Origin of the sequence: Chitinophaga sp. 180180018-3 (assembly GCF_037893185.1) — a bacterium.
GTDB lineage: Bacteria > Bacteroidota > Bacteroidia > Chitinophagales > Chitinophagaceae > Chitinophaga.
In genome coordinates, this window is record NZ_CP140772.1 from 5,477,852 (window position 1) to 5,593,194 (window position 115,343).

At 45.8% G+C, this 115,343-nt stretch carries 100 protein-coding genes and 1 tRNA gene (2 of these 101 running past the window's edge); 41 read left to right on the plus strand and 60 right to left on the minus strand.

Annotation, left to right across the window (positions count from 1 at the left end; genetic code table 11):
• The 5 genes from UNH61_RS21215 to UNH61_RS21235 form a co-directional block, all read right to left on the minus strand.
• Positions 1-2,914 carry the 5' portion of a TonB-dependent receptor gene (locus UNH61_RS21215; protein ID WP_326994006.1) on the minus strand. Its footprint begins 317 nt before the window's first position, so the window shows 2,914 of its 3,231 coding nt (coding positions 1-2,914); the start codon lies at positions 2,912-2,914; its stop codon lies off the left edge, out of view.
• 41 nt (positions 2,915-2,955) lie between these two features.
• Entirely contained in the window at positions 2,956-3,996 is a 1,041-nt protein-coding gene (locus UNH61_RS21220) for a FecR domain-containing protein (RefSeq protein WP_326994007.1), read from the minus strand.
• Between the two features lie 72 nt (positions 3,997-4,068).
• Positions 4,069-4,587 carry a sigma-70 family RNA polymerase sigma factor gene (locus UNH61_RS21225; RefSeq protein ID WP_326994008.1) on the minus strand — a complete coding sequence of 173 codons (519 nt, stop codon included), beginning with the start codon at positions 4,585-4,587 and terminating at the stop codon, positions 4,069-4,071.
• A 196-nt stretch (positions 4,588-4,783) separates the two neighbouring features.
• Positions 4,784-6,307 (minus strand): FAD-dependent monooxygenase, encoded by a 1,524-nt coding sequence (locus tag UNH61_RS21230; RefSeq protein WP_326994009.1) that lies wholly within the window; start codon positions 6,305-6,307, stop codon positions 4,784-4,786.
• 80 nt (positions 6,308-6,387) lie between these two features.
• Positions 6,388-7,161: a helix-turn-helix domain-containing protein gene (locus UNH61_RS21235; RefSeq protein WP_326994010.1), complete on the minus strand. Its 774-nt coding sequence runs from the start codon at positions 7,159-7,161 to the stop codon at positions 6,388-6,390.
• 142 nt (positions 7,162-7,303) lie between these two features.
• Between UNH61_RS21235 and UNH61_RS21240 the strand changes: the two genes are divergently transcribed.
• On the plus strand, positions 7,304-7,804 hold the full coding sequence (locus UNH61_RS21240; protein ID WP_326994011.1) for a DinB family protein: 501 nt from the start codon (positions 7,304-7,306) through the stop codon (positions 7,802-7,804).
• 132 nt (positions 7,805-7,936) lie between these two features.
• On the opposite strand, the gene UNH61_RS21245 is transcribed toward UNH61_RS21240, so the two are convergent.
• From UNH61_RS21245 to UNH61_RS21255, 3 genes are all read right to left on the minus strand, one after another.
• On the minus strand, positions 7,937-8,908 hold the full coding sequence (locus UNH61_RS21245; protein WP_326994012.1) for a ParA family protein: 972 nt from the start codon (positions 8,906-8,908) through the stop codon (positions 7,937-7,939).
• Positions 8,908-10,104 carry an RNA-binding domain-containing protein gene (locus UNH61_RS21250; RefSeq protein ID WP_326994013.1) on the minus strand — a complete coding sequence of 399 codons (1,197 nt, stop codon included), beginning with the start codon at positions 10,102-10,104 and terminating at the stop codon, positions 8,908-8,910. The genes UNH61_RS21245 and UNH61_RS21250 overlap by 1 nt, the downstream gene beginning before the upstream one ends.
• 485 nt (positions 10,105-10,589) lie before the next feature.
• A tRNA-Arg gene (locus UNH61_RS21255) sits at positions 10,590-10,663 on the minus strand.
• 137 nt (positions 10,664-10,800) lie between these two features.
• Here UNH61_RS21255 and ung point away from each other — a divergent pair.
• Entirely contained in the window at positions 10,801-11,472 is a 672-nt protein-coding gene (gene ung / locus UNH61_RS21260) for a uracil-DNA glycosylase (protein WP_326994014.1), read from the plus strand.
• Positions 11,473-11,483: 11 nt separating this feature from the next.
• Positions 11,484-12,227 carry a lysophospholipid acyltransferase family protein gene (locus UNH61_RS21265; RefSeq protein ID WP_326994015.1) on the plus strand — a complete coding sequence of 248 codons (744 nt, stop codon included), beginning with the start codon at positions 11,484-11,486 and terminating at the stop codon, positions 12,225-12,227.
• A 78-nt stretch (positions 12,228-12,305) separates the two neighbouring features.
• Here the strand turns inward: UNH61_RS21265 and UNH61_RS21270 are convergent, their stop codons facing one another.
• Positions 12,306-14,957, minus strand: a complete 2,652-nt coding sequence (locus UNH61_RS21270) for a putative LPS assembly protein LptD (RefSeq protein WP_326994016.1) — start codon at positions 14,955-14,957, stop codon at positions 12,306-12,308.
• 330 nt (positions 14,958-15,287) lie between these two features.
• Between UNH61_RS21270 and UNH61_RS21275 the strand changes: the two genes are divergently transcribed.
• From UNH61_RS21275 to UNH61_RS21310, 8 genes are all read left to right on the plus strand, one after another.
• A complete protein-coding gene (locus UNH61_RS21275) occupies positions 15,288-16,484 on the plus strand; it encodes an N-acetylmuramoyl-L-alanine amidase (RefSeq protein ID WP_326994017.1) in 1,197 nt (398 codons plus the stop codon).
• A 129-nt stretch (positions 16,485-16,613) separates the two neighbouring features.
• On the plus strand, positions 16,614-17,612 hold the full coding sequence (locus tag UNH61_RS21280; RefSeq protein ID WP_326994018.1) for an MlaD family protein: 999 nt from the start codon (positions 16,614-16,616) through the stop codon (positions 17,610-17,612).
• Between the two features lie 9 nt (positions 17,613-17,621).
• A complete protein-coding gene (locus UNH61_RS21285) occupies positions 17,622-19,511 on the plus strand; it encodes an OstA-like protein (protein WP_326994019.1) in 1,890 nt (629 codons plus the stop codon).
• 86 nt (positions 19,512-19,597) lie between these two features.
• Positions 19,598-20,809 (plus strand): Na+/H+ antiporter NhaA, encoded by a 1,212-nt coding sequence (gene nhaA, locus UNH61_RS21290; RefSeq protein ID WP_326994020.1) that lies wholly within the window; start codon positions 19,598-19,600, stop codon positions 20,807-20,809.
• Positions 20,810-20,891: 82 nt separating this feature from the next.
• Complete coding sequence (locus UNH61_RS21295; RefSeq protein ID WP_326994021.1) at positions 20,892-21,419, plus strand: hypothetical protein; 528 nt, start codon at positions 20,892-20,894, stop codon at positions 21,417-21,419.
• 100 nt (positions 21,420-21,519) lie between these two features.
• A complete protein-coding gene (locus tag UNH61_RS21300; protein ID WP_326994022.1) occupies positions 21,520-23,076 on the plus strand; it encodes an NAD(P)H-hydrate dehydratase in 1,557 nt (518 codons plus the stop codon).
• 180 nt (positions 23,077-23,256) lie between these two features.
• Positions 23,257-25,461 carry a sodium-translocating pyrophosphatase gene (locus UNH61_RS21305; protein ID WP_326994023.1) on the plus strand — a complete coding sequence of 735 codons (2,205 nt, stop codon included), beginning with the start codon at positions 23,257-23,259 and terminating at the stop codon, positions 25,459-25,461.
• A gap of 262 nt (positions 25,462-25,723) precedes the next feature.
• Entirely contained in the window at positions 25,724-26,353 is a 630-nt protein-coding gene (locus UNH61_RS21310) for an NAD(P)-dependent oxidoreductase (RefSeq protein ID WP_326994024.1), read from the plus strand.
• A 94-nt stretch (positions 26,354-26,447) separates the two neighbouring features.
• Here UNH61_RS21310 and UNH61_RS21315 read toward each other — a convergent pair whose 3' ends face one another.
• Entirely contained in the window at positions 26,448-27,452 is a 1,005-nt protein-coding gene (locus tag UNH61_RS21315) for an AraC family transcriptional regulator (protein ID WP_326994025.1), read from the minus strand.
• A gap of 89 nt (positions 27,453-27,541) precedes the next feature.
• On the opposite strand from UNH61_RS21315, the gene UNH61_RS21320 reads away from it, so the two are divergent.
• The 4 genes from UNH61_RS21320 to UNH61_RS21335 all read left to right on the plus strand — a co-directional run bounded on the left by UNH61_RS21320 (position 27,542) and on the right by UNH61_RS21335 (position 32,297).
• Positions 27,542-27,754: a hypothetical protein gene (locus UNH61_RS21320; protein ID WP_326994026.1), complete on the plus strand. Its 213-nt coding sequence runs from the start codon at positions 27,542-27,544 to the stop codon at positions 27,752-27,754.
• Positions 27,755-28,055: 301 nt separating this feature from the next.
• Positions 28,056-30,437 (plus strand): TonB-dependent receptor, encoded by a 2,382-nt coding sequence (locus UNH61_RS21325; RefSeq protein WP_326994027.1) that lies wholly within the window; start codon positions 28,056-28,058, stop codon positions 30,435-30,437.
• Between the two features lie 21 nt (positions 30,438-30,458).
• Entirely contained in the window at positions 30,459-31,328 is an 870-nt protein-coding gene (locus UNH61_RS21330; protein WP_326994028.1) for a DUF4249 domain-containing protein, read from the plus strand.
• A gap of 192 nt (positions 31,329-31,520) precedes the next feature.
• Positions 31,521-32,297 carry a sterol desaturase family protein gene (locus UNH61_RS21335; protein ID WP_326994029.1) on the plus strand — a complete coding sequence of 259 codons (777 nt, stop codon included), beginning with the start codon at positions 31,521-31,523 and terminating at the stop codon, positions 32,295-32,297.
• Positions 32,298-32,310: 13 nt separating this feature from the next.
• On the opposite strand, the gene UNH61_RS21340 is transcribed toward UNH61_RS21335, so the two are convergent.
• On the minus strand, positions 32,311-33,615 hold the full coding sequence (locus tag UNH61_RS21340) for a Gfo/Idh/MocA family oxidoreductase (RefSeq protein ID WP_326994030.1): 1,305 nt from the start codon (positions 33,613-33,615) through the stop codon (positions 32,311-32,313).
• A 441-nt stretch (positions 33,616-34,056) separates the two neighbouring features.
• Here UNH61_RS21340 and UNH61_RS21345 point away from each other — a divergent pair, with 441 nt between their 5' ends.
• The 3 genes from UNH61_RS21345 to UNH61_RS21355 all read left to right on the plus strand — a co-directional run bounded on the left by UNH61_RS21345 (position 34,057) and on the right by UNH61_RS21355 (position 38,168).
• Entirely contained in the window at positions 34,057-34,446 is a 390-nt protein-coding gene (locus UNH61_RS21345) for a BlaI/MecI/CopY family transcriptional regulator (RefSeq protein ID WP_326994031.1), read from the plus strand.
• 10 nt (positions 34,447-34,456) lie between these two features.
• Positions 34,457-36,904, plus strand: coding sequence for a M56 family metallopeptidase (locus tag UNH61_RS21350; RefSeq protein ID WP_326994032.1), 2,448 nt, complete (start codon positions 34,457-34,459; stop codon positions 36,902-36,904).
• A gap of 133 nt (positions 36,905-37,037) precedes the next feature.
• The gene (locus UNH61_RS21355; RefSeq protein ID WP_339070303.1) at positions 37,038-38,168 is read left to right on the plus strand and encodes a C1 family peptidase; all 1,131 of its coding nucleotides are present in this window, start codon (positions 37,038-37,040) and stop codon (positions 38,166-38,168) included.
• 158 nt (positions 38,169-38,326) lie between these two features.
• On the opposite strand, the gene UNH61_RS21360 is transcribed toward UNH61_RS21355, so the two are convergent.
• From UNH61_RS21360 to UNH61_RS21430, 15 genes are all read right to left on the minus strand, one after another.
• Positions 38,327-38,614: an acylphosphatase gene (locus UNH61_RS21360; protein WP_326994034.1), complete on the minus strand. Its 288-nt coding sequence runs from the start codon at positions 38,612-38,614 to the stop codon at positions 38,327-38,329.
• 529 nt (positions 38,615-39,143) lie between these two features.
• Positions 39,144-39,743: a 2'-5' RNA ligase family protein gene (locus UNH61_RS21365; protein ID WP_326994035.1), complete on the minus strand. Its 600-nt coding sequence runs from the start codon at positions 39,741-39,743 to the stop codon at positions 39,144-39,146.
• A 130-nt stretch (positions 39,744-39,873) separates the two neighbouring features.
• The gene (tpiA, locus tag UNH61_RS21370; protein WP_326994036.1) at positions 39,874-40,635 is read right to left on the minus strand and encodes a triose-phosphate isomerase; all 762 of its coding nucleotides are present in this window, start codon (positions 40,633-40,635) and stop codon (positions 39,874-39,876) included.
• Positions 40,632-41,822, minus strand: a complete 1,191-nt coding sequence (locus UNH61_RS21375; protein ID WP_326994037.1) for a putative sugar nucleotidyl transferase — start codon at positions 41,820-41,822, stop codon at positions 40,632-40,634. Before UNH61_RS21375 ends, tpiA begins: the two co-directional genes overlap by 4 nt.
• A gap of 70 nt (positions 41,823-41,892) precedes the next feature.
• Positions 41,893-42,144, minus strand: coding sequence for a type B 50S ribosomal protein L31 (locus tag UNH61_RS21380; RefSeq protein ID WP_326994038.1), 252 nt, complete (start codon positions 42,142-42,144; stop codon positions 41,893-41,895).
• A 74-nt stretch (positions 42,145-42,218) separates the two neighbouring features.
• Positions 42,219-42,710 carry a YajQ family cyclic di-GMP-binding protein gene (locus UNH61_RS21385; protein ID WP_326994039.1) on the minus strand — a complete coding sequence of 164 codons (492 nt, stop codon included), beginning with the start codon at positions 42,708-42,710 and terminating at the stop codon, positions 42,219-42,221.
• Positions 42,711-42,802: 92 nt separating this feature from the next.
• Complete coding sequence (locus UNH61_RS21390; protein WP_326994040.1) at positions 42,803-43,582, minus strand: head GIN domain-containing protein; 780 nt, start codon at positions 43,580-43,582, stop codon at positions 42,803-42,805.
• 45 nt (positions 43,583-43,627) lie between these two features.
• Positions 43,628-44,710, minus strand: a complete 1,083-nt coding sequence (locus UNH61_RS21395; RefSeq protein ID WP_326994041.1) for a hypothetical protein — start codon at positions 44,708-44,710, stop codon at positions 43,628-43,630.
• Positions 44,694-45,251 (minus strand): hypothetical protein, encoded by a 558-nt coding sequence (locus UNH61_RS21400; protein ID WP_326994042.1) that lies wholly within the window; start codon positions 45,249-45,251, stop codon positions 44,694-44,696. The genes UNH61_RS21395 and UNH61_RS21400 overlap by 17 nt, the downstream gene beginning before the upstream one ends.
• Positions 45,251-45,817 (minus strand): RNA polymerase sigma factor, encoded by a 567-nt coding sequence (locus UNH61_RS21405; protein ID WP_326994043.1) that lies wholly within the window; start codon positions 45,815-45,817, stop codon positions 45,251-45,253. Before UNH61_RS21405 ends, UNH61_RS21400 begins: the two co-directional genes overlap by 1 nt.
• A 322-nt stretch (positions 45,818-46,139) precedes the next feature.
• On the minus strand, positions 46,140-48,617 hold the full coding sequence (locus UNH61_RS21410) for an outer membrane beta-barrel family protein (protein ID WP_326994044.1): 2,478 nt from the start codon (positions 48,615-48,617) through the stop codon (positions 46,140-46,142).
• Between the two features lie 330 nt (positions 48,618-48,947).
• Positions 48,948-49,886 carry a DUF2167 domain-containing protein gene (locus tag UNH61_RS21415; RefSeq protein WP_326994045.1) on the minus strand — a complete coding sequence of 313 codons (939 nt, stop codon included), beginning with the start codon at positions 49,884-49,886 and terminating at the stop codon, positions 48,948-48,950.
• Between the two features lie 177 nt (positions 49,887-50,063).
• Positions 50,064-50,492 carry a hemerythrin domain-containing protein gene (locus UNH61_RS21420; RefSeq protein WP_326994046.1) on the minus strand — a complete coding sequence of 143 codons (429 nt, stop codon included), beginning with the start codon at positions 50,490-50,492 and terminating at the stop codon, positions 50,064-50,066.
• Between the two features lie 6 nt (positions 50,493-50,498).
• Positions 50,499-51,800, minus strand: coding sequence for a prolipoprotein diacylglyceryl transferase family protein (locus UNH61_RS21425; RefSeq protein WP_326994047.1), 1,302 nt, complete (start codon positions 51,798-51,800; stop codon positions 50,499-50,501).
• Positions 51,801-51,928: 128 nt separating this feature from the next.
• On the minus strand, positions 51,929-52,342 hold the full coding sequence (locus UNH61_RS21430) for a BrxA/BrxB family bacilliredoxin (protein WP_326994048.1): 414 nt from the start codon (positions 52,340-52,342) through the stop codon (positions 51,929-51,931).
• Positions 52,343-52,583: 241 nt separating this feature from the next.
• Between UNH61_RS21430 and UNH61_RS21435 the strand changes: the two genes are divergently transcribed.
• Together UNH61_RS21435 and UNH61_RS21440 are read left to right on the plus strand one after the other, a co-directional pair.
• A complete protein-coding gene (locus UNH61_RS21435; protein WP_326994049.1) occupies positions 52,584-53,036 on the plus strand; it encodes an Hsp20/alpha crystallin family protein in 453 nt (150 codons plus the stop codon).
• Between the two features lie 155 nt (positions 53,037-53,191).
• The gene (locus UNH61_RS21440) at positions 53,192-54,025 is read left to right on the plus strand and encodes a hypothetical protein (protein ID WP_326994050.1); all 834 of its coding nucleotides are present in this window, start codon (positions 53,192-53,194) and stop codon (positions 54,023-54,025) included.
• Positions 54,026-54,400: 375 nt separating this feature from the next.
• On the opposite strand, the gene UNH61_RS21445 is transcribed toward UNH61_RS21440, so the two are convergent.
• A complete protein-coding gene (locus UNH61_RS21445) occupies positions 54,401-55,801 on the minus strand; it encodes an arginine decarboxylase (RefSeq protein ID WP_326994051.1) in 1,401 nt (466 codons plus the stop codon).
• A 260-nt stretch (positions 55,802-56,061) separates the two neighbouring features.
• The gene (locus tag UNH61_RS21450) at positions 56,062-56,688 is read right to left on the minus strand and encodes a WbqC family protein (protein WP_326994052.1); all 627 of its coding nucleotides are present in this window, start codon (positions 56,686-56,688) and stop codon (positions 56,062-56,064) included.
• A gap of 415 nt (positions 56,689-57,103) precedes the next feature.
• On the opposite strand from UNH61_RS21450, the gene UNH61_RS21455 reads away from it, so the two are divergent.
• On the plus strand, positions 57,104-57,559 hold the full coding sequence (locus UNH61_RS21455) for an LEA type 2 family protein (protein ID WP_326994053.1): 456 nt from the start codon (positions 57,104-57,106) through the stop codon (positions 57,557-57,559).
• Positions 57,560-57,562: 3 nt separating this feature from the next.
• On the opposite strand, the gene UNH61_RS21460 is transcribed toward UNH61_RS21455, so the two are convergent.
• The 3 genes from UNH61_RS21460 to pyrE all read right to left on the minus strand — a co-directional run bounded on the left by UNH61_RS21460 (position 57,563) and on the right by pyrE (position 59,246).
• Positions 57,563-58,018, minus strand: coding sequence for a hypothetical protein (locus UNH61_RS21460; protein ID WP_326994054.1), 456 nt, complete (start codon positions 58,016-58,018; stop codon positions 57,563-57,565).
• Between the two features lie 163 nt (positions 58,019-58,181).
• Positions 58,182-58,559, minus strand: a complete 378-nt coding sequence (locus UNH61_RS21465) for a heavy-metal-associated domain-containing protein (protein WP_326994055.1) — start codon at positions 58,557-58,559, stop codon at positions 58,182-58,184.
• 51 nt (positions 58,560-58,610) lie between these two features.
• Positions 58,611-59,246 (minus strand): orotate phosphoribosyltransferase, encoded by a 636-nt coding sequence (pyrE, locus tag UNH61_RS21470; protein ID WP_326994056.1) that lies wholly within the window; start codon positions 59,244-59,246, stop codon positions 58,611-58,613.
• Positions 59,247-59,288: 42 nt separating this feature from the next.
• Between pyrE and UNH61_RS21475 the strand changes: the two genes are divergently transcribed.
• On the plus strand, positions 59,289-59,909 hold the full coding sequence (locus UNH61_RS21475; protein WP_326994058.1) for an NUDIX hydrolase: 621 nt from the start codon (positions 59,289-59,291) through the stop codon (positions 59,907-59,909).
• Between the two features lie 41 nt (positions 59,910-59,950).
• On the opposite strand, the gene UNH61_RS21480 is transcribed toward UNH61_RS21475, so the two are convergent.
• Genes UNH61_RS21480 through UNH61_RS21495 form a run of 4 tightly spaced genes read right to left on the minus strand, consistent with a single transcriptional unit; the run spans position 59,951 to position 62,318 of the window.
• Positions 59,951-60,382: a hotdog fold thioesterase gene (locus tag UNH61_RS21480; protein WP_326994059.1), complete on the minus strand. Its 432-nt coding sequence runs from the start codon at positions 60,380-60,382 to the stop codon at positions 59,951-59,953.
• A 16-nt stretch (positions 60,383-60,398) separates the two neighbouring features.
• A complete protein-coding gene (gene coaD, locus UNH61_RS21485) occupies positions 60,399-60,875 on the minus strand; it encodes a pantetheine-phosphate adenylyltransferase (protein ID WP_326994060.1) in 477 nt (158 codons plus the stop codon).
• A gap of 28 nt (positions 60,876-60,903) precedes the next feature.
• Positions 60,904-61,458 (minus strand): RsmD family RNA methyltransferase, encoded by a 555-nt coding sequence (locus UNH61_RS21490; protein ID WP_326994061.1) that lies wholly within the window; start codon positions 61,456-61,458, stop codon positions 60,904-60,906.
• Positions 61,449-62,318, minus strand: a complete 870-nt coding sequence (locus tag UNH61_RS21495; protein WP_326994062.1) for a DUF3822 family protein — start codon at positions 62,316-62,318, stop codon at positions 61,449-61,451. The genes UNH61_RS21490 and UNH61_RS21495 overlap by 10 nt, the downstream gene beginning before the upstream one ends.
• A 141-nt stretch (positions 62,319-62,459) precedes the next feature.
• Here UNH61_RS21495 and UNH61_RS21500 point away from each other — a divergent pair, with 141 nt between their 5' ends.
• Complete coding sequence (locus tag UNH61_RS21500) at positions 62,460-63,791, plus strand: MATE family efflux transporter (protein ID WP_326994063.1); 1,332 nt, start codon at positions 62,460-62,462, stop codon at positions 63,789-63,791.
• 9 nt (positions 63,792-63,800) lie between these two features.
• Here UNH61_RS21500 and UNH61_RS21505 read toward each other — a convergent pair whose 3' ends face one another.
• The 5 genes from UNH61_RS21505 to UNH61_RS21525 all read right to left on the minus strand — a co-directional run bounded on the left by UNH61_RS21505 (position 63,801) and on the right by UNH61_RS21525 (position 67,956).
• Positions 63,801-64,556: a hypothetical protein gene (locus UNH61_RS21505; RefSeq protein WP_326994064.1), complete on the minus strand. Its 756-nt coding sequence runs from the start codon at positions 64,554-64,556 to the stop codon at positions 63,801-63,803.
• A gap of 88 nt (positions 64,557-64,644) precedes the next feature.
• Positions 64,645-64,995: a dihydroneopterin aldolase gene (gene folB, locus UNH61_RS21510; RefSeq protein WP_326994065.1), complete on the minus strand. Its 351-nt coding sequence runs from the start codon at positions 64,993-64,995 to the stop codon at positions 64,645-64,647.
• A gap of 125 nt (positions 64,996-65,120) precedes the next feature.
• A complete protein-coding gene (gene trxB / locus UNH61_RS21515; RefSeq protein WP_326994066.1) occupies positions 65,121-66,071 on the minus strand; it encodes a thioredoxin-disulfide reductase in 951 nt (316 codons plus the stop codon).
• An 18-nt stretch (positions 66,072-66,089) separates the two neighbouring features.
• Entirely contained in the window at positions 66,090-66,965 is an 876-nt protein-coding gene (locus UNH61_RS21520; protein ID WP_326994067.1) for a DUF4249 domain-containing protein, read from the minus strand.
• Positions 66,966-67,098: 133 nt separating this feature from the next.
• The gene (locus UNH61_RS21525) at positions 67,099-67,956 is read right to left on the minus strand and encodes an RNA polymerase sigma factor RpoD/SigA (RefSeq protein ID WP_012793808.1); all 858 of its coding nucleotides are present in this window, start codon (positions 67,954-67,956) and stop codon (positions 67,099-67,101) included.
• Positions 67,957-68,283: 327 nt separating this feature from the next.
• Here UNH61_RS21525 and UNH61_RS21530 point away from each other — a divergent pair, with 327 nt between their 5' ends.
• The 3 genes from UNH61_RS21530 (at position 68,284) to UNH61_RS21540 (ending at position 72,604) form a co-directional block, all read left to right on the plus strand.
• Entirely contained in the window at positions 68,284-69,300 is a 1,017-nt protein-coding gene (locus UNH61_RS21530; RefSeq protein WP_326994068.1) for a GntG family PLP-dependent aldolase, read from the plus strand.
• Between the two features lie 102 nt (positions 69,301-69,402).
• On the plus strand, positions 69,403-72,045 hold the full coding sequence (locus UNH61_RS21535; RefSeq protein WP_326994069.1) for a valine--tRNA ligase: 2,643 nt from the start codon (positions 69,403-69,405) through the stop codon (positions 72,043-72,045).
• Positions 72,046-72,112: 67 nt separating this feature from the next.
• A complete protein-coding gene (locus UNH61_RS21540; RefSeq protein WP_326994070.1) occupies positions 72,113-72,604 on the plus strand; it encodes a hypothetical protein in 492 nt (163 codons plus the stop codon).
• A gap of 3 nt (positions 72,605-72,607) precedes the next feature.
• Here UNH61_RS21540 and UNH61_RS21545 read toward each other — a convergent pair whose 3' ends face one another.
• From UNH61_RS21545 to UNH61_RS21570, 6 genes are all read right to left on the minus strand, one after another.
• Positions 72,608-75,409 (minus strand): hypothetical protein, encoded by a 2,802-nt coding sequence (locus tag UNH61_RS21545; RefSeq protein WP_326994072.1) that lies wholly within the window; start codon positions 75,407-75,409, stop codon positions 72,608-72,610.
• Positions 75,410-75,620: 211 nt separating this feature from the next.
• The gene (locus UNH61_RS21550) at positions 75,621-77,048 is read right to left on the minus strand and encodes an L-serine ammonia-lyase (protein WP_326994073.1); all 1,428 of its coding nucleotides are present in this window, start codon (positions 77,046-77,048) and stop codon (positions 75,621-75,623) included.
• Between the two features lie 136 nt (positions 77,049-77,184).
• The gene (locus UNH61_RS21555; protein WP_326994074.1) at positions 77,185-77,670 is read right to left on the minus strand and encodes an FKBP-type peptidyl-prolyl cis-trans isomerase; all 486 of its coding nucleotides are present in this window, start codon (positions 77,668-77,670) and stop codon (positions 77,185-77,187) included.
• Between the two features lie 37 nt (positions 77,671-77,707).
• Entirely contained in the window at positions 77,708-78,136 is a 429-nt protein-coding gene (locus UNH61_RS21560; RefSeq protein WP_326994075.1) for an FKBP-type peptidyl-prolyl cis-trans isomerase, read from the minus strand.
• A gap of 181 nt (positions 78,137-78,317) precedes the next feature.
• Complete coding sequence (gene groL / locus UNH61_RS21565) at positions 78,318-79,955, minus strand: chaperonin GroEL (protein ID WP_326994076.1); 1,638 nt, start codon at positions 79,953-79,955, stop codon at positions 78,318-78,320.
• A gap of 53 nt (positions 79,956-80,008) precedes the next feature.
• Entirely contained in the window at positions 80,009-80,290 is a 282-nt protein-coding gene (locus tag UNH61_RS21570; RefSeq protein ID WP_079473337.1) for a co-chaperone GroES, read from the minus strand.
• A 243-nt stretch (positions 80,291-80,533) separates the two neighbouring features.
• Here UNH61_RS21570 and nusB point away from each other — a divergent pair, with 243 nt between their 5' ends.
• The 5 genes from nusB to UNH61_RS21595 all read left to right on the plus strand — a co-directional run bounded on the left by nusB (position 80,534) and on the right by UNH61_RS21595 (position 83,422).
• A complete protein-coding gene (nusB, locus tag UNH61_RS21575) occupies positions 80,534-81,463 on the plus strand; it encodes a transcription antitermination factor NusB (RefSeq protein ID WP_326994077.1) in 930 nt (309 codons plus the stop codon).
• Between the two features lie 37 nt (positions 81,464-81,500).
• The gene (locus tag UNH61_RS21580) at positions 81,501-81,941 is read left to right on the plus strand and encodes a DUF1573 domain-containing protein (RefSeq protein WP_326994078.1); all 441 of its coding nucleotides are present in this window, start codon (positions 81,501-81,503) and stop codon (positions 81,939-81,941) included.
• A 29-nt stretch (positions 81,942-81,970) separates the two neighbouring features.
• Complete coding sequence (gene yajC, locus UNH61_RS21585; RefSeq protein ID WP_326994079.1) at positions 81,971-82,315, plus strand: preprotein translocase subunit YajC; 345 nt, start codon at positions 81,971-81,973, stop codon at positions 82,313-82,315.
• 129 nt (positions 82,316-82,444) lie between these two features.
• Positions 82,445-83,053 (plus strand): dephospho-CoA kinase, encoded by a 609-nt coding sequence (coaE, locus tag UNH61_RS21590; protein WP_326994081.1) that lies wholly within the window; start codon positions 82,445-82,447, stop codon positions 83,051-83,053.
• Positions 83,054-83,119: 66 nt separating this feature from the next.
• The gene (locus UNH61_RS21595; RefSeq protein ID WP_326994082.1) at positions 83,120-83,422 is read left to right on the plus strand and encodes an iron-sulfur cluster biosynthesis family protein; all 303 of its coding nucleotides are present in this window, start codon (positions 83,120-83,122) and stop codon (positions 83,420-83,422) included.
• Positions 83,423-83,520: 98 nt separating this feature from the next.
• Here UNH61_RS21595 and secDF read toward each other — a convergent pair whose 3' ends face one another.
• The gene (gene secDF / locus UNH61_RS21600; protein ID WP_326994083.1) at positions 83,521-86,682 is read right to left on the minus strand and encodes a protein translocase subunit SecDF; all 3,162 of its coding nucleotides are present in this window, start codon (positions 86,680-86,682) and stop codon (positions 83,521-83,523) included.
• 212 nt (positions 86,683-86,894) lie between these two features.
• On the opposite strand from secDF, the gene UNH61_RS21605 reads away from it, so the two are divergent.
• From UNH61_RS21605 to UNH61_RS21620, 4 genes are all read left to right on the plus strand, one after another.
• Entirely contained in the window at positions 86,895-88,094 is a 1,200-nt protein-coding gene (locus UNH61_RS21605) for a serine hydrolase (protein WP_326994084.1), read from the plus strand.
• Between the two features lie 41 nt (positions 88,095-88,135).
• On the plus strand, positions 88,136-88,870 hold the full coding sequence (locus UNH61_RS21610) for a DUF4397 domain-containing protein (RefSeq protein ID WP_326994085.1): 735 nt from the start codon (positions 88,136-88,138) through the stop codon (positions 88,868-88,870).
• 167 nt (positions 88,871-89,037) lie between these two features.
• Positions 89,038-90,231, plus strand: coding sequence for a pyridoxal phosphate-dependent aminotransferase (locus UNH61_RS21615; RefSeq protein ID WP_326994086.1), 1,194 nt, complete (start codon positions 89,038-89,040; stop codon positions 90,229-90,231).
• A 136-nt stretch (positions 90,232-90,367) separates the two neighbouring features.
• Positions 90,368-90,892 carry a hypothetical protein gene (locus UNH61_RS21620; protein WP_326994087.1) on the plus strand — a complete coding sequence of 175 codons (525 nt, stop codon included), beginning with the start codon at positions 90,368-90,370 and terminating at the stop codon, positions 90,890-90,892.
• A 3-nt stretch (positions 90,893-90,895) separates the two neighbouring features.
• On the opposite strand, the gene UNH61_RS21625 is transcribed toward UNH61_RS21620, so the two are convergent.
• The gene (locus UNH61_RS21625; RefSeq protein WP_326994088.1) at positions 90,896-91,819 is read right to left on the minus strand and encodes a M23 family metallopeptidase; all 924 of its coding nucleotides are present in this window, start codon (positions 91,817-91,819) and stop codon (positions 90,896-90,898) included.
• A gap of 72 nt (positions 91,820-91,891) precedes the next feature.
• Between UNH61_RS21625 and UNH61_RS21630 the strand changes: the two genes are divergently transcribed.
• Both UNH61_RS21630 and UNH61_RS21635 read left to right on the plus strand, forming a co-directional pair.
• Entirely contained in the window at positions 91,892-93,439 is a 1,548-nt protein-coding gene (locus UNH61_RS21630) for a methylmalonyl-CoA mutase family protein (RefSeq protein WP_326994089.1), read from the plus strand.
• A gap of 25 nt (positions 93,440-93,464) precedes the next feature.
• Positions 93,465-94,364 (plus strand): class I SAM-dependent methyltransferase, encoded by a 900-nt coding sequence (locus UNH61_RS21635; protein ID WP_326994090.1) that lies wholly within the window; start codon positions 93,465-93,467, stop codon positions 94,362-94,364.
• A gap of 97 nt (positions 94,365-94,461) precedes the next feature.
• On the opposite strand, the gene UNH61_RS21640 is transcribed toward UNH61_RS21635, so the two are convergent.
• The gene (locus tag UNH61_RS21640) at positions 94,462-96,627 is read right to left on the minus strand and encodes a S46 family peptidase (RefSeq protein WP_326994091.1); all 2,166 of its coding nucleotides are present in this window, start codon (positions 96,625-96,627) and stop codon (positions 94,462-94,464) included.
• A 163-nt stretch (positions 96,628-96,790) separates the two neighbouring features.
• Here UNH61_RS21640 and UNH61_RS21645 point away from each other — a divergent pair, with 163 nt between their 5' ends.
• A complete protein-coding gene (locus UNH61_RS21645) occupies positions 96,791-97,915 on the plus strand; it encodes a sensor histidine kinase (protein ID WP_326994092.1) in 1,125 nt (374 codons plus the stop codon).
• A gap of 492 nt (positions 97,916-98,407) precedes the next feature.
• Here the strand turns inward: UNH61_RS21645 and UNH61_RS21650 are convergent, their stop codons facing one another.
• Positions 98,408-99,232, minus strand: a complete 825-nt coding sequence (locus UNH61_RS21650; RefSeq protein ID WP_326994093.1) for a M57 family metalloprotease — start codon at positions 99,230-99,232, stop codon at positions 98,408-98,410.
• A gap of 548 nt (positions 99,233-99,780) precedes the next feature.
• On the opposite strand from UNH61_RS21650, the gene UNH61_RS21655 reads away from it, so the two are divergent.
• A complete protein-coding gene (locus tag UNH61_RS21655) occupies positions 99,781-102,588 on the plus strand; it encodes a S8 family peptidase (protein ID WP_326994094.1) in 2,808 nt (935 codons plus the stop codon).
• Positions 102,589-102,646: 58 nt separating this feature from the next.
• Here UNH61_RS21655 and lpdA read toward each other — a convergent pair whose 3' ends face one another.
• The 7 genes from lpdA to UNH61_RS21690 all read right to left on the minus strand — a co-directional run bounded on the left by lpdA (position 102,647) and on the right by UNH61_RS21690 (position 110,673).
• Entirely contained in the window at positions 102,647-104,053 is a 1,407-nt protein-coding gene (gene lpdA, locus UNH61_RS21660; protein ID WP_326994095.1) for a dihydrolipoyl dehydrogenase, read from the minus strand.
• 168 nt (positions 104,054-104,221) lie between these two features.
• Positions 104,222-104,881, minus strand: a complete 660-nt coding sequence (locus tag UNH61_RS21665) for an outer membrane lipoprotein carrier protein LolA (RefSeq protein WP_326994096.1) — start codon at positions 104,879-104,881, stop codon at positions 104,222-104,224.
• A 119-nt stretch (positions 104,882-105,000) separates the two neighbouring features.
• Positions 105,001-107,649 (minus strand): DNA translocase FtsK 4TM domain-containing protein, encoded by a 2,649-nt coding sequence (locus UNH61_RS21670; protein WP_326994097.1) that lies wholly within the window; start codon positions 107,647-107,649, stop codon positions 105,001-105,003.
• Positions 107,650-107,695: 46 nt separating this feature from the next.
• Complete coding sequence (locus UNH61_RS21675; protein WP_326994098.1) at positions 107,696-109,126, minus strand: alpha/beta fold hydrolase; 1,431 nt, start codon at positions 109,124-109,126, stop codon at positions 107,696-107,698.
• Between the two features lie 2 nt (positions 109,127-109,128).
• Positions 109,129-109,521, minus strand: coding sequence for a DUF423 domain-containing protein (locus UNH61_RS21680; RefSeq protein ID WP_326994099.1), 393 nt, complete (start codon positions 109,519-109,521; stop codon positions 109,129-109,131).
• A gap of 1 nt (position 109,522) precedes the next feature.
• Positions 109,523-110,017, minus strand: a complete 495-nt coding sequence (locus UNH61_RS21685) for a shikimate kinase (protein ID WP_326994100.1) — start codon at positions 110,015-110,017, stop codon at positions 109,523-109,525.
• Positions 110,018-110,052: 35 nt separating this feature from the next.
• Entirely contained in the window at positions 110,053-110,673 is a 621-nt protein-coding gene (locus UNH61_RS21690) for a 4'-phosphopantetheinyl transferase superfamily protein (protein WP_326994101.1), read from the minus strand.
• Between the two features lie 100 nt (positions 110,674-110,773).
• Between UNH61_RS21690 and dcd the strand changes: the two genes are divergently transcribed.
• Positions 110,774-111,310 carry a dCTP deaminase gene (gene dcd / locus UNH61_RS21695; RefSeq protein ID WP_326994102.1) on the plus strand — a complete coding sequence of 179 codons (537 nt, stop codon included), beginning with the start codon at positions 110,774-110,776 and terminating at the stop codon, positions 111,308-111,310.
• A 55-nt stretch (positions 111,311-111,365) separates the two neighbouring features.
• Here the strand turns inward: dcd and UNH61_RS21700 are convergent, their stop codons facing one another.
• Positions 111,366-112,475, minus strand: a complete 1,110-nt coding sequence (locus UNH61_RS21700; RefSeq protein WP_326994103.1) for an AAA family ATPase — start codon at positions 112,473-112,475, stop codon at positions 111,366-111,368.
• A complete protein-coding gene (locus tag UNH61_RS21705) occupies positions 112,459-113,169 on the minus strand; it encodes an RNA ligase family protein (RefSeq protein ID WP_326994104.1) in 711 nt (236 codons plus the stop codon). Before UNH61_RS21705 ends, UNH61_RS21700 begins: the two co-directional genes overlap by 17 nt.
• Before the next feature lie 197 nt (positions 113,170-113,366).
• Here UNH61_RS21705 and UNH61_RS21710 point away from each other — a divergent pair, with 197 nt between their 5' ends.
• Positions 113,367-115,121: a DUF885 domain-containing protein gene (locus tag UNH61_RS21710; protein WP_326994105.1), complete on the plus strand. Its 1,755-nt coding sequence runs from the start codon at positions 113,367-113,369 to the stop codon at positions 115,119-115,121.
• 102 nt (positions 115,122-115,223) lie between these two features.
• Here UNH61_RS21710 and UNH61_RS21715 read toward each other — a convergent pair whose 3' ends face one another.
• A protein-coding gene (locus tag UNH61_RS21715) for a DUF1080 domain-containing protein (protein ID WP_326994106.1) crosses the window boundary here: on the minus strand, positions 115,224-115,343 show its final stretch. The gene runs 723 nt beyond the window's last position; only the last 120 of its 843 coding nucleotides appear in the window; its start codon lies off the right edge, out of view; the stop codon is at positions 115,224-115,226.

Genomic DNA, 115,343 nt, shown 5'->3' on the forward strand with positions numbered 1-115,343 from the left:
GTGGGAAGTAGGCATCGGTATGTGTTGGCGTCCAATAGTTGTTCTGTATATGATCATATACAGGCTGGTTCCACCTGTTATAAAATCCCCAGAAAACGCCGGACTCACCACGCGGATAAAAGTCTTTTTTACCAATGCCCTGGAAGAATACGTTTACATCTATATTCCGCCAGTTGGCGCCCAGGTTCACACCGTAGGAATAACGCGGGGTGGTATTGCCTATCAGCACCATATCGCCATGATCTGCCAGGGTGTATTTTCCGTTATAGATCACGCCATCGCCATTTACATCTTTAAACTTGATATCACCGGCCATAGGATGCCCATTCACTTTATATGGGATAGCGGATACTTTTTGCTGATCTGCATGTTTCAGGTATTCGTCGTCGGTCTGAAAGAAACCTTCTGTAATATAGCCCCAGATGCCGCCCAATACCTGGCCTTTGTAATAATCGCCGAGGTACTGATTGGGATTGTCGTAGCGAGTGATAGTGGTACGATAATCAGAAAGTACCACGGAAACGTTGTAGCCAAAAGGTTTTCCGCCCAGCTTGAAATCATCCTTCCATTTGAGCGACAGTTCCCAACCTTTGGTGCTGAGATCAGCTGCATTGGTAGAAGGCTCCGTAGTACCCAATACTGCAGGCAACGATTTGCTCTTAGTGAGCATGTTGATGGTCTGACGGTTATACCAGTCGGCTCCTACTTCGAGGCGGTTGTTGAGTAATCCTATATCCGCTCCAAAATCCAGTGTCCTCGCAGTTTCCCAGGTAAGGCTCCGGGCAACAAGTCCGGGTGCAAATGTTCCCGGAGGTTTTGTACCGTCAATGATAGCAGTAATAGGCGCTACTGTCATGGTACTGAAATAAGCATAATTGCCTACCTGCTGGTTGCCCAATGACCCATAGGAAGCTCTGAGCTTGAATGAATTAATTGCTGGTTTTAATCCGCTGAAAAACGATTCTTCGCTCATCAGCCAACCGGCGGATACGGATGGAAAGAAGCCATAACGCTTGCTGGAAGGGAAACGGGAGGTACCGTCGTAACGGCCGTTGGCTTCGATGAAATATCTGCGGTTATAGTTGTACGACAGGCGGTAAAACATACCTCTCAGTGCCCAGTCGCTGTTATTATCGCCCACTTTCATCTGACCTGAAGTAAGGTTCAGGGAACCGTAGTTATCGCTCAGATTATTCTCTGCATATGCATAATACTGGCGGTAACGGTTCTGTTCCTGGTTAAAGCCTACGAGCGCGTCTACATTGTGTTTGCCGAAGCTCTTTTCATATTCTGCATACAGGTTGATAACGCTGTATACATTCTCGTCGGTAGAGGTCTGGTAAAAATCTTTGTTGGAATAGTTGGCAACATGTCCGGGCTTATCTTCATACTTCAGCTGGCGGGCCTTGCGATCGTCGCGGCTCTGATTCCACACCATGGTACCGTCACCGTTAATGTGCAGCGAGTTATCGAAGAAGCTGGTTTTAAAGCCAACGGTATTGCGGAACAGCTGCCGCGTTTGTATCTCCCGGCCACCATCCTGAAGGCTGCCGAAAGTAAGCATACCAGCCTGTGTCCAGTTGCCTGAGGGCGTTTTGATGACTTCATAGGGGTTGGCGAATAACGACAGGTAACGATATGCGTTGAAATCGCCGTTCACGAATTTATTCGGTGCATTGTATTTGCCCTGATCATATTCGCTGTTGGTATAAATCTTCAGCCAGTCGAACGCTTGCAAATCAAGCCGGGAGCGAAAGTTGTAGCGGTTGTATTTATCAGTGGCCACGCGGAAGGTTCCATCCTGCGATTGAATGCCACCAGAAAGATAGTAGCTCACTTTATCTGTTCCACCGGAGATACTGAGAAAGTTTTTACTGAAAGGTTGTTTATCGTTGTAGAATGCCTTGTACCAATCCGTGTTTCCGCCACGGATCCAGGTATTATTGGAAGTATTCACTCCCAGTTCCGGCAGGGAGGGATCGGCCTGCCGTTGTTTCAGGTAGGCGATCACCGTTAGCATGTCTGTATTATCGATGCCCGCATAGCCTTTATAGGCTTCGTTCTGTAACGTAGCTGCTGCCAGCGGATCATTGATTACATGAGGCAGTCCAAGAGGAGAACTGTAGCCAAAGGAATTGGAATAATGAATATTCACTTTCCCTTTAGCGCCTTTCTTTGTGGTAACCAGGATCACGCCAAATGCAGCCCTGGCACCATAAATCGCGGAAGAAGCAGCATCTTTCAGTACAGATACGCTCTCTACATCTTCCGGGTTAATGAGATTGATATCGCCTTCTACTCCATCTATCAAAATCAACGGCCCACCACCGTTGATAGAAGTGAATCCTCTCAGGTTGAAACTACCGCCTCTGTCGGCACGGCCATCAGCGAAAGTAATGTTCAGGTTGGGTATTACGCCCTGTAATCCCTGTGCCACATTGGTAATCGGGCGGTTTTCAAACACCTCTTTGCCAGCCTGACTTACAGCGCCTGTGATGTCTTCCTTCTTTTTAGTACCGTAACCTACTACTATTACCTGCGACAATATTTTATCTTCCTGTTTCATTTTAACAGCCAGTGTCACATGGCTATCAGCTGCAATATCATAGCCGCTGTATTCCTTCTTTTCATAGCCGATGAGACTGAAAGTAAAAATGTATTTTCCTTTTGGCAGCCGCTGAAAGCTGAACATCCCGTGTTCATCACTTACTGTACCGGTTTTCGTTTTCTTTTCCGGGTCGGTGGCCACCACGTTTACGCCGGGCAGCGCAGCGCCTTTTTCATCATGAATAACGCCTTTCACCGCTGGCGCAGGCTGCTGGGCGCGTGCAGCCATCAACGGGATCAGGCACATTAGTAACAGGGCATAGCAATGCCGTATTGCCAAAGGCAACAGTTGTTTTCTGAACATCATAAAATTTAATTAACGGACAGGTATTCTAATTCAGAGATATTTCATTGTTTCATAAGACTGATACAATTAGTACTATCATTTTGCTGAACCTTCAGATTGTTCAGCTCAGCTATTGTTTTGACGATATCTTCCAACGCATCTGTTTTGTTGAATTCTCCCGTAAAGGTGGCTTTTCGTGATACACCGGATATCATAATCCGGCGATTGAATTGTGCCTGCAACACATCAATAACTTTATATAGCTTTTCGTTGTGGAATTCGAGTGTATGGTCGGTGATCACGGTGGCATTTACGGCGGTAGCCGGACTGGCAATGGCCGGTGTATGCGACCTGGCCACCAGTACGCCTGGCTTATCGGCAGCAACGCGGAACTCATCGCCCGGTTGCAGTATCACCTGTTCAAACGCTACCTGCATATGCGTTCCGGCGATGGCTACTTTTCCTTCGAGCAGCTTCACTCTTGTAGCGATATGCTTCCCTGTTTCCACATCGAAGCAGGTGCCCAGTGCCGTGGTGATCACCTCATTTGCAACAACACTGAAAGGATGTCGGGGATCACTGGCAGCGTTAAAACGTGCCTTACCTTCCAGGAAAATGCGGCGGTTGTTGCGGAAATCCAATGCAAACTTTACCTGTCCTCCGGGCGAAAGCCGGATCCAGGAACCATCTGCCAGGGGAATCTGCATTAATACGTTGCTGTTGTTTGCAATAGTAGTATCTATATTTCGTTTAGTCGTTTCAGTTAGCGCCAGTTGCGTCTGTTGTACATTGGTGCGGGAGTACTGCCAGTAAGCGCCTGCTGCCACCAGTATCAGTATAGCTGCGGCAGCCGCCCACCAGGTACCGGCGCCACGTTTCATGGTACGAATGTTATCGGTGTTTTCGCGAATAATGGTATCGCGCATCCGTGCTGATGTTGCCGGATCCGGTAAATAACCGGTGGGCTCCTCCCATCCTTCTTCCGGGAAGACATCATCCAGCAGCTCAGGGCGTTGCTCCAGTATATTCAGTATCTCTGCTTTCTCCGCGTCGGTACACTCCCCATTGAAATATTTTTGCAGGCGCAATCTGATATTGTCCATAAACGGAAAAGCAGGTTTTTAGGAGAGTATACGTACGTGACAGAAAAAACCCCTAGTGGGTTGGAATATTTTTTATTTAAGCAGGTGGCGTAGCTGTTTCAACGCCTGTGCGATATGGTTCTCGACGGTTCTGGGGGAGATCGCCAGTTGCAGTGCAATCTGTTTATAAGAGAAGCCCAGGTACCGGCTCATATGAAAAACTTTCTTTCTTACAGGAGGCATGGCCTCCATTATTTCCCGGATAACTTCCAGTTGTGCGTCATCTTCCTCTTCTGTAACAATATCCCGGGAAGCAGTAACATGGCGGTTATACTGCTGCCAGGCCCTGGCATCTCTCAGTTCCTTTCTCAACACATCTATCAGGGAGGTTTTCATAATGCGGAACAACTGCACCTGTAAAGGCCATTCATCAGACAATAAATGCCGGCTGTTCCATAGTTTTATAAAGGTGATCTGCACGAGTTCTTCTGCAAGATATCGTGAATTCGTTCTCTTGTAAAAATAACCATACAACCGTTCATGCCACTCATCATACACCTGTTCCAAAGCGGTATGATCTCCCGATCTTATTGCTGCTAACAAGTCATCCATGTTGATTGAATTACAGCACAAACCTACTGCTTGTCATAGTTGCCTGTATGTTATATTTATGTGAATCAGTTTTTCCGTGGCGGGTAATGTACAAAAATTTGATCAGCTGTATAGGGTGATTTTAATTTGATATGACGAAAAAGATTTTATGGCCCAGGGGAGCGCTTTGCCTCCCCTGGATGTATTGATGGCTGAATTATACAAACCAGCGAATGGCAGCCTTTCGGAGTTCATTGAGATCCGGGATGTTATCAGATGCCCAGGCAACGATCCCATCAGGACGTATCAATAGGGCGTTTGCACCCAGGCGGTCTTTCACATTACCTGAAATATACCTGATTTGATCTCCATATTCAGTTGCAAAAGTTTTAAGAGCAATATTCCCGTCAAAATCAAGCAACACTCCCCGGCCATCCTGCATGAACCCACCAATCCGGGAACCGTCTTCAAACTCAAAATCAGGAACACTGCGGCCTGTCAGCGGGTGACTGTCACCCAGATTGTACTGCATAAAAACGCCTCTCACCCTTCCTGCAAAATAGGTGGCGCCATCACGTGTATTCATAAGATCGTTGATAATTGCATTCAGTGCACGTGCAGGTGGATCAGGTTTCATGATGGCCACCTGTGCCCGCGACCAATCCAGCACCTGCGCGCCAATGGGATGCCGTTCGCTGTAATAGCTATCCAGCAAGCCTTCCGGCGCTCGTTCCCGGATAGTGGCAGCGAGCTTCCAGCCGAGATTCATGGCGTCGCCCAATCCAAGATTAAGCCCCTGACCTCCTAATGGCGAATGAATGTGTGCTGCATCGCCAGCCAGCAATACCCGTCCATTGCGGTAGATGGAGGCTTGCCGTGTCCGGTCGCCCCAGGTAGTGGCAACATGCAGGGCGGTGATTGTAACGTCGGTTTCCGAAATGCGGCGCAACACTTCCTGCACATGTTCAGGCGTAACCTGTTTATCTGTATTGCGAAAAGCACCGCCATCAAAATCCTGCATAATCAGGTAACCCGGCTGTGATTGCAGATACATGCCGGTTGCTGTCATGTTTCGGCCCGGGCGAAGTTTCTCCGGATCAGCGATATCAACCAGAACGGAGTAGCCGGTAAATTCGGGCTCCGTACCAATGAACTCAAAGCCACCTGCCTTGCGAACAGCACTGCGGCTTCCATCGCAGCCCACCAGCCATTTGCCTTTAAATGATTGTCTTTCCGATTGTACTGTCACTTCATCCGCAGTTTGCTGAAAGTCTGTAACGGCCAGCCCACACCTGATTTCTACTCCCAGCGCTTCTGCGCGGCGAGTCAGCACTGTTTCAACCTCCGCCATTTCAGACAACAAAACGGTGCCGGTGGAGCCTGGTAAATGATACTTCCATTGCGAGTTATCGATATCTCCCTCATAAAATGGAATTCCGGCGAAATGCCCCGCCTGGCGCCGTGGGCCTTGTTGTACCTGCCCGGCATGGGGGTTTTTAAGGCGTTTATGTATCTCAAGTTCATCTAACAATCCACGGCGGTAAAACGCTTCAATAGTAGGCATTGAAAGCCCCCGCATACCGAAAGGAAGTTGCTTCAGTGGAGAGCGTGGATCTGTTGCTTTTTCCAATATCAGCACCGAACATTCAGCCAGCGCCAGTTCACAGGCTAGGAACAGGCCCACAGGCCCTGCACCGGAGATGATTACATCGTAAACAGATTGATTTTGCGTAACGTTCATATAGTATGATTGAAACACAAAATTCCGGAATGTGCATCGGGTAGGCTTGTATAAACACGACAAAATAGTTGCCGGTTATTTCATTTGTGTTTTCGTGCAAATGCTGCCGGCGTAATACCAGTGTAGCGCTTAAATTCTCTGCTAAGATGGGATTGATCCGTATAGCCCAGCTCGTGAGCTAAGCCGGCAATATTAACGTCCGGATAATGCCATAATTGGTTTCGCACCTGCTCAAAACGGATCAGACCTGACACGTCTTTAACCGTGTAACCGGAAGATTGCTTGAACTTCCTTTCCAGGGTACGAACTGTTGTATGAGCCGCGGCGGCAATCCGGCTTACCGGTATAGCACCGTTTGCTTCCCTCATGGCAATTCCAGCTTTGAATAGCGTGCTGTCAACGGCCATCGGCAACCGCTTGTACAGGAAATACTCTTTTAGATACGTCACCGCTTCATCTATCCTGCCGGCATGAACGTACTTATTCAACGTGGCATGCAGCCGGGCTATAGGATGCTCAAATATATGTACGCTGTCTTTGCCGGATGACAGTCCGAGCAAATCAAATACTGTCCACGGATAGCACCTGATACCAATGATTTCCAAACAGGCTTTCGTATTTACAAGAACAGGCTGATTGAGCAGCCCCATGATAAACGGTGATGGCAATGGTTGCAGGCTTCCATTGAAAAAAATGCTGCAGGTATTTCCGAAATGGAAAATAATTTCTGCGTAGCCGTCGGGGAGTACTTCAAAAACAGCCGGCGCTTTTCTTTCGTACCAAAAGCATTTTATGGAATCACGTAACGCTTCGGGCGGTTCAAATTCTAAGTGTTGTGTATTGAAAAACAACATATTTGGGGGGATTTAACGGGTATCAAAACAACAGTGATATGATGTATATTTAAGCAGTAATAATATGCAAAATTAAATAAAATGAGGAAAATCAGGGGATGCAATTTTTCTCTTCGTGTTGTTACCATTTAAAAACAAAATCATGACGCAGGCTAACAGAGAAAGTTTGTGGAAACAATTTGGTGGTAGTATCGACATGCTGATCAATGCTGTTTCGGCATATCCTGAAAATCTTTGGTACAAGGAGAAAAAGTTTTTTTACATCTCCTATCATGTAGCTATTTTCCTGGACTACTACTTAACAATTCCGGCGGGGCCGCTCTCTTCACCGCTTCCGTTCACGCTTAGTGACGATGTTCCGGCTGATGGTATTGACGATATTGTTCCGGACAGGATTTATAGTCAGGAAGAAATACTGGCTTATTTGCAGGCAAGCAGGACGAAATGCCATGAACTTATCATTGGCATGACGGAGAGTGATTACGCGAAACAGTGGGTAGAGGTAGATGGTAATAAAGAGATGCCGGTTTTTGAATTGTTCTTATACAACATGCGTCATGTACAACATCATGCGGCGCAGTTGAATATGCTGGTGAGAAGGGATACGGGTAATGCGCCACGTTGGGTACGGGCGGCGAGGTAAAACTATATGCGGTAATTGGGTATAGGAAACGGTGGGGTTCGACAATACTCCTGACAACCATGCTATATAATTAGATACAAATAAATTATGTATTAACTTTATTAATAAAAAGCATTCGCCTGTATGAAAAAATCATTGACATTTATTTAGGATTTTCTGAGTCAGAACCTTGAACTCTTGAAAACTTTTTTGCACGGCATAAACATGTGCTCCAATTGCCCCATCAGCAGGCTTCAGTAAAAAAATTGGTTTGTGTGCATCCATGGACATTGGTGCCAAACTGCGATAATGCTTTAATAATGCTATACAGTTTTCATCATTATCAACTGTTATTGAATCATCAATATTAATGCTTGCTAAAACATACTTTTTGTATACTTCTGGAATCCGGTTCGCCCATTTCAGATACGATTTAACAGGACGACTTTCTTTTGCAGAATATTGCATTACAATATAACCCGCTGGTTCCGCCCTATTTTCTGGAATAGTTATTTTCTTAGGGACAAGTCCCTTACGTAAGCTCCACTCTTTCTTCCAATGCTGCAGAGTTGTACCCAAGTTTTTTATTCCTTGCAATGAGAAAAGGTCCGAAGCCACAGGCATAATGATAAAATCAGAGCTTATAGTAACTGCTCTATTGATTGCTCCAAGGTTCGGCCCAACGTCTACTAATACCACCTCAGCATTAAATCGGCCCGCTGCCTCATCAATGATTGTTTTAAAAATACTAGTAATACGAAATGAATAGGTGTCTCCATTCAAGCATTTCAGCCAAGCATCACTTAATCTATCTTCGAAGGTAGACAAAGCTAAGTTACCCAGAATTACACCCAGCTTATCATTAATGGACTCAATATGAACTGGCACAAATGGATCACCATCTACAATTGGTAGAATGGCATCCAAAATCGTAATAGGCTCCTCTTTTTCGTAAATTTCTTCAAATCGTTCATTAGTTAGAAACATCGATGTCAAATTGGACTGGGGATCCAAATCTATAGTAATGGTTCGTACACCTAGTTCGGACAACATCCAAGCTACATGATAAACTGTGGTAGTTTTTCCCACCCCACCCTTATTATTAAAGAACGTAATTATCCTCATTACCAATTGTTATTTATCGGAATAGAAACTTTAAATTTTGTAGTCAAATCCAAGTGAAAAACAGGCTCTCCATTGCCATTCTTTTCCAACTCAGCTTTAGCTCTTTTAACACCATAGTTAAAGCGATTTACATATCCCAAAATTTTCATCGATTCCGCTAATACCACATTTCTATAATCGCTAGCATTCGGAAAGTTCTGCGGCGTAGCCTCACCAAATAAACCACCTGAATTTATAATTTCAATGCGGTTAGAAAATTCATAGATGTAAATAGGAGCGTTTGATTCATAACTTCTGTGCATGATTGCATTCATCACTAATTCACGTAAAGCCCAGTATGGATAGTTACGAATACTTTGTTCCTGAAATGAATCAGCTTTCTGTGGTCGCTCCTTAATAATATTTCCTTTAATAAAATCATCAAGCAAACGTAACTCGGTAATTAAGGCTCCAGAAAATTTTTTTTCAAATTCTACATCATCAGTCATTTCCGTCCCCCCAAATTTTATATACTGAATGTAAGCACCAGGCAAATAAAATTCGGGATTCAAGCCAAATAGCAAAATACCAGCATTTGTTGGACACTTTTCTTTTGGATCATAAAAACGTAATGAAGCTAATTGCTCTTCTATTGTTCGTCCATTTTCTGCAAGTGTTTCTTTGTCGACTGCGGACGTTAAATAATTAATCTTAAATAAGTCCACACTGATATCTGCTAATGCTGCACCTAATGCAGGCACTAGATCAAATGTCTTTGCATTCGAAACTCGTTTTTCCGAAAGAATCCTCTCCTCTTCCACGGAGGCTTTATCTCTCCTTGGGCCGACTCTGATCCAACATCTTCCGTCATATCTAACCGGAGGGTAAGTGGAAGGCTTAACTTCAATTACAATTACATCACCACCATCTAATTGAAAAATAGGACTTACTATAATCGAAGGTTGAGGTAAAATTTTACCATTGGTTTTCATCCCTCCGATCTTTTGCAAATCATCATCTGTATATTTCTTTCCAGCTAGGGTACCATCATCATTGACACCAAGCAAAAGATATCCAGGGCACTTATGATTGGGAAAATCGTTGCTAAACGCGCAAATAGCTTGTCCGAGTTTATCGTCTGCGGTTGACCTAGTCCTCTCTACCCGGTCACTTTCCATTGTGCCTATTAACTCTTTTACCTTTTCTACTGTAATCATTTGTATTAATTAAGATTAGGTTTAACAAAAATACTCTACTGGATTCGTTGCAAAATAAACCATAGTAATACATTTGTAATGGTACTCCCTAATAATTTCGTTGAATTATAATTGTGATAAAAGAAAAACTGCAGTAAATAAAATTTACTAATAATTATTTTATACTACAAAAAAGCCAAAACCTTTCGCGATGTTTCTCTCTTCTCATATTGTATGGTACGAAATTCGAACAATTTCCTCAGTATTTAGAGATACAAATAGTATTTTCTGAGAGTCTGCACCTCCTAACATTTGACAACAGCATGGTACTTTCATAACAATGTAGAATAATTGGCTCAATTTATACCGAGAATATTGCTTTATTAGAGAGCATTTTCGAACCGCTAGTGTCAAGGAGGCTATTAAATTAATATACAATGTGGATAAAGCTTTCAGAGGAAATAAGAAAGGACAAACCGATGAAAAACCGATTTGTCCTTTCTTCGTGTCCCGGATTGGATTCGAACCAATGGCCTACTGCTTAGAAGGCAGTTGCTCTATCCAGCTGAGCTACCGAGACTTACACGTTCATTTAATCTCTGAAATGTGAAATAAATTGTTATATTTATCCCGCATTTTGGGAGTGCAAATTTATATAAAAATCTCTCAATAAATCAAAAATAATTTAATTTTCTTTAAATATAGACTTTGCTCGCTATGAATGTACAAATTGAATCAAGTTGGAAGGAAGCGTTAAAAGATGAATTTAACAAAGACTACTTTAATCAGATCGTCATGTTCCTCAAACATGAAAAAGCACTGGGTAAAGTCATTTATCCAGCGGGTAATCTGATTTTTAACGCTTTTGAAAAAACACCCATCGACAAGGTAAAGGTAGTGATATTGGGCCAGGACCCTTATCACGGACCAGGCCAGGCACATGGCCTCAGTTTCTCCGTACCTGACGGTGTGAAGCCCCCTCCTTCATTGGTGAACATCTACAAGGAAATGAAAAACGATCTGGGCCTGGAAATCCCCGAAAGCGGCAATCTTACAAAATGGGCGGAACACGGCGTAATGCTCCTCAACGCCTTCTTAACGGTAAGAGCCGGCGAACCTGCATCACACAGCAAAATCGGCTGGAGCGACTTTACCGACGCAGTGATCCGCAAAATATCCGAACAACGGAAGGACGTGGTATTCCTGCTCTGGGGCCGGTTTGCTCAGGATAAACAATACCTGATCGATGCCACCAGACATCATATACTACAGGCTGCACACCCCTCTCCTTTCAGCGCCGATAAAGGATTTTTCGGATGCAAACACTTTTCCCGCACCAACGAAATACTCACCAAGGCCGGAATTGAGCCGGTCGACTGGAGACTATAAACGCATGAGCTATGTTGAGAAATATATTCGGCAGAATATTCGCCCTATGGACCTTACTGCTGTTTGCTGGCACCATGTTAATCGTATTTATTCCTGTCTGGATCTTTTCATTCTGGCCGGATCCCACCAAAACAAAGGGTTTCCTCGCCATCGGCAGGGCATGGATGATCGTATTCATGCCATTGATCGGATGCCCCGTCAGAAGAAAAGGAACGGAATACTTTGCGCCAGACCAAACCTATGTGATAGTATGTAACCACAATTCCCTCATCGATGTACCGGTTACTACTGCCAAAACTCCAGGCCCTAATAAAACCCTGGCAAAATCATCGCTCGGCAAAATTCCGCTGTTCGGAGTAATGTACAGGATAGGCGGCATTATGGTAGACCGCAGCAGTGAGGCCAGCAGAAAACACAGTGTCGTGCAAATGAAAGAGGCACTGGACCTGGGATTACATATGCTCCTCTATCCCGAAGGTACCCGCAACCGGACTCCCGAGCCCCTGAAAGCATTTTATGATGGCGCTTTTGCCCTCGCTATCGATACCCAGAAGCCTATCATGCCTTCATTACTCTTTCATACCCGGAAAATACTGCCTGCAGAAAAGAAATTCTTTATGTGGCCACATCCCATCGAATACCATTTTCTGCCCCCGATCCCTACCGCCGGCCTGACCAGAGATGATCTGCCAGCCCTCAAGGAGAAAGTATTTCAGTTGATGACGAATTACTATGTAGCACACAATAGTCTTTAGTAAAATGCAGCGAGGATCATAACACAATATGATCCTCGCTGCATTTTACTAAAGACTAAAAGCTAAAGGCTAAAGACGCTATAAGTCGTAGAACTGTCTCGATCGGTTAATCCTCAGATCTCGCAAAATACCCGCCTTCGGATTAATAGTGATGCTGAACTGACGGAAAGTACCGAATGGTATGATGTTGATCGACATCTGCCAGCAATGCAGGTCGCGCGAGATATACATATTCGTATAGGCAATCTGCATATTGGTGAAATCAAAACCAGAGTTAAGCCCGATTTTCCATTTAGGCGTCAGACTGAAATCTCCGTTAAAACTCACATATTGTGTCACCCGCTTTACTACGCCTCCGGAGTCGGGAATAACAGTATTGGTATAAGCTAAACTGTAAGAGAGATCCAGGCGCCACGGGATATCAAAATCCACGTACTCGCCAGGATTATTACGTACCATCTGCAACTGTCGCTGCTGCGCAGCAAAGGCTGCATCCGTGCTTTGCGCATTCTGGATAGAATCAAGCTGCGCCTGCTTATTCTTACTCTTCTTGTCTTTCGATTGGAAAGATGTACTCAGCGATATACTGGCGTTAGTCAACCGTCCCAGGCTGAGCTTACCCTGCTGCCATACGTATTTGTCGAGGCGGTGCCCACGGGCATCTACCTGATACGGATCAATGTTACCAGTGGCAGAGATATTCAGTTTATCAAACAGGTTCGTTCTTGCATAGATACTGAAAGGCGACAGCTTAAATGAATCAGCCACCAGGTTGTAGCTACCGTTAATACCAAAACCATCCAGCAACTTTATCTTCTTTTCATGGCTCCCGCTGGTATCCTTCTTGGAAAATACCTTCATCTCCAGGTTATTATCCAATCCGAAACTGATACCGCCAAACGATCCCATACCCGGCACACCAACAATAGCTCCATCAAACATCGATACCATGGTGGAGTCTTTCTCTTTGTTGTACCTGTATTTGTAATAGTATTTGCTCGACAGATCAGGCCTGTAAGACATACTGATATTAGGCCGCACCACGTGACGGATCGCCCTTACTTTAGATGTTTTCTTAAAGGCATACATACCATATACGGCCGTCGACAGCGATACACCGGCGCTTACATCACGTGCAGTGAAGAGCCCCGACTGATAGATACTGTCAACGCCGCCTTTATCAGTTGATCCCGGAATGGGTTTATTGTCGTTCCACTGACGCAACAGCTTCTTGGCATACCAGTATTCGGTGTAGTTAACACTGGGCGATAAAGTGAATGTTTTAAATACCGGAATGGAGAACGAAATCGGGATACTGTGCTGCATACCGGTTTGCATCGCATTAAACATCGACTGCTTACCAAAGGCCGAATCTTTGAAATTAGCCTGGTTACGCAATATGCCATTGTAGGAAATACCTATCTTATGATACCATTTGGGAGAACCTACCATTTCCTTAGGCTGGAAAGGATAAATCGTATTTACCGTGAAAGTAGCGTCCGGGAACGAAATAGACACATCCCGGGTACTAAGGTTCTGAGAATGGTTCAATCCCAGCGTAAGGTTATAAGGCTTGCCCTGCCATGTTTTGGAGAAGGTAATAGAAGACCCTATATTGTTGTTTACGCGGGTATTATAATCATATACATTAAACTGATTGTAGGTAGATGTACCAAAGTTAACAGCTGCTCCAAAGTTCACGCCTGGCCGGGCCTTGCTGTCCATGCTGTGGTTCCAGGTAACGCGGAAGTCCTTGGAGTTACTGAACTCAGATTTCACCGCCGGATCTCCAAAACGGGTATTGGCAAAGCTCAGGTTCAGCCCTCCGTTATATTTATAACGCTTCCGGTAAGTGGGGCTGGCCGTCAGGCTCCAGCTGCCATAAGAGTAAACATCCCCTCTCATGGTAAGGTCAAAATGCTCCCCCAGACCTATATAATACCCTCCGTTTTCCAAACCGATACCTTTCTGCTGGTTCACTACATACTGAGGAGGCAGGATACCGGAACGCTGTCCCTGTGTGATGGGGAAAATGGCAAACGGAATGAACAAAGGAGTGGGAATGCCCTCTATTTCCAGGTTGGCCGGGCCGGAGATCACCAGCTTATCGGGGATCACCTTGATTTTACGCGCCCGGAAACTGAAGTGCGGTGTATCCAGGTTACAGGTGGTATAACCATTCTTGAAACCGAAAATACTGTTGTCAGGTCCTTTTTTGGTTTGTTCACTATGAATATATCCCTCTCCGTACTGCGACTTGGTATGATAAATCTTTGCTTTCTGGGAGGTAAAGCTGTATTTGAGTGTATCAGACTCGAAGCTCTGTCCGCCATCATTCATCACCGGTCCGCCAAAAAACTTACCCGCCGTATCTTTGGCATTGGTCGCTTCCAGGATACCGGTTTCCTGGTCGAAATTCATTTTTTCGGCGGAGAGATCAATAGTTTTGTATTTTGTGTTCGCGGTGCCGTACAGGTAAAACTTTTTGGCCGGAACCATCAGGATGATGGAATCCTTTGCCTTATAGCTTACCGGAGCATCCAGGGTATCCTTGGAGATCTTTGGCACAAAGAGCGTATCTACTGTTCGCTCGCCGGAAGTATCAGCCCCGGGAGATAACGTAGTACTATCATTTGCGCCTGCCGGCAGTTTAGCCCTGGTGGTGTCCTTTGAAGCCCGGAGTTTAGCTTTAGTAGAGTCTTTCCTTATTACAGGGGTCGTGTCTGCCAAATTTTTGTTAAAAAAAGCTGGCGCATGTGGCTTTCCTCCTGCAACTGCATCTATAATAAAAGGAATGGCAATAAACATACCGGCCAAAACCAGGTATGTATGTCTAAAAAGCTTTTTATAGTTATTTTTGTAGCTAGCGTTCATGTGTTACGGCGGCCACAAACCTACAAGATTTTATACAATTTATTACAAATGGTAACTTGTAGTATGAAAAGATCCGTATGTATACAAGTGGCGAAAAGGCGCATGGAGCAAGAGGATGATTTACTTTAACAGATAAACTTATTTTTTTATTTTTTGTGAAAAACAGCACCCATTAAAATGAGAATCATGCGCTGGAACCGATTTTGGACTTTAGGACTGGGAACATTATTCACCTGTACCTTTTTTATCCAGGCCAAAAACAATCCCGTTACTCCCAAACAGGACAGGCCTATCAAAACCATTATTATAGATGCCGGCCACGGTGGCGAAGATTCCGGGGCCAAAGGAAGCTATTCTACCGAAAAACAAGTCACCCTTGAAGTAGCCCTGAAACTCGGGAAACTCCTGGAAGAAAATATGCCCGATGTAAAGGTAGTGTATACACGAAAATCGGACCGTTTTGATGATGTGCGCAGAAAAGCCCAGATCGCGAACGAAAATAAAGGCGATCTTTTTGTGTCTATCCACTGTAATTCTACCGGAAAGATCAGGAAGATAGTTGATTACAGAACAGTTTACCATCGGAAAGGCAAACGCAAGATAGCTACCAAACAGCCCGTGTATGCCTATTTCCCGAGCAACGCCAAAGGTACAGAAACTTATATCTGGGCTACCAGCAAAAACAACGCTAAAATGGAATCACTGAAACAGAATTCCGTTATCGTGCTGGATGCCAACTCCGAAGAAACCAAACAGCTGATGGACGATACCGATCCGGAAACTTTCATTCTGCTGAACACACTCCGGAATGCTTATTTCGACCAAAGCCTGCGCCTTTCCGGCCTGATTGAAGATGAATTTACCAGGGTAGGTCGTATCAGCCGCGGCGCCCGCCAGAGAAATGAAAAAGGAATCTGGGTGCTCTCCGCTACGGCAATGCCCAGTGTATTGGTGGAACTCGGATTTATCAGCAATCCCGAAGAAGAGGATTACCTGAACTCCAACAGCGGCCAGGGTGAATTGGCAAACTGTATATATAAAGCCATTAAACACTACCGCGATGAACTGGACCGCTTCACCAATAACCGCAATTCCCAGCCTTCTACCACCCGCGTGAATAAAAAGGGCAAAAGCAACCCCGCTGCTCCGCAACAGGGCGACAGCTATTGCGTGCAATTGATGCTTACAGATAAGATATATAAACCAGGAGCTTCCATTTTCAGGAAGCTCCATGGTGATGTCAACCGCCAGCCGATTGTCATGAATAAAAAAAAAATGAACAAATATATCTGGGGCCGTTTCAAAACAGACCAGCAAGCCTCGGGGGCCTTGCGCAAAGCCCGGAAATTAGGATTTAAAGACGCCTTTGTCACATCTTGCTAATCCCCCCTCTCTACTATATTCTACCCCATCCCTCTACCCCTTTTCCGCTTTTTTTATTACCAACATTTTTTGCTGACTACGTCCCGTGCACGCTTTTTGTTTATTTTTGCGTGAACGTATACGAATCTCATGCTCAAATTATCTAATGAAACCAAAGTGGGTATACTAACCGTGCTGGGTATAACCTTACTTGTGCTGGGCTTTAATTTACTGAAAGGAAAAAGCCTGTTTTCTCATAACAGGACTATTTATGCGGTATATAAACAGGTGAATGGCCTGCAACCGGCCAACGCCGTGCAGGTAAACGGGCTGGGTGTAGGTAATGTTGCGAATCTGGAGGTAATGGAAAATGATCCTTCCCGCATCCTTGTAACACTGACCCTTACTAAAAAAATCGAAATCCCGCGCAACTCCGTTGCCCATATCAGCAGCGATCTGCTGGGTACCAGAACCGTGCAGATAGACCTGGGTAACGCTACCGAATATCTGAAAAGCGGAGATACCGTTTATGCTGCCGTAGACGGCTCTATGACAGATGCCATCAAAGAACAGGTCAGCCCGCTGATTAAGAAACTACAGGGAACCCTTTCTAATGTAGACTCAGTACTGCTCGCTGTAAACGCCATTCTGGATACTAACGCCAAAGGAAACCTGCAGGAAGCTATCCGCAACCTGAATGTGACTATGCGTAACTTTACCCATACCTCCGCATCTCTCAACAGTATGTTGGATCCGGATAAAGGTAATATCCAGAAAACCTTCAATAACCTCGCCGCTGTTACCGGTAACCTGAAGGATAATAATGCTAAGATCACCGGTATCCTCGACAATGCACAGAAAGCCACCGGCGCCCTCGCCAATGGCCAGATCGATAAAACACTGCTGGAGCTTCAGCAAACTGTCAATAACCTGAACCACACCATGGCCAAGCTGAACTCTACTGACGGTACCGCTGGCCTCATGCTGAACGATAAAAAAGTGTATAATAACCTGCAGTACTCGCTGGGTAACCTGAATAAACTGCTGGAAGATCTGCGGGTCAATCCTAAACGCTACGTACACTTCTCCCTGTTTGGCAAAAAAGATAAAACGAAACCACTGCCCTCCGACTCGGCAATGGCTCAATAATAAGCATCAATGCATCGATATATAAAATCAGGGATCTTCCTGGCCATTATCTGCTTCTTCGCAGCTACGGCCAACGCCCAGTTTCCGGCGCAACCCGCACCGAAATCCGGGTCAGTTATTGAAATTGTACACGCCGACTCACTGCTTCAGGTGAAACGAGACTCCAGTCTCATGACCCGTATCCTCGGGCATGCAGTCTTCAAACAGGGCTCTACCACCTTCACCTGCGACAGCGCCATCAGAAATGATAAAACAAATATTATCGACGCTTATGGCAATATCCACATCAATCAGGCCGATAGTGTACACATTTACGGCAACTACCTCAACTACGACGCCACTACCCGCATCGCCATACTCCGCGAAAATGCCAGGCTGACGGATGGTAAAGTGACCATCACCGGCCCCGAACTGCAATATGATATGAACGCCAAGATCGGCTCTTATCTGCAGGGCGGAAAACTGGTGAATGGTAAAAGCGTACTTACCAGCAACGAGGGCTACTATTATACGGAAACCAAAGAGATGCACTTCATACAGAATGTATTGCTGGTAGATCCGGAATATACCCTCAGCACCAGCGAACTGCTGTACAACACCGCTACCAAAATAGCCAACATCGTTGCGCCAACTACTATCAACAGCAACGATAAAACCGTGATGTACACCAGCAGCGGTTACTACGATACCGAAAAAGGCTACGGTAATTTCGGTAACCGCCCCACCATCGAAGATAGCACCGGCATCATCACTGCCGATAATATCGAAATGGACAAACTCAATGGCATGGCCTATGCCACCGGTAATATGGTCTATAAGGATACCACCCGCAAAATGTCGCTGCTGGCCAATAAAGGAATCGTTAATCAAAGGGAAAAAACAGTGCTCGCTGTTCAAAAGCCCCTCCTGATCATGGAGAAAAATAAAGATACCCTGTACATGGCCGCTGATACGATGTTTTCAGGAGTTGTTCGTCCTGACGACAGTCTCGCAATTCCCTCTGTGGCCGGGCTCCGGCGTACACCGGAATCTCCGACCAGGAACCTGAAAGCGCTCCAAACCAAACGGCCTCCGGAACGGTTCACAGCAACGATTTCACCCATCAATAAAGGCGACTCCATTGCCAAAAAGCAACTCGATAGTATTCCAGGCAACATCATGATGTTCATGGCCGACAGTGCACTGAAAGTCACGCGGCAAAAACTGGATACCGCTATGGTAAAGAACGTAAAAATAGCCCCCGTCCCCGAAGTTAAGCTGCAGGATTCACTTCCCGGCGTCAAACACTATGCGGGTAGTATGGCACTCAAACGACCACAAAAGGATACCGCCGAACAACGGTATATCCTGGCATACCACCATGTGAGAATGTTCTCGGATTCGTTACAGGGCGTGTCCGACAGCCTTTACTATAGCTCCAAAGATTCTATTTTCCGCTTCTTCGGCAAACCAGTGCTCTGGTCTAATAGCACAACACAGCTGAGTGGTGATACCATTCTCATGTTCACCAAAAATCAGACTGCCGACAAAATGCTGCTGAAAAATAATGGCTTTATCATCAATGAAGCCGGCCCTGATATGTACAACCAGATCAAGGGAAACCTGATTACCGGTTATGTAGTCGGCGAAACACTCGACTGGATGCATGTGGAAGGAAACGCGGAAACGATTAACTACATCAAAGACCAGGCAGGCGCTTATATGAGCGTCAACAAAGCCCAGTGTGCTATTATCAATATATTCTTCAAGAAAGGAGAAGTAGATAAAGTAGTGCTGATCAAAGATCCTGAAGGCACGGTGTACCCATTCCCTAAACGGCCTAAAGAACAGCTGCTGTTGGAGAACTTCAAATGGGACAAGAAACGGCAACCGAAAAGCAAATACGAGCTAATGCAATAATTTTCAATAATACCGGAACTGGTTGCCAACAAAAAGGGCAACCAGTTTTGTTTTATAGGAAGTATTTTTCACCTAAATAACTGATCGTGATCCGGAAATCTATCCACATCATTCATAAAACACTGATATCCCCGATTCATACTTTTCTGAAAGACAGCCGGGCAGTAGGAATTGTGCTCATCATCTGCACTATTGTGTCGATGATACTGGCTAATTCCGGGATACAGGACGATTATGTTGGTTTCTGGAACACCCTTTTTGACCCTGGCAACGAGCATCATTACCACTACCGGTCCTTATATCTTCCTAACTCCTATCTGTTATGGATAAACGACGGCATGATGGTATGGTTCTTTTTTCTGGTGGGAATGGAGATCAAAAGAGAACTCACGATCGGTGAACTTTCATCTGTACGCAAGTCTATATTACCTGTGCTGGCGGCCATCGGAGGCATGTTATTCCCTGCATTGATCTTTGCACTTTTTAATAAAAACACGCCGTATGCCCACGGCTGGGGCATTCCCATGGCCACTGACATCGCCTTCTCCCTGGGTATACTATCGCTGCTGGGCCGCCGGGTGCCAGTGTCACTGAAGATATTCCTGATGGCCCTGGCTATCATCGACGATCTGGGCGCAATTCTGACTATCGCTGTCTTCTATACCCCACATCTCGATATCAAATACCTGCTTATCGGCGGTGGAGTGCTGCTGATACCCATATTACTTAATTTTCTGAAAGTACAACGGCTGATCCTGTATTTGATACCAGGCGTGGTGCTATGGTACTGCCTGTTCAATTCCGGCGTACATGCCACCATTGCAGGCGTGTTGCTTGCCTTTTGCATCCCTCAGGATAAGATTGCATCCCTGGTTCATGGCCTGCATGATCCGGTGAACTTTATTATCATGCCCATTTTTGCCCTGGCTAATACAGCTATACAGCTGCCTTCCGATATCCATGGCGCGTTAAATAATAACATCAGTTACGGCATTATAGCCGGATTGGTAATTGGTAAACCTCTGGGAATATTTACCCTGTCGTTCATTGCAGTGAAACTGAAACTGGCCACACTCCCTTCCCATTCCAATTGGTGGCAGCTGGCCGGGATCGGCCTTATTGCAGGGATCGGCTTTACGATGTCTATCTTTATATCTTCTCTCGCTTATGATGAAAGAGAATTACAGATTATAGCTATCATGTCTGTTATTGTTGCCTCTGTCATTGCAGGATTCGCCGGATTTATTTTTCTTCGCACCCTTAAACCTGTTGGCACTGTTCTTGCGCAACAAGGCTGATTTTAATCGTCGTCAACATACTTTAGAGGGAAAGCCAACGTTTTTGGACGTATATATTTAAGTTTAATTCAAACAAGACATCATGAAAAAAGTCGTGTTATTATTCAGCCTTATTGCAGCTATAGCAATTCAGGCCAACGCGCAAAGAAAAAAGAGCTATCAAAGCAGTGATCCGGCCAACTACAATACTGCATTAGGTATCCGTTTGAATCCGTGGGTAGTAGGGTTTACCGTTAAACACTTTATCCAGGGGCCACATGCCATTGAAGGTATCATCAGCACTAACCACGAACACAGGAATAACGTTACCTTCACAGCGTTATATGAATACAACTGGAACGTGGGAATGCCCGGCCTGAACATGTATGCCGGCGGTGGTGCACACCTTGGTATTTATGATCGCCGCGACTATGACTGGGATCGTTATGTGAACAAGGGCAATGGCTCTTACGTATCACCCGGATTGGATGGTATCATAGGCATCGAATACACTTTCAAGAAATTTCCATTAAACATTAGTGCCGATCTGAAACCTTACGTACAGTTTGTGGGCCCCACTAACTACATCGGTGAGGAGATCGGCGGTGTGTCTGCCAGATTTGCTTTCTAAGTAAGGCGACCACTTCATTTACAAACGGATCATGAGGCAAGCATGGTCCGTTTTTTTATGTTCCTGATTTTGGAGTAATTTTATTGTTCAACATCCGGACATGAAAATCTTTTCAGCTGCACAAATCAGGGAGGCCGACGCCTACACCATTGAGCATGAACCTATCAGTAGTGCCGACCTGATGGAAAGGGCTGCCGGCAAATGTGCAGCCTGGCTGGAAGACCACTATTCGCTTCAACATCCCATCTATATTTTCTGCGGAAAAGGTAATAACGGAGGAGACGGTCTGGTTATAGCCCGGCTATTGCTGGAACGCGGTTACTCCGTTTATACCGGCGTACTACAGCACAGCAGCAAGGCCAGCCCGGATCATGAAGCAAAACTGCAGTTACTGCAAACGAAATGCAATGCCTTACCGGCACCGGATAAAGATCATACCGGCGCCCCATCCTGCCTTTACGAAATTGGCGATGTATCTGATTTTCCGGCACTCCCTCCCGGCGCCGTGATTGTTGACGCCATCTTCGGTACTGGTATGAGCCGGCCGGTGGATGGCTGGGTAGCCGCAGTTATTCACCTGATCAACGATCAACACCATAAACACCACGTGGTGGCCATCGATATGCCTTCCGGTCTCATGGCAGATCACAGCAGTATACACCATCCGGTGGTACAGGCACATTTTACATTAAGCTTCGAGTTTTATAAACTGGCTTTCCTGTTACCGGAAAATGCCACATGTACCGGTGATGTGCACATATTACCGATAGGACTACATCCCGCATATATAACGCAAACGTCTACACGCTTTCACCTGGCCGACCGTGATATTATGCGTACCATATATCGCCCCAGGGATCCCTTTGCGCATAAAGGTACCTACGGCCACGCCCTGCTGATCGCAGGCAGTTACGGAAAAATGGGCGCCGCTGTGCTCAGCGCAAAGGCCTGCCTGCGCGCCGGTGTTGGCCTGCTCACCTGCCATGTACCCGCCTGTGGTATACAAATCATGCAGATCAGCGAGCCTGCTGCCATGTGCCTTACCGATGAAGAGGCGCATTTCAGCAGCCACTTTCATCAGGATGTACTTCTGGCCAGTTATAAAGCCATCGGAATAGGCCCCGGCCTCGATACCAAACCTGCAACCGCAAAGGCGCTGGAGCACCTGCTGGAGGCCTGGCAGGGCCCGATGGTTATAGATGCCGACGCACTCAATCTTCTCTCCGTATATCCCTCTATGTTATACAAAGTGCCCGCAGGCTCCATTCTCACACCCCACCCGAAAGAATTTGAACGCCTGTTTGGAAAAACTGCCAACAATATTGCCCAACTGGAGTTACTGTCCGCCAAAGCAGTGAGCCTGCAACTATATATTTTACTGAAAGGACGATATACCGCTATTGCATGTCCGGATGGTTCCGTATATTTCAATCATACCGGCAACCCGGGAATGGCTACCGGCGGGAGTGGCGACGTGCTGACCGGCATTCTTACCGGGCTGCTGGCACAGGGATACTCACCTAAGGCTACGGCCCTGCTGGGAGCATGGCTGCATGGATACGCCGGCGATCTGGCTGCAGCCAGTCTTTCGCAGGAAGCCATGACAGCAGGAGATATCGTTAGCTGGCTGGGACAGGCATTCCGCGAGGGCATCTGAGGGCATTACTTTTTTTTCGTCTGAAACACTTACTCATGGCGCATGTGTACAATAATTTTATTCACTGCGTATACAATTAATAATTTATGTTTTATATTCAGTTGAGATATTATTTTGAAATCCTATTAATTTTTTGTTAGTAAAGTTTTTTGTCAACCAGTAAAAATAAATTTCGCTTACATGAATATCGTCTATTTAGTTCCATGTTTTGGATTATTGGCTTTGTTATTTACCGCCGTTAAAAGTGCCTGGGTTACCCGCCAGGATGCTGGCAACGACAAGATGAAAGAAATAGCTCAGCACATCGCTGAAGGCGCTATGGCGTTTCTGAAATCTGAGTATAAAGTCCTTATTTATTTTGTTATTATCGCTGCACTGTTGCTGGGATACATGGGCGCCACCCATGAAAACTCCCATTGGTCTATTGCCCTGGCTTTTGTCATGGGTGCATGCTTTTCCGCGACTGCCGGCTTTATAGGCATGAAAGTAGCCACCAAAGCCAACGTACGCACTGCCAATGCAGCCCGTACCAGTCTCGCTAAAGCCCTGCAGGTTTCCTTCACCGGCGGTTCGGTAATGGGAATGGGGGTTGCCGGTCTTGCTGTACTGGGTCTGGGCTCCCTGTTCATTATCCTGAAAACATATTTCGGAGCGGGTGCCAATACCGATGAAATGATAAAAACCATTGAAGTACTGACCGGATTCTCCCTCGGCGCAGAAAGCATTGCCTTATTCGCCCGTGTGGGAGGCGGTATCTATACCAAAGCAGCTGATGTGGGTGCCGACCTGGTAGGTAAAGTAGAAGTAGGCATCCCTGAAGACGATCCCCGTAACCCCGCTACCATTGCCGATAACGTGGGCGATAACGTAGGCGACGTAGCCGGTATGGGCGCCGATCTTTTCGGATCTTATGTGGCAACAGTACTGGCTACCATGGTGTTGGGTTCTGAAACCATTTCCCACGACATGTTTGGCGGTATCGCTCCTATTCTGCTCCCAATGATGATTGCCGGCTTTGGAATCATATTCTCTATCATAGCTACTTTCTTTGTAAGGATCAGTGAAAGCGCCGGACTTAACACCGGCGTGGTACAGAAAGCCCTGAATATGGGCAACTGGGGTTCCATAGTATTAACAGCTATCGCTTCTTACTTCCTCGTAAACTGGATATTGCCGGCTGACACGATGAGCCTGCGCCACCACGACTTCACCCGCGGACAGGTATTCGGTGCTATCATGGTAGGCCTGGCGGTAGGAACGCTGATTAGTATGATTACAGAATATTATACAGCGATGGGGAAACGCCCCGTTAAATCCATCATCCGCCAATCTGCTACAGGAGCTGCCACCAATATTATCGGCGGCCTCTCTGTAGGTATGGAATCCACTACGCTCCCCATTCTGGTACTGGCGGCAGGTATTGCAGGCTCTTTCTCGCTGGCAGGATTGTATGGCGTTGCTATTGCAGCTGCCGGCATGATGGCCACCACTGCTATGCAGCTGGCCATTGACGCTTTTGGCCCCATTGCAGATAATGCCGGAGGTATTGCAGAAATGAGTGAGTTACCGAAAGATGTACGTGAAAAAACAGATATCCTGGATGCGGTAGGTAACACCACTGCTGCTACTGGTAAGGGTTTTGCCATTGCATCAGCTGCCCTTACTGCATTGGCGCTGTTTGCCGCCTTTGTAGGGGTAGCAGGTATCCAGGGAATTGATATTTATAAGGCGAATGTGCTGGCCGGACTGTTCGTTGGGGGAATGATCCCCTTCATTTTTTCTTCTCTGGCCATTGCTGCCGTTGGACGTGCAGCCATGGCGATGGTGGAAGAAGTTCGCCGCCAGTTCCGGGAAATACCTGGTATCATGGAAGGTACCGGTAAACCCGAATACGATAAATGCGTGGCGATATCCACGCAGGCTTCTATCCGCGAAATGATGCTCCCCGGTGCCATTGCACTGGTGGCCCCGCTGCTGGTAGGCTTCCTCGCCGGCCCTGAAGTATTGGGCGGGTTCCTGGCAGGTGCTACGGTGAGCGGCGTATTAATGGGTATCTTCCAGAACAACGCCGGTGGCGCCTGGGATAATGCTAAAAAATCATTCGAGAAAGGCGTTGAAATCAACGGCGAAACCTACTATAAAAAGTCTGAACCGCATAAAGCATCTGTAACCGGCGATACCGTAGGTGATCCATTCAAGGATACCTCCGGCCCTTCCATGAACATCCTGATTAAACTGATGTCCATCGTTTCACTGGTGATAGCACCTACGCTCGCCCAGCTGTACCATACTAAGCAGGCAGATACGCCTACTGCAAAAACAACTGTACAGCAATCTAAAACAACAGATAATAAGGCAACTGCTTATCTATACAACAAAAAATAACCACCGACACATAACAGCTAACGTCCCACGGGCTACCCTCCCGTGGGACGTTGCTTTTCCAGCCCCCGCTCCTGCCTCTACCTTTCTAAAACATTTTTTATTTGGTATTTAAAATATCTTCCTTACTTTTGTACTGTAATATTTTTAATTACAGATTTAACGATCTGTATTTTTAGTAGCTAAAACTGTAATAAAATACATAACAATTAAAACAAACCGCCTTCACTGGCTGTATTACTAAACATCATTTAAATAAATCAACATGAAAGTAGCCATCATTGGAGCGTCCGGATTTATCGGCTCCGCCATCCTGAACGAAGCATTGAACAGAGGACATGAAGTAACTGCTATTGTCCGTAACCCGGAGAAGATTGAAGTAAAAAATGACCGTCTTACTGTCAGGAAAGGTGATGCTACTGATGAAGCGGCACTGACACCATTGCTGGCAGGAAATGAAGCGGTAATCGTTTCTTATAGTGCACACGATACTCCTACTTACGTAAAAGCGATCCATGCTATCCTCAATGCTACAAAAAAGAATGGGATCAGGCGTTTGCTGGCGGTAAGCGGTGCCGGAAGCCTGGAAATAGCCCCCGGCGTGCAATTGCTGGATACACCCGAATTCCCGGCAGAATGGAAGGAAGGAGCAAGCGCTACCAGGGAAGCTTTCTATATTATCAGGCAATCCAATGATCTCGACTGGACAGTACTGAGCCCAGCCATGATGATCCAGCCAGGTGAACGCACCGGCAAATTCCGCCTTGGAAAAGACCAGGTTGTATTCAATGAAAAAGGCGAAAGCAAAATTTCAAGTGCAGACTACGCCGTAGCCCTGATCGACGAGCTGGAACAACCGAAACATATCAAACAGCGGTTTACGCTGGCTTATTAGAATGAAGAATATAGAATGAAGAATGAAGAAATAACGGGAAGACCTTAGCGAAAATTTTTAAATCGCTAAGGTCTTCCCGTTATTTCTTCATTCTTCATTCTATATTCCTAATTCTAATACGTCCTGGGCTTACACCAAACTTCTTCCTGAATGCTGTACTAAAGTGTTGGGGAGAAGAATATCCTGCTTGTTCTGCTATCTGTGATAAAGGTAACAATCCTTCCAGCACCAGTTCCCTGGCGATCTCCAGACGACGGTCGTTCAGATATCCAAAAACAGTGTTATTAAAAACAGTTTTAAAACCCGATTTAAGCTTGAATTCATTCAGGCCCGCCTTGCGTGAAAGCTGCGCCAGGCTCAATGGTTGTTGTATATGCTCTATCAGAAGATCACGAACATAATACAGTTTCTCCACATCTCCGGCAACCATTTTCTCCTTAACAGGCCCATACTGCTCCTGCTCCGCCTGCTCACATTGCAATGCCAGCAGCTCAATTACTTTCGACTGCAGAAATAATTTCTTCAATCCTCCCTGGAAACCGGATCCGCGAACATCCTCTATCACACGCGTCATCCGGGGAGTAATACGCGGGTTAAATTTCTCTGCCAACGCAACTGATCTGTTACCAGCCACGTGATTAGCCAAACCTTCCAGCACCCGGCCGTTGTTTTCTGCCAGCTCCAAAAAACGATCCGGCGTAAGACCAAGCGCAAAAAGGGTGATGCCCTTCTGCTTCTTCACAGCAGCATTATCCGAAGTGGCCGAAGAATATACCAGGTTATGTTCAAGACTCTTTAGCTTTAAATCACGTCGGAACCCATCAATAGAGGTGCTAACATCTCCCTGCTCCATAAACATCAACATTACACGTTGCGGTACATCATTTACATGGATATAGATATTTTCATACACATCCGCCTGACAACGCACGATGCTGATGCCATCAAAATGTGACTCCTCCATCACAGCTGTACCAAATGAAAGATTTAATTGCTGTTTGTCTTCTATTATCGCTGTAGAACGCAAATTTTTAAAGTCAAGCGCTGCCGGCTCTGTTAACAGTACATCCCTGGCCTCATTTGTAATCACTACGTCCATAAAATAATCCGTTTCGTATAAGTGATAATCCGTTTGATATAACAGTTATAAGGGGAAACAGTAGCAAATTTGCTAAAAAAATGTATACCATGCTGGGAATATTCCGGACCAATATTACAACTGTTCACGATAGAAACAATGTAATCAACGCAATTTCCGCGCAATTTACTGTAGATGCCTGCACTGTAGATATCGAAGACTGCGACAAAGTACTTCGTATCGTAAGCCCCCAATCCCTGACCGAGCAGGCAATTATTGAATTTGTAACCCGCCTGGGGTTCAATTGCGACATCTTGCAGTGAGCAAAATAATAATTTGCCACGAACAAGATAATAATTCGTAAATTACAGATTACGAATTCTGCAATACGTTTTCAATCTTATTTTGCCATCTAATTAGAGATGAGAACCTAAAATAGTGAAGATAACAACAAAAACGATCTTCACTTTTCCTCCTATAACATCCTCTGCCACTTATTAAAAGCTAACAACTAAAAATAACAACTAAAATTAACTTCCGACCTCCGTAGGGGTAACATATTTTTGCTTCGTCATATATGCAAGCGTAAAAACGGAATACTATCATCAAACGGAATTAGCTTTTATGAAAACTAAAGCAACTATTTGGTTATCCCTGCTCATTTTATTTATAGCGGGTCAGCCAACTGCTGCACAGCAGCGCCGATACACTGTTAATGGTTATGTAAGAGACAAACAAAACGGTGAAAGCCTTGTTGGCATATCTGTTGGAAAAACCGGCACCAGCCTGGGTACTGTTACTAATCAATACGGATTCTACTCCCTCACATTGCCAGCCGGAGAACACGAAATACAGTTCTCCTACATGGGGTATGCTCCCTATAAAACAACGGTCAATCTTACCAAGAACGTTACGATTGATGTTAAAATGGAAGCTACCAGCAGTCAGCTGAATACCGTCACCATCAACGGTCAGCAACAGGAAAAAACAATCAATACGCTGAACACCAGTATCAATAAACTGGATATTCAGCAGATGAAAAAAATGCCCACTTTCATGGGAGAAGTGGACGTGCTGAGGGCTATCCAGACATTGCCCGGCGTTAATACCGTTGGAGAAGGTGCTTCCGGATTCAATGTACGAGGCGGCGCCTCCGATGAAAACCTCATCCTGCTCGATGAAGCCCCGGTATATAACTCCACACACATGCTCGGCTTCTTCTCCGTTTTCAACCCGGATGCCGTTAAAAGCCTGAACCTGATCAAAGGCGGCTTCCCCGCTGAATATGGCGGCAGAACATCTTCTGTACTCGATATCCGCATGAAAGATGGTAACGACCAGCATTTCAATGTCAACGGCGGTATCGGTAATATTTTCAGCCGTCTCTCTGTTGAAGGCCCGCTGGTAAAAGATAAAGCGTCCTTTATTGTGGCCGCCCGCAGATCTTACATTGATATCCTGATGAAGCCTTTCGTGAAGGGAGAAATGAAAGATACCAAACTCAATTTCTATGATCTCACCGCAAAGGCGAACTATAAATTCGATAAAAATAATACGCTCTTCGTCAGCGGATATTTTGGCAGAGACGTATTTGGGGTTGGCAAAGATGTAAATATGAACTGGGGTAACAGCACCGCAACCGTACGCTGGAACCACGTTTTTACTAACCGCCTTTTCCTTAACCTCACTACTTATTACAGTAAGTACGACTATAGCCTGAAATTCAGCAACAATACTTCCAAAAAGGAAAATGAAACCACCCAGAAGTATGACTGGACTTCCAACATTATCAACTATGGTCTGAAACCATCTTTCACCTACTACATCAATTCCGCCAACAGCCTGCATTTCGGGGTTCAGGGTGTTTATTATACCTTCAAACCAGGCACTGGTATCGGTACTGATGGCAACACGGAGCAGGTTAAGCACCTGCCTGATCAGCATGCACTCGAATCTGCTGTTTATCTTGACCACGAATACAAACCCAGCAAGAAATTTGGCATCCAGTACGGTGGCCGCCTTTCTGTGTATCAATTCCTGGGAGATGGTACTGCCTACTATTATGCAGACACTACCCCCGGCATCCGGAAAAGGCTGATTGGCACGAAAGAATATGGTGCTAATGAGAGAATAAAAGGATATTACTACTTTGAACCAAGAATCAGTGCACGCTACGCCTTCACTGACGAACATGCCGTTAAAGTAGCCTATAGCAGAACTTCCCAGTTCATGCACCAGCTCTCTAATACAGCCTCTCCTACACCACTGGATATCTGGACACCAAGTACCAATAATATCAAACCCGCCGTTTCTGATCAGTATACTGCCGGCTATTTCTATAATGCTCCCAACGACTCTTATGAACTGTCTGCAGAAGTGTTTTACAAGACAACAGAAAACCAGCTGGATTATATCGACAATGCCGACCTGCAACTGAATCCTCTTATTGAAGCGGACCTCCTCGCATCAAAAGGCCGTGCTTACGGACTGGAGCTGTACGCTAAGAAAGATATCGGAGCTACTACCGGCTGGATCAGCTATACCCTTTCCCGCACCGAAAGGAAAACTCCGGGCATCAGCCTGAACGAATGGTTCCTCAATCGATACGACCGTACACATAACCTGAATATCGTAGCCACCCACACCTTCACCAAACGCCTCTCTGCATCCGCCAACTGGGTGTTTGCTTCAGGTACTCCCGGTACTTATGCCGATAACCGGCTCGAGTTCCAGGGCTGGGACATCCCTTATAACAGCACCGATAAGCGTAACAACTACCGCCTGCCGGCATACCACCGGCTCGACCTGTCTGTTACCCTGAAAGGCAAACAACTGAAACGCTGGAAAGGAGAATGGGTATTTTCACTGTATAACGTGTATGCCCGCAGAAATGCATATACCATCTACTTTAAACAAAATAAGGACGATCCCTCCAAGAGGGAAGCCACACGCTTGTCTATCATAGGTTCTATCATCCCTGGTATCACTTACAACTTTAAGTTCTAACTGCCCAAAATTTGACAACAGATGAAAAAGTCATTATTATATATATTGTTCGCCGCAGTAGCAGGACTGACCTCCTGCGAGGACAAAATCAATCTTAACGTGGCGCCGGGTATATCCTACCCCGTACTTGATGCGTGGATCACTACCGAAGCCGGTGTACAAAACATCCGGCTTACCAAGTCGGTACCTTATACCGACGACAATCCCGCGCCTATTATCAACGACGCAAAGATCACCGTATTTGATCTGACATCCGGCGCTTCTTATCCGTTTCTGTTTGATAAAAACGCCGGCCGGTACAGATACGATGCCAGCGCCCAACCGATCGGTGTAGTTGGGCATGTTTACAAACTGCACCTGGAATATGGCGGAGAAATTTTTGAAGCCCTCGATAGCGTTAAACGCGTGCCCCCTATTGATTCTATTTCTTACGAATACAAGAAGAAGGAAGAAGTACTGAGTGGCAAAGAAGGATACTATGCCACCATGCACGCCAAAGACATACCAGGAGCAGTGGATTATTACTGGATTCGCTCCTATCGTAACGATACATTACGCCGGCTGGAAGATGCATTCTCTGTAGACGGCTCTTATGGCTCAGGTGTTTCTGATGGCCAGGTATTCATAGCGCCGATCGCCAGAGCTATTAACGACTACTCCAAACCCTTCCAGCTGAATGAAAAAGTGATTGTAAGACTCTCGTCATTGAGTAAACCAAGTTACGATTTTCTGACCCAGGTGAACGATCAGGTCAATAACGGCGGGCTGTTCGCCAAAGTACTCGAAAATGTAAAAAGCAATGTACAGAATACCACCGCATCCGGTAAAACAAAGATACTGGGCTGGTTTGGTACTTCTGCTGTAAGCAGGGCTGAAAGAACTTTCAAATAGCCTGTTTATCTTAACCGCTTCCGGGGATTTTGTCTGATCAAAAGATTAGACGAAATCCCCGGAATTCGTTAACTTAAATAACAAAGCTATATAAGATGCCTCCCGACCTGATATCATATATCATATGCCATTCCAGGATTTGTTCTGCTCATACTACTCGAAATCACCTTCACTACGATCGATAAAAAGAATATGTATGAGCCTAAAGATGCCCTTAGCAGCATCGCTATGGGATTGGGGAACGTCTTCATAGGACTTTTTACAAAGGCAGTCATATTCGGTATCTATCTCTTTATATATCAATTCCGCTTCTTCACACTGGGCTTTACCTGGTGGGCCTGGCTACTCTGCTTTTTTGCAGATGATTTCAGCTACTACTGGTTTCATCGCAGCAGTCATACCATACGCTTCTTATGGGCCTCCCATGTCATCCACCATTCATCAGAAAAATATAACCTGGCTACTGCCTTGCGGCAAACATGGACCGGTAACCTGACCGGCAGCTTCATTTTCTGGCTCTGGATGCCATTGGCAGGGTTCCACCCGGTTATGATCATGAGCATGCAGGCCATCAGCCTGATCTATCAGTTCTGGATCCACACGGAAGTGATACATAAACTGCCTGCACCCATAGAATATGTATTCAATACTCCCTCGCATCACAGGGTACATCATGGTTCCGACATCGATTATCTCGATAGGAACCACGCCGGTATCCTGATCATCTGGGACAGGATGTTCGGCACATTCATTCCCGAAAAACAACGCCCGGTATATGGCCTGACGAAAAATATTCATACCTACAATCCCTTCCGTATTGCCACCCACGAATGGGTGGATATCTGGAAAGACCTGCGGCAATCACATTCCTTCAGAGAAGCACTCCATTACCTGTTCGACGCGCCCGGCTGGAGTGCCGATGGCAGCCGCAAAACAACGAAACAACTTCGCGCTTCCCGTAGCCAATGATTGCCGGCAGTACTCATTTCAAACTCCAGGGTCCGCGGATAGATGCTTTTATGTAATGATTCGCTTCCCGGTCCTTCCTGAAATGTTCCTTCACAGGGTCCCATTCCAGCGGGCGATTCAGCCAGTAGGCAATATTTGCCAGGCAACATACAGAGCTTGTTCTATGTCCTGTTTCCACATCACAAATAGGCGCCTTGTTTAACCGGATCGCATCCAGCCAGTCCTGATAATGATCATTACTGTTATAAAGATGCACCTCGTCCTGTTTTATTTCAGCAGTAACAATATTCGCAGGGTTGGTATCCAGGTATTCCCGGCTGATGTCCAACGTGCCGTTTGAACCAATAAACCTTACACCAAACTTCCTTCCGAAATCCTTATGCTTAATAACGATGCCGTTTTCATATTCCATCGTCAGGCAATCATAATTTTTACCATCCGGCGGAAAGAGTTTTACAGGACCCGTACGATCCAGATCCAGCCCCCAGTGCGCAATATCAAACATATGTGCACCCCAGTCGCTCAGAATGCCGCCGCCAAATTCCCGGTAGTTACGCCAGTTCGGGAAAATATCCTTCTCCACCGGAGGCGCCAGCTCTGCATTGAAATCACGGAAAGCGGCCGGCCCTAACCATCTATCCCAGTTAAGTACCGCCGGAACCGGCTGTCCGGGCAAATCACAGGGAATCCCTGCTTTTCCTACGTTCACCCAGGCTTCTTTCACGGTGCCGATGTAACCATTCCGCACCAGTTCGCAGGCATGCCGGAAATTCTTCCAGGACCGTTGCATACTGCCTGTCTGCAACACTACTTTATTCCTGTGTATGGCATTCACCATTGCCCTTCCTTCTTCTATAGAATGCGCCAGCGGCTTTTCACAATACACGTGTTTCCCGGCATTGGCAGCCATAACGGCCCCCACAGCATGCCAATGGTCAGGTGTCGCAATAACCACCGCGTCAATATCTTTCCGGTTCAATATCTCCTGGAAATCTTCATAAACATTCAATCCGTTATACACCGGCTGCTCTTTCATATCCGCGTAAATTTTATTCGCATTCACCCGAAACAGATCCAGCTTCTGTTTGTCGACATCAGCCGCCGCCAGCACCTGCGCTTTCGATGCAAATGGCCTCAACAGGCCTCTGGCTTGTTTTCCGGTTCCTATGAAGCCCAGGTTGATATGGTCGCTCGGCGCGATAAACGATTTGCCACCAAGCACATAACGGGGAATAATAGTAAATGCTATCGCAGCCTGAACGGTATTCCTGACGAAATTCCGCCGGTCGATAGTCTTTTGGGAGTTTGTTTTTTCCATGCTATTCAGATATTATTATGAAGACAACAATCACACAGTTATTTACTGGCAGGAAGCTACTGGCAATTCCTTCCCGACTTTCAACACTTTTTCCGGCAATTGTTTTTCTCTGAGTGTTTAGCAAGATGACAGACACCAGGTATCAGGGAAACACAGTTCCTGAGAAAACACTTCTCTTCATCATTATTTGCCCCATAAATGGATATAAGGATGCTCGAGAAAATAACGTGGAATTACCTGTAGTTAAGATAATATAATTAGGTGATTTTTTCTGAAAAAAGGGGGAGATAGCCGTCGCCCGGTCCCCCTTTTCCGCTCAACCAAAAATCCTAAAAAAAACTACCGATTTTTTTGGTATTTACGAAAACCGTCGTACATTCGTTTACGAAGATATTCGTACAACAATTACCATTATCATATTCATCTTTAATCATTCTTGCTTTGAAACAGATCAGGCCTACAGAAAGTGAACTGGAAATTTTGAGTGTACTCTGGGAAAAAGGGCCCAGCACAGTTCGTGAGGTACACGACATCTTATCTCAAACCAAAGATGCCGGTTATACCACTACACTTAAGCTGATGCAGATCATGCATGATAAAGCACTGCTGCATCGCGATACCAGCAGTAAAACGCATGTATACACTGCAGCTGTTTCTCAGCAAAAAACACAGCAACAGTTACTGGACAAAATGATAGATACCGTGTTTGGAGGCTCTGCTTCTCAACTGGTGATGCAGGCCCTGGGACATCATCAGTCGACCGATGAAGAGCTGCAACAGATCCGGCAGTACCTTTCAGCAATAGAAAAACAACAAAAGGAAAACAGGTAAACTCACTACCATGACTTTATTACCTATTACGGGCGATTTCGTTCGTGCACTGGGATGGGCTATCCTTCATTCCATGTGGCAGTCATTCTTTATCTACACTTGTTTACGTATTGTTTTGAAATTATGGCCTATGGCGGGCGCCCGCATCAGATATAATTTGTCGATGCTATCGCTCACCGGCATTTTCACCTGGTTTCTGGCTACGTTATACATACAGATCGATCGTTACCAGGATGTCCGGGCAACAAGTGAATCCTTCAGCGGGCAAATCATGTGGCAACCACCCGTGCAGAAAACAGCTGTTTATCCCAGCCAGGAATCCCTGGTATGGCTGGTTCCCGACCTGGAACGTTGTTTTCCTTACCTCGTTTCCCTGTATATACTCGGGATGGTGGTCATGACCGCTAAATTGCTGACTGATTTTATGCAGCTGCGTAAAATACGTACTACCCGGATTGAGCCTATGGGCCCGGAGTGGGACAAACACCTGCAAAAGCTCGCGGCACGGCTGCAGATACCCAGAAAAGTAAAACTGCTGGTATCCAAACATATACAGGTGCCCGTGATGCTCGGTTTCTTAAAACCGCTCATCCTGCTGCCTGTGGCAATGGTAAATAACCTGAGCGAAGCCCAGTTGGAAGCGGTACTGCTGCACGAACTGGCACATGTAAAACGTAATGATTATCTGTTGAATATCTTCCAATCAATTGTTGAAACGATCCTCTTCTTCAATCCTTTCGTATGGCTGATTTCCAGGACCATCCGTATAGAAAGAGAACATTGTTGCGACGACCTGGTGATCGCCAGTACCGTGCAACCTTTGCAATACGCACATGCATTGGTTGCACTGGAAGAATACAGGTTAACAGCTAACCGGCTTACCATGGCGGCTGCAGACAATAAACAACATCTGTTTTACCGCATTAAACGCATCATGGAAATGAAAACGAAACATCTCAATTATAGTCAGAAATTCTTAGCTGTTCTTATCATTGCTACCGGCCTTGTTTCAATTGCATGGCTGAATCCTGCCAAGGGAAAAAACTGCGATACAATGGCCAGTGAACAATCTGAATGCGACTCCGTTCCATCCGGTACTGCCGACAGCAATAAGCTGTACAGTGTTATTACAACAACAGCTGATATGTCGACCGATGCCAGCCACCCGTCTACTAACAGGTTCCGGCAACAACTCGACGCCGCAGTGTATGACACTGTATTGCCCGAACCGCCTCCTCCTCCCGCCCCCTCTGCACCTCCATCTAATCCTCAGCCCACACCGGCTCCATCTCCAGCGCTGCCCCCTCCGCCGCCCGGGCCTGTATCTGCAGTGAAACCGGCTGCGCCGCTTGCCCCGGTTGCCCCGCTGAATGGAAATCTGGCTCCTGTTGAGATGGATATTCAGACAAGTACCAACGTAAATCCTGATGTAAAAGTTCATATGGATCAGAAGGTACAGCCTAATTTCAACTATAACTACAACTTCGATTACCAGTACAATCAAAACAAAGATGAGATCCGCAAACAGGTGATGGAAGCCCGTAAGAGCGTTCAGATGGCCATGAAACAACTGAAAGAAGTTGACATGAAGAAAGTACAGGCGGAAGTGCAGGCGGCCACACAAAATGTTAACTGGAAAGAAGTCACTGAACAAAGTCTAAAAGCACAGGAAGCTGCCCTGAAAGCCCTGAAAAACATTAATTGGGAACAGATTCAGAAAGTGCAGCAGGAAGCGGTTGAATCACTTAAAAACATCAACTTCGATAACCTCGACAAAGACATTCTGTTCCGCAACAATTCGGTTATTCCGCAGGAAAAACGGGAAGAATTTCGCAGACGTACTGAGGAGCTGAAAAAAAACCGCGCAGAACAGCAGCGTTATCTTGCTGATCAGCAGAAATACACTAAAGAACAACAGAAGTATATTGCCCAACAGCAGAAATACGTAAAGGACCAACGGAAATACCTGGAGGAAGTAGCCAAAAACCGCGCAGAGGCGGATAACATGAGAGAACAAGCTGCCGATAACCTCGAGGAAGTGCGCCGTAAACGCGCCGAATTACTGGCCGATGCGTCTAAAGTACGCAACGAAGCCCGTAAATCAAGAGAAGACGCACTCCGAAACAACCAAAGTGTCAGTGAAGATGCCATCAACCATTCCAGGCTGTTCGATGATACCCGGAAAACCATGGCTGAAGCCAACAAAGCCAAAATGGAAGCAGAAAAAGCTAAACTTTCCAGCAATCAATACCGTGAAATGATCGATAAAATGGCAGCCGACAACCTTCTGGATCCTAAAAAAGCTTATCACATAGAAAAAAACGACAACGGTTTGTACATTAATGGCCAGAAACAACCCGACAACGTCGTTGAAAAATACAGCCAATACCTGAAGGCGGCCAAACATATAACCCTGAAGGGTGGTGAAAAGTCGTTTTATATCAATACCCAGAATTAAAGAATCACGAATCATAAAATAGCGCAGCAGCCTTAGCAGATAACAGATATGCTGTTATCATTCACTAAGGCTGCTGCGCTATTTCATAATTCCTTTATCCTTACCTTAGAGTTGTCTTTAACTAACAACTTATATGAAACATCTGACTATTGTATTAATCCTGTTTGCCTTTTCTGCTGCCAATGCACAGGAAAAAAGCATGACAATCAATAACATGGTTCAGGGGAAGATCAACGCCGCTACCCCCGTTAAAAATCAGGGTATGACCGGCACCTGCTGGGACTTCTCTTCTACATCTATGATAGAATCGGAATGCCTGCGCAAAGGACTACCAGCGCTGGATTTGTCCGAAATGTTCACTGCCCGCAACATTTACATCGAGAAAGCCAAAAACTACGTGCTGCGTCAGGGTTTCGCCCGCTTTGATGAAGGCGGTCTTGGCCATGATGTGATACGCGCCATTGCCACTTATGGCATCGAACCGGAAAGCGTTTACAGTGGCCTGAAAGGTAGTAACACTGTACACAATCATGCTGAAATGGTAGTAACACTGAAAAAATACCTGGACAGTATCATTAAAGTCTCTCCGGTACCCGATAACTGGGTAAGCCAGTTTACAAGTATCATGGACGATTATATCGGCCACCCTCCGGCTACATTTGAGTATAACGGTAAAACCTATACGCCGCAAAGTTTTGCAAAGGAGGTGGTGAAATTCAACGCGGATGACTATGTTTTTCTGACTTCCTTTACGCATCATCCCTTCTATAAATCATTTATTATAGAAGTACCGGATAACTTCTCTAATGGAGCTTACTACAATGTTCCGCTCAAAGAGCTAACCGATATTACAGAAACAACACTCAAAAAAGGATATACCGTATTATGGGATGCAGATGTAAGCAATAAGGGCTTTGTTAACAGCAAAGGCTTCGCGCTGCTGACTTCTCAGGAGATCTCTTTGAAAAAAGACAGCATCGACCCTGATATGAAGGAACCCTCATATACCCAGGACTCACGCCAGAAACTATACGAAGAACTGGTCACGCAGGATGATCACCTGATGCATATTACCGGGATAGAAAAAACGCCTAAAGGGAAAACATTTTTTGTAGTAAAAAATTCCTGGGGAGCAAATGCCGGGCCTTTTGGAGGATATATCAATGTATCTGAAGCTTATTTTGCGGTGAACACTATTACGATAGTGGTGCCTAAAGCCGCATTGGACAAAAACTTCCTTAAAAAATACTCCACCCTTAACTAAGGAGCCGTTATGACAAAAGTGCAAAGAAATTTTCACGAACGTACAGGTACTACATCGTAAAACTTTCTTTGCACTTATTGTCAACCGGTCACGGGGTAAATTTTTAACTACGATCGATTGACATAGGAAACTGAACACCAGTCGCCGGACCAGCGGATTTATGAATAAAGGATAGTAAACCCTTCGAGATGCTGCACCTCACCGTTGGTTACGATCACCTCTTTTACAGAAGCCGTAGCAGGGCCGGATTTGCACCATGCGATGAAATCCTCCATTTTCTGCTCCGTAGCTTCTGCCACTATCCAAACACTGCCATCCAGCAGATTTTTTACTTGTCCCTGTACATGCATTGAATCAGCTACACGCTTGGCATTTGCCCGAAATCCAACACCCTGTACTCTCCCTTTTACAATAATTTCTCTGTGAACAATTGTTCTGGCTGTCATATATAAAACGATTAACCTAGTGCTATCCAATCCGATACAAACAGACGGACAACCGCACTCCAAATTTTCGCAAAGATACAAACAACCACCACACTATTAACCAACTACCAATTGATTCAGAGAAAGATCAGGGATAAAATAAATTACAAACAATATCAATTATCTGAGCCAGGATTAACCGGATAGGCAGATATGCAGCTACCGTAAAATGGGTGCTACCGGGGTCCAATGGCCACTACATTTTAACATAGTCGTAACAACTATCTTACATTGCAATGGCAATGGTATGAAAGGATGGCTAACCTGAGGGAAACAAACGCTGATGAAAACTGAATATAGGGATAACAAATACAATGTCCGTCCCATTTCCGGCAGCGCTACAAATCTACCATTCCGGCAATCCTGCACCAGATAATCATTTGCTGATATAACACAACACGTATCAATACCGGCCCAGCCACATTGAGCTTCACTGCCAGGGAATGGTTCATACAAACCCGATACGTTATAAAGTTACCAGCTATATTATTTATGCTGCAGCATAATTGAATAAAGAACCAGCAAGATGCTCAATATCTCCGAACACAAAATCTTTCACATGCTCATATTTACCTCCGGCACCAGGCCTTCTAAGTAAACTAAAACAATGACAATTGAAACTGCGAACGAAAAGCTGCTGATTAAGTATCGGCATCAGCTCATTTACCTGTGCATCCTGGACACCCCTCGCCAACATAATATGTGGCTTGAATGACTGCGGCTTTAATTCAAATGCCTGCAGAATATTCCGGTGCAATTCAACTAACGGCCTGGGATTAGCAACATTGATGAAGATACTGTTATGACCTTCCGCATGCCTGAAAGACTCCATTTTGGCTGTGTACACCGCAAAGCCTGCCTGCTTGCGGGCCACTTCCTCCAACATATGAATAAAATCCCCCTGGAAACGGGACGGAAATGCTGATCTGAATAAAGCGATATGTACTGGCACCCCGGACATAGCCACGTCCTCTAAAGACGCCGCCACAAACTGACGAAGACGGGTTACCTCATTTGAAACAACAGCATCCGGGTTCACCACCAACATATAATCAAATACCTCTTCCGAAATTTCATAATTCGTATTCATAACCGATATTTTAATTCTTCCTGTTAGAATGACAATACGAATATACGAACTTTTTTCAGAAATACTAATTTTTTTAGTATTAATTACTAAAAAAATACGCAGTTTACACAACTACGTATTTTTCAATTACTTATGCTAATTTCTCAACAATTGCCACGAAATCTGCCGCCACCAGCGACGCACCGCCAATCAAGCCTCCGTCTACATCCGGGCCTGCAAACAACTCAGCTGCGTTACCAGGCTTAGCACTACCTCCATATAAAATAGTGGTGTGTAACGCCGCCTCACGGCCAAATTTATTAGCAATCTGAGAACGAATGAAAGCATGCATATCCTGTGCCTGTGCAGCACTTGCTGTAAGCCCTGTACCAATCGCCCAGATCGGCTCATAAGCAATCACTATATCTTTCAGTTGATCCACTGTTAAATGATACAGACTTTCCTCCAGCTGCTTTGCCACAAAAGCATTTTGTGTTTCACTTTGTCTGATCTCCAGCGGCTCTCCACAACAGAAAATCGGTTTCAAACCATTAGCCAGTGCCTGGTCTATCTTCTTTGCCAGCATTGCATTGCTCTCCTGGAAATATTCCCTTCTTTCAGAATGCCCCAGGATCACATAATCCACGCCTATCGACTTCAGCATCTCTGCTGATACTTCGCCGGTATATGCACCGGATTTTTCACTATAGCAATTCTGTGCTGCCACATAAAAACCCGGATAGTTTTTCAGCAGGGATTTGGCTCTTTGCAGATAAGGAAACGGTGTCGCTACAACAACTTCCTGGTCCTCTTTCAACTTCAGGCCGGCCTGCAGGATATCATTGATCAACTGCTCACCCTGTGCCAGCGTAAGGTTCATCTTCCAGTTACCTGCAACAATTTTTTTTCTCATACTGTTGTGATATTAGTTTTATGGTTTTTCTGATTTGTCTGTTCATATACCGCCTCCAGTATACGCCGTTCTTTTCCGTCAAATTGCCGCCCTTTCAATCCCATCCAGTTACCTGCATCCCGCAGCGCTGCTTCTAACCGGTATTTCTCCGCTCCCCAGGTAAAAGAAGGCACATATTTCGGCGGAAGCTGCCCTCCCATGATATTGCACGATACGCCTATCACTGTACCCGTATTTAACATCGTGTTGATGCCACAACGACTATGATCTCCCATCAATACGCCACATTTAAGGCCCGCCGCTACCGCTTCTCCCACCGTCTCCAGCCAAACCTTCACAATAGATACATTATTCTTCAGGTTGGAACAGGTAGTATTTGCTCCCAGATTGCACCATTCTCCTATCACCGCATCTCCCAAATAACCGTCATGCCCCTTGTTGGAATACCCAAACATCACACTATTCTTGATTTCCCCACCTCCTGTACAAAAAGGCCCCAATGTGGTAGCACCATATACCTTCGTACCCATCTTCAAAACGGCCCCCTCACCCATAGCCAACGCCCCTCTTACTAAACACCCTTCCATCACCTGCGCATTCTTCCCTATGTAAATAGGCCCCATACTGGCATTCAGTACACTACATTCCACAGTAGCACCGGGTTCCAGGAATATATCCGCAGGATTGATTAATTGATTGGTGGATGATATCGGCCCTGATGTTCTCCCCGCCGTAAGCAGCCGGAAATCGGCCCTGATTGCTTTATCGTTGAGCACAAAGATATCCCAGGGCTTATAAATTCCCAGCACTTCACCCGGATAATTTTTCCGGTCGCCTGTCGATAATAACGGCACTTCCTTACCCAGTAAGGCTTTAGCTACAAGATAATTATCTTTATACAACTCTTCATTCGGCTGCAATTCCTTTATTGCTGCCGATAATGCAGCATCCGGCAGAATATTGCCACTGATCAGAATGTTCACTGCATTGGGATCGTGTTGCAAAAGCGGATACTTTTCCTGCAAATGGGGAACAGTAAAATGACTGACTCCCGTGCCCAACCAGGCTTCCCATTTCTCCTGAATAGTAAATATACCTATTCTGCAGGCTGCTATAGGTCTGGTGTAGGTAAAAGGGTATAACAATTCACGTACTGGTGGGTCGAAAAGAATGTAGTGACGCTCCATAAGGAGCTAAAAATAAAAAATCCCATCGACACGCCGATGGGATTTCCCTAAAAAATATTCTACTAAGAAACTATGCTTTCTTCGCGTAACGTTTGTTGAATTTGTCGATACGTCCTGCAGTATCCACCAATACGTTCTTACCAGTATAGAATGGGTGAGAAGTATTAGAAATTTCCAACTTGATCAACGGATACTCGTTACCATCTTCCCACTTTGCAGTTTCTTTGGAAGGAGCGGTAGAACGGCTTAAAAAGCTGTGCCCGTTTGACATATCTTTAAATATCACAAATCTGTAGCTTTCTGGATGGATTCCCTGTTTCATATCAAAGTTATTGTAAATACAGGGTGCAAAGTTAAGATAATTTCTTTAACACCCAAAGATTATTCTAAAAAATATCAGGATTTCATATTGATGAACTGTAATGGTATACCCAGATTAGCTTCTTTGCTTTTCTGTATAACATCCTGAAGATCATCTATTTTCTTTCCTGTTACCCGCACAATATCATCCATAATGGCAGCCTGCACCTTTAACCCGGAATCTTTGATCATCTTCACTATCTTTTTGGCATCTTCCTGCTTAATCCCGTTACGCACCATCACTTCTTTCTTAAATACCTTACCACTCTGATAAGGCTCCTTACTCATATCATAAATGGTCGCATCCAAACCCTGCCTCATCGACCTGGAAACCAATACATCCAATACCTGCCCCAGCTTCATGTCGCTCTCCACCTCTATATTAAGCTTCAGCTCTTTCTTGTCCAATTCGATCTCCACATGTGAACCTTTGAAATCGAACCGGTTGGTAATCTCCTTCTTCACCGTGTTAATCGCATTATCCAGGGTTTGTAAATCTACTTTACTAACAATATCAAAGGACGGCATAAATAAAAATTTTATATTCGAACAGCAAATATAAAAAAGAAAAAGCAGGTAGAGAACTACCTGCCGACATATACTCTAAATCTAACTTGTTATTATATCTTGGAAAGCCGGCCCATTCCGGAGATCGACTGGATCACGCTGGGCTCGCCTTTATATTTTATTTTACCCATACCGGAAATAACTACCTTCAGTTCTTTCTGAACAAACACTTCTGCGTTGCCCGTACCGGAAATACTTACCTTCACTTCTTTGGTTGGCAGATCCAGGGCAGAGATGTCTGCAGTACCCGAAATGCCATACTCAGCGGACTCTGAATTACCTCTCAGTTTAATGTTACTGGCTCCTGACAACCCCACTTTCAGCTCCTGGGTACGGATATCCAGGTTGGCATCTGCCGCGCCGCTAAACCCAAGCTCCAAATGATCGCTGGTTAGTGTACCCTTGCTGGTGAAACCGCCAGCCCCACTGGCACTGAGCCTGTTCACCTTCTCAAGCGTAACATACACCGTAATATCTTTCGTAGGCTGGACATTATATCCTTTTTTGGTGCCGATACTGAGTTCTTTTCCCGAAATTTCTGTGGTAATATAGGGCAGCAGGTTTTCTTCCGCACTGATCCGGATGCTATGCGTATTCCCTTGTTCTATAACTACCTTGTAAGCACCTGAAGTAGCGATATTTGTAAAGGGAGATGAGGCATCGCGGGATTCATCTTTCATCACCCCATTCCCCCGTACCCGCTCATTGTCGATATTCAGGGCATAAAGCGCCTTAACCATATGCTTTGCCCCATTGCCGGTAAAGGCAACCAATACACGGGCTGCTAACACCAGAGGCAACGCAATTACAAGGAAAATAGCAAGTCGTTTCATAGCGGAATTATGTTTTAAGATTTTAGAATGACGTTATTTAACAGGTTAGTAAGCGTCCAGTTTTACATCAGTATTCACTCCTTTTATTTTTATATAGGGAGATGATTCACTCCCACCCCCTGCCTGTGCCTGGTAATTAAGATTGGCGTTCATCCGGTTGGAAACCACATTCTTCACCTCCAACCCGCCCGTTTTCAGATCTCCGTGAACCAGGTTCGCTTCTATCGACAATGGCTGACGGCGCGAGAAAACCATTTTCAAATCTGAATAGGTCATCTGTATGTCGGCCTGTTTAAAACCTGTTCCAACCTTATCTATCTTCATGCTTCCATACGTGGTGGTCATATTTACAGACTGGGTCAATTCATTCAAACGCACGTCTGAATAGGTACAGCGGCCATTTACTTCTCCTACATGCTGTATCTTATAATCATCGTAAGTCGACGAGATGTTTAAACTCCCCAACCGATCTACTGCATAAGAACTGTAATTAGACTTCACCTCCAGCGCCTCAATCTGATCCGCCTTGATATTGGAGTAATTCCCCTGTACCACTACCCTTTCGGCCTTACCAATCCTGCCTTTGTCGCAGTAATTGATCTTGAATGTAAGGTTTGCCGCCTCCCTGATATCAAATGTGCAATAGTTCAGTTCCATGACCGCAGCGAAAGCAAACCTGTCTGCTATCACATCTCCGAACTGGTTGGCGACCATTAACTTTTGCAGGCTTTGTGGTATATAGATGTCGTAATCAATATTTACATAATCCTTCGAATCCATTTTTCCACCCCACGAAAACCAGGAACCTCCCTTTGATGGATTGTAGGCGGTGCGCATACTCACTGAATTTCCCCCGCTCTGGTCTGCATCCACATCCACCATATTGGCAATAGATGCCGCCTGGTCATCATTCTTTCCAAACCCGGTGATAGTAATCGTAGCCTTGATCACATTCTTATTCCAGGCATGAAATATAATTTTACCATACTTATTGGAAATGCTCAGCTTTGCATTGTCACTTACCGTAAACTCTTTTACTATCGTTTTCTTGTAGGTAAGTCCCCCGTTGCGGGCATTTACCAATAATGGCAACAGCAGAAATAACAAGCACTTAAATTTCAGCTTCATATCGTTTTTTTGTATGATCAGGAGTTACATGCTTCTCCTGTAACTCTTCCAGAATTTTGTTAAGCAGGTCCAGCTTCAGCTGGTAATAGCGTATCATGGCAGCCCGGATCCTTTCATTGCCCGGGTTATTTTTCAGCTCTTTCTCCAACGCCTTATAGGTGTCGTTCCGCAACTCCAGCTCCCTGAGCGCCATACTGTCGAGCCCAAGCTCACTCGTCGGATACGCATCTATCAGCTTCATCTTTTCGTTGATGCGCGACGTATAGTATGCCCCCGCCTCCTGTATGTCCGGAGCCAGCACCGCCAGCTCCTGTTGCCGCTGTTGCTTATGCCGCGCAAAGTAGACCAGCGCTGCGGCATTCACAATCAACACTGCAATTACAGCTGCCCTGAACCAGTTCTTTCGTAAAAGCTGTACCACTTTTCCGCCCTTCCTGCCCGAAAGTTCCTTTTCCAGCGCATCCCATACCAACGGTGAAGGGCCCCTTTCCTCAAATTCATCCCGGTGCTCCCGGATAAAACTCTCAAAATTGTCTGGCATTAACGAGTTACATTTTGCTGTTTTACAATCTGTCTTACCTTCTCCTTTGCACGCATGTACTGCGTTTTAACGGTCGACTCCGAGATACCCAGCATTTCTGCAATCTCCCTGTGCGAATAATCTTCAAACAGGTAAAGATTCAATACCGTCCGGTACCCCTGCGGTAAATCATGAATAGCTGATTTAACGGCGGTAACTGTCCAGGTGAAATGGGCCTCATCAATGCCCTCCTCTGTGGCTACCTCCACTTCTTCCACATCTTCAAAATACACTTTCTTCTTACGCAGTGTATTCAAACAATGATTTACCACTATCCTCTTTATCCAGGCACTCAGGCTGGTACCACGTTCCAGCTTATTGATATTTCTGTGTACCTGAATGAAAGCCTCCTGCAAAGTGTCTTCCGCATCGCTCACATTACCGGTCATACGCAGGCAGATATTGTACATAGCAGCAGCGTAGGCTTCGTACAATTCGCGGAATGCACGAACATCCCCCTTCTTGCAGCGGTCTACTACATTCTCTGCTATTTGCGTTTGATTCAAGTTAGTGTCTGATGCTTTCATTTATAAAGACAGTAATTGTAAAAAAGGTTGCATGCTCCTGGCTAAAAAAATCCAATTTATACCAGCTCAAATACGACTCTTAGGATTAAATATTAATTATCAATTATTTACAGCAATAAGAATAGATTAATAAAAACCAGACTTTCCAAAAGTAGATCAAACCCACACCAGTCATTTATCAATTTCTACCAAACCGGTCTTTATTGTGATGAAACCGGTACTCTGCGGTTTTACCTTTTTAAAAGGGAAGTGTAGCCCTTATAAGGGCTACGTGTTTCCCCTTTCTTATATACCTAAAAAACCATCTTTGGGCATTGTGTTGTTAATTTCCGGCTTTCTTTACCCGGCTCTGTTCATCTTCCAATCCGGTTTGCCTGCTGCGGGCTGCCTTTACATTGGAATTTCCAAACCGATAATTGAATGCTACCCTTACCTGGCGGGCATCCCAGCGACTCTCAACTGATGTGTAACGACCTGCATTGTCGAACGTACCACGGAAATACTTTGTACCCAGCAGGTCTGTCACGTTCACCTTGAGGGTACCTTTACCTTTCAGCACTTTCTGTTGCACTCCCAGATCCAGTGATGACAGGGATTTCATCCTGAATAACCCTTCATTAGCTATCTGCGGAGAAACATACAGGTAAACAAGTTCTGCGGAGGTATTTTTAGTAATGGTGAACGTATGTTGTGTTCTGCCCACAAAACCAAAGGAGGAAAGATTTACCTGGTTGTTATTCACCACTGTTCCGTACTTCGCGTAAGTGCCGGTAAGGGTGGTAAAACTCATCCACCACTTAGTGATGGGGATGGGTAAAGACATTCCCAAGTTGAAATTATCTGCTTTGGCTACGTTCATGTATTTATAGCGTATAATGGATGTATCTCCTGTTGCTTTGTCTACATCGGCTTCCAGTATTTTCGTCATCATATCTTTTGTATGTGAATACCCGAATGAAGCACTCAGCATTTCTTTAAATGTATAGGTAACCTCCAGGTTATTGGAATACTGCGGGCGTAGGTAAGGGTTCCCGGCTTCCTTCGTATAACGGTCTATATATCCTTCAAACGGGTTCAGATCTTCGTAACTGGGGCGTTGTATCCTGCGGCTGTAGGTAAATCCAAGCGAATTATCCTTATTCAGTTTGTAAGTCAGCGCCATACTCGGAAATAGGTTGAAATAACTGGAGTCATTTTTAATAACATTCGCCTGCGCTGCTTTCACGGATGTTGAATTTCCGGTGATATGGGTTTGTTCGCCTCTAAGCCCCAGCTGTACAAACAGCTTTTTATACTGCTTGCTGAAATTGATATAAGCGGCGTTTATATTCTCTTTATAGATAAAATGGTTGGAACGGTTCTCATCCAATATCCAGTTTCCATGACGCAGCGAATCAAAGCGGGCATCATTATCAGTAGTCACAAAGCTCACTTTCACGCCGGCTTCCAGCTTTGCCTGGTTCTTCAGCGGATGTACATAATCGATCTTCGCTGTTTTGATATCAATGGAGGATGGCTGATTGTTACGCACGGTATCAGCACCTAGTCTTGCTTTCCCTAATCCGTCGCGGGTCAGCGAATAAATGTGCGACGACTGCCGGTCTGAATTACGCGCATAATCCAGGTCGATGTTCAGTTCTTTGCCGGTAGAATCCAATATCCCACGATAGTTGATATTGTATGCCCCTCTTTTCCATCGGCCACCGTCATAAGTGTTGGTATTAAGAATAGAATCTACCTGCCGGCCATTACCAATCAGTGTAGTAGCTGTACTGGGAGTATTACGGTTGTTCATTGCCAGGTCTGCAATTACCCCAATAGTGTGCCCTTTACTGATAAAATAGTCCGCTCCAATCCTCCCGGCATTATAGTCGGAACGATTGGGGAAACGGCTTGTCTGATCAAACACCTGGGTCTGCTCTCCGGTAACATTGCGGCGGAATACACCAAGGGTTTGCTGTTGCTCGCGGTGGCTGTAATTATAGGAGCCGAACACGTTGAATCTTGCGGCCCGGTGGTTCAGATTGAGATTGCCATCCCAACGGGGCAATACTCCCTGAGCCACGCCGGCACTGATACTGCCGTTAGTACCGTAGTTGGTATTCTTTTTCAGTTTCAGATTAATGATCCCCGCGTTGCCGGCTGCATCATACTTGGCGGAAGGATTAGTAATCAGCTCTATCTGATCAAGATTAGTAGCTGGCATACTTCTCAGCAACTCGGCAACGTCCTGGGAGCTCATATTAGTGGGCTTTCCGTCTATCATAATAATCACCCCGCTCTTTCCTTTCATGGAAATATTACCATCTTTATCAACCGTAACATTCGGAGACTTTTCCAATGCTTCCATAGCATTGCCTCCGGCGGCGGTAATGCTGCTCTCCACATTTACCACCATTTTATCAGCTTTCTGTTCGATGAATGGCCGGCGGGCTGTTACGTCTACTCCTTTCAGTGTCTTAGATGCGGTTTCCAGTATAACTGCAGGTGCCTGTACTTTACCATTACCTGCTTCAAACACAGGACTGTAATTTTTCGTCATACCAACGGCCACTGCCGCAATGAGATAACGTCCTTGTTTTACCTGGTCAAATTCATATTTACCATTGATGTCTGCAATAGCTCCTTTTACCAGGGAAGAATCTTTGGCTTTTAATAGGGTTACGGTAGCGAACTCTGCAGGTTTATTGCCAGACTGGTTAATTTGTCCGGCTACCGCAGGAGCATTTTGAGCGAATGTAGTGAAAGCTGCAGATAACATGCTCACTGTCAATGTTATAGCTTTAATACTTGCTTTCATATAAGGGTGATTTAGAGTTTTAATTTTTGTTTAAATGCGGTTTAGATCCTTAGCTTGTATACTACAGTAGTTAAACTACTACATTATATTAACTACTACGATGCAAAAGTAGGTATTATGTATTACATAGTACACAGCATTACACAAACGGTCTGTAGACAGTGACGAATGGTAAAAGCTAAGGAATGATTAAAAGACGACCGGGGAGAACTAATGTTTCAGATGGGGCATTGGTTTATAAAGCAGCGGTTCAAAACCCGGATAAAAGGAAAAAAAATAGCCACCGGCAGCTATTGGCTGCTACCAGTGGCTACACGCTAAAAACTTTCCCTAATTCAACCGCTCATCGATCGGCATAATGTTCCGGTATCCGGATTTTCTGCGATGATGGTAATACTGCATGGCATAAACAAAAAACACCATAGCCAGTCCTACAGCAACAGTCAGTAAAATACTGCGTATCCATAGCACCAGCTTTTCCAGTGTAATAATTGGCACTCCAATCTGCAGGGAGCTATTGGAGCTCAGGCTGAGTTGCTTATCTGTATGGGGATTAAAATCGGCATAACTGTATCCCGGGCGGAAATGTATAGCCCCGGTTATGGTTTTGAGTTGTTCATTGATCATGGTCAGATCACCAAGCCGGCCGATCGCCGTGATGCACAGGTTACCCCGGCGGCCCAACAGCCGAACTTCATAGTTGAGCATAGGTAAGCGGTTGCCGTCGAAGTGAAGTGCTATCGGCCAGTGTAACGCATGGGCTGCTTCATCATAAAATGGTGGTAATGCCCAGGTAGCCCCGGAGATAAGTGCTACCTCCCGCTGTTGACGGACCAGGTTTTCCTTTTTCAGCGCTGTGTTCATATTGCTGATCAGCCCATCGTAATTGATATTCTTTACTTCCTGTTCATCCATATAACCGGTAGGGTCGAAAGAAACAACGAAACCGTGAAAGCCCGGCGACATAGGCGCCGTCCGCTCCGGTATCAGTATCCCCAACATATTCGGATTGGCAGGATTGACCCACAACTGCTCTACCAGTACCCGGCTCTGTTGCTGATCCAGCAAACGATATCCTTCGGGCACACGTAATACGGCATCCCGCCCAAGTGATTGCTCTCCTGTTCTGTAAGAAAATGTAGATATAATTATTTCAGAGGAGTCCAGCTGATCATATTTGCTGAGACTGTCCTCCCTGGTAATCCCTTTGCTGCTAAGGTTTGTCAATAAACAAAGGAATAACCAGAGGCTGTAATTAAACGTTCGCATAATAATATTAGATAAGCAGCCAAAGGTTGTTCACCGGTTTAACAAACACGGATAAAGCAATAAAAGAGAAGAATAGATAGGCAGACGATATCCTACAGGTGCATAGCACTATTATAAAACTCTAACGAAAAGATAATGATAAATTAATCAAATTGCAATAGCACTTTCATATTATTATCAGCTCTCCAATTGTAGCTTGCCAAGCAGGTCCGGCAGTTCTTGCTGTAATAGTTCAAAAAATTCCCTTTCTTCCCGGCGGATATGGGCTTCCAGGCTATTAGCCAGCAGATCCATGTCCTTATCCATGTCGGTACTATCGGACAGTGTACTATACATGCGGGAGATGACCAGATGTTCTTCCTGGAGTTCCCTGATCATTGCATCAATGGCAGCATGCTGTCCGGCGCATTTTTCGAAGAGATACTCTTCTTTCTGTATGTGCGGCACCATTACTTCCTGAAATACTTTGATAATATATTCATATTTAGCCTGAGTTTCCAGTGGAAACCCTTCATAGGGAGCCGCATCCTTTTTCAGATAGCGGCATGCAAATAACAGACGTTTGTGCTCGTGCGATAAAGGCACCAGGGAAGGATGACGTTGCATAATTAATCAGGATGGCTTATTCGCAGTAGTGTTGTTTTTCCGGTAGATACTAATCATTACGATACCACCTATTACCAGGAGTGTTGAGATGATTTCTGCCTGAGTAGGATGAAACCCGAAGATATCATATCGTGTATCTACCCTTATTTTTTCTATAAAAAATCGTTCAATGCCATTCAGGATGAGATAAACGCCGAACAGTACACCTGGTATCTGTATTTTTTTCCGGATGCCCCAAAGTACCAGGAACAAAAGGGTACAGGTAATGATCTCATATAACGGTGTAGGGTATACGGCAATGGGCAATACCTTGCAATACTGACCATCACAACCAGCCAGTTGTACACCTTCCCTGATAACATTACGGGGATAGCCGTACGCAAAGAACCAGTCGGGCAGAAAGCCCAGTGCTGCAGGCTTTTCAAAAGAGGCGTGAGGTATTTTATCAAGGGAGGGATATTGCTGTTGGAAGAAAGTAAGATTTTTCTGTACCTGATCATTAAACGTAGCCGGGGCCATCTTCACAGCATGTCCTGTATTGGCATCGATCGAATAGGCACTGTTGTAGATTCCCCAATCACCATCTCCCGCAAAATGACATCCCATTCTCCCGATAGCATACGCCAGCATCAGGGCTGGAGCAGCACTGTCGATCAGTACCCGGATATTCACCTGCTTCTTACGCGCATATAAAAGAATAACAATCGTAGCCAGTATCAACCCACCGTAGAATGTAAGTCCGCTGAAAGATAACAGCGCTCCCACCGGATCCTGTACGAAATCGCCCCAGTTTTCGAGGTTATGAAATATCTTGGCTCCAATAAGCCCCGCAACAGCCGCCATTACCACAATATCCGGTACGCGCTGATGCGGCATCACCATAATTGTTTGTTCCTGTGGTTTAGGAAGTGCCTTTTTCTTTGCGCTATAATATTTATAGCCACCCATGGCAGCTGCCAGCAGCCCCCCCGCGAGCAGGCTCCCCTGGCCCGAAAACACAAAGGATTGCAAATCCTGTGAAGCGGTATCCCATTGAAACAATATACCGAGGATCTTGTATCCAAGCAGAAAACCAACCACGGCATTACCGATAATCTCCCCCTGCGAGGCCGGCTGGCCCACTATTATTTTTTCCGGCACACCTTTCAGTATACCCAGGGATTCATAGCGTTTCAGTTCGCGCGTAAGCACATATGCTGCGGCGAGGAAAGCCACAGCCACAAAGAACCCAAACGTCTGGAAAATTTTTAAAACCGGAATCTCTAAGCCAAGCAGATCTTTGAATGCGTAATATAAATTAGGATACATAGCCAAAAAAAAAATTGGTGATCTGAGTTTTCCTATGAACAAAGCCGAATTTAATCAAAAGGAAAATCAAACCACCAAAGTACGATGCAATTTCGAAATTCTAAATTTGAATTTAGAAATGTGAATATTTAGCAATACTGCTCAAAAGCGTCAGCCAGGTTAGCTGCAATCATCTGAGCAGGCCTGCCCTCAATCATATGGCGCTCGATGAAATGTACGAGTTGACCATCTTTAAACAATGCAATGGAAGGAGATGAAGGAGGATAAGGCAACAGATGTGCACGAATCTGCTGAACAGCAGCGCTGTCGAAACCAGCAAAACTGGTAGTCAGCCTGTCCGGCTTCTTTTCACTATGTGCAACCGCCATCAGCACACCCGGACGGGCAGAACCTGCTGAACAGCCACATACTGAATTGATCACTACGAGGGTTGTTCCTGCTTGTTTCAATGTATTGTCAACGCTTTCAGGAGTAAGCAGTTCCTCAAATCCGTTATCAGTCAATTCAGCCTTCATAGGCATTACTAATTCCGCTGGATACATATTGTTGAGTTTTTTTGTTTTTTGAATTCTTCGACAAAGTTAAATATATCAACGCAAAAAGTAAAAAAATCCCATTCAAAATAGACTTTTTGACACTACAAATACAAATAAAGAGACATTATGTCACTATCTGTAACCTTTTTACTAACAAAATAGCAGCTTTGGCCTGCTGGTATCTGGTTTGATCTGTACCCGGTATCAAACGAAAAAATTGATTTCACTAAAAAACTTATAAGAAACTATGACACACATTAAATTTAACCACAGCCCAATTCAAAAAACTTTTGGTGGATTTGTAGAAGATATTCTGAACGGAGGTTTGAACAAATACGTTAAGGATGATTTTCTCACCAGCGATTTCTTTACGGCTCATCCGCCTGTAAATATCGTGGAAACACCAGAAGCCTTTCTGCTGGACGTAGTAGCTCCGGGATTCACGAAAGAAGACTTTAAGATCAGTGCTAATGATAAATCCATTACCATCAGCGCAGAAAAGAAGGGTGAAACAAAGAACGAAACTGACAAACAGGTTCGCCGGGAATTCAACTTCAGATCATTTAAACGCTCTTTCAGTATCAGCGAGCAGGTAGATAGTACAAAGATCAACGCTAAATACGATAATGGTATATTGAAAGTAACCCTTGGTAAAAAGGAAAACAAACAGGATACACCGAAAGAAATTGTAGTGGAATAAGGAAAGTCGGGCTTCTTCTCATCGGGAAGCCTGCTAACAGGAGTGTTTGAAAAAGGGATGCCTATACAGGCGTCCCTTTTTTGTGTATAATTCACACAAACGTTGAATGTTACATTGTTGATTAAAGAATAATTTGCCTGTTCAAGCACGCACTCATGGAAAACCGATTCCGGCATGTCTGGCTGTTCCTCAAAAATATCTACCTGAACGCAGAAAAAACGGTGATCGGGAAAGTCCTGCTTCGTACAGATAATACTTATGAACAGGCACGGATCAGGCTTATCTTCGATTTTGCTTTTTGCTATATCATACTGTTAACGAGTTTTCTTTTCATCAATATGCTCAGTCAGAACAGGGTCAACATCCTGCTGATACCCGTCATCATTTGCCTGCTGGCAGTGAGCCTCCTGATGCTGGGTCGTGGAGTGAGGGCCTCCAGGGTAGGCCTTTTCACCTCCGGTACGACTATCATACTACCCATGCTTTCCTCCTTTCTCAATCACCAGGATCTTGGCCCTAAATATATACTCATATGGGTCATGAGCGTACTGCTCAGCTATATTACGGTGAATGTATTTACCACACTCGCGTGGAGCCTGTTGATCTGTGGCTATCTGACCCTGATTGCATGGATCAGGTTAAATCATATAGATTTATTTGTTACATCGGGGGCTTCTTCCGCCTTCCAATATCTCGCCAATCCGTTGATAGTTGGTATGTACCTGCTTTTCCTGATCAGATCACTGGGCCAATATTACCGGAATATCATCTCAATGGAACAACGCAGAACAGAAGAAAGACAAAAGCAACATCTTTCGCTCATCAATCAACACCTGACGAGGCAATTTCTAATGGTAAAAGGCTTTTCACGTTCGGGAAAAACAGCATTTCTAAATGGTGAGCTGGAATTACTGGAGAATTGTTTTACTGAAATAGAAAAACAATGTGGTACGGCGATCGATTACCTCAATGATTCTCAAACAAAATGATCTTACACATCTGTGTTATATGATCATTGCTTTCCGATGCCGAAATGCCTGCCAAATGGATAAGTAATTATTACCATTTGTATTATTTTAAGCTAACTGATAATAAATTATTACTTCCTCGTAAAGAATAATCAAAATGAGCTTATATAAAATTACAACTTTCGGGGCTTACGGGTAGTAGCTGATAATTATATCTTTGTTGTATCAACATTCATCGCCTATTTTCCTTATGCCGGATGAATATTTTATAACCTATGCCATGATAGGGCTTTCATTCACTGAAAGCCTTTTTTTATGATACTGAAATCAAAAAAATGAAAAAATAAGCCCCCCGAATAATCGGGGGGCTTTCAGTAGGATTACTAACCCATTTTTTTAATAACCCAATATCTTTAACATACTCTGAGACGTCTGTTCTTTTGCATACAGCCAGTCTTTCAGCTGCCCGTTCTTATCATACCCAACAACTACATGTTTAGGTGAGGGGATCAGGCAATGTTTGATGCCACCGTATCCGCTGAGCTGATCCTGATAAGCTCCTGTATGGAAAAAACCGATATACAACGGTTCGCCTGATGCCTGTTGCTTTGGCAGAAACACGGCGTTTATATGTTCTTCAGATGTATAAAAATCGTATCCATCGCAGGTAAGCCCACCCAGGTGAACTTCCTGGTATTCCTGATCCCATTTATTGATGGGCAGCATCAGGAACTTCTCTCCAATGCCCCAGGTATCAGGTAAAGTAGTGATAAATGAGCTATCGATCATATACCAGGACTCCCTGTCGTTCTGCATCTTCTCACCCAATACACTATATATTACCGCGCCGGCTTCTCCCACTGTAAAGGAACCAAATTCTGTGTAAATATTTGGTACCGGTACTTTATTTTTCTTACAAACGCTCTTAATGTTGGCAACAATCTCATTTATGATGTAATTGTAGTCGTAGTCAAAACCAAGAGAGTGTTTAATCGGGAACCCACCACCAATGTTGATGCTATCCAGTTCAGGACAGATCTTTTTCAGCTGACAGTAAAGGTTCAGCACCCGGTTAAACTGGCTCCAGTAGTAGATATCATCCTTAATCCCCTTGTTCATAAAGAAGTGTAGCATTTTCAGCTCAAACTTCTCGTTACCTTTTATTTTATCTACGTAGTATTCGAGGATATCACGGGGAGGAATACCTAACCGGGAGGTATAGAAGTCGAAACTGGGTTCTTCTTCTGCAGCCACCCTTATACCAAGCTTTACTTTTTCTTTGATCCTGATATTGCGCTTGTAATCTTCCAGCTCTTCCTTGTTATCCAGTACGGGTATTACATTCTTAAAGCCGGAATTCGCCAAACGGGCTATTGCCCTGGTATAGGCTTTTGTCTTGAAACCGTTACAGATAACGAAAGTATCTTTGTTTATCTTCTTCTTCTCGTACAGCTTATTGACAATGTCAATATCATAGGCAAAGGAAGTTTCTATATGTACTCCATGTTTCAGCGTTTCTTCCATAATGAAGGAGAAATGCGAACTTTTAGTGCAGTAACAATAGAAATAATCGCCTTCATACCTGTTCTTCTTAAAGGCGTCATGGAACATCTTCTTCGCCTTGTTAATCTGCATTCCAATCTTCGGAAGGAAGGTTAACTTAAATGGTGTTCCATACTTGTCGATCAAAGCCTTAATGTCTAAACCATTAAACTCCAGGTAGTTATCTTTTACTTCAAAGCCCTCCTGGGGAAATTCAAAGGTCTGCTTAACCAGGTCGGTGTAGGTGTTGTTCATTTAGTACTTAAAATGAATTTTTAGGAATTAGTTATAGAAAAAAAGCAGGATAACAATCCTTTTTTCCCTCACTGGGAAACTCCTGGTTTACACACCTACGTCAGTTCGAACCCCAGCAAAATAGGTTGCAAATCTAAATATTTTGTTGATTGCCACCTTAATTTTTTTCCAGAGGTGTCAATTAAAAAAACACAATTATCCGGACAAATATACAAACAATTACAAACCAACAATTTAAATAATATTATTCTCTATTTAAATTAGCTGTTTTTCAGTATTTCCAGGCTCTGTTTCCCCTCGCAAAAGAGCAGGTCAAGCACGCTCATTCCAGGCAGGAAACCAGTGCGATCCTGGAACACCTGCGTGTACACCGGCGCATCCGGTAACACCGAGCCCGGCAGTATCTTTTCCCTGGCATCTGTGACTCCTTCCGGATGCTTCTGATAACTTTCCGTGAACATAACGGGTACATTAATGCCGAGCCTGCTGTTCATCCATTCGAAACAGGCCATGTTCCAATCCAGCAGAAACTGAAATGGTTTTTCATACAGTTCCTGCAAATCTTCTTCATAATATTCAAACCAGGGAGAGCGCCGGTAAGCAGACACCAGCGTTTTCCAATGCAAACTCTGCCATTTTTCTTCGTTGCTTATCTTAACATCCTTCATGATTGTCCGCTGATTCTTTCCTTTTGTCAAAGGAACACTTAAGATCATCCGACCATTTGGGCCTGCCAGGTAACAACGGTTCCTGTAGCTAACCTTTTGATAGTGCTCACATTTTTCTATTTGTAATATATCGTGTTTTAATAAAGCTCTATATGAATCAATTGGTGGAAAATACTGAGATTCAATTAGTAATGTTCGATTTTTTGCATTCTCTGTCATAGTGTCAAAATTTGGGTACCAGCAACAAAAAATCCGTTCATTTCACCAGACAATCACTTAGAGTAAAATACTTAACAATTAACTTTAAGTAAATGATTAACAATTCATAGAATTATTAAAAAAATGCTAATAAAATTAGCACCCTGGGAAAGATCCAAATTTTTACCGGAATGCAAAAATACTAAAGATTTTAGTTGGAAAATCGCTAAATTTTAGCGAACACAAGGAGTGAAATGAAGATAGTTCTTTTCTTTAAAGCACCATTTTATTTATATGTGTTTTTATCCACATTTTTTCTACTCTCCTGCCCGCTTGAAAAAATGCCTCGTTAAAATTTTCTCAATTGAAATCCGTTTTTTTGATAACTGAAACCTTTACTGTAGGTTTGATAAAAATTCTAATACCCGGTTCGACGATGAAACTTTTCAGATTTTTAACAGCCATTTTTGTCATTTGGGGACTGGCGAGCTCTTGCGAAAAAACCAAGGACCTCCAGTTTGTGCGGGTCGCAGGATTGGATATGGGAGAGCTCGGTATGTCTAAAAGTATCGTACGGATGACGCTGGCATATTACAATCCGAATAACTACCGGTTGCAATTGAAAGATGCCAACTTCGACCTTTTCATTGATGATACTCCGGTAGGCCATTCTATTCAGGACAGCCTGATCGCCATACCTGCAAAAGATACCTTCTACTTCCCGGTGAAGCTGGAAGTGAATATGTCGAATGTGCTTAAAAATGCATGGACTGCCTTTTCCAATAAAGAAGTGACCATCAAAGCCACTGGCAACTGCAAGGTGGGGAAAGCGGGTATTTTCATTCCATTTCCTATTAAATGCGAAACCAAGCAGGCGTTGAATTTCTTTTAGTCGCTACGGCTCGTTCCTGAGGCAACCTAACAAACTCAGTAGTTCCAGAATATGGGCGCTGTCGCCCAGGCTTTTTACAGGAGCCAATGTTAATTCTTTTCTTACCTCATTGATATCATTCAGCAGGTCGCCTTCCAACAGGTGATATTGCTGTGCTACCTTGTAAGCAAGCGCAGTTTTAAGGGCGGAGGCTTTTACGCGTAACGTATGCGGACTATAGCGCCCGGGATGGAGGTGTATGTAGTTATCCTTATCCGGCGCCAGGCGAAGGATCCAACGCGATGTATCGGACAGGGAGATGGTAACGTAGTTATTTTGTTGCTGCAGGAATGCTTCATAGCGCCGGCGGTCATGTACACCTGCCAATGACAGCTGCTGAACAACTTCTTCGAAGATCGTATCAATACTTAATGCTCCGGTGTACATATCCATCTGGGAGTTCCCCAGGGATAACAACATGGTATGGATATTACCAGGAGCTGATTGGGAAAGCGCCTGCTCTAATGCAGTGAGATGATGCTTCAGGGGGTTAAATAAGATATTCCTGATGGTGAGCCGTATTAAATTTCAGGCGTTCAGCAGCCGGTGTTATTCCCGGCATGCTGAAAACCAAAAACTATCTTTAATGTTTCTTGTTCTTATCCATTCCTCCACCGTCTTCCGGCTTTTTACAGCAGGTAGGCAGTTTAGCATAGGAATCAGGATTAGCGGTTACATTGTCCGCATCATATCCTGCGTTAGCGATACCTGTTTTGATGTTCTCCACATTGGTACGGTCTGTCCAGTACTTGACAGTGGTCAGATGCTTTTTAACATCCACTTTTACGGATTGCACTCCTTCCTCATGTGTCATGTACCTTTCTATCCTGTTCTTGCAGGATTCACATTGTACGGTAGGGGTGCTGATCTTAACAGTTTCTATTGATTTCTGTTTCTGCTGGGCCATTGCCATGCCGGTGCCAGCTAACAGGAATAACATTACGAGTTTAAGGATACGCATAGATGTAAGATTATTAGTCTCAATATACAAAAAAAGCAACATACATATCTCCTATCTTCCCCACTGATCCGGCGCGCTTCTCCAGGCTTGCAGTGTACTGATGTCATCTGTACTCACAATTCCCTTTTCTTCTGCCAGTGCAATCATTGCATTGTAGTTACTGAGTGAGTGAAATGGTACACCGGCATCTGCAAATGCTTTCACTGCCACATCGAAACCGTAGTTAAAGATAGATACCATACCAACCACTTCTCCACCAGCTGCGCGGATCGCCTGCACTGCCTCGAGACTGCTTTTGCCGGTAGAGATAAGGTCTTCCACCACTACCACCAGTTGTCCGGGCTGTAACACGCCTTCAATCTGGTTTCCCATACCATGTTCCTTAGGTTTGGATCGCACATAGATAAATGGCAGCTTTAGCTGATCGGCTATCAGTGCCCCATGCGGGATACCCGCAGTGGCCACACCTGCGATCACAGCTGCATCCGGAAATGTTTCAAACACCAGGTTACACAACTCAGATTTAATGTAGTCGCGCACATACGGAAAAGACAGGATTTTCCTGTTATCGCAATAAATCGGGGATTTCCATCCGGAAGCCCAGGTGAAAGGCTGAGCAGGGCTTAATTTCACTGCCTGTACCTGCAGTAATTTCTCTGCAACTTGTTTTTCGCTTATTTTACTCATATCAGGAACCAAAAGTAAGAAATTACGAATTACATTTGCGGCATGCAATCAAATATCACGATTTACCTCAACGAGCGTCCGCTGATTCTGAGTGCGGACGCGGCTACTATACCAGTTCACGCGGGAGGTTACAAAGTATACGAGAATCCCGATCCGCATAAAATGGAGAATGTGTTACAAAAGCTGGAAAACGGAAAAAAAGATGCTGCAGTGTTCGTTGCTGCTGATGTGAAGCAGCTTTTAAAGAAGGTATCTTTACATTTCACTACCCTGGTAGCTGCTGGTGGACTGATCACCAATCCTGAAGGGGAAATATTAATGATGTTCCGTCGCGGGAAATGGGATCTGCCGAAAGGGAAGCGGGATCCCGGGGAAGACCTGGAAACCTGTGCATTGCGTGAAGTCGCAGAAGAAACCGGTTTACATACCGTCTCTCTACAACATAAAATCACGGAAACATTCCACTACTACCCGATGAAGAATAAAAAAGTGCTGAAACATACATACTGGTACCGCATGCAGTTCACGGGAACAGAACTGACAGTACCGCAGATTGAGGAAGATATTCAGGATCTGCAGTGGATTAAGCCAGACAACGTGGATAAATACCTGAAATACTCCTATGAAAATATCCGGGAAGTATTCAGGGCCGCTAATTTTTAAGTATACCGGTATTTTGCGCTTCCTGCAAAATACCGGCATGTTTATCTTTTTGCGAGGATGGCCATGGTAAGCCGGCTCACACAAACCAGTTTGTGTTCATCATTGGTGATGCGTATATCCCATACATGACTGGTAGCCCCGATATGCAGCGGCCGTGCGGTAGCATGCACATAACCACCGGTTACTCCTCTCACGTGGTTTGCATTGATCTCCATACCCACACAGATCTGTTTATCGGGATCGATGATCAGTGCAGAAGCCATGCTCCCCACAGTTTCCGCCAGCGCCGCTGATGCGCCACCATGAAGTAAACGGTAAGGCTGCATGGTCCGGTGATCTACCGGCATCATCATTTTAAGATAATCGGGTCCTATCTCTGTAAACTCCATCCCCAGATGGGCGCCTAATGTATTTTCGCCCCATTCGTTTAGCTGATCCAGTGAGATCTTCGTAGAATGCCAGATCGTTTTCATATGAACTGCTTTAATATTACTGTTTAAGCCGCCTGATACCTTCTATGACTGGTGCCGGCAGGAAAGGCGATACATCTCCGCCATACCGGTAAATATCCCGTACCAATGTGGATGCGAAGCTGGTGTATTTTGGCGTAGTAGATAAAAAAATGGTTTCAATTTCGGGTGCAACTGTTCTGTTTACATCTGCAATGGCCTTTTCATATTCAAAATCGCCGATATTCCTGATCCCACGAAGAATAAACCGGGCACCTATCTTCTTACAAAACTCAATGGTTAACCCGGAATAAGACATCACTTCCACGCGACTGTCGTTTTTGAAGATTTCCTTTATCCAGTTCATTCTTTCCTCCAGCGGAAACATAGGTGTTTTACTGCTGTTCACACCAATACCCACTACCAATCGGTCAAACAGATCCAGGCCCCGGCTGATTACGTCCGCATGCCCCAATGTAATAGGGTCGAATGTGCCAGGGAATAAGCAAGTCCTCATAAGGTAAAAATTGAATGTATAAATACCGTCAGCGTTTCAGGGCTTCCCGGTTAATAAAGATAGAGAAAACCGTAGCGCCGTAATTACGTTCGGAGCGGTAATAAGAATAATCTTCAAATTTGCGATGCTGGGTATGTTCTACTATCAGCCAGCCTTCCGGGTTCAGCAGCTCTTTCTCAAATACCAGCGGCGGCAGCTGATCCAGCGTTTCCATCATATAGGGAGGATCGGCGAAGATCAGGTCGAACTTTTCAGTACACTGCTGCAGGTACTTAAAAACGTCCATTTTTACCGTTTTCAGCGTATCAATCCCCAATGCAGTGGCTGTTTTAGCTATAAAAGCTGCCATCGCCGGATCTTTTTCGACAACGGTCATATCTGTTGCTCCTCTTGATGCGAGCTCATAGCTGATACTTCCGGTACCACCAAAGAGATCCAGCGTTTTTAAAGACGGAATATCCAGGTTGTTTTCAATGATGTTAAAAAGACCGCCTTTCGCGATATCTGTAGTTGGCCGGGTATGCGGCATCTTTGCAGGCGGTTGTATTTTCCTGCCTCCACTGGTTCCTCCTATTATACGCATAATGCCAACGCATATAAATTATGAAAATAATATCCGGGTATTTCCTGCATTTTACTGATATAATTGAATCCGGGAATTCTTTGTATCCATTCCACTCCCGGAATGAATTTGTACATTTCCTGGTATATACTGGTATCGGTAGTTACTATCCCGCCCAGCTTTACTTTTACTGTTTGTTCGTTCATGCCCAGCTCTCTCAGGGTATTCACGAGGGTGTATACCACATCGAGCCCTGTCTGGTAAGTACCTTCGCGCTGGATCTGCAATTTTCCTGCTCTGTACACAGTAAGGATGAACTGCTCGCGGCCAGCTTCCACAAAAGCAATTCCGGAAGCGTGGTTAAAATCCAGATCCCCCGGATACGACTGCAGCAACGCAGAATTGGCATGAATGACCAGGTCTGTCGAAAATTCTTTGCGCAGGAAGCCCAACAGGTCTTTATCCACACTATAAACATTGACAACCGGCTGGCCCGGCAGGAAGTCCGACAGAATGGCCTCCTGTACCTTTTCAGGCACCGACAAATGCAGCAAATCCTTTTTGACAGGAGCTGCATAGTATTTTTCGGGGACCAATGCACTATTACCGGTATTAAAAGCCAGCAGTACAGATCTGAATGCTGTAAACAGCAACTTATCTGTATCAAACACATTTTCTATCATTTCCAGATCTGCCAGCGCCGGTTTTCCCGGCGTGAAATGATAGGATTTCAGCGCCAGAAATTTCCTGGTTGCCGGATCAAATACAATGTAACTGAAAGTGCCATTGCCCACCATCACCAACAGGTTACAGGCGGTAAGATCGGTTTCCAGTAAAGTTTCATCGTCTACCGCAAATGCAGGATGGATATTATAAGCCACGGGCATATTTTAGCTTTCAAATGAACCACAATAATAACCAATTTCGGTAATTGACGGGAGCGTTTTGTTGTTTTATCTGCAACCGGATGATCAATATATAAACATATCTTTGCTGCCAGACCGATATTCAATATAAGATTCATGCAGCTGGAAGTTACCAACAGACAGATCATAAAGATAGCGGGACCTATATCACTGGCGCTGATTATTCCTCAGATCAATCATATTACCAATACTGCATTTGTAGGACGATTGGGAGAATTTGAGCTGGCAGCCAACGGCATTGCCGGTATTTACTACCTCGTGATGTATATGATCGCCTATGGGCTGAATAACGGCCTGCAAGTATTAATAGCCAGGAGAGCCGGGCAGCGGCAATACGAGGGTATAGGGCGGCTTTTCGCCAATGGCCTGCAGGTGGGTGTATTTTTTTCGTTGCTGGCAATACTGCTGACGCTCGTGGCAGCTCCCTGGTTTTTCGCCCATGCGCTGCATGATCAGCATATTATTTCAGCTGCTGTTTCGTTCATCCGTATCCGTATATGGGGGCTTCCCTTTCTGATGGCGCTGAACATGGCCAATGCCTTTTACATAGGCACCGGCAATTCAAAGGTGCTGGCCCCTACCTCTCTTTGTCAGGAAATGACGAACATTTTTTTCGATTATGTACTGATATTCGGCAAACTGGGTTTTCCTTTCCTGGGCCTGAACGGCGCTGCCACCGCTTCTGTTATTGCGGAAGTAACCGGGTGCACAGTAGCTTTCAGTATACTTTTCGCCAGGCATTACCATACCAGGTACAGCCTGTTCCGCTTTCCCCGCCTCCACTGGGAAATTGTCAGGAATATCCTGAATGTATCAGCCCCGCTGATTGTACAGTTCCTGTTTAGTATCGGCAGCTGGTTCGTGTTTTTTATTTTCATAGAGCACATGGGAGAAAGACCACTGGCTGTATCCAATATGCTACGCAGCATTTTCGGGTTGTTCGGTATTACTACCTGGGCATTGGCGGCAGCCTGTAACACTATGGTCAGTAATGTGATTGGCCAGGGAAAACAGGAACTTGTTTTTAAAGCTATCAGGAAGATAGTAACCATCGCAGTTGCCTGCGCGGCTGCGTTATGTATTGTGGTCAACCTCTTTCCGTATACGTTGCTGCATATTTACACCACTAATGCCGATCTGATCACGATGGCGATCCCATCGATCCGTGTGATCACCCTGAGCACCTTGCTGATGGCAGTATCTGCTGTAGTTATGAGTGGCGTGGTAGGCACCGGCAATACCCGTGTGAATCTGGTAACGGAGCTGATCGCTGTGGTCGGCTACCTGGCTTATTGTGATATTGTGATAGAAAGAATGCGCAGCGACCTGCAATGGGCGTGGGGAGCAGATTTCATCTACTGGATTATTATTTTCGGACTAAGCTATTGGTATTTACGCAGTGGCCGGTGGAAAGGGAAAGAAATTTAGCACCAGCTATTACTGCAGATCATCCAGCATCTTTTTGCAATCCGCCTTTATGCTGGCATCATCCTGTGTGATGCTTCTCAGGGTAAGCGCTTTTTTCAGGACATCGATGGCTTTGTCTTGCTGATCATTGGCTTTATAAGCTCTGGCCAATTCATAATAATTCAGCAGAAAACCCGGGTCGAGCTGCATGCATTTTTCGTAATTGGTAACAGCATTTTGCAGGGAGCCGTCGGGCAGGCCACCAAAGAGCATCTTGGCAGCGCCTCTTTCAAAAACGTTCAGGTTGGCTACTTCATAATTCCATTTCCCGAGCACATGGTAGGCCTGGCCCAACTGGGGATTAAATTTGATAGCGAGTTCAGAGTATTTCTTGATGTCTTTGGAAGCGGCTACTTTGTCTTTCGCCCCGGAGATGAGTGCAATCCGGCCCATGGCAATAGCCATCGACAGGTTGGCATCGGCACTGTTGGGATTAACAGCCAGTGCCTTCTGGGCATAGCTTTTAGCCTGATTGAAGTAATTTACTTTATCGTCCTTACTCTTCTGTCGGTTACCGATACGGGAACATAGCTGACTGGCCTGGTTCAGTGCGTCCAGGTCGTTAGGTTGTATCTTAAGGATTTCCTTATCCTTTTCGAAGGCGTCGCTCTCTTTCATCTGCTTCTCCAATTGCCGGGCTTCTTCCATCATATCCGTCACACTCTGAGCCTTTACAAACAAGACCGTCATAAACAAGCAGCTTACTGTCATGATCCACTTTAACATAGGACAGGATTTTACAGCGTAAAAATTAATTGATTAACTTATTGCTATAAATTTACGGAAACATCATACATATCCCAAAAAATCATACTTAGTAGTCTTTCTCCAGCGAAACCATGGAGTTACGGATGCTGGCTCCCATGGGAGGATTCATTTTGCGAAGTGTGACTGTACTGTGTTGTATAGAGGGATACCGTTGTTTCAGTTCTTCCGTCAAAGCATATACGACTTCTTCCAGCAATGGTCTGGGAGTTTCCATCACCGACTTTGCCACCTCGTATATTCCCTGGTAATTCACTGTTTCCGACAGATCGTCGACAGGAACGGTACCGGGTATACGAACAGCAACATCGAGCATAAAATGGTTACCAATAACAGCTTCTTCCGGGTACAGGCCATGGTAAGCGTAAAAGCTGGCTTGTTCGAGCGCTATAGTGAGCACGAGGAAAAGATTTAGAATTACGAATCAGGAATTACGAATTACGAAAGGCTTAACAGATATAAGCGGAACATTCAAGATTTCCGTGGGCAAAGATGCCATTCCTAATTCGTAATTCGCAATTCTTTCTATGCATGATGTTCTTTAGCAGACAGGTATCTTTCTGCGTCCAGGGCTGCCATACAACCGCTGCCGGCAGCAGTTACAGCCTGGCGGTAGATCTTGTCCTGCACGTCGCCACAGGCGAAAACTCCTTCCACGCTGGTCCGGGTGGAGCCAGGTTCGGTGATGATATAATCCTGTTCATCGCGTTTCAGGAAGTCCTTAAAGATGTCAGAATTAGGCTGATGGCCGATCGCTACGAAGAAAGCACTTACCGGAACATCTTTCTTTTCCTTTGTCTTATTATTTAATATTCTTACTGCTTCCACTTTGTTTTCGCCCAGTACTTCATCAGTTTCTGAGTTCCAGTACACGATGATATTGGATGTTTTCAATACACGGTCCTGCATTACTTTGGAGGCGCGCATTTCACCGCGGCGAACCAGCATATGTACAGTACTGCACATTTTAGACAGGTAGAGTGCTTCTTCTGCTGCCGTATCACCGGCACCTACGATAGCCACTTCTTTACCTCTGAAGAAGAAACCATCGCAAACGGCGCAGGCAGATACGCCGCTGCCGTTCAGTCGTTGCTCCGACGGGAGGCCCAGCCATTTAGCAGAAGCTCCTGTAGCAATAATAATTGCATCAGCGGTGATCTCTTTTTCTTCGTCGATGATAACTTTATAAGGTTGTTTACTAAAATCCACTGCAGTAGCCATACCATAGCGGATATCAGCTCCCATACGGGTGGCCTGTTTTTCGAAATCCACCATCATTTCCGGGCCCTGGATACCTTCCGGATAGCCCGGATAGTTTTCCACTTCGGTGGTGATGGTTAATTGTCCTCCTGGCTGTATGCCCTGGTATAATACTGGTTTAAGGTTGGCTCTTGCGGCATAAATAGCAGCGGTGTAACCGGCAGGGCCGGACCCGATGATCAATAAATGCACGTGCTCTTGTTGTTTGTTTTCCATACTTTTCTAACTGTATAATTACTTGCTGATAATAATACTTTTATAGGTCGTTGCATATCCGCCCCAGTAGCCCAATGCGCCAGGTACATTACCCAGAATACGGGTTGGAGTGGAAAATGGATTGCCGTTACTGTTGAAGGCAAAATCAACTGTTCGCCAGAAATCCCACGTCGCCTTATCAATATTACAAAACTTAAGGGTAATGGTATCTCCAAGATTGAACAGCGAATAGTACGCTGGCGGCTTCTCATTTTTATTTACACCTGCGTCCACCGGAGTTTCAAATGTTGTGCCGTTCACCAGCTGATCATCCATAACAGAATTCAACCCCGGGAAATAGGGCTGACGGTTTGTTCGGGTGAAGTAGCGTGCATAGTTCCCAAATGCAGGTACATCGGTGATTTTAACCCATAACCGGGCCCTCAGTGTGTCATCATCGGGCCTGACAAGTGCCCACCAGATCGAATCAAGACGGAGGCCGCGCTGTGGTATAGTTGTCACAGACTGGTATGTCTTATTGTCAGCATCGATATGTAGTGTATACGTACCTGATACTTTGCCGGTGAAATTTCCGGGGCCACTCCGGTGATCGGCGGTATAAATAAAGAACCTGACATTTCCGCTGTCTACTGCCACTTCTTTAAGGTTCATGGTTTTGCGGCCATCGGATACTGTGACCACGGCGTTATGAACGAAGGCATTGGTCAGCACTTCAGGGTCTATCTTTGAGAAGTAGTTGAGGCTGCGGGTGAGGATCACCTGGGGATACATCCCGCTTTCAATTCTGCCTTCTACCACCAGCTGAGGATCCTGTTGTGGTAACTGAACACTGATATCCTTTTCACAGGCGGAAAAGACTGTTATTATCGGCATCAGGAAGGGCAGTATACGCATAGATGCAAAAATAAGGGGAGTTCATTTAAATAAAAACACCGACCATGTATTTACAAGGCCGGTGTTCTTATAGAATAAAGAGGATTTATAGATTTATTCGTCTGGTTCCTGCGAACCGCTTTAAATAAAGGTATTATCCCAGGTAAGATTTCAATGCGCCGCTATAACGTGCTTTCTGCAACCTCTTGATAGCGCGTTCTTTAATCTGCCTGATTCTTTCTTTCGTCAGATCATACTTCTGACCGATTTGTTCGATTGTTGCGCCGTTTTCACCATCCAGACCAAAGTAGGCATTCACAATTTCTGCTTCGCGGGGGCTCAGGGATTTCAATACCCTGCGGATTTCCTCGCGGAGAGAATCTCTCATCACGTCGTCATCAGTAATATCTCCACCTTCCAGCAAGTCGCCCATTGCTACATCTTCCGCCTCGTGCACTGGTGCATCTAAGGACATATGGCGGGTGTTGCTCTGGAAGATATTGTTAATTTCTGATTCAGACATTTCCAGGATTTCTGCGAGTTCCTCGGTAGAAGGCTCACGCTCGTTTTCCTGCTCAAATGCCATGTAAGCTTTGTTAGCTTTATTATAGGTGCCAATTTTGTTTTGTGGCAGACGAACAAGACGTCCCTGTTCGGCCAATGCCTGTAGAATGGACTGGCGAATCCACCATACTGCATAAGAGATAAATTTGAAACCTTTTGTTTCATCGAAACGCTGTGCTGCCTTTATCAGACCAAGATTACCTTCGTTAATAAGGTCACTCAGGCTAAGTCCCTGGTGCTGATACTGCTTCGCAACTGAAACCACGAAACGTAAGTTTCCTGTAGTCAATCTTTCAAGAGCCTTTTGATCGCCCATTTTAATGCGCTGCGCCAAAACGGTCTCTTCCTCAGGTGTTAACAAAGGGATCTTCGAGATTTCCTGCAGGTATTTTTCTACCGCCTGCGAATCACGATTGGTGATCTGGGTGGCAATTTTAAGTTGCCTCATATGAAAAATTGTATTGGTTTAGAAATATAATAACAGCGAAAGAAATTTTTTGTTCGAACTTTTAAAAATATTAACTTACAAAGTTTCCCGCGCTTTATTGTTGTTTTCGAAATAAGTCTGCAAAGATCGTGCTAAGCAATCACTCTACCAAATCCTTCTTATATTTGCCAGCCATATAACAAAGTACAGTTTTAAAACGGAATTTAATAGCCCTTTAGTCCCTGTACAGCCATGCTTTATACAAATTTTAACAATTGATAAAGAATCATATTTAAATTAGCATCTTAACTAATTTATTTGTTAAGCTGTTGCAAATTTTTCAACAAAATGATCGACTTCAGAAGCGACACTTTTACACGTCCCGGCCCTGGCATGTTGCAAGCCATGTTACAGGCAGAAACCGGTGATGATGTTTTCGGTGAAGACCCCACCGTCAACCAACTGGAAGCCATGATGGCAGATTACTTTGGCAAACCGGCAGCCTTGTACTGCCCTTCCGGCACAATGAGTAATCAGATTGCTATAAAAGTACATACGTTGCCAGGGGATGAAGTGGTTTGCAGCAATCTTGCTCACGTGTATATTTATGAAGGCGGCGGCATCGCATTTAACTCCGGCGCGCAGGTACATGCCATTACGGGCGACAGAGGCATGATCAGCGCCTCCCAGGTGGAGGCAGCCATCAATCCCGACGATGTACACAAGGCCCGTACCAGCCTGGTATGCCTGGAAAATACTTCTAATCGCGGTGGTGGATGTTATTACGATTGGGAAGAGATGGTAAAAATCGGTGAGATCTGCAAGACGCACAACCTGGCATTTCACCTCGACGGGGCCCGGCTTTTTAATGCCCTGGTTGCCACCGGACAGGATCCGAAAGCGTATGGCCAACTGTTCGATAGCATCTCCGTTTGCCTCAACAAGGGTATGGGTTGCCCTATGGGCTCCTTGTTGCTTGGCAGCGAAACATTCATCAAACAGGCCAGAAGAATACGCAAAAAGTTTGGCGGAGGCCTCCGGCAGGCCGGTTATATGGCTGCTACCGGCATCTACGCCATGGAAAACAATATTGCCCGCCTGGCCCACGACCACCAGCACGCTAAACTGATAGCCCAGGCCCTGCTTGAAAAAACATTCATCGGTCATATGTTACCGGTAGACACCAATATTCTCATTTTTGAAGTGACCAGCGGATGGTCGCCGAAAACCTTTGCCGATTATCTTAAAAGAGAGGACATCCTTGTCATGCCCATCTCGCCTACTCAGGTACGCATGGTCACCCACCTGGATATTACACCGGAAATGATCAGCCAAACCTGCGACGTGATTGCAGAAATGGAATAAAAGGACGACATCTGGCCACCGACCGGTGGCTGCATTCTCTTTAAATTTCCATCTCTCCGTAATCTCTGTTATTTTTGCAACCTTATATTATATATGAATCGCATGGAACTTTCGAAAAATTACCTGCCCGCAACGGTTGAAGAAAAATGGTACAAACACTGGATGGACAAAGGCTATTTCCGCTCTAAACCGGATGGCCGACAGCCTTTTACTGTAGTTATCCCCCCACCTAATGTGACCGGGGTCTTGCATCTTGGTCATACACTCAACGAAACCGTCCAGGACATCCTGGTGCGCCGCGCCCGCATGAGCGGATATAACGCCTGCTGGGTACCAGGTTCCGACCATGCGTCTATTGCCACTGAAGCCAAAGTGGTAAACATGCTGAAACAGGAAAAAGGAATCGAAAAATCGCAGCTGACAAGAGAAGAATTCCTGAAGCATGCCTTTGAATGGAAAGAAAAATATGGCGATATTATCTATCATCAGATAAAGAAACTCGGCTGCAGTTGCGACTGGGACCGCGTTACCTTTACAATGGATGATCATTACTATAAAGCAGTTATTTCTGTTTTCACTGATCTTTACAAAAAAGGAGTAATCTACCGCGGTGCGCGTATGATTAACTGGGATCCTAAAGCTAAAACTGCCCTGAGTGATGAGGAAGTGGAATACAAAGATCTCCAGGGTAAACTTTATCATGTAAAGTACGCTATCGTGGATGCCGCCGGTAATGCTACCGGAGAATACATCACCATTGCTACCCAGCGTCCGGAAACGATCATGGGGGATACTGCCATTTGCGTAAATCCTGAAGATGAGCGGTATACCCATCTCAAGGGACACTTCGCAATAGTGCCGCTGGTAAACCGCCGGGTACCGGTAATATTTGATACTTATGTAGATAAGGAATTCGGAACCGGTGCGTTGAAAGTAACGCCCGCCCACGACATTAACGACTACAACCTGGGACTGAAACATAACCTGGAAATTGTAGATACCCTGAACGACGATGGTACGCTCAGTACTGCCGCCGTAGTGTTTGTAGGGACAGACCGCTTCGTTGCCCGCAAGAAAGTAGTAGCAGCCCTTGCAGAAGAAGGACTGCTGGTAAAAGAGCAAGAATACACTACCCGCCTTGGTTACAGCCAACGCAATCCTGATACGGTAGTAGAACCCCGTATTTCTACCCAGTGGTTCGTTAAAATGGCGGAATTGGCCAAACCGGCACTGGATGCAGTAGTAAATGGCGATGTAAGAATCCATCCCGGTGACCGGTTCCTCGCGACTTACAAATACTGGATGGAGAATGTAAAGGACTGGTGTATTTCCCGCCAGCTCTGGTGGGGTCAGCGCATCCCGGCCTGGTATGCCGCCGACGGTACTTTTGAAGTGGCTGCCACTGCTGCAGAAGCAGTACAGCAATTCGCAGCACGCGGCGTTGATATTACAGCTGATTCTCTGAAACAGGACGAAGACTGCCTGGATACCTGGTTCAGTTCCTGGTTGTGGCCAATGGAAGTATTCAATGGTATTTCCCAGCCCAACAACGAAGATATTAACTACTACTACCCTACTTCTGTGCTGGTAACCGGTCAGGATATCATCTTCTTCTGGGTAGCACGTATGATTATGGCCGGCCTGGAATATAAGCAGGTGAAGCCTTTCAACGATGTTTATTTCACCGGCATGGTGCGCGATAAACTCGGTCGCAAGATGAGTAAGCAGCTGGGGAACTCTCCGGATCTGCTGGAACTGATCCATTCGTTTGGTGCAGATGCGGTGCGTTTCGGTATCATGATCTCCTCTCCTGCCGGAAACGATCTGCTGTACGATGATGCCAGCTGTGAACAGGGCCGTAACTTTAACAACAAGATCTGGAACGCACTGAAACTGATAAGAATGTGGGAACAACGCCTGGAAGAAGGTGGTGATGCCGACAACAACTTCGCGGTACAATGGTTCCAGAGCCGGTTGAGCGAAGTACAGCTTGAAGTAGCTTCCCTGCACAAAGATTTCCGCCTCAGTGAAGGGCTGAAAGCCATCTACAGCCTCATCTGGGATGATTTCTGTAACTGGTACCTGGAATGGATCAAGCCCGGTTTTGAACAACCGATGGCGGCTGGTATATTCCGCAAAACTGTTTCCTTCTTCGAGCAGCTGATGCAGTTGCTCCATCCTTATATGCCGTTCATTACAGAGGAGATTTATCAGTTACTGCAGCCACGCAACACTGAAGATTCCCTTATGATGAAACAGTTCACCACACCGGATGCGCCTGTACATGCAACCCTGCTGGAAGGCGTACTGGCAAAGGAAGTGATCACCGGTATCCGCGATACCCGGAATAAACACCAGATCAAACCTAAGGAGCCGATCGTACTGCATATAGAAACCAAACACGATAATGCGTTCAAACAAATTGAAGGCATACTGGCCAAGCAGGTGAACGCCAGTGCTGTTCACTACGTGCAGGAACCTGTAGCAGGTTGTATCACGGTTGTTATCCAGAAAGATAAATTCTACCTGGGTACTGAAACAGCACTTGATACCACTGCACAGAAAACCTCGCTGCTCAAGGATCTCGACTACCTAAAAGGTTTCCTTCAATCAGTAGAGAAGAAGCTGGCGAATGAAGGTTTCGTACAGAAGGCAAAACCGGAAGCAGTAGAAGCAGAACGCAGGAAAAAAGCAGATGCAGAGGCTAAGATCGCTGTGATAGAAGAAAGCTTAAAAACCTTGTAATTGTTATACTTTTTGAGATCGCCCGGCCGTTACTATACCGGGCGATTTTTTTTATCCATGTACTATCATGCAAAAACACCTGTTACTTAGTTTACTTTTAGCTACTGCTGTTATGCCAGTATTGGCGCAAACCGGAAAAAAGCCGGCCACCCCCAAAGGCCATCCAGCTGCCGCCGCTGTAGCCAACCAAAAACCGAAAAAACTGCGTAGCACCTGGGGAATATTTCTGAGTGATACCCTTTCCAAAACTGAGGTGATAAAGCTGCTGGATTCCGCACTGGTAGTACGTGATGAAAAGAATGTCCGCTACCCGGTGATTTCCTTTGCGCTCACTTATGAAAAGCACGAACCGTATTTGAACGACACCACCGGACAGGTGGCGGTGTATAAAGACTATACCGGGGAAAATTTTAAATCTGCCACCCTCAGCCCACTGTGGAGCAATGGCCTGAAAGATCAACTGAAGTCGGGCGACATCCTTTATTTCGATGAGATCATTGTCCGCTATACCGGTGATAAACTCTATAAAGCTCCTCCCATTCAGATTACCGTTAAATAGTGTTTAATAGTTAAACAACTGCTGAATAGGGACGATAAAATCGAACCTGTTCGAAACATTATCTACCGGATCGCTATCGAACAGATGGCTGAAACGTACACCGAATGTAAATGGCAGCGTATTTCCTATGCGGGTATCGAAATAAAGTTCGGTTCCTGCTGAAGTATACCTTGTATTGAAATTATTCTGGAAGAAGTTGGCCATACTGTAATCATAGAACAGATTAGCCCTGATGCGGCTGAAATACAGCAGCTGCGCAAAGCCCCAGTCGGGGTACGCAATTGGCAGGTGATAATTGGCGCCCAATTTATAGATCCGTGTATAAAGCGGCGTGTTATACCCCCTCGCATATACGAAGTTATCTGTAAAAGAATAATTAAACTGATTATCGCGCTGCTGCCAGGCGCCCTGCAGCACCAGGCTATGATTTCGCCATAGCCCTGGCAGGTACTGATCCAGGCGGGCATAAAATTGTTCTGCATAAAGCCCGGAAACTGACCGGGTATATTGAGCGGCCAGGTACTGCCCGAAATGTGTATAGATATTCTGTGAGCCCTTCTGGCGTTGATTACTGAAAATCAGAGTATTTGAAATAAACTGCAGATCATTCCCCCGGTATTTGTTACTGAGGTAGCGGTGACGGACATTGTAATTAGCGCCTATATTAAGACTCCTGTTATAGATACCGGATGAGAAGTTCAGGGGAATGTTGAATCCTGCGTGTGCAGTAGCTTCATTCCAATACACACGATTCCGGTTCTGATCGAGTCCGTTGCGGTTAAAGGTGTAGTCGGCCCCAATATTCAGTACAGGCAGCCATCCGGCAAATGTGAATCCTGCTCCCAGATCGGAACTACCTTCATTCCTATTGTACGTATAGCCGACACTGGTAGATGTAGTACTCAGGATGTTTTCACCGATAAGAGAAATGCCGTATTCCGGATCACTGAAAGAAGGTACCCAGCTATGAAAATTAACAGGGCGGGTAAACTGCGGATACTTTCTCACGGGCAAAGAATCGTGGGGAACTATACCGAGTATGTTTCCTCCTTCCTTAAACTGCGGCTGCAACCAGGCACTATGGTCGGTCTGGCCAACATCCACGGGTTTCGGTGAGGCGGGAAGTGCTGCCTTGTACAATTTATATCCTTTGACGGTAAACTCGCTGAATACCAGGCTGTCGCTGTTACTGCCCACAGCCATATGTAACGCACTGTTGCCTCTGTCGGTGACCTGATATACCTTCCGGTTGGCCAACGCCAACGCATATACGTCATTTACATCCCGGTAGCCGCTGGTAAAGTAGACGGTATCCGCTTTTACAACGGGGATACCTATCACATTATAGGAGAATGGAGTTAGTACGGTGCTTTCTCCGGTTTGCAGCGATTGCTGCACCAGGGCCATTTCGCCGTTATTATTCCGTACCGCGCTTATCACCGACTGATCGTCGGCTGTAAACCGGGGATAGGTATAATACCAGTTTTCAGGATTGGGTAATTCTTTTTCAACACGGCTGGTAGCTGTGTTGATCAGCTGGAGGCTATACTTCATGTTGGTAGTGGTAGCTACAGCAATTACCTGGCGGCCATTGGAGCTGATATCCGGCGAAAAGAATTTACCCCGGGGAGAAACTGTTCTTATATGCCGGGAAACATTGTCCCATACGCGGATGACGGAGAAATCCTTCCAGCTCCAGCGGGGATCGAAGCGGGCAGCGGCCCAGGCTATGCGGCCGTTGCGATAGCTGAAGAAATCGTCGTATACGATGCCCGGCCGAACGAGGAGTTGTTGCTTTCCGCCTGCATTGATGCTGTAAATGCCCGGTATCCTGTTCCAGGCTGCCTTCAGGACAATCCAGTTGTTGTTACCTCCGGCGTATACATACTTGTAATCTGTGACCACTTTGGCCACAGGCAATATCCCTGCAGCGGCGGTTATATCCTGACGAGCAGCATATTGCTTCCACAGCGGTTCGTATTCCGCCATGGTAGCAGCATAAAAAGCAGTAATATTTTTGCCGGTGCGTTTTTTCAGGCTATGGGATAACGGGTAAAAAACGCCCCGGAAGCGTACGGCATCACTGGTGACATCGCGCCAGAATGTTTGCCCGTAGTGCTCCCGGCCATAGGTCGTCATCATATAACCCAGCGGGTAATGGTCGGGAGTAAAATCGCGATACGATCCATTCCGGATCTTCATATAGCTGTACTTCTTTCCGGCCAGCGATAGTCCTCTGAAACCATCGAAGAAGCCGGGCAGTCTGCCACGCCCCTGGGGTGATAATGCCGTTTCCATTACCACGGCATCGCCCTCCCAGAACCAATTGGGTACAGCAATATTTGTAACAGCAGCCTGTCCCAGTTCCCCACCCAGTATAGAAAACACCTTAGATACTCCCTGACGGAAGTTCATATTCTGCAATACGTGGCGGTATTCATGTACTGCGAGCTGGTCTATCCAGTTAAGGGAGCCAAGGTCCAGCGAATTAGGAGGAGGCGCCAGATAAAATTCAGATCTAAAGGGCCCCAGTTGTACATATCCGTTGGATTGCAGGGTTTGGTTCTGTAATACGATATTCACTTTTTTCTCCCCGTTGCCAATGGATCCGCGTGTGTAACGATTCAGGTACAATACGGTATTTGCTACCCGTTCTCCCTGCAGGCTCATTCCCCGGGGGAAGATCACCCTTACCGTATCTGTATTTATCTGTTCCCATTTCAGGGAAGGCGGATTCCCTCCGAACTGCTGTGCTGATATTGAAGAAGAAAGTGCCAGTAGGAAAATGGCGATGACAAAGCGCATACCAGAGGAGAATTGACAATTAGGAATGAAGAATTAAGCATACCATGCGGCAACTGAAACGCAATCACCATACAGTATAAACGAAAATACGAAGAAAGAATTATGAATTAAGAATGTGGAATTAAGAAACAGCGCGAAGGCCTTAGCGATTAATAATTGTCCGCTAAAGTCTTCGCGCTGCTTCTTAATTCCACATTCTTAATTCTTTCTTTTAGCATTCCGGCAAACTAATCGGAATATTCACCGCCAGGCCACCATCAGAGGTTTCCTTGTATTTTGAGTTCATATCGAGGGCGGTATCCCACATGGTTTTTACGACAGCATCGAGGGATACTTTGGCCAGTTCGGGATTGCTTTGCAGGGCAAGCTGAGAGGCAGTAATGGCTTTGATGGCGCCCATAGTGTTTCTTTCTATGCAGGGTACCTGTACCAGTCCGCCGATAGGATCGCAGGTCAGGCCGAGGTGGTGTTCCATCGCTATTTCTGCGGCCATCAGTACCTGGCGCTGGGAACCACCGAGGCATTCGGTCAGTGCAGCAGCGGCCATGGCAGAGGAGACGCCGATTTCGGCCTGGCAGCCCCCCATAGCGGCCGAAATAGTAGAGCGTTTTTTAAAGATGCTGCCTATTTCTGAAGCCGTCAGCAGGAACTGCTGGATTTTATCGTTATGGAAACCATCGCAAAATGCGATGTAATATTGTAATACCGCCGGGATTACGCCAGCTGCGCCATTGGTAGGGGCAGTTACCACCCGTCCGAAGGAGGCATTTTCTTCATTGACTGCCAGGGCGAAGCAGCTTACCCAGTCGAGGGTATAGCTGAAATGAGCGCCGCCTGCGCGGATAGCCTCTATCCAGGAGGCGTAGTCGGTATAGGAGCGTCCTTTCAGCAGTTTCTTATTAAGCTGTGCCGCTCTGCGGGCTACTTTGAGGCCTCCAGGCAAATCGCCGCCGGTATGGCAGCCACGGAAGGTGCATTCCTGCATGACTGTCCATATATGGAGCAAGCCTCGTTTCGTTTCTTCTTCTGTTCTCCAGGCCTGCTCATTTTCCATCACCAATTCGGAGATGCTATAACCGGTTTTAATGCACCATTGCAACAGCTGCTTTGCAGTATCTATCGGGAAAGGCAGATCCACCTGCCGGGCACCGCCTGCTACATCGCCTTCCTGTACTACAAATCCGCCACCGATAGAATACCAGGTAGATGCAATTTGTTCTCCATCCAGGAAAGAAACCAGGAAGGTAAGTGCATTAGGATGAAAAGGCAGGGATTCTTCAAAAAGAAAATCGATATCTTCTACAGGGTCGAAATCTATTTCATGTTTACCAGCCAGCAACATTCTGCGATTGCGACGCAGGTCGTTGATACTGGGGGTGATCTGGTTTACATCGAAGGTAACCGGATCTTCTCCGCAAAGGCCCAGCTGTACAGCGATATCGGTACCGTGACCATGACCTGTTTTAGCCAGGGAGCCATACAACAATACCTGCAATTTGCCGACTGATGTTAATTTGCCTGTTTGCTCCAGCTGTTCCAGGAAACGCAGTGCAGCCCGCCAGGGGCCGAGCGTATGGGAACTGGAGGGTCCTACGCCTATTTTAAAGATATCAAATACGGAAATACATTCGTGTGCCACTATGATTGATTTATCTGTAAAATTAAGGGAAAAACAGGCTTTAGTTTTGAGCCTTTAGCAAAATGCAGCGAAGATTAACAATATATGTTTACATGTTAATCTTCGCTGCATTTTGCTAAAGGCTAATAGCTGTTTACTATCTGTTAGTAAACTTCTTCAGTTTTATATTGAATATCAATACAGTGTTTGGAGCCACGCTTCCCTGGCCTCTGCGACCATATCCAAACGCAGAAGGCAAAAACAGATTGATCTCTCCTCCCCTGCCGATCTTCGGAACGCCTATGGTCCAACCGGGAATTACCTCATTCAGTCCAATATCAAGGCTATCACTTTTATCAAACTGGCTTTTATCCAGAAAAGTGCCGGTATAGGCTACTGTAACGTAAGCTGCTGCGTTGGCAGTATCTCTGGTATCTCCCCGGTTAACGATCTGATAAAAGATATTACCCGGATCGTGCTTTACATTGGTGATATTATTGGCATTCAGATAGGCCACAATCTTAGCTGAATCTGTGTTGTACTGGCCTATCACATCAAACGGAGGCGTATCATCTTTTTTCAAACAGGCAGCGAACAACAGCATAATCACTGCTGTTACGGGAAGAAGTAGTCTTCTCTTCATTAGGTTTTGGTTTTATACTAAATTAAAAAGTGACAATTTATCTGATATCCACCAGTTCTACTTCAGAAACAAGCACAACATTGGGAGGAATAATGCCTGGTACCCCGGTGGGGCCATAAGCAAGGTAGGGCGGTATATACATCCGGATCTTTCCTCCGAGGGAGATCTTCTGTAGTCCGATCTGCCAGCCGAGGATATGATTTTTGAGCATGCGGCCATCGAAATCGGTAGGCCCGACAGAGGCCCCTACTACCTGGCCGTTTAGCAATTGGTTGGTATAATCAACAGTAACAATGGATGTTGCTTTAACAAAATGCGTACTATCCCCCGGAGAGAGGATAGTGTAAAAAAGCCCGGAAACATCTTTCTGGGCGGATACGTTGTGAGTTCGGAGGTATTCCTGAATTTCATTCTGCCCTGCAATATCCGCCGATCTTTCTGACGGGTTGCTAACATCTTTTTTCATGCAGGCAGTTAACAATAAAACAAAACAGGCTCCTATAATTTTGACAGCTATCTTCATCCACTTCTATTTACGTTCCTGTTAATAGAACGCTCAAAATATAATAAAGTTACAGGAAGTCTGGTATAAAAAAACTCCTGCCGGCCGAAGCCAACAGGAGTTTCTATAATAATGAGACATATTATTAATAGTCCATGCCCATACCATGACCACCGGGTCCCATTGAAGGAGCGGCAGATTTAGGTTCTGGCTTATCAGCGATAACGCATTCAGTAGTCAGTAGCATAGAAGCGATAGAAGCGGCATTTTCCAATGCGATACGGCCTACTTTAGTAGGATCGATTACACCAGCAGCCAGTAAGTTTTCGTAAGTTTCGGTACGTGCGTTGAAACCGAAATCGCCCTTACCTTCTTTTACTTTCTGTACTACGATAGAACCTTCGATACCTGCGTTAGCAGTGATCTGACGTAAAGGCTCTTCGATAGCGCGTTTAACGATAGCGATACCAGTCTGTTCGTCGTTGTTATCGCCTTTCAGGCCATCCAGGGATTCAATAGCGCGGATATAAGCCACACCACCACCAGGAACGATACCTTCTTCAACCGCAGCGCGGGTAGCGTGTAAAGCATCGTCTACGCGATCTTTCTTTTCTTTCATTTCTACTTCGGTAGCAGCACCTACGTAGAGAACAGCCACACCACCGCTTAATTTAGCGAGGCGTTCCTGTAATTTTTCGCGATCGTAGTCAGAAGTAGTTGCTTCGATCTGAGCTTTGATCTGACCGATACGACCCTGGATACCATCTTTTTCGCCTTTACCACCAACGATGGTAGTATTGTCTTTATCGATAGTTACGGATTCTGCTCTACCGAGGTAAGTCAGGTCAGCATTTTCCAGTTTGTAACCTTGTTCTTCGCTGATTACGATACCACCGGTGAGGGTAGCGATATCCTGCAGCATATCTTTTCTTCTGTCGCCGAAGCCAGGAGCTTTAACAGCAGCCACTTTCAGGGTACCACGCAGTTTATTTACCACCAGGGTAGCCAGTGCTTCACCATCCAGATCTTCAGAGATGATCACCAGCGGAGCGCCCTGTTGAGCTACTTTCTCCAGGATGTGGAGGATATCCTTCATGGTGCTGATCTTTTTATCGTAGATCAGGATATAAGGGTTAGACAGTTCAGCCTGCATTTTCTCACTGTTAGTGATGAAGTAAGCAGACAGGTAACCGCGGTCGAACTGCATACCTTCCACTACTTCCACAGTAGTATCGGTACCTTTAGCTTCTTCCACAGTGATAACACCGTCTTTAGTAACTTTCTGCATTGCTTCAGCAATCAGTTTACCGATTTCGCTGTCGTTGTTAGCGGAGATAGAAGCAACCTGTTCAATTTTCTTGGTATCGTTACCAACTTTTTCAGATTGTTTTTTCAGGTTTTCAACAACTGCTTTCACAGCTTTGTCCACACCGCGTTTCAGGTCCATTGGATTAGCACCGGCAGCAACGTTTTTTAGTCCTTCGCCGATGATCGCCTGTGCCAGTACGGTAGCAGTGGTAGTACCATCACCTGCCAGATCAGCAGTTTTGGAAGCTACTTCTTTCACCATCTGGGCGCCCATGTTTTCGATAGCGTCTTCCAGTTCGATTTCTTTAGCAACGGTAACACCATCTTTGGTTACACCAGGAGCACCAAATTTCTTTTCAATAACTACGTTACGACCTTTAGGACCCAGGGTTACTTTAACTGCATCCGCCAGTGTGTCAACGCCCTTCTTCATTTTGTTGCGGGCGTCTATATTGAAGAATATTTGTTTTGCCATAATAATTGTCAGATTTTTCTTTAAGGAATTAAAATATATCCGTGTAGCAGTTCTTAAACGATAGCCAGGATATCAGATTCACGCATGATTAAGTAATCTTCGCCTTCGATAGGGAGTTCCTGACCAGAGTATTTACCATACAGTACAGTATCACCTACCTTCACAGTGATCGGCTCATCTTTTTTACCAGGACCAGCAGCCACCACGGTGCCTCTCACTGGTTTTTCCTTTGCAGTATCAGGGATAATGATACCACCAGCTGTCTTCTCTTCTGCTGCTGCAGGTTTTACAATTACCCTGTCAGCTAAAGGTTTAATACTTAATTGTTTAGCCATAGTAGTTTTTATTTAAAAAAGACTGTTTTAGTTAAAAATAGCTTCATCCCGTCCACGAGAATTGTGCCAAGGCGGTTTTCCGGCCAAATCGGGTCAAATTTACAGTTCACGAAGGTATTGATGGGATTTTACACTGACAAATTCTGACAAGGAACAGGAAAAAATGACAGCACGATGGCACTAAGAGTAAATATGAAAATTTTTCTCTAGTTTTGCGCCCTTATACCAGTTCTTTTTTATAAGATGATCAGTAGAAGAAATATCCGGGTAAAAGTGATGCAAACGCTTTATGCCCTGGAAACGATGGAGGAAAGCAGTATTAAGCCAGGCACGACTACCAGACTTTTGAATGAAAAGTTGGACCAGACCTGTCAGATCTTTACCTACTTACTTTATTCAGTGGTGCGGGTGGCGCAATATGCTGAAATTGATGCGCAGGCCCGTGCTTCCAAACACTTACCCTCTGCCGAGGATCTGCAGGTAAACACCAAGATAGCAGGCAACGAGTTTATTTACCAGATTACCGATGATAAAGGTTTCCAGGTGAACCTGGAGCAGTGGAAAATGAAGTTGTATGTAGACGAAGACCTGATCCGGAAGCTTTACAACCAGTTGGTGGCTACGGATGTCTATAAAGCCTACATTGCAGACGGTATCCGTACCAAAGCCGGGGAAAAGGACATACTGGAATACATCTATAAAGAGATACTGGCTAAGAGCGAGCTGTTCATACAGCACATGGAAGATACCTTCCTGCATTGGGGAGATGATGAGGAAATGATGGGTATTCTGATCAATAATTACTTTAATAAGCCTCATCTGTTCAATTTCATGCAGCTGATCAGCAAAGAGAAGCTGGACTATGCCAGGGAGTTGCTGCTGACAGTTATCGACAAAAAAGACTATTGCCTGGAGCTGATCAAGCCTAAATTACAGAACTGGGATTCTGAGCGTATTGCAGCGGTGGATATGTTGCTGATGGAGATGGGTGTATGTGAGTTCCTGTATTTCCCGACCATCCCTACCAAAGTAACTATTAATGAATATATAGATCTGGCGAAGGCCTACAGCACTCCACAGAGTGGACAGTTCATCAACGGTATACTGGATAATATCCTGAAAGACCTTGAAAAGGAACAAATGGTTCAGAAACAGGACCGTCCGAAAAAGTAAGTGGGAAAAGTTATTTTTACCTGAAAATAGCAAAACCATGAAAAAACTGTTCTGTTTACTTGCCTGTGGAAGCCTGCTGATAGCGGCTTGTAACAATAATGGCGGCAGCAAAAATGCAGATGCTGCCGTGTCCGGTACCCAAAAAGCTGATTCCAGCCAGTCGGCTGCATTGACGTTTGAGGAAAAAGTGCACAACTTCGGGGATATAAAGGAAGGAGAGAAAGTGGAGTACTCCTTTAAATTCACCAATACCGGCAGCAGCCCGCTTCTGATTGAGGATGCTATTTCCAGCTGTGGTTGTACAGTGCCTGAATGGCCTAAAGAGCCTATTAAACCCGGACAAACCGGTTATATGAAAGTGATCTTCGACAGCCGGGGAAAATCGGGTTATACTGAAAAAGAAATTTCTGTTAAAATAAACAATAAAGACGGTTACGTTGTAGGACCTAAGATCCAGTGTAATATTATTACCAAATAGACCGGACTTAACTATTAAATCAATTATAGATGAACATCCTGAACATTTTATTAATGGCGCCTCAGGGCGGTGCCCAGGGAGGTGGAAACACATGGGTATCTTTCCTGTTTTTTGGCGGTATGATTGTCGTAATGTGGCTTTTCATGATCCGGCCGCAAACTAAAAAGGCAAAACTGCAGAAACAGTTTATAGATAATCTGAAAGAAGGCGATAAGATCGTGACCATAGCTGGTATTCATGGTAAAGTGAAGAAAATGAACGACAACAATACCCTGGTAGTAGAAGTAAGCCCAGGCACCAACTTCACTATGGAACGTTCAGCGATCAGCATGGAATACACGCAGGCTCAGCAAAAGAGCGCAGACACTAAATAGAGAGAATTAAAAATAGAGAATTAAGAATGCCAGCGGAGATAATAAACGCGAATTTTAATCATTGCGTTTACTATCTCCGCTGGCATTCTTAATTCTTCGTTCTCCATTCCTAATTCCTTATCTTGGATTATGCTAAAGATTGGAATCACCGGAGGGATCGGCTCCGGTAAAAGTACCGTCAGCAAAATATTTGAATTACTGGGCGTTCCTGTTTATTATGCAGACGACAGGGCAAAGGACATTCTGATAAGTGACACCGAGCTTATTGCGCAGGTAAAGCAGCATTTCGGAGAAAGGATATATGATGAAAATGGCATGTTGGACCGCAAACAACTGGGCAGCATTGTGTTCAACGATAAAGATAAGCTGGCCTTACTTAATTCCCTGGTACATCCGGCTACCATCCGCGATTCGGACCAATGGGCATCCCGACAGCACAGCCCCTATGTGCTCAAGGAAGCAGCGCTGCTGTTTGAGACCGAATCCTTCCATCACCTCGACAGGATCATTGGCGTATTTGCGCCGCAGCCATTGCGCGTGCACCGCGTGATGAAACGGGACAACGTTACCCGTAATGAAGTACTGACAAGGATCTACAAGCAGATTGATGAAACAATCAAGATGCGGCTGAGCGATTTCGTGATCTATAACGATGAGCAGCATATGGTGATCCCACAGGTACTGGCACTGCATGAAAAATTGCTGGCACTGGCTGCGGAGAAGCAAGCCAGGCCCTGATTACCTGGAGGATAGCAGTACTATCCGTCAGCGCCGGTTTACCTAACTTTGAATAAAACGAGGATAATGGATACAATACATCAATCCCCTGTACAGCTAACTGATACTGCAGCTACGCAGGTAAAAAAGCTATTGCAGGGAGCTGCTGAAGCCCCTTACCTGCGGGTAGGAATCAAAGGCGGCGGCTGTTCGGGAGGTGGAGTCAGCTATATTCTGGGCTTCGATGCCCGTATGGAAGATGACGATCTTTTTGAAGTGGCAGGCATTCCGGTGATCATGAAAAAAGCACATGGTATCTACCTGATGGGGATGGAGATAGATTACCATCCCGAGCAGCAGGGATTTATTTTCAGAGAACGTAAGCCCTGAACCTGAAAACAGCTTTACCCATTCAATAGAAAGCCCCCTGGTAGTACCAGGGGGCTTTCCTTTTTATCAAACAAATTTTCTGATCTTACCTCACACTATTATTTGGTAGCAGAAGCAGTTTTCTTTGCGGCCACTTCCACTGCATCACTTTCATTAGCCAGCTGGTTCTTCTTGTCGAAGTCTACCAGTACCGGCGCAGCAACGAAGATGGAAGAGTAAGTACCAGTGATCACACCGATCAGCATCGCAAAGGCGAAGCCGCGGGTTACCTCACCACCGAATATAAACAGGATCAGGATGGTCAGGAACACCGTCAGGGAGGTCATGATGGTACGGCTGAGCGTATCGTTGATCGCTTTGTTGATCACAGTATTCCGATCGCGGCCATGAGCGCCTGTTTTGAAGTACTCACGGATACGGTCGAACACGATCACGGTATCGTTCATGGAGAACCCGATCACTGTCAGGATCGCAGCGATAAAGTGCTGGTCGATTTCCAGGGTGAATGGTACAAAAGAACGGCACCAGGAGAACACTGCCAGGGTAACCAGTACGTCGTGCAGCAGAGAGAAGATAGTACCGATAGAGTACTGCCATTTGCTGAAACGTAACAGGATATACAGGAAGATCACTACGATAGACAGGATAGTAGCTCTCACCGCGCCTGCACGAAGATCGTCAGAGATAGTAGGCGACACTGTTTGTGAACCTACAATGTAACGGCTGTTGAATACATCCTGTGTTACAGAAGCATCATAGAATTTCTTCAGACCTGCATATAATTTATCTGCCACTTCTTTATCAGTAGCCTGGTTTTGTTGTTCGATTTTGTAAGAGGTAGTGATGCTCAGCTGGTTAGTGCTACCAACTGTTTTCACAAATACTTCTGATTCGAATTCTTTCTTCAGCACATCAGCCACTTCCTGTCTGTTCATCGAATGTTCGAAACGGATAGTGTAGTTACGGCCACCGGAGAAATCAATACCGTGGTCGAAGCCGTGGAAGAAGGAAGATACACCTGCTACCATTACAATAGCAGAGATAACATAAGCATATTTACGTTTACCTACGAAGTCGAATGCCACATGTTTGAATACTTTCCGGGAAATCGGTGTGAAGTACTCAAAATGCCTTTTACGTTTCATCCAGAAGTCAGTAACCATACGGGATACCAGGATACCGCAGAACAGGGACAGGAACAGACCGATGATCTGGGTAGTGGCGAAGCCGAGTACGGGGCCTAAACCGAAGTAGAACAGGATGAAGGCAGTCAGCAAGGAGGTAACGTGACCATCGAGTACAGGAGCGTAAGAGCGTTTGTAACCGTCGGCGATGGCATCTTTATATGACTTACCGTGGGTGAGTTCATCCTTGATTCTTTCGAAGATGATTACGTTAGTATCTACCGCCATACCGATGGTGAGTACCATACCGGCAATACCTGCCATGGTGAGCGTAGCACCCATAGAAGCCAGGATACCGAAGGTATACAGCAGGTTGAGCACCAGCGCGATATTAGCTACCCAGCCGGCGCTGTTGTAATACACCAGCATGAGTACGAAGATGATAGCAAAAGAGATCATAAAAGACTTCGCACCGGCAGCGATAGATTCAGCGCCCAGTGTTGGTCCTACGATCTGTTCCTGCACGATCTGGGCAGGAGCCGGCATTTTACCGGATTTCAGGATGTTGGCCAGGTCATTAGCTTCTTCGATGGTAAAGCTACCTGAGATAGAAGAGCGGCCACCTGCGATTTCACCCTGAATGGAAGGAGCAGAATAAACGATATTATCCAGTACTACTGCTACGTAGTTGAAAGTAGAAGGATCCTTAGGATTGGCAGGAGCCAGTTCGCCGGTGAGTTTTTTCCACTCATGAGCACCCTGGTTATCCATGGTCATGCTAATTTCAGGCTGGTTGTTCTGATCCATATCCTGACGGGCATCCACAATCCTTTCACCACCTACACGCGGAGCAGGGTTGGCAGGATTTACTTTCAGTGCATATACTGCAATAGGACCATGTTTGTCGTCTTTATTTTCCGGACCGTATGCAAACACAGCATCTTTAGGCAGAACAGCTTTTACAGCTGGCATGTCCAGGTAGCGGTTGAAAGTAGCGGTATCTTTCGGTAAGATTCTTCCGATAGACGGGCCAGGGAAAACGGTACCAGACTGTGGATCTACGTTCGGGAACATTACCATGAACAGCGGATTCTGTTTCTGCTGTTCCTTGATCTGCAACTCCTTGGTGCTGGCAGTAGCTGCTTTGCCGGTATCTGCTTTGTTGAGGTAGGAGCTCAGGCTGCCTTCCTTGCTGGAATCTTTTGCAGCGGCATTGTTGTTTGCAGCAACTGCTTTGGTAGTATCCGTAGGAGGTGTGCTGCCATGTGCATTCAGGGTGTTCCTGATAGCATCGTTCATGGGAGTCAGCACATTCTGGATAAACTCCGGACTGTTTTTGTATACTTCCCTGAACTCGAGATTAGCAGTAGCCTGCAGATATTTATGTACACGGGCGGCGTTATCCACACCTGCCAGTTCAACAGAGATCAGGCCTTTATTTTCATCCAGACTGATATTTGGCTGAGCAACCCCGAATTTGTCGATACGTTTTTGCAGTACAATATAGGTATTCTTGATAGCGGCACGTGATTCCTTACGGATCATGTCCAATACCTGCTGGTTGCTGGAGTTGAAGTTGATATCCTTCTGATAGGCGTTGGCGAAAATGGTAGCCAGTTTACCCTGAGGAGCCACTTCAGCGTACGCTTGCCCGAACAAGGTCACAAAGTCGCTCTGATTGGATTTCTTCAGCTCATTTGCCCTTTCCAGTGCCCTGTTGAAGGCAGCATCCTTGGACTGACCGGATAAAGCGCGGATGACATCTTCCACGTTCACTTCCAGTACAACGTTCATACCGCCCACCAGGTCAAGACCCAGGTTCAGTTCCTTTTCTTTGGCCTTGGTGTAGGTCACATTCCACGGGAAACCCGCAATCTGTTTGCTACTGGTACTGTCCAGTATCTCTTGTCTCCTTTGTTTGATAAACCCTTTCAGTGTATCTGAGTAGAAGCCCTGCAGCTCCTGGCTGCCAGGATATTTCTTTTCAGGTGTAGGGTTTTGTTTGGCCACATCGTTTTCGGCCTGCTGCTCTATCTTCTTCTCATAGTTCCGCACCAAAAACGTGAAGGACAATTGGTACAAAGAGATAAGGATCAGTGCGATGGCAAAAAATCTTACCAGTCCTTTAAGTTGCATACTGTTTGTTTCGGGTTTATAAAAAAAATTTTAAGAGTTGCAAAGATAGAATTTAAATCGATATATTAAAGCCCTTGTAAAAAGACGCGAAAAATCAATACGCGCCCGCTTTTGCAGGTTTGCTGGCATACTTTTTTATAAATCGCAGATCCTGGTTTGTGGTTCTTTTAATATTATTCTTTTGCTTTACAATCACTAACAACGACAAATATATGCAAACCCGACATTATCCGGCAACAGATAATTTTCTGGATGCTTTGCTAAAAAGTCAGGAAAACCGGTTAGGTGCTGTATTCGGAATGCCATCGGCCTATCGTTTACAGGTAATTTACACCCGGATCGACCGGGATGAGCAGCAGATACCTCATTTTACGGACTATTATTACGGCGTATCGCCGGCACCTTATTTCTACCCTGCTTCCACGGTAAAGCTTCCGGCGGCAGCATTGGCCCTGGAAAAACTGAATGACCTGGGAATCAATTGTTTAAATAAGGACACCCCTTTTTTCACATCTCCCTTAACAAATATTAATACCGGGGTACGCCGGGATGCTTCATCGGGCACCGGTATGCCTACCGTGGCCCATTATATAAAGAAACTCTTCCTGGTAAGTGACAATGATGCCTTTAACCGGCTGTATGAGCTCATTGGCCAGGAGCCGTTCAACCGGCGCCTGTGGGAAATGGGATATCCGGAGGTGCAGATACGGCACCGGGTAGGGCTTCCCCTTTATGAGGAAGATAATCGCCACACCAATGGGTTATATTTCCGGGATCAGGAAACCGAACTCTACCGACAACCAGCCTGTTTCAGCAACCTGGTGTTTTCTCCCCGGGAAGATTTTGCCGGAAATGCTTATGTGAACCACCTCGGCCAGCCGGAACAGCAACCAATGAATTTTTCCCATCGCAACCGCCTGCCTTTAACATCTCTCCATAATATATTACGCAGTATAATTTTTCCGGAGGCTGTAACAAATCAACAGCGTTTCCGTTTAACTGAGGAAGATTACCATTTTTTGTATCAGGTGATGTCGCAATATCCGGAAGAATCAACCAATCCGCTATATCATGCGAGACAATATCACCAGGCATACACCAAATTTTTGCTTTACGGAGGAGACAAAGATTGCCGGATACCGGACCATATCAGGATCTTTAATAAACCCGGCTGGGCATACGGATTTTTGACAGATACCGCTTATATTGTGGACTTTGCGAATAGTACAGAATTTCTGCTGTCTGCCAGCTTATTTGTGAATACATCCGGCATCCTGGGCGATGACCAACAGGCATTTGAAAAAACAGGTAAGCCATTCCTGAAAGCATTAGGAGAAGTAATCTACGAGGCGGAAGTACAACGTAATAAAAAAGTATTACCGGACCTTTCACGTTATCGGTTAAACAGCTAAACACAAACTATCAATAACACTCTAAAAAAACTGAGAGGAAAATGCTAATCAAAAAAAATCGCATTTGGGCAGTTGTAGCCCTGCTGACAGGGGTAATCGGGTTTTCATCCTGTTTGAAAAACAATAACGTTACACCTCAACGCCCTATGGCCCGGGTACTGGTGTTTGGTGTTTCCAACAACGCTGTTCCCGCCACTTTCTATGACAACAACCAAAAAATTACAGGGGACAATGCCAGTGTAAACTTCAATTTCGTTGGAACTTATGCAGTTTATGGCGGAGACCATATTTTTGAATTAAGGAAGAAGGGAGCCGACAGTGTGATCACCACCACACAGTACACGTTTGATTCTACTTCTTACTATACTTACTTCATTGTAAATAATAACCCGGTAAGATCCCTTGTTGTAAAAAGTGATTTTTCTACAGCAGATCAGCAAAAGATCAATATCCGTTTCCTGAATCTGTCTACCGGGAACAGTGATCCTGTAGATTTCTATATCGGTACTGAAAAAGCTGATAGTAACAGGCTGCCGGCTACTATGCCTGATCTGGCCAGTGCTACCAGTTTCGCTAAATACAGCTCTTTCAGTGTTAACAACAGTATTACTGTAAAGAAAGCAGGTACCGACCAAACCCTTGCAACCGTTTCCGGTAATGATCTGAAAACCGGAAGTCTTACTGTGGGTAACGTATATACCGTTTATTATGCAGGAACTACCGGCAGTACCGGCGCTGATAAACTGATGGTGAATGCAGTTTACAACTACTGGTAAGCATTAAGAATAGAGAAAGAAGAATTAAGAAACAGCGCAAAGCCCTTAGCGATAAATAACTATACGCTAAGGGCTTTGCGCTGTTTCTTAATTCTTCTTTCCCTATTCTTAATTTCTACTTACCTGTTTTTTCTGTAGGTTTGCCCCGGTCAATACCATGTTAAGATATGAATCAATTAGCAGACAGGCTGTCAAGGATTTCCGAGCCGCAAACAATCAAAATGGCTAAACTCAGCCGCGAGCTGAAAGCCCAGGGAATAGACATTGTAGACCTTAGTATCGGAGAACCGGATTTTGACACCCCGGCTCATATCAGAGAAGCCGCCAAGCAGGCGATTGACGAAGGGTTTACACACTACACTCCTGTAGCTGGTTACGCGGATGTGAAGAAAGCTGTAGTGCACAAGCTGAAAAGAGACAACGGTTTTGACTATACACCGGAACAGATCGTCGTATCAACCGGTGCCAAACAATGCCTGGCTAATGCAGTACTGAGCATTGTAAATCCGGGAGATGAGGTGATCATTCCCACCCCCTACTGGGTAACTTATTCTGAGCTGGTAAAGCTTTGCCAGGGAACAGTGGTTTTCGTTCCCTGCGGAATTGAAAACAATTACAAGATCACGCCGGAGCAACTGGAAGCAGCCATCACCCCTAAAACCAGGCTGTTTATGTTCTCCTCCCCCTGCAACCCTACCGGTTCTGTATATTCCAGGCAGGAACTGGAAGGACTGGCAGCAGTATTTGCCAGGCATCCACAAGTGATAATTATCTCTGACGAGATATACGAGTATATTAATTACGTTGGCAAACACGAAAGCATTGCGCATTTCGGAGATCTGATCAACCGTACTGTTATCATCAACGGTCTGAGTAAAGGCTTTGCCATGACCGGCTGGCGCCTGGGCTATCTTGCCGCTCCACTTGAAATTGCCAAAGCCTGTGATAAAATACAAAGCCAGTTCACTTCCGCAACCTGTTCCATCAGTCAACGGGCTGCAGTGACAGCGCTTACAGGCGACCTTGCTCCTTCCATGGAAATGGTGGCGGAATTCAAAAGACGCCGTGAATTTATTCACGAAGCGCTCAAATCTATCCCCGGCTTAAAGGTGAACGACCCGGAAGGTGCGTTTTATATGTTCCCGGATGTAAGTGCCTTCTTTAACAAGTCGTACGAAGACATGCACATCAACAATGCAGACGACCTCTGCATGTACCTGCTTCATAAAGCCAATGTTTCCACTGTTACCGGCGTGGCTTTCCAGCAACCAAACTGTATCCGTCTCTCTTACGCTACCAGCATGGATAAGCTGGAGAAAGGCGTGGAACGGTTAAGAACGTGGCTTGGAAAATTAAAATAAGGAAGCTCCCTCATACGTTAAGGATACGGACAGACCGGCGAATAAATACCATTGGGTGTATTTATCTGCCTATCTGTCCGTATTTCGTCAATCTAATTAAATAATATTTATATATTTGTGAACATAAAGTTCAAAGATGGATGTGAATATACTACTGTACGTAGCAATCGCCGCTGGTGCAATCGCTATTGTATATCCGACAATAAAGGATCTGTTCAAAAAGGATAAGCAAACGGGCACAACAGCAGAGGATAAGCAACCTTCCGTAAATGCGACTGTGCTGCCATTGCAGCTGCAGGCATATGAAAGGATGGCGCTTTATGTGGATCGTATTACTCCACAAAGCCTGATCGGGCGGATCTATCAGCCCGGGATGACAGCTGTGGACATGCAGATATCGATGGTACAGCAAATAAAGGCTGAATATGAATATAACATCACCCAGCAGATTTATGTATCAGCGATGACCTGGGAAGCGGTTAAGACGCTGAAGGAACAAACCATTTCGGTGATCAATCAGGTAGCCGTGCAATTGCCGCCGGATGCCACTGCATTGGATCTCAACAAACAGATCCTGGAAGTATTTATGCAGGCGGGAGAATCGCCGGCCGACCTGACGGCACAGATCATCAATGCCGAAGCGAAGAGAATAATGAGATAATACCTATCGGCTGCTGATCACTTCATTCAGCAGGTAACCTTTGCCATTAAACAAGATATACAGCGGCGTTCCACGATACCAGGGAACGCCGTTTTCTTTTGCATGTACCTGGATATGCAGATGAGGTTCCGTGCTGAAGCCGGAGTTTCCCACGCAGCCAAGCGGATCGCCCTGTTTAACGTACTGCCCTTCTCTGACTACCACACTTCCTTTTTTCAGGTGGCCGAGGAATACAAAATATCCGGGAGTTTCCAGCAACACCTGGTTGGGATGCCGGTTCATCTGCGGGGGAACATTGTCGGGATAATTGCCTGCAGCATGCGCCACGAGGCCATCACAGGGAGCATATACCGTATCCCCGAAAATGACATAATCTTCCAGGCGACGGGAAAAAATGCGGTTGGCCCGCCCTCCGTATTGATTAAGTTTGACGATATCCATCGCGTAAATGGCTCCTCTCAAACCATAGTGAAAGACATTAGTGGGTAGCCCTTTGCCTCCCTGCAATACAAAGTATTTACCTGGCTTAAAGGGAAAAGCCAGAGCCACCTTATCGGGTTTGCCGGTAGTACCGGTAAAATAAAGCACTATTGCCAACAGGAAGAACGCAGAGAAAAAACTATTGACAGCCCGTTTCCAGCCTGGTATTGCCCGCGAAGCAGTGCCGGGCCGGGTTAGCAGGTTAAGGAATGCAGCCACCAGCAATAGGGCGCCAAAGAGATATTTAAGGTAAAACGACAAATATACCCATGTACCATAGAGGTATAGAAAGCCTCCCAGAGAAAGCCCCAGCAACAAGGAGCTCCACGAAACTATCAGTGGTTTACCAGCTGCTTTCCGGGTGAGATATAAGCTGTACAATGCCAATGCCAGGGTAACGCCCAATAAACTGTAAATAATCATAACGCCCGCCGAACTTTCGCGCAAAATATCAATATTTTTCTCAGCGGCGAAGTACCATAATAATTATGTAACATTGCAACGCTAGTTTTAAACACCATGGAAAAGACCATTCAGACTGATTCAGGTATTGTGATAGCGCCGTTGTATACCCAACCGGTGGCTATGGAAGAAGCACCAGGCAGCTTTCCGTATACCCGTGGCATTCATGCCACCATGTATCGTGATAAACTGTGGACAATGCGTCAGTACGCCGGGTTCAGCACTGCAGAAGAATCCAATAAACGTTATCATTATCTGCTGAGCCAGGGAGTGATGGGCCTGAGCGTTGCCTTCGACCTGCCTACCCAGATCGGTTATGATTCAGATCACCCCATGTCGGAAGGAGAAGTGGGAAAGGTAGGTGTGGCCATCGATTCGCTGGAAGATATGGAGATATTGTTCAAAGGCATATCCCTGGAGCAGATCTCCACCTCCATGACCATCAATGCCACCGGATTTATTCTGCTGGCGTTCTATATTGCGCTGGCGAAAAAACAGGGTGCTGATCTGAAAAAGATTTCCGGAACCATACAGAATGATATACTGAAAGAATATGCAGCGAGAGGTACTTTTATCTACCCTCCCAAGCCATCTATGCGTATCATCACGGATATCTTTGCTTATTGCAGCAAAGAGGTTCCGAAGTGGAATACCATCTCCATATCCGGTTATCACATTCGTGAAGCCGGTGCTAATGCAGTACAGGAGCTTGCTTTCACACTGGCTAACGGTAAGGCCTATCTGAAAGCGGCGCTCGATTGCGGACTTGACATTAACGTATTTGCAAAGCGTCTTTCTTTCTTCTTCAATGCACACAATCACCTGTTTGAGGAAGTGGCAAAGTTCAGGGCGGCCAGGCGTATGTGGGCACACATCACACAATCGCTCGGGGCTACGGATCCGAAAGCGCAGATGCTGCGTTTCCACACGCAAACCGGTGGCAGCACACTTACAGCGCAACAACCACAGAATAACATTGTGCGGGTAGCCATCCAAACGCTGGCAGCTACCCTGGGCGGCACGCAATCGCTGCATACCAACGGGTACGACGAGGCACTGTCGCTCCCCACAGAAGAAGCTGCACGTATTGCACTCCGTACCCAGCAGATTGTGGGGTATGAAAGCGGTGTGGCCGATACAGTAGATCCGCTGGCGGGATCATTCTATGTTGAATCGCTTACCAACGAAGTAGAGCAAAAAGCCTGGGATCTTATTCATAAGATTGATGCCATGGGTGGCGCTGTAAGCGCCATAGAGCAGGGATTTGTGCAGGATGAAATAGCGAAGAGTGCTTATAAATATCAGCAGGAAATTGAGAATAATGAGAAAATAATCATTGGCGTCAATAAATTTACAGCAGCAGATCATGTGGCACCGGAAGTATTCCGCATCGACGACAGCATCCGGACGATCCAATCCGCGAGATTAAAATCGCTTCGCGAGCGGAGAAACAATACAGCCGTACAGGAGTCGCTCGCCGGCATCCGCACAGCGGCAACAGGTACAGAAAACCTGATGCCACTGGTTGTAACGGCAGTAGAGCAACTATGCACCTTAGGTGAAATAGCAGACGTGCTGAGAGAAGTATGGGGAGAGTACAAATAATTATATAAGCGTATCCAACAAACAAATGAGTCTAATCTATTACAACAACTGTCCGCTTTGTGGCTCGTCGCAGGTACACGAAGCACTTACTGCTAAAGACTATACTGTATCCAAAGAAACGTTCAGCATCTTTCATTGCGGCGGTTGTGGCGGCCGCTTCACGCAAAACATTCCTGATGGTGCCAACATCGGAGCTTATTACCAGTCGCAGGAATATATCTCCCACACTGAAACCCGGCAGGGGCTTATCAATCGCTTATATCACAGTGTCCGGAAAATCACGCTCCGTTCCAAACAAAATTGGGTGCGTAATGCCGCTGGCATGAAACAGGGCACACTGCTGGATATAGGCAGTGGCACGGGAGCGTTCATTCATTATATGAAGCAAGGTGGTTGGGCGGTCACCGGCCTGGAGCCGGATGAAAACGCCCGGCAGAATGCAAAGAATATTTACAATGTTGATGCCCTTCCCATAGAACAGCTATACCAGCTTCCCCCGCAACATTTCGACGTTATTACCATGTGGCATGTGCTGGAACATGTACATGACCTCCACCGCTATCTCGATCATATCCGTACATTACTCAAGCCCAATGGGTCATTGCTGATAGCTGTACCCAACTACACATCCTCTGATGCTGATTATTATAAAGAATGCTGGGCGGCATATGATGTACCAAGGCATCTTTATCATTTCTCGCCGGCATCTATGGAAAAATTATTGGCACAACACCAGATCAGTATTGTCAGGAAACATCCAATGGTATTTGACGGTTTCTATGTGAGTTTGCTCAGCGAAAAATACAAAACGGGGAAAAGCAGGCTGATACCGGGTTTCCTGCATGGGTTCATTTCATACAGGAAGGGGTTGAAGCAGGTGGATAAGTGCAGTTCGATTGTGTACGAGAGTAGAATTACGAATTAAGAATTAAGAATTACGATTTAAAGCGAAGACCTAAGGGGATAATAATCACATTTTATTATCTGCTTAGGTCTTCGCTTTAAATCGTAATTCGTAATTCTTAATTCGTAATTCTCATCTCTTCAATCAATCTCCCGCATCCTGCGTACTTATCTATCACGAAAAGTACATACCTGATATCTACCATGATGTTACGGCAGATGGAGGGATCGTAGTTAATATCGCTCATCGTGCCTTCCCAGGTTCTGTCGAAGTTCAGACCAATGAGGCGGCCGTTTGCATCCAGTGCGGGGCTGCCGGAGTTGCCGCCAGTAGTGTGGTTGGAGGCAATGAAGCAGACTGGCATTCTGCCATTCACGCCATAGCGGCCATAGTCTTTTTTCTTGTAGAGTTCAATCAGTTTTGCCGGCACATCAAATTCATAGTCGCCGGGAATATATTTTTCCATGACCCCATCGAGGTAGGTGTAGAAGTCGTAATGTATTGCATCCCGCGGGCTGTAGCCATCTACTTTACCGTAGGTAACGCGAAGCGTACTGTTTGCATCAGGATAGAAAGTTTTCCTGCTGCTCATTACATCCATCTGAGCCTGCATATAGGTACGCTGCAGGTTGTTAATGCGCAGTTGTATATCTGCTACCGGCCGGCTTACATTATCCACATATCCTTTGCGCATAGCCATTACAAGGCGGGCAGCCGGATCTTTCCACATTTGAGCAACTACGGTGTTATAGGGTTGCTGAATAAACGCTTTCAGTTTAGCCATCGACGTAAGTCCGGAAACTGCGTATAGCTTGTCGCTCAGCAGGCGGCTGTCTTTGTTGTTTTCCTGCCAGATCTGGGTAAACTCATTGCCTGCGTAGCGGGCGGGTACGCCTTTGGCATATAGTGCCAGCAGGCTTACGCAAATATCATGATCAAGTGTGGCGTTGTAGTTTTGATAGAAGGGCTGCATAGACTCGAGGAACTGGTCGCGCATGGATTCGTACCGGGCTTCACCTTTCTCGTGCACATCGTTGAGAAAGCTGATCAGCCGGTCGCCTACGGTAAACAATTCCACGTTCTTTACCAGTTCGCTGTAATAGTCTCTGGTTTGCGCGTAGGGTTGTATCTGCTGATAGTAGCTGTTCAGCGAATCGAGTACGCCACCGTATTGCTGTTTCCAAACCGGATTGGTTTCCAGCAGCTGACGGTAGGTTGTTTCATACTGGAGCTTTTTGCTGATGCCATGGGTTTGTTTCACTCCCTGCATCTCTCCCATCCATTTCTTCCAGTAATTGGCGGTACCAGCGTATTTGGCAGCATATTGGATTTTAATACCGGGATCTTTACGCATATACCCATCCATAATTTTCAGGGCAGCATCTCTCATTTCCACTTTCGCGGCATCCAGTACTTCCACCGTTTGTCTGACTCCTTCGGAAGGCAGGTATTCGGTAGTACGGCCCGGGAACCCCATCACCATTGTAAAATCGTTTGGCTTCACTCCTTTCAGGGAAATAGTCAGGGCGTATTTGGGCTTTAAAGGCACATTATCCTTCGAATAAGGAGCCGGACGACCATCCTTACCGGCGTAGATACGAAACATCGAAAAATCGCCTGTATGACGGGGCCATACCCAGTTGTCGGTATCAGAACCGAATTTACCGATGGCAGAAGGCGGAGCACCTACCAGTCTCACATCCCGGTACGTTTCGGTGATGAAAAGGAAATACTGGTTGCCTTCATAGAAAGGTTTGATCATGGCGTCCTGCCAGCTTTCTTTCCGTGCATTCAGCCGGATTTCGTTCAGCCGTTTATCGATCGCAGACTGGCGTTCAGGTTCACTCATGCCGGATTTTATATCCTGCACTGCAGCTTTGGTAACATCTTCAATACGCACAATGAAAGTAGCAAACAGGCCTGGATTAGGCAGTTCTTCGGCAGCAGACATTGCCCAGAAGCCGTTTTCCAGGAAATTATTCTGCAGGGAAGAATGTTTCTGGATCGCATCATATCCGCAGTGGTGGTTAGTCAGCAGCAATCCCTGCTCAGAGATAACCTCAGCCGTGCAGAAACCACCGAAGCTGACAATGGCATCTTTCAGGCTGCCTTTATTGATATTATAAATATCCGAGGCACTGATTTTCATGCCCATTCCTTTCATCTCCTTTTCATTAAGACCGGAGAGCAGCTGAGGAAGCCACATCCCCTCCGTGGCATAACTGTGTCTGGCGAGCACCAGGAGTACCAATAAGAGGACCGGTTTCACGATTCGTTGCAACATATCTGATATTCTTTTTATAAAGCAGGCAATTTACTATAATTCGGGGAGGCAGGAAAAGATAAGGTGCCGTTTCATATGATTCATCGATACAATGCAGCTATCTACAGACATTCCCGACGCAATCCGACAGGATTGTCAGAATTTCATTACTATATCATTGCAAATGGTCCGGTTAAAATCTTCGGTAATAATAGCACACATTACGGGGTGGCTGATATGCCTTGGTTTACCCCTTTTGTTTATCAGTGGCCAAACAGGCGACCGGAATGCGCTGTCGATACTCTTTTCTGCCGGCTACCTGGTATTTGCACTAACATACATCGCGATATTCTACTTCCATACCTTTTTTCTTTTCCCGGCATTATATTCCCGGAAGCAGTATTGGCGCTATTTGTTGTCAGTAGTACTGCTTTTCGGAACGATCAATTACATGAAGCCATTTGATCGTTTATTTGCCAGTCATCAGCCATTGTGGGGAGATGGACACCGGTATCCGCCACCGCAATTATACCTCGGGCTGGATCAGGGGCCGCCGGGTATGCTGGCAGCCGCACCACCGGGTATGACCACGATACCACCGGGAGAGCCACCGCTGACACATATAGATATCGTAAGTGATTTTCTTTTCCTGCTGACCATTGCACTGAGCATCGCAATAGAGACCACTCATCGTTGGCGGCAAACAGAAAAAAGAGCACTATACGCAGAAGCACGAAAAACCAAAGCAGAACTTTCTTTCCTGAAAGCACAGATCAATCCGCATTTCCTGTTTAATACCCTGAATAATATTTATTCGCTTGCCATTACGCGCAGCGACCGTACCGCCATGAGCATCATGAAGTTATCCAATATGCTGCGCTATGTGACGGAAGAAACCAGGGACGATTACGTGCTGCTGGAGAGTGAAATCGACTGCCTGCGCGATTATATAGATCTGCAGAAGCTGCGGCTTACGTCTAAAACAAAAGTGAACTTTTCCGTCAACGGCAACCCGGGCATCAAGTGTATTGCCCCGTTGGTGCTGCTGCCTTTTCTCGAAAATGCGTTCAAATACGGGGTCAGCAATCATGAGGCGTCGGAGATCACTATCCTGCTTAGTACTTCGGAAAAATATATTCATTTTTACTGCAGCAATAAACTCTTCAGCACCTTCCAGGAGCTGAATGATACAGGCATAGGGATTGCCAATACCCGGCAGCGGCTGGATCATTTGTATCCGGACAAATACGAATTACAGATCAGCGAGCATAACGGAGCTTATTCCATTTCCCTGCAATTACAGGCCTGAGTGATCAGGAATATTAAATTGGTTATGGCAGACAATGAGCCGCTGGTATTAAGGTTATCTAAAACCTACGCCAGGGAATTTTCATGTTTAATATTGTAATATCCTGAGGTCAGATATCATATCGTTATCGCGCAGCAATTAGAATTTCCGGATTGGAAATTTCACCAGGCCAGGGCCTGGTAATTGATGCCATGGGGAAATCCAATACAGGCATCGGTATCCAGGGTCCGGAAATTCATCACAGCGCTGCTCATGCGTCATAAAAGTGACACAGAACGTATAATGCAATTTATTATCAGCAATTGCATTATCCGTTCTGTGCCATTATGCATAGATCAGTAAGCATGCCTACCCGGGAATGTTGCGGTTGATGGCCGGGGGCAAGATTCATCACAATTTACCGTCGTCGGCATACGAACCGTCAAACAGTATCACAACTATTCAGCGAAGGGCTGAGGCCAAGCTATCATAGTTGCCCGGGCTAACAAATGCTTAATGATACAGATAGTTCAGCGCAATAATATCGTTTGCATTGAAGGTGCGGTTACCACCGTTGGAGCAGGCCAGCATCCAGGAGTTTGCATCCGGACCGGAAGGTGTACCCGGGATGTAAACAGCGCCTACAGTACTTGCACCTTCGTTGACAGGACTACCGCCGCAGCTGTAGGAACGATCCATATAATCAGTATGACGCATACCAATGCAATGGCCGACCTCATGCTGAATAACAGAGCCTACATACAATACATTTGGATTAGATCCGTATGCCTGAGCGTTGGTATTCATTTTAATGGTGCCATAAGGATCGCCTGTGCTGGTGGGGAAACCGGAAGAACCCAGTGTAATATAACCACCGCTTGGTCCCTGGTTAAAGCCTTTGATGGTAATCGTTGGTGTGCCACTGGTAATGCGCTGGAATTTGATCCGCAGGCCAAGGCGGTTATACCTTGCAATAGCGGTGTCGGTACCGGCAATAAATGCAGTACCAAGATTCACCACCTTTATGGTAACAACACGTGGTAAGCCGGTTACCAGATAATTAGTGCGATACTGTTCTGTTTGTGCTACTCTGAGTACAGGGCTGCTAACTGTTTCTTTCAACTGATCGGCAGTTAACAGGATGTCACCTTCTACCAGGTAACCATCCTCCGTTTTCACTACATTGTCTGTACTGAAACCGTTTGCTTTGATCTGGGCTAACACCTCTGCTGAAACCTGACTGGGCTGGTCTTGTTTCTGTGCACCATTTTTCTGGCAGGATGTGATCAGTAAAGCTGCCGCTGCACAGCAAAGCAGGGTAATTGATTGTTTTCGCATAGTTCAGATTTTTGGTTTAGGTTTTAAAAAAGATATTCCGTTTTGCCTGTTCTTTTAACAAGCAATTGTTAACAAATTCAAATGATCATTGCCAACAGCCGATTAAGTGTACAAAAGACATAACGCCCACTTATTCAAACTCCCATCGTTTGTTCTCTAACCGCAAATGCAATGTTTAGCTTTGCCTATCACCCGAAATACAACAGTAAAACTGTGCGCTCGTAACAGATGCATACAATAGCTAAAAGCCTTTAAAGGGCCTGGCATCAGATTTTAAGGGTTGGTTATGATTAAAATATTGCCAGGTGTTTCCGGCATCAGGATTTGCTCTATAGATAATTATTCGTGAATTGATCTTAACCGATCGCTATTCAGATTTTGTTGATTTTTTTTGTTAAGGATTTCCTCTTTCAATATTACAACTTTCGTTTTATTTAAAAAAAATATTTTAGGTTTTTGTCCCTATAAAATTGTGTTGAAAACGTAAATGCAGTAGCTTTAGGAAGCAACATCACACGAGGATCTCTTGTCGGTTGCCATTGTTCCGCATGAAGTTATTTCCCTGCAAAATATGGACCCTGCTGTTTTTGCAGCTGTTTTGTTTTTATATTGCCGTTGCCCGTCAACAGCAACCGGCCGACAGTATCGTGCTTCGATATGCTACTGATACCTGCAGTAACAGGCATCCTGCCGGTCCTTTTCTCGTGAAATTTTCCAGGATACCTACCGCCTCCACTTTGGGAAAGTATGGCCTGCTGCTTGCTGTTACCCGCTATCACTATATATTACAACAACAGCCGGCCGGTGAAAAAATTTCCGCCTGCTATATTGCCAGTAACAACTACAAGGCCACCGTACTGTTGCTGCAACAACTGGAACACGCTGCAGCCGGCGACAGTGTGCTCCTGCAGGTATCGTTCCGCCATCGGCATGATGCTTTGCAGTATGCCGGCATATATTGGTATTCCGACGTTTACCATGCAGCCCGTGTAAAAGTAAAGAAGCAGGACTGGCAGGCTTTTATCGGCCAGGAAGCAGTTACTTTCGCAGATGTGGTACAGCGGGCACATACCGAAATCATCATCAATACCAGTAATCTCATTGTTAACCGTATCAATATTGCACAACAACAGTTTCTGCAGATAGATGGAAGTCGTATAGCCGTTTCCGTTAAAGAAGACCGCTTCGATACAGCCGATATTGATCTTCGCGGGCGATATCTTCCTTCCGACAACGTTTCCATTTTCACCTCGTCGCATGCATTGGTGATGGCTACACTTATAGGTGGGGCAGGCAACAGCGGCGACAAAGGGACAGGTGCTGCCACCCGCGTGAAGCTTAGTTCTGCAGATTTCAACAGCAGTCTCTTTCCTGATAACGACAACTACTATACCCAATCTGCTATTACTATCCAGAACCATTCTTACGGAAATGAGATCAACAACGTTTATGGCGCCGAAGCAGCTGCTTACGACAAACATATCGTGGAGGCAGATACCATTGTGCACGTATTCTCTGCCGGTAATATAGGTACGCAAACTTCTACCAATGGCCGCTACCAGGGGGTTCCGGGGTATGCCAATCTCACCGGTAACTACAAGCAGGCAAAAAATATTATTACAGTAGGGGGTACAGACGGCCTGTCGAAAATAGTAGCACTCAGTTCTAAAGGTCCCGCTTACGACGGGCGCATCAAACCAGAGATAGCAGCATATGGGGAAGATGGCACCTCGGGCGCAGCGGCGCTGACATCCGGTGTAACAGCCCTGCTGCAGGATGCGTGGCGCCTCCAGTACCAGCAACCCATGCCTTCGGCACTCACCAGGGCTGTTATCATTAACAGCGCACTGCGTGCCCCGGGAGAGCTGCCGGGATTTGATCATGGTTTCGGCTACCTGCATGCGCTGAGTGCCCTGAAAACCATCCAGGAAAAGAGAATACTGCAAGGGGAGATCAAAGACGGTGCTGTCAGCACTTTCAATATCAATGTTCCCGTTAACACGGAGGAGGTGAAGATCACGCTATGCTGGAACGATCCTCCGGCTGCGGTCAATGCCGCGAAAGCACTCGTAAACGATCTTGACCTGGAAGCCGCCGGCACCGGAGGTCAGCGCTGGCTTCCCTGGGTACTCAACAATTACCCGCTGACTGATTCACTGACACAGGCGCCTGTCAGGGGGAAAGACAGTCTCAATAACGTAGAGCAGATCAGCATCTTCCGTCCTGCTGGTGGTACATTGCAGATCAGTGTAAAAGGAGCGCATGTTACCACGCCAGGTCAGAAATTTTACCTTGCCTATCAGTTCACTCCTATGCGCAGTTTTCAATGGCAATATCCGGCGCCGGGGAGTATACTGCCGGCCGGGCGGGAAGTACCGCTTCAATGGGAAACCAGTTACAGCGGCAATGGGGACCTGGCATGGAGCTCCGACAGCGGCCATACCTGGCAACCGCTGGGGCAACAGCTGCCAATGGTACCCGGCAGTTATAACTGGCTCACTCCCGGTACCCTGCAACGCGCATGGCTCAAGCTTACACTGCCGGATACTTCCTTTATCAGTGCTGCATTTTATATTTCGCCGGCCACCACGCTTCATACCGGGTTCAATTGTGCCGACAGTACCCTGATATACTGGAATGCCATTCCGGGCGCAACCGGTTATCAGTTGCTGACACTGGGAACCAGTCAGCTTATCCCCTACCGGCAGCAGGCAGATACTTTTGCTTTCATCGCAAAATCGCAGGTACCTTCCCGTTATTTTGCTGTCAGTCCCGTAGCCCGGGCAGGCTGGATTGGTATGCGCAGCTATGCCGCTGATTATTCGCAACAGGGAGTTGGTTGCTATGTTGCAAATCTGCTGGCGGATAAAACCACATCGGGAGGCGTATTGCTTTCCCTTAACCTGGGCAGCACTTACCAGCTCCAAACTGTTTATTGGGAAAGATTGACCGGAAAGGGCTGGGTAACGATACATCAGGACCCTGTGAATAATGCGCTGCAGTTTAGTTATGCCGACAATGGGCTACCTGACGGGTTGCTGCGTTACCGGGTGCGACTGGAAACCACGGGGGGCACTTACATTTATTCTGATCCGGTGTCTATAGAAATCATGCAGCAACACACCGTGCTGTTGTTCCCCAATCCCGTAAGCACCACGCTGTATATCCTCGATTCAACTGAGCGCAGCCGGCAGTTAGTGATTACCGATATAAGCGGCCGTATTATGCTGCAACAGCGCCTGGAAGCCACCCAGGAAACAGTACCGGTGCAACAGCTTGCCAATGGCGTTTATACCTGCAGCATCTATCTGAATGGCAAACGTATTTATACCACCAAGTTTGTAAAGCAACAATAACGCAAACAGCCGCCCCGGTGGTACCGGAACGGCTGTTGCTATACTTACAATAAAATGATTACAGGTGAATTGCTTCGCCGTAAGCTACTTCTATGGCGTCTTTCACAGATTCGCTCATAGTAGGATGCGGGTGGATGGAATCCAGCACTTCCTGGTAAGTAGTTTCCAGCTTACGCGCTGCCACAGTTTCAGCGATGATCTCAGTTACGTTAGCACCGATCATGTGTGTACCTAACCATTCGCCGTATTTAGCATCAAAGATTACTTTTACGAAACCTTCTGTAGCGCCGGCGGCAGAAGCTTTACCGGAAGCAGAGAATGGGAATTTGCCCACTTTAACTTCATAGCCGGCTTCTTTTGCAGCTTTCTCAGTATAACCAACAGAAGCAATTTCCGGTGCACAGTAGGTACAGCCAGGAATGTTCATATAGTCGATGGTAGCCGGTTTATGCGCGTATTTCTTTTCGTTGTAGGCAATTGCTTCCACACAAACGATACCTTCTTTGGAGGCAACGTGTGCAAGTGCCTGACCAGGTACCATATCGCCGATAGCATAAATACCAGGAACGTTGGTTTGGTAGTAAGCATCTACTGAAACACGGCCCTTATCAGTTTTGATACCCAGCGCTTCGAGGCCCAGGTTTTCTATATTGGCAGCAATACCCACCGCGCTCAGTACTACGTCTGCTTCGAGAGAGATCTCACCGGTCTGGGTTTTTACTTTTGCCTTCACACCGTTACCAGTTCCTTCCACTGCTTCTACTGAAGCATTGGTCATGATTTCGATGCCTTTCTTTTTGTATATTTTTTCCAGTTCTTTAGAGATGTCCTCATCTTCTACCGGAACGATACGCGGCATGAACTCTACGATGGTCACTTTAGTGCCCAGCGTAGCATAGAAATAGGCAAACTCAACGCCGATAGCGCCAGAACCCACAACGATCATGGATTTAGGTTGCTGAGGCAGCACCATCGCTTCACGGTAACCGATCACATTCTTACCGTCGATTTTCAGGTTCGGCAGCTCACGTGCACGTGCACCGGTAGCCAGGATGATATGCTTAGCGTCGTATACAGTGGCTTTACCGTCTTTATCGGTTACTTCCACCTGGCCTTTGGATTTTAGTTTTCCATTGCCCATTAATACGTCGATTTTATTCTTCTTCATCAGGAACTGAACACCGCGACTCATTTTATCCGCAACACCACGGCTACGTTTGATAACCGCGTCGAAATCCACTTTTGCATCTGCTACAGTAATACCATAGTCTTTTGAATGCTGCGTATATTCAAATACCTGTGCTGTTTTTAACAAAGCTTTGGTTGGAATACAGCCCCAGTTTAAACAGATACCACCCAGATTCTCTCTTTCCACCACTGCAGTTTTAAATCCCAGCTGAGAAGCACGGATAGCAGCCACATATCCGCCAGGCCCACTACCAATTACGATTACGTCGTATGCCATATTGTTTAATTTTAAATTGAACCTGCCAAAGGTAAATAAATATTTCATAAGCTGCTAGCTTTTAGCCCTTAGCCTTTAGCTTTTAGTCTTTAGCAAAATACAGCGGAGATTATATGGTGTTAAAAACCAATATAATCTCCGCTGTATTTTGCTAAAGACGCTACCAACTTATCTCAGATCCACGACTTCCACGCCAGGGTATTTCTTGGCGTCGAAGGTAAAGGTGGCGTCGCTCAGATTGCTATTAGGCGTGAAATTGGTGATTTCGTAAGTGTAGTGGTTGCCGTTTTTCTCGAAAACCTTCATTTTAGCAATGCTCTGGTTCTTTTTATCGATGGAAACGATCACTTTAAAGATGTTCTTGGACTTGTCTGTTGGCGTCAGTTCTATGTTTTGCAGCACTTTTCCCTTCTCGGTAGTTTCGCCATCCAGTTTGTACAGATAATCTTTATCATAGAAGTTAGTGAACAGTTTGGCCGGTGTCATTGCACCACTGCTCTGATCTACGTTGTTGATGGTTACTTCGTTCACATCTTTGGCATAGGTCCAGGAGGTTTTGTTATCACTGATGATTTCCTGGCCAGGCAGCGTCACTTTATATTTGGCTCCTTTCAGATAAACGGTTCCTTTCTTGGAATCAGTTACGCTGTTGTTAGCACCCTCTACTTTCAATATAAAATTGGCAACTACTGTTTTTAATGATTTGAATTTATTACTAACACCATCCAGGACTGATTTTGCCTTAGGGTCGGATGCTCCCTTGGATTGTGCCATGCCGCTGAATACAATACCGCTCAACAACAATCCTGTTAATACAAATTTCTTCATCGTAGGTTTTTTTAGTTTGTGTTATGCGGCAAAAACAAATGCCATGCCGGTATAATTTTGAGGCTGCAAAAATCTATATTATTCCTGAAAAAGGGAATAATTTAAGGATCTTTAACAGATTAAAATAAATTACTAAGTATCTCCTGTAGTTCGCTATCGGTTTTTACCAATACCTCCCTGGCTTTACTTCCCATATTGGGCCCCACAATATTGGCAGCTTCCAGCTGGTCCATCAGGCGGCCGGCGCGGTTGTACCCCAGTTTCATTCTGCGTTGCAGCAGCGAGGTGGATCCCTGTTGGGTGGAAACGATTACCTGGGCTGCTTCTTCAAAGAGCGGATCGCGGTCGCTGAGACTCAGTTCTTTTCCATCAGCATCCTTATCATCCACGTATTCCGGCAGGAGGAAGGCGTCCGGATAGCCTTTCTGACCACCGATGAATTCGGCCACTCTTTCCACTTCCGGCGTATCTACGAAGGCACACTGTAACCTTACCAGTTCCCCGTTGAATGATACCAGCATATCCCCCTGTCCGATCAGCTGTTCGGCGCCGCCTATATCGAGGATGGTGCGGGAGTCGATCTTCGACGATACCTTAAACGCCACACGTGCCGGGAAGTTGGCTTTGATGGTACCGGTGATAATATTCACAGACGGGCGTTGTGTGGCTATGATAAGGTGGATACCCACCGCACGGGCCAGCTGGGCCAGGCGGGCGATCGGCATTTCCACTTCCTTACCGGCCGTCATGATAAGATCTGCAAACTCATCTACTACCAATACAATGAAAGGCAGGTAGCGGTGTCCTTTCAGCGGGTTAAGCCGGCGCTGAGTGAACTTGGCGTTATATTCCCTGATGTTACGGGTACCAGCTTCCTTGAGCAAGTCGTACCGCAGATCCATCTCAATACAAAGCGCATTCAGGGTGTGGATTACCTTCTTGGTGTCGGTGATGATGGCATCATCTTCCCCGGGAAGCTTCGCGAGGAAATGCTTCTCAATCAGTTTGTAAAGCGACAGTTCTACTTTTTTCGGATCCACCAGTACAAATTTCAACTGGGAAGGATGCTTCTTGTACAGTAATGAAACGAGCAGGGTATTGATACCAACGGATTTACCCTGACCAGTGGCTCCGGCCATAAGCAGGTGGGGCATTTTGGCCAGATCGGCAATGAAGTTTTCATTGTCGATTTTCTTTCCGATGGCGATGGGTAAGTCCATGGTGCTTGCCTGGAACTTTTCAGAGGCCAGCATGTTTTTCAGAGAAACGATCGACTTTTTGATATTAGGCACCTCAATGCCGATGGTACCCTTGCCCGGTATAGGAGCAATGATACGGATACCCAGCGCTGAAAGGCTCAGTGCGATATCGTCTTCCAGATTTTTAATACGGGAGATACGAACGCCTGCCGCCGGCACTATTTCATACAATGTTACCGTAGGCCCAACGGTAGCGCTGATCTTCTGGATGGTGATATCATAGTTCTTCAGGGTATCGATGATCTGGTTTTTGTTTTTCTCCAGTTCAGTGGTATCCTGTACAATTACTTTATCGGCGTTGTGATTTTCCAGCAGATCGAGCGTAGGGAATTTATAGTTCTGCAGATCCAGTGAAGGATCATAGGGATCTACCGGCTCCACTGGCCTGCTGGGCGCTACTTCCTCCACTTCTTCATCTTCTTCGTGGTAAGTAGGCTTGATCTCAAAGGCCACTTCATCCGCGGGCAGCTTTTTCTTTGGCGCCGGAATGGTTTCTTCCGGAGTTTCTTCTATGTACAACAGCGGGCCCGGGTCTTCGGCTTCTTCTTCCTCATCCCGCAGCGGCTCTTCCGGCTCTTCGGGCACAGCAGGCGGAAGGTAAGGCATATGTGCAGAAGGGATCACGGTAATCTCTTCTTTCTCGACCAGCTGCATGGCGTGCAAATCCTCCTCTTCCTCAGCATGCGGCGGAATCACCATCACGCCGCCGTCTGCACGCAACGCATTGCTCCGTGCATCTTCCTTAGCAGCTGTTGCAGGGACCGAGTTACCGGCGGCCGCAGTTGCAGTTGCTGCGGTAGCAGTAGCGGCAGCCACAGGAACAGCTACAGGAGTAGCGGGAACAGGCTTAGCTGGCTTAATTTTCTTTTCTGGCCATTTGAAATCGAAGTTGAATTTCCAGATCAGCCAGGATAAGCCTACCACCAGCAGCAGCAAGGCGGTACCGGTTTTACCGATAAATCCGGTGGTCCATTTATTCAGTGCGTCGCCCAATGCTCCACCCCAGGGGAAATCCATTCCACCGGCTACGAACGACAGGCTCATACTGATAAACAGCAGGCCGAAGAGAATATATTTTACATTGCGCCAGATGCGGAATACGCGCCGGCCAACAATGAAATTGATACCAATGATAAAGAAGAAGTAACAAAACAGGAAAGCTGCAATGCCAACACCGTAGAAGAAAGCGTTATGCGAAACATAGGCGCCCAGACGGCCAAGCAGGTTATCCACTTTCACATCCCCGAAAAATAACTCCCGGGTTGTATAATGGAATATTTTATCCTGGTCATCTTCCCAGGTAAAAAGATAAGACGTAAAAGCTATAAAACAGTAAAGGCTCAGCAATAAGAAAAACACACCCATTACTTTATGGGTACGTTCGTCTTTTACCAGTTCTTTCATTTTTACCTCCGGCTCCTTGTCTTTCTTCAGCACGTCGGGATTATTTGCAGGGGCCTTGGGTTTCTTACTCTCTGGTTTTTCAGTTTTCAATTTGTTTTTGGACATAAATGGCTTTTACTGTTAGCTGCTGGCTTAACTAATACTTTTGGGACTACCTGTTTTCCTTTACCGGCACCTGTAAAATCCAGTGCGCAATAAATTCCGGAACCAGGGGATCAATGGTTTGTTCCAGTTCACCGTATTCGTTAACGGTACATGTTTTACAACGTTGGAACAAGTGGTTCAACCCATCAAACTTACGGATTGTAACCAGCAAGTTACCATTTTCTGTTAAAGCTCTGTCAATAGCATCCAGATTGGCATTTGCGTCTACCTGGGCGTCCATGGTACCATTAATAGCCATGAACGGGCATTTGATCTGTTTCAGATACGGTAGCGGATCATAGCGCAGAATAGAAATTGTTTCCGGGGTAAGCGACATGAGCGCGCCTTCCACCATCTGATCTTCCGTCATTTGTCTTTTTACATCCTCACCGGAATTGCGGTAGAGCTGCCGGATGATGGCTTCCGCCTTTGGTCTGAGCACAGCTATGCTACTGTCGGTAGCCAGCAAATCCCAGTAGGGCTTCAGCTTTTGCTGGTTGAGCGCAACTGCGCTGTCGGATTCACCGATGTCGCTGTTAGAGCGTGCTACCTGCTGATCTACCAGCTGGCGGCCTGTGATCCCAATGCCGGCCATCGATACTACAAATGCCACCGATGGATTATTGGCGGCCACAATTTGCGCCACCATAGCGCCTTCGCTATGACCGAGTAATCCGATACGTTGCGGGTCCACATCGTTCCGCGTTTTCAGGTATCCCATAGCAGTAACGGCATCATGGGCAAAATCGTATATGTTGGAAGAATCGTAATCTCCTGTAGAAGTTCCTACTCCCCTGTCGTCGAACCGGAGTGTGGCAATACCGTTACGGGCAAAATAATCGGCCAGTACAAGGAACGGTTTGTGTCCGGATATTTCCTCATTCCGATCTTGCGGGCCGGAGCCTGTCAGCATGATGACTACCGGATATTTCCCCGGAGATGCAGGGCGGGTGAAGGTACCCGAAAGTGTGACCTTATCTTTTATGTTATTAAATTTCACCTCCTGGGAATAGTATGGATATGGAGGCTTGGGTTCCTGCGGCCTGACATAGAGGCCTTCCTTAGAGATCTCTTTGCGGCCCAGATCCAGGGCGCTGTTTTCGCCGGCAAATCCGGCTATTCCTTTGAACTGCTGTGTTGCGGGATCCCATACGCCGGTATAGGAAAAACCATCATCATCATTGCGAAGCAGCAGGGTATCTTTCCGATAAACCACTGTACCAAAATCCAGCGAGGCATCATCTCCCATATCCGGGAGCAACATTTTCCCTTTAAACCTTCCGTCCTGTTTTTCCAGTTCTACGATCACGCGTCTTTTTTCGCCATAGTACAGTTTAAAGGCGCCATACCATTTTCCGGCAATGTTGTCATTCGTTTGTGCAATTGCCACTGACCCGGTCAGCACACTCAGCATGAACACCCAAAAACCTTTATACATTTTTACGCTTTAAGTTTTAAGACACCGGAGAGTAAACAGATCCACCCGGCAATGAAAAATACGCCACCAATGGGAGTTACGATACCAATTCCTTTGAGGCCCACATTACCTGTCATTTTCAGGAGGGTAAGGGCGTACAGAGAACCAGAAAACAGGAGTATACCGATGATGAAGCATCTGCCTGCCCATTCCAGCTGGCTGCCCGGCAACTGAGCAAAGAGGATGCCGGTTACAAGTAATGCGAATACGTGATAGAACTGATAAGTAACGCCTGTCTGAAAAGTAGATACGGTTTCAGGTGGTACCAGCTCTTTCAGCTTATGCGCTCCGAAAGCGCCTAAAACTACTGCCAGTGCACCTAACGCCGCCGCCCATACTAAAAAACTCTTATGCATACTAGATATTTTGCGTAAAGGTATCCAATGAAATATTATCGGAAGAAATTATATGCTTTGATTGCTGGTAAAAGGGCAGTCGTTCCGCCAGCTTTTTCTCGACAAAGCTGGCCAGATCTTCATCTTCCAGTCCGGCAATCAACGGCCGCTTATGTTTTTTGCGTTGAAGTCTTTCCACCATTGTTGCTATGGATGGGTTGAGCCAGATCGTATTGCCATGCGCATTCATGAAGTCCATATTGTCCTGAAAGCAGGGAGTTCCTCCCCCGCAGGAGATGAGGAATTTGTCCTGCCGCGAAAGCTCTCTCAGCAACATGCTTTCTTTTTCCCGGAAGTAGTCTTCCCCTTTGGTGGCAAAGATGTCAGCGACCGCCATTTCTTCTGCTTCCACAATCACTTCGTCCAGATCGTAGTAAGGCAGTTGCCAGTGATCAGCCAGTTGTTTCCCCCAGTACGACTTTCCGGCGCCCATAAAGCCAAGTAAATATATCTTCATAAAAAAATGCGACAGTTCTTAATAAGTTTCCGGTCTCATGCCGGATGAGTCCATGCCAGGCATAGGCCATTTTCCATAATATACTGCAAATATAACCGGGTATTTCTATCCGCTTTGTTAAAATCGGCGGTGATAAATCCGGCCTGCTGAAATACAAACGGATGTAATTTCATATGCTCTTTAAAATCAACGCTTCCCAGGCCATACCATTTAAACATGGCTTCCTTTGCGCTCCAGCAGATCGTTTTATGTGCCAGGTCATGAGCGGGATCAATAAAAGATCTTTCAGAGGGGCTGAGGAACTTATGCGCTACCAGTTCTATTTTCGGCTTTATTTCTTCGATATCTATTCCCACAGCGGCTTTGGTGCTGACAATAGCAGCCGCAAAATCACCACAATGCGAGATGGAAAAGTGGTAACTATCGCATACCAGCAGGGGTTTACGGGAATTACTCACTTTGATCTTTTCAATGGGAAATTCCGGAAAAAGCGTTACCAGCAAGTATCTGCCGGCAAAATGCTGCAGCCGTTTATGCGGGTGGTGGATAACAGGACTGATATTCACCTTCTCCCGGAAAAAGTTCTCTGTTTCTTCAATCTTCCATACCCCCAGCCTTGTTTCCGGATCAATTTGTATCGTTCGTATTAATGGCATATCTTGCCAAATTAAAGCAAAAATGCAGAAAAAACCGCTTTTGAATGCGGGGTGGCTACTAAAACTAACAACAATAACTACTAAATAAATATACCTTAGAATGATTCTGTCAGACAAACGGATACTGGAGGAAATTGAAAAGGGCACTATCCTTATAGAGCCTTATGACCGGAAATACCTGGGTACCAACTCCTATGATGTTCACCTGGGGAAATACCTGGCCACCTACCGTGACCGTGTACTGGATGCCCGCCAACACAATGAAATCGAGCATTTTGAAATTCCGGAAGAAGGCTACGTGCTGCACCCTGGTACTCTTTACCTGGGTGTGACCCAGGAATACACGGAAACACATGCCCATGTGCCGTTCCTGGAAGGAAAATCCAGCACGGGCCGTCTGGGTATTGATATCCACGCCACAGCCGGCAAGGGAGATGTGGGTTTCTGCAATACCTGGACGCTGGAAATATCCTGCGCCCAACCCGTACGTATATACGCCGGCATGCCTATCGGGCAGCTGATCTATTTCGTAGTAGAAGGGGAAGTGGAAACATTATACAACAAGAAAGGAAATGCGAAATACAATAGCCGCACAGTAAGGCCGGTAGAGAGTATGATGTGGAGAAACGACTTTTAGTCTTTAGACTTTAGCTTTTAGAAAAGCTGATCCTGAATATCAGGATCAGCTTTTTTTATTGGGCGACTATCGTCGTCAGGTGATGGGCCTCCGTGAGGGATGGCACTTCGAGTTTGGCGATGAGGCGCTCCAGCGCGGGAAGCGGCACAACGGCGTTGCGCTGGTTGTTTTGCTGCAGAAGTCTGGCTGCGCTTACTTCCACGTACACGATGGTTACTTCTGCCCGGTAGTCGAGGAACAGGCTGATGAGCTGTTCGCGCATCTGCCGGGTAATATTGGTGGCATTCCAGACAAAGGGTTGCCGGCTGCGCAGATATACCCGGGCTTGTTCTTTGGCAGCCTGTATCACTTGTCCGTTCCCGCTTTTGTCGGTTGGACTGATCTTCATTTTCTGGCGCAGCTGGTCCAGCGATACCACCGGCCATTCGCGGCAGTTTCGTTGTATCCAGGTGTCTTTCCCGGCACCGGGTAAACCGCTCATCATGAGCACGCGGGTTTCCGGCTGCTCGTACGGCACATAATCCGGCGAGCTGCCAGGCTTCATCAGGTAATGCATACGGGCATTGGCACCGGCGAACGGGTAAGGTTGTCCCCAGCAGTCATTCTCTTTGCACAGTTCTTCGAAACAATCGAGGCGGTAGAGCAGGTCCGCCTGATCGGCGCAAATGCGGCCCAGCGCGTCGGCTCTGGCCATGAGGGCCAGCAGCCGGGTATCTACTTCGAGGCTGGCGGTGATGATTGCCCTCCGGGGATCCGGTTTTTCGAATACCCAGAGGGGCAGGCCGTGGTAGCGGACCAGTTTCGCCACCTGTTCCCGCTCGCTGAAAGGTGCAGCCAGATCACGGTACAGGATGCGGCGGGCAGTTCCTTCCCCTTTCCGGGCATGCCCGGCAGAAGTAATACGGCCATCGGGTGTAGTTTCGGTGGTACTGTATTTTTCCACATCATGCAGGAGAGCAGCCGCCCACAGCACTTCCTGTTGTACCGGCGGTAGCTGCTGGTAACCGGGTAGCTGCAACAGCGCTGCCAGCACCATCTGCGTATGAACTGCCACATTACCTTCCGCATGGTGCAGTGGATCCTGGGGCACATCTTTCATGACCCTTACCCAGTTAAATTGTTGTTCCAGGTAGTCCCATGCTTTATTTTCACTTATCTGCCACATAATTACCTCCTTCATTATTCAGCCGGGCCCTGTGCCAGTGGCGGGTCCAGTGCTGATCAGTTTTCACATGTCCTTTACGGACATACTTAAATACATTATTTGCAAAATCGCTGACCGCATAAAATGCAGCGTTGCGGGATACAATCCCTTCTATAGTGGTGGGCGCACCGGTATGTACATCGTACGGCTCGAAAGTACCACGGCCTGTTACGAGTGCCATCGTATCAGCTTCGAACTCTTGTCGTGTAGCCGGCGGCGTTATACGGCAAATTTCCGGAACTACCGGCAAATCGAGCATGGCAGCATAAAAGCGGGTTTCTTCCCAGCTCAGCCAACGATCATTTTCCCGAATGCCGAATACATAAAAATGATGATCCAGATTCCTGTATTCAATAGAATGTACTGCATACAGGTTTTCCAGGAAGATCTCCAGATCGCCCAGGTCGTTCCTGATCAATTGCCAGTAACGACGTATACTCTCTGTCCACGGCGAAGTAGTTGGCGCTGCATGGGAGCGGGCAAATACACCATACCGGGAGAGACAATTATTTTCACCGTCCAGCTTTTCCGTATGAATCAGTTCCGGTATCTGTTGCAGCTGTTGCCAGTAATCAGCACTGATCCTGTCGTCGCTGGTAGTACCAGGAGAAAACGGATAATGCCAGGTACGGCCATATTTCCTTGAAATTGCCATGTTATCGGGGTTTGATTAAACAATAATATCACAGGCCGGTTCCGGAAGCGGAACGGCAGAAGACAAGATTAATATGCCTGTGACATTACATGGCTCAAGAGTTTGATAGTTTTAGTTTATTGACTGGCGGCAAAGGTAAGGGAAAAAAAATAAGTATCTTGGGCCATCTTTGAAAACAACCATCTCAAACTGATCTCATGAGAAAATTCCTCCTTTGTGCCACCGCTGTAGCGGCGCTAGCAGCCTGTAACAACGGCAACAGTGGCGGTAAGAAAAACGGTACAGACAGTACGCTTAACCTATCATTCAATCACTACGAACAACAGTTCATTGATGCGCTCTGGAAGTCGAATCCCGACTGGGCCACGTCTGTAGGCTATCACAAGTATGATTCCGTGCTTATTATCCCCGATGCCGCCGAATCGCAGGCGCGACTGGCATTTGCCAAACAGCATCTGGATTCGCTGAAATCCTTTGATCTGAACGCATTGAGTGATGCCAACAAAATCGACTATCAGCTGATCCGGAATTACCTGGAGTCAATGCAGTGGAGTATCAATGATCAGAAAGCCAATGAGTGGGATCCATCTTCCTACAACGTCAGCAACACATTTGCTTTCATACTGAATGAAAATTATGCGCCACTGGAAGAACGCCTGCATAACTTTGCTGCCCGGCTGCGCAACATTCCCGCATATTATGAAGCAGCAAAAAAACAGATCAAAGATCCGGTACCGGAACTGACTTCCCTGGCGATAGACCAGAATAACGGTGGCCTTTCCGTATTTGAAAAAGATTTCGCTGATTCCCTGAAGAAAACGAATATCCCTGCTGCCACACAGGCAACCATGTTAGCGGCTGCAAAAGATGCAGCAGGCGCCATCAGAGGATATGCCAACTGGCTGAAAGACCTGAAGCCGGAACATCCGCGGAGTTTTCGTTTAGGCAAGGCGTTATACGATAAAAAGTTTGCCTTCGACATTCAATCTTCTTACACTGCTTCACAGATATATGATTCAGCTATTGCACGCAAGGCTTTTATACATGGCGAAATGAACCGGATCAGCCGGCAGCTCTGGCCCAAATACTTCGGTAATACAGCCATACCAGCCGATTCGCTGGAATTGATCGGCAGAATAATTGATACCCTTTCCGTGAAACATGTGAAACCTGAAGAATTCCAGAGCACTATTGAAAAGCAGCTGCCAACGCTGATCGCATTTATCAAAGAAAAAGATCTGCTATACATAGATTCCTCGAAACCATTGGTGGTGCGTAAAGAGCCAGCCTATATGGCGGGTGTGGCAGGTGCTTCTGTGAGTGCTCCTGGTCCGTACGACAAAGGCGGTAATACTTACTACAACGTAGGCAGCCTGGAAGGCTGGCCAAAAGAAAAAGCAGAAAGTTATCTGCGCGAATACAATCATTATATCCTGCAGATCCTCGATATACATGAGGCGATCCCGGGACATTATACCCAGCTGGTATATTCCAATCAATCTCCCAGTCTTATTAAGTCTCTCATGGGCAACGGCGCTATGATAGAAGGCTGGGCAGTGTATACCGAGCAGATGATGCTGGAAAATGGTTATGGCAATAATGAACCTGAAATGTGGCTGATGTGGTATAAATGGAACCTGCGCGCAGTATGCAATACCATCCTCGATTACAGCGTGCATGTGAAAGACATGAGTAAGGATGATGCCATCCGGTTGCTGACGAAAGAAGCTTTCCAGCAGGCTGCAGAAGCAGCCGGAAAATGGAAGCGTGTGAGCGTTACCAGCGTGCAACTGACCAGTTATTTCACCGGTTACAAGGAAATCATCGATCTGCGTACGGCGTATAAACAACAGGAAGGACAACATTACAGCCTCAAGGCATTTAATGAGAAGTTCCTGAGCTATGGCAGCTCGCCGGTAAAATATATCAGAGAAATGATGCTGTCGAAATAAGAATATAGAAAGAAGAATTAAGAATGAAAGCGGAGATAGTGGCGAAGTTGAGCCTCGCGTTTACTATCTCCGCTTTCATTCTTAATTCTTCTTTCTATATTCTTATTTCTTCTTTCTGTGCTGTAACATCTGGATGACCTTGTTCAGTTTAACCGGATCATTGATGTAAGGTGAGAGGTCAAATAATTCTACTTTTCTGAAAGCTACCGGATGGCTTTCGCT

Coding starts and splice junctions, on each gene's coding strand:
- UNH61_RS21220 (WP_326994007.1), bottom strand. CDS start 3,996: ATGGACAATATCAGATTGCGCCTGCAAAAATATTTCAATGGGGAGTGT.
- UNH61_RS21225 (WP_326994008.1), bottom strand. CDS start 4,587: ATGGATGACTTGTTAGCAGCAATAAGATCGGGAGATCATACCGCTTTG.
- UNH61_RS21230 (WP_326994009.1), bottom strand. CDS start 6,307: ATGAACGTTACGCAAAATCAATCTGTTTACGATGTAATCATCTCCGGT.
- UNH61_RS21235 (WP_326994010.1), bottom strand. CDS start 7,161: ATGTTGTTTTTCAATACACAACACTTAGAATTTGAACCGCCCGAAGCG.
- UNH61_RS21240 (WP_326994011.1), top strand. CDS start 7,304: ATGACGCAGGCTAACAGAGAAAGTTTGTGGAAACAATTTGGTGGTAGT.
- UNH61_RS21245 (WP_326994012.1), bottom strand. CDS start 8,908: ATGAGGATAATTACGTTCTTTAATAATAAGGGTGGGGTGGGAAAAACT.
- UNH61_RS21250 (WP_326994013.1), bottom strand. CDS start 10,104: ATGATTACAGTAGAAAAGGTAAAAGAGTTAATAGGCACAATGGAAAGT.
- ung (WP_326994014.1), top strand. CDS start 10,801: ATGAATGTACAAATTGAATCAAGTTGGAAGGAAGCGTTAAAAGATGAA.
- UNH61_RS21265 (WP_326994015.1), top strand. CDS start 11,484: ATGTTGAGAAATATATTCGGCAGAATATTCGCCCTATGGACCTTACTG.
- UNH61_RS21275 (WP_326994017.1), top strand. CDS start 15,288: ATGCGCTGGAACCGATTTTGGACTTTAGGACTGGGAACATTATTCACC.
- UNH61_RS21280 (WP_326994018.1), top strand. CDS start 16,614: ATGCTCAAATTATCTAATGAAACCAAAGTGGGTATACTAACCGTGCTG.
- UNH61_RS21285 (WP_326994019.1), top strand. CDS start 17,622: ATGCATCGATATATAAAATCAGGGATCTTCCTGGCCATTATCTGCTTC.
- UNH61_RS21295 (WP_326994021.1), top strand. CDS start 20,892: ATGAAAAAAGTCGTGTTATTATTCAGCCTTATTGCAGCTATAGCAATT.
- UNH61_RS21300 (WP_326994022.1), top strand. CDS start 21,520: ATGAAAATCTTTTCAGCTGCACAAATCAGGGAGGCCGACGCCTACACC.
- UNH61_RS21305 (WP_326994023.1), top strand. CDS start 23,257: ATGAATATCGTCTATTTAGTTCCATGTTTTGGATTATTGGCTTTGTTA.
- UNH61_RS21310 (WP_326994024.1), top strand. CDS start 25,724: ATGAAAGTAGCCATCATTGGAGCGTCCGGATTTATCGGCTCCGCCATC.
- UNH61_RS21315 (WP_326994025.1), bottom strand. CDS start 27,452: ATGGACGTAGTGATTACAAATGAGGCCAGGGATGTACTGTTAACAGAG.
- UNH61_RS21320 (WP_326994026.1), top strand. CDS start 27,542: ATGCTGGGAATATTCCGGACCAATATTACAACTGTTCACGATAGAAAC.
- UNH61_RS21325 (WP_326994027.1), top strand. CDS start 28,056: ATGAAAACTAAAGCAACTATTTGGTTATCCCTGCTCATTTTATTTATA.
- UNH61_RS21330 (WP_326994028.1), top strand. CDS start 30,459: ATGAAAAAGTCATTATTATATATATTGTTCGCCGCAGTAGCAGGACTG.
- UNH61_RS21335 (WP_326994029.1), top strand. CDS start 31,521: ATGTATGAGCCTAAAGATGCCCTTAGCAGCATCGCTATGGGATTGGGG.
- UNH61_RS21340 (WP_326994030.1), bottom strand. CDS start 33,615: ATGGAAAAAACAAACTCCCAAAAGACTATCGACCGGCGGAATTTCGTC.
- UNH61_RS21350 (WP_326994032.1), top strand. CDS start 34,457: ATGACTTTATTACCTATTACGGGCGATTTCGTTCGTGCACTGGGATGG.
- UNH61_RS21355 (WP_339070303.1), top strand. CDS start 37,038: ATGAAACATCTGACTATTGTATTAATCCTGTTTGCCTTTTCTGCTGCC.
- UNH61_RS21360 (WP_326994034.1), bottom strand. CDS start 38,614: ATGACAGCCAGAACAATTGTTCACAGAGAAATTATTGTAAAAGGGAGA.
- UNH61_RS21365 (WP_326994035.1), bottom strand. CDS start 39,743: ATGAATACGAATTATGAAATTTCGGAAGAGGTATTTGATTATATGTTG.
- tpiA (WP_326994036.1), bottom strand. CDS start 40,635: ATGAGAAAAAAAATTGTTGCAGGTAACTGGAAGATGAACCTTACGCTG.
- UNH61_RS21375 (WP_326994037.1), bottom strand. CDS start 41,822: ATGGAGCGTCACTACATTCTTTTCGACCCACCAGTACGTGAATTGTTA.
- UNH61_RS21380 (WP_326994038.1), bottom strand. CDS start 42,144: ATGAAACAGGGAATCCATCCAGAAAGCTACAGATTTGTGATATTTAAA.
- UNH61_RS21385 (WP_326994039.1), bottom strand. CDS start 42,710: ATGCCGTCCTTTGATATTGTTAGTAAAGTAGATTTACAAACCCTGGAT.
- UNH61_RS21390 (WP_326994040.1), bottom strand. CDS start 43,582: ATGAAACGACTTGCTATTTTCCTTGTAATTGCGTTGCCTCTGGTGTTA.
- UNH61_RS21395 (WP_326994041.1), bottom strand. CDS start 44,710: ATGAAGCTGAAATTTAAGTGCTTGTTATTTCTGCTGTTGCCATTATTG.
- UNH61_RS21400 (WP_326994042.1), bottom strand. CDS start 45,251: ATGCCAGACAATTTTGAGAGTTTTATCCGGGAGCACCGGGATGAATTT.
- UNH61_RS21405 (WP_326994043.1), bottom strand. CDS start 45,817: ATGAAAGCATCAGACACTAACTTGAATCAAACGCAAATAGCAGAGAAT.
- UNH61_RS21410 (WP_326994044.1), bottom strand. CDS start 48,617: ATGAAAGCAAGTATTAAAGCTATAACATTGACAGTGAGCATGTTATCT.
- UNH61_RS21415 (WP_326994045.1), bottom strand. CDS start 49,886: ATGCGAACGTTTAATTACAGCCTCTGGTTATTCCTTTGTTTATTGACA.
- UNH61_RS21420 (WP_326994046.1), bottom strand. CDS start 50,492: ATGCAACGTCATCCTTCCCTGGTGCCTTTATCGCACGAGCACAAACGT.
- UNH61_RS21425 (WP_326994047.1), bottom strand. CDS start 51,800: ATGTATCCTAATTTATATTACGCATTCAAAGATCTGCTTGGCTTAGAG.
- UNH61_RS21430 (WP_326994048.1), bottom strand. CDS start 52,342: ATGTATCCAGCGGAATTAGTAATGCCTATGAAGGCTGAATTGACTGAT.
- UNH61_RS21435 (WP_326994049.1), top strand. CDS start 52,584: ATGACACACATTAAATTTAACCACAGCCCAATTCAAAAAACTTTTGGT.
- UNH61_RS21440 (WP_326994050.1), top strand. CDS start 53,192: ATGGAAAACCGATTCCGGCATGTCTGGCTGTTCCTCAAAAATATCTAC.
- UNH61_RS21445 (WP_326994051.1), bottom strand. CDS start 55,801: ATGAACAACACCTACACCGACCTGGTTAAGCAGACCTTTGAATTTCCC.
- UNH61_RS21450 (WP_326994052.1), bottom strand. CDS start 56,688: ATGACAGAGAATGCAAAAAATCGAACATTACTAATTGAATCTCAGTAT.
- UNH61_RS21455 (WP_326994053.1), top strand. CDS start 57,104: ATGAAACTTTTCAGATTTTTAACAGCCATTTTTGTCATTTGGGGACTG.
- UNH61_RS21460 (WP_326994054.1), bottom strand. CDS start 58,018: ATGTTGTTATCCCTGGGGAACTCCCAGATGGATATGTACACCGGAGCA.
- UNH61_RS21465 (WP_326994055.1), bottom strand. CDS start 58,559: ATGCGTATCCTTAAACTCGTAATGTTATTCCTGTTAGCTGGCACCGGC.
- pyrE (WP_326994056.1), bottom strand. CDS start 59,246: ATGAGTAAAATAAGCGAAAAACAAGTTGCAGAGAAATTACTGCAGGTA.
- UNH61_RS21475 (WP_326994058.1), top strand. CDS start 59,289: ATGCAATCAAATATCACGATTTACCTCAACGAGCGTCCGCTGATTCTG.
- UNH61_RS21480 (WP_326994059.1), bottom strand. CDS start 60,382: ATGAAAACGATCTGGCATTCTACGAAGATCTCACTGGATCAGCTAAAC.
- coaD (WP_326994060.1), bottom strand. CDS start 60,875: ATGAGGACTTGCTTATTCCCTGGCACATTCGACCCTATTACATTGGGG.
- UNH61_RS21490 (WP_326994061.1), bottom strand. CDS start 61,458: ATGCGTATAATAGGAGGAACCAGTGGAGGCAGGAAAATACAACCGCCT.
- UNH61_RS21500 (WP_326994063.1), top strand. CDS start 62,460: ATGCAGCTGGAAGTTACCAACAGACAGATCATAAAGATAGCGGGACCT.
- UNH61_RS21505 (WP_326994064.1), bottom strand. CDS start 64,556: ATGTTAAAGTGGATCATGACAGTAAGCTGCTTGTTTATGACGGTCTTG.
- trxB (WP_326994066.1), bottom strand. CDS start 66,071: ATGGAAAACAAACAACAAGAGCACGTGCATTTATTGATCATCGGGTCC.
- UNH61_RS21520 (WP_326994067.1), bottom strand. CDS start 66,965: ATGCGTATACTGCCCTTCCTGATGCCGATAATAACAGTCTTTTCCGCC.
- UNH61_RS21525 (WP_012793808.1), bottom strand. CDS start 67,956: ATGAGGCAACTTAAAATTGCCACCCAGATCACCAATCGTGATTCGCAG.
- UNH61_RS21530 (WP_326994068.1), top strand. CDS start 68,284: ATGATCGACTTCAGAAGCGACACTTTTACACGTCCCGGCCCTGGCATG.
- UNH61_RS21535 (WP_326994069.1), top strand. CDS start 69,403: ATGGAACTTTCGAAAAATTACCTGCCCGCAACGGTTGAAGAAAAATGG.
- UNH61_RS21540 (WP_326994070.1), top strand. CDS start 72,113: ATGCAAAAACACCTGTTACTTAGTTTACTTTTAGCTACTGCTGTTATG.
- UNH61_RS21545 (WP_326994072.1), bottom strand. CDS start 75,409: ATGCGCTTTGTCATCGCCATTTTCCTACTGGCACTTTCTTCTTCAATA.
- UNH61_RS21555 (WP_326994074.1), bottom strand. CDS start 77,670: ATGAAGAGAAGACTACTTCTTCCCGTAACAGCAGTGATTATGCTGTTG.
- UNH61_RS21560 (WP_326994075.1), bottom strand. CDS start 78,136: ATGAAAAAAGATGTTAGCAACCCGTCAGAAAGATCGGCGGATATTGCA.
- groL (WP_326994076.1), bottom strand. CDS start 79,955: ATGGCAAAACAAATATTCTTCAATATAGACGCCCGCAACAAAATGAAG.
- UNH61_RS21570 (WP_079473337.1), bottom strand. CDS start 80,290: ATGGCTAAACAATTAAGTATTAAACCTTTAGCTGACAGGGTAATTGTA.
- nusB (WP_326994077.1), top strand. CDS start 80,534: ATGATCAGTAGAAGAAATATCCGGGTAAAAGTGATGCAAACGCTTTAT.
- UNH61_RS21580 (WP_326994078.1), top strand. CDS start 81,501: ATGAAAAAACTGTTCTGTTTACTTGCCTGTGGAAGCCTGCTGATAGCG.
- yajC (WP_326994079.1), top strand. CDS start 81,971: ATGAACATCCTGAACATTTTATTAATGGCGCCTCAGGGCGGTGCCCAG.
- coaE (WP_326994081.1), top strand. CDS start 82,445: ATGCTAAAGATTGGAATCACCGGAGGGATCGGCTCCGGTAAAAGTACC.
- UNH61_RS21595 (WP_326994082.1), top strand. CDS start 83,120: ATGGATACAATACATCAATCCCCTGTACAGCTAACTGATACTGCAGCT.
- secDF (WP_326994083.1), bottom strand. CDS start 86,682: ATGCAACTTAAAGGACTGGTAAGATTTTTTGCCATCGCACTGATCCTT.
- UNH61_RS21605 (WP_326994084.1), top strand. CDS start 86,895: ATGCAAACCCGACATTATCCGGCAACAGATAATTTTCTGGATGCTTTG.
- UNH61_RS21610 (WP_326994085.1), top strand. CDS start 88,136: ATGCTAATCAAAAAAAATCGCATTTGGGCAGTTGTAGCCCTGCTGACA.
- UNH61_RS21615 (WP_326994086.1), top strand. CDS start 89,038: ATGAATCAATTAGCAGACAGGCTGTCAAGGATTTCCGAGCCGCAAACA.
- UNH61_RS21620 (WP_326994087.1), top strand. CDS start 90,368: ATGGATGTGAATATACTACTGTACGTAGCAATCGCCGCTGGTGCAATC.
- UNH61_RS21630 (WP_326994089.1), top strand. CDS start 91,892: ATGGAAAAGACCATTCAGACTGATTCAGGTATTGTGATAGCGCCGTTG.
- UNH61_RS21635 (WP_326994090.1), top strand. CDS start 93,465: ATGAGTCTAATCTATTACAACAACTGTCCGCTTTGTGGCTCGTCGCAG.
- UNH61_RS21640 (WP_326994091.1), bottom strand. CDS start 96,627: ATGTTGCAACGAATCGTGAAACCGGTCCTCTTATTGGTACTCCTGGTG.
- UNH61_RS21645 (WP_326994092.1), top strand. CDS start 96,791: ATGGTCCGGTTAAAATCTTCGGTAATAATAGCACACATTACGGGGTGG.
- UNH61_RS21650 (WP_326994093.1), bottom strand. CDS start 99,232: ATGCGAAAACAATCAATTACCCTGCTTTGCTGTGCAGCGGCAGCTTTA.
- UNH61_RS21655 (WP_326994094.1), top strand. CDS start 99,781: ATGAAGTTATTTCCCTGCAAAATATGGACCCTGCTGTTTTTGCAGCTG.
- lpdA (WP_326994095.1), bottom strand. CDS start 104,053: ATGGCATACGACGTAATCGTAATTGGTAGTGGGCCTGGCGGATATGTG.
- UNH61_RS21665 (WP_326994096.1), bottom strand. CDS start 104,881: ATGAAGAAATTTGTATTAACAGGATTGTTGTTGAGCGGTATTGTATTC.
- UNH61_RS21670 (WP_326994097.1), bottom strand. CDS start 107,649: ATGTCCAAAAACAAATTGAAAACTGAAAAACCAGAGAGTAAGAAACCC.
- UNH61_RS21675 (WP_326994098.1), bottom strand. CDS start 109,126: ATGTATAAAGGTTTTTGGGTGTTCATGCTGAGTGTGCTGACCGGGTCA.
- UNH61_RS21680 (WP_326994099.1), bottom strand. CDS start 109,521: ATGCATAAGAGTTTTTTAGTATGGGCGGCGGCGTTAGGTGCACTGGCA.
- UNH61_RS21685 (WP_326994100.1), bottom strand. CDS start 110,017: ATGAAGATATATTTACTTGGCTTTATGGGCGCCGGAAAGTCGTACTGG.
- UNH61_RS21690 (WP_326994101.1), bottom strand. CDS start 110,673: ATGCCATTAATACGAACGATACAAATTGATCCGGAAACAAGGCTGGGG.
- dcd (WP_326994102.1), top strand. CDS start 110,774: ATGATTCTGTCAGACAAACGGATACTGGAGGAAATTGAAAAGGGCACT.
- UNH61_RS21700 (WP_326994103.1), bottom strand. CDS start 112,475: ATGTGGCAGATAAGTGAAAATAAAGCATGGGACTACCTGGAACAACAA.
- UNH61_RS21705 (WP_326994104.1), bottom strand. CDS start 113,169: ATGGCAATTTCAAGGAAATATGGCCGTACCTGGCATTATCCGTTTTCT.
- UNH61_RS21710 (WP_326994105.1), top strand. CDS start 113,367: ATGAGAAAATTCCTCCTTTGTGCCACCGCTGTAGCGGCGCTAGCAGCC.